The 115,343-nt window shown below is 58.0% G+C and carries 108 protein-coding genes and 2 tRNA genes (2 of these 110 running past the window's edge); 54 read left to right on the top strand and 56 right to left on the bottom strand.

Features of this window, described 5'->3' with window-relative positions; translation table 11 throughout:
• The 7 genes in view from ACWNMW_RS05190 to pknB are tightly spaced (at most 1 nt apart) and all read left to right on the top strand, a layout consistent with a single transcriptional unit that may run on beyond the window.
• Positions 1-75: the end of an FhaA domain-containing protein gene (locus ACWNMW_RS05190; protein ID WP_034500872.1), read on the top strand. The gene continues 627 nt to the left of window position 1, outside the view; 75 of the gene's 702 nt are visible here — the last part of the coding sequence; its start codon lies off the left edge, out of view; it ends in the stop codon at positions 73-75.
• Positions 72-548, top strand: a complete 477-nt coding sequence (locus ACWNMW_RS05185) for an FHA domain-containing protein FhaB/FipA (RefSeq protein ID WP_034500874.1) — start codon at positions 72-74, stop codon at positions 546-548. The genes ACWNMW_RS05190 and ACWNMW_RS05185 overlap by 4 nt, the downstream gene beginning before the upstream one ends.
• A gap of 1 nt (position 549) precedes the next feature.
• Positions 550-1,890, top strand: coding sequence for a PP2C family protein-serine/threonine phosphatase (locus tag ACWNMW_RS05180; protein WP_449490257.1), 1,341 nt, complete (start codon positions 550-552; stop codon positions 1,888-1,890).
• The gene (locus tag ACWNMW_RS05175; protein WP_449490256.1) at positions 1,890-3,308 is read left to right on the top strand and encodes an FtsW/RodA/SpoVE family cell cycle protein; all 1,419 of its coding nucleotides are present in this window, start codon (positions 1,890-1,892) and stop codon (positions 3,306-3,308) included. The genes ACWNMW_RS05180 and ACWNMW_RS05175 overlap by 1 nt, the downstream gene beginning before the upstream one ends.
• Positions 3,305-4,762 (top strand): peptidoglycan D,D-transpeptidase FtsI family protein, encoded by a 1,458-nt coding sequence (locus tag ACWNMW_RS05170; protein ID WP_449490255.1) that lies wholly within the window; start codon positions 3,305-3,307, stop codon positions 4,760-4,762. The genes ACWNMW_RS05175 and ACWNMW_RS05170 overlap by 4 nt, the downstream gene beginning before the upstream one ends.
• Entirely contained in the window at positions 4,759-6,306 is a 1,548-nt protein-coding gene (locus tag ACWNMW_RS05165) for a protein kinase domain-containing protein (protein WP_449490254.1), read from the top strand. The genes ACWNMW_RS05170 and ACWNMW_RS05165 overlap by 4 nt, the downstream gene beginning before the upstream one ends.
• Entirely contained in the window at positions 6,279-8,285 is a 2,007-nt protein-coding gene (gene pknB, locus ACWNMW_RS05160; protein WP_314212503.1) for a Stk1 family PASTA domain-containing Ser/Thr kinase, read from the top strand. The genes ACWNMW_RS05165 and pknB overlap by 28 nt, the downstream gene beginning before the upstream one ends.
• Positions 8,286-8,397: 112 nt before the next feature.
• Here pknB and ACWNMW_RS05155 read toward each other — a convergent pair whose 3' ends face one another.
• The 3 genes from ACWNMW_RS05155 to ACWNMW_RS05145 are packed head-to-tail and all read right to left on the bottom strand — an operon-like array spanning position 8,398 to position 10,031.
• Positions 8,398-8,550, bottom strand: a complete 153-nt coding sequence (locus ACWNMW_RS05155; protein ID WP_034500888.1) for a hypothetical protein — start codon at positions 8,548-8,550, stop codon at positions 8,398-8,400.
• Positions 8,551-8,563: 13 nt separating this feature from the next.
• Entirely contained in the window at positions 8,564-9,310 is a 747-nt protein-coding gene (locus ACWNMW_RS05150; protein ID WP_072457162.1) for a class E sortase, read from the bottom strand.
• Positions 9,303-10,031 carry a DUF881 domain-containing protein gene (locus tag ACWNMW_RS05145; RefSeq protein ID WP_081940744.1) on the bottom strand — a complete coding sequence of 243 codons (729 nt, stop codon included), beginning with the start codon at positions 10,029-10,031 and terminating at the stop codon, positions 9,303-9,305. The genes ACWNMW_RS05150 and ACWNMW_RS05145 overlap by 8 nt, the downstream gene beginning before the upstream one ends.
• A 187-nt stretch (positions 10,032-10,218) precedes the next feature.
• Here ACWNMW_RS05145 and ACWNMW_RS05140 point away from each other — a divergent pair, with 187 nt between their 5' ends.
• On the top strand, positions 10,219-10,647 hold the full coding sequence (locus tag ACWNMW_RS05140; RefSeq protein ID WP_295893479.1) for a cell division protein CrgA: 429 nt from the start codon (positions 10,219-10,221) through the stop codon (positions 10,645-10,647).
• A gap of 483 nt (positions 10,648-11,130) precedes the next feature.
• Here the strand turns inward: ACWNMW_RS05140 and ACWNMW_RS05135 are convergent, their stop codons facing one another.
• The 3 genes from ACWNMW_RS05135 to ACWNMW_RS05125 are packed head-to-tail and all read right to left on the bottom strand — an operon-like array spanning position 11,131 to position 13,341.
• Positions 11,131-11,895 carry a Rossmann-like domain-containing protein gene (locus tag ACWNMW_RS05135; RefSeq protein WP_449490253.1) on the bottom strand — a complete coding sequence of 255 codons (765 nt, stop codon included), beginning with the start codon at positions 11,893-11,895 and terminating at the stop codon, positions 11,131-11,133.
• 8 nt (positions 11,896-11,903) lie between these two features.
• Positions 11,904-12,806, bottom strand: a complete 903-nt coding sequence (locus ACWNMW_RS05130) for a rhomboid family intramembrane serine protease (protein ID WP_449490252.1) — start codon at positions 12,804-12,806, stop codon at positions 11,904-11,906.
• Positions 12,807-12,819: 13 nt separating this feature from the next.
• The gene (locus ACWNMW_RS05125; protein WP_299059929.1) at positions 12,820-13,341 is read right to left on the bottom strand and encodes a peptidylprolyl isomerase; all 522 of its coding nucleotides are present in this window, start codon (positions 13,339-13,341) and stop codon (positions 12,820-12,822) included.
• A 153-nt stretch (positions 13,342-13,494) separates the two neighbouring features.
• On the opposite strand from ACWNMW_RS05125, the gene ACWNMW_RS05120 reads away from it, so the two are divergent.
• Positions 13,495-14,085, top strand: a complete 591-nt coding sequence (locus ACWNMW_RS05120) for a hypothetical protein (RefSeq protein WP_295893486.1) — start codon at positions 13,495-13,497, stop codon at positions 14,083-14,085.
• Between the two features lie 120 nt (positions 14,086-14,205).
• Here the strand turns inward: ACWNMW_RS05120 and ACWNMW_RS05115 are convergent, their stop codons facing one another.
• The 3 genes from ACWNMW_RS05115 to ACWNMW_RS05105 all read right to left on the bottom strand — a co-directional run bounded on the left by ACWNMW_RS05115 (position 14,206) and on the right by ACWNMW_RS05105 (position 16,183).
• Positions 14,206-14,790, bottom strand: coding sequence for a hypothetical protein (locus ACWNMW_RS05115; RefSeq protein ID WP_449490251.1), 585 nt, complete (start codon positions 14,788-14,790; stop codon positions 14,206-14,208).
• 68 nt (positions 14,791-14,858) lie between these two features.
• Positions 14,859-15,779: an HAD hydrolase family protein gene (locus tag ACWNMW_RS05110; protein ID WP_449490250.1), complete on the bottom strand. Its 921-nt coding sequence runs from the start codon at positions 15,777-15,779 to the stop codon at positions 14,859-14,861.
• Positions 15,780-15,799: 20 nt separating this feature from the next.
• On the bottom strand, positions 15,800-16,183 hold the full coding sequence (locus tag ACWNMW_RS05105) for a hypothetical protein (protein WP_034500907.1): 384 nt from the start codon (positions 16,181-16,183) through the stop codon (positions 15,800-15,802).
• A 128-nt stretch (positions 16,184-16,311) separates the two neighbouring features.
• Between ACWNMW_RS05105 and ACWNMW_RS05100 the strand changes: the two genes are divergently transcribed.
• Genes ACWNMW_RS05100 through ACWNMW_RS05090 form a run of 3 tightly spaced genes read left to right on the top strand, consistent with a single transcriptional unit; the run spans position 16,312 to position 19,641 of the window.
• Entirely contained in the window at positions 16,312-17,787 is a 1,476-nt protein-coding gene (locus ACWNMW_RS05100) for an adenosylhomocysteinase (protein ID WP_449490249.1), read from the top strand.
• Between the two features lie 4 nt (positions 17,788-17,791).
• Positions 17,792-19,168, top strand: a complete 1,377-nt coding sequence (locus tag ACWNMW_RS05095; RefSeq protein ID WP_449490248.1) for an amidohydrolase family protein — start codon at positions 17,792-17,794, stop codon at positions 19,166-19,168.
• The gene (locus ACWNMW_RS05090) at positions 19,165-19,641 is read left to right on the top strand and encodes a cupin domain-containing protein (protein WP_449490247.1); all 477 of its coding nucleotides are present in this window, start codon (positions 19,165-19,167) and stop codon (positions 19,639-19,641) included. Before ACWNMW_RS05095 ends, ACWNMW_RS05090 begins: the two co-directional genes overlap by 4 nt.
• Before the next feature lie 13 nt (positions 19,642-19,654).
• On the opposite strand, the gene ACWNMW_RS05085 is transcribed toward ACWNMW_RS05090, so the two are convergent.
• The gene (locus ACWNMW_RS05085; RefSeq protein ID WP_449490246.1) at positions 19,655-21,934 is read right to left on the bottom strand and encodes an FAD-dependent oxidoreductase; all 2,280 of its coding nucleotides are present in this window, start codon (positions 21,932-21,934) and stop codon (positions 19,655-19,657) included.
• Positions 21,935-22,029: 95 nt separating this feature from the next.
• Here ACWNMW_RS05085 and ACWNMW_RS05080 point away from each other — a divergent pair, with 95 nt between their 5' ends.
• The 5 genes from ACWNMW_RS05080 (at position 22,030) to ACWNMW_RS05060 (ending at position 25,786) form a co-directional block, all read left to right on the top strand.
• The gene (locus ACWNMW_RS05080) at positions 22,030-22,629 is read left to right on the top strand and encodes a TetR/AcrR family transcriptional regulator (protein WP_314212652.1); all 600 of its coding nucleotides are present in this window, start codon (positions 22,030-22,032) and stop codon (positions 22,627-22,629) included.
• Between the two features lie 130 nt (positions 22,630-22,759).
• Entirely contained in the window at positions 22,760-22,918 is a 159-nt protein-coding gene (locus tag ACWNMW_RS05075) for a YtxH domain-containing protein (RefSeq protein ID WP_299059900.1), read from the top strand.
• A 227-nt stretch (positions 22,919-23,145) separates the two neighbouring features.
• A complete protein-coding gene (locus ACWNMW_RS05070) occupies positions 23,146-24,027 on the top strand; it encodes an ABC transporter substrate-binding protein (protein ID WP_314212653.1) in 882 nt (293 codons plus the stop codon).
• A gap of 128 nt (positions 24,028-24,155) precedes the next feature.
• A complete protein-coding gene (locus ACWNMW_RS05065; protein ID WP_034501153.1) occupies positions 24,156-25,004 on the top strand; it encodes an amino acid ABC transporter permease in 849 nt (282 codons plus the stop codon).
• The gene (locus ACWNMW_RS05060; RefSeq protein WP_295893374.1) at positions 25,004-25,786 is read left to right on the top strand and encodes an amino acid ABC transporter ATP-binding protein; all 783 of its coding nucleotides are present in this window, start codon (positions 25,004-25,006) and stop codon (positions 25,784-25,786) included. Before ACWNMW_RS05065 ends, ACWNMW_RS05060 begins: the two co-directional genes overlap by 1 nt.
• A 66-nt stretch (positions 25,787-25,852) precedes the next feature.
• On the opposite strand, the gene ACWNMW_RS05055 is transcribed toward ACWNMW_RS05060, so the two are convergent.
• From ACWNMW_RS05055 to ACWNMW_RS05045, 3 genes are read right to left on the bottom strand one after another with little or no spacing between them, the layout of a single operon-like run.
• Positions 25,853-26,722 carry an alpha/beta fold hydrolase gene (locus ACWNMW_RS05055; protein ID WP_449490245.1) on the bottom strand — a complete coding sequence of 290 codons (870 nt, stop codon included), beginning with the start codon at positions 26,720-26,722 and terminating at the stop codon, positions 25,853-25,855.
• Positions 26,723-26,749: 27 nt separating this feature from the next.
• Complete coding sequence (locus ACWNMW_RS05050; protein WP_448750557.1) at positions 26,750-28,702, bottom strand: ABC transporter ATP-binding protein; 1,953 nt, start codon at positions 28,700-28,702, stop codon at positions 26,750-26,752.
• Position 28,703: 1 nt separating this feature from the next.
• Positions 28,704-30,452, bottom strand: coding sequence for an ABC transporter ATP-binding protein (locus ACWNMW_RS05045; protein ID WP_449490244.1), 1,749 nt, complete (start codon positions 30,450-30,452; stop codon positions 28,704-28,706).
• 469 nt (positions 30,453-30,921) lie between these two features.
• Here ACWNMW_RS05045 and ACWNMW_RS05040 point away from each other — a divergent pair, with 469 nt between their 5' ends.
• On the top strand, positions 30,922-31,284 hold the full coding sequence (locus tag ACWNMW_RS05040) for a hypothetical protein (protein ID WP_449490243.1): 363 nt from the start codon (positions 30,922-30,924) through the stop codon (positions 31,282-31,284).
• Positions 31,285-31,307: 23 nt separating this feature from the next.
• Here ACWNMW_RS05040 and ACWNMW_RS05035 read toward each other — a convergent pair whose 3' ends face one another.
• From ACWNMW_RS05035 to narJ, 7 genes are all read right to left on the bottom strand, one after another.
• A complete protein-coding gene (locus ACWNMW_RS05035) occupies positions 31,308-31,940 on the bottom strand; it encodes a hypothetical protein (RefSeq protein WP_449490242.1) in 633 nt (210 codons plus the stop codon).
• 2 nt (positions 31,941-31,942) lie between these two features.
• On the bottom strand, positions 31,943-33,598 hold the full coding sequence (locus ACWNMW_RS05030) for an ABC transporter permease (protein ID WP_449490241.1): 1,656 nt from the start codon (positions 33,596-33,598) through the stop codon (positions 31,943-31,945).
• 40 nt (positions 33,599-33,638) lie between these two features.
• Positions 33,639-34,463, bottom strand: a complete 825-nt coding sequence (gene modA, locus ACWNMW_RS05025) for a molybdate ABC transporter substrate-binding protein (protein ID WP_449490240.1) — start codon at positions 34,461-34,463, stop codon at positions 33,639-33,641.
• Positions 34,460-34,876 (bottom strand): TOBE domain-containing protein, encoded by a 417-nt coding sequence (locus ACWNMW_RS05020; RefSeq protein WP_449490239.1) that lies wholly within the window; start codon positions 34,874-34,876, stop codon positions 34,460-34,462. Before ACWNMW_RS05020 ends, modA begins: the two co-directional genes overlap by 4 nt.
• Before the next feature lie 74 nt (positions 34,877-34,950).
• Positions 34,951-35,688, bottom strand: a complete 738-nt coding sequence (locus ACWNMW_RS05015) for a helix-turn-helix transcriptional regulator (protein WP_449490238.1) — start codon at positions 35,686-35,688, stop codon at positions 34,951-34,953.
• A gap of 136 nt (positions 35,689-35,824) precedes the next feature.
• The gene (gene narI, locus ACWNMW_RS05010; protein WP_449490237.1) at positions 35,825-36,613 is read right to left on the bottom strand and encodes a respiratory nitrate reductase subunit gamma; all 789 of its coding nucleotides are present in this window, start codon (positions 36,611-36,613) and stop codon (positions 35,825-35,827) included.
• 8 nt (positions 36,614-36,621) lie between these two features.
• Positions 36,622-37,245: a nitrate reductase molybdenum cofactor assembly chaperone gene (gene narJ / locus ACWNMW_RS05005; RefSeq protein WP_449490236.1), complete on the bottom strand. Its 624-nt coding sequence runs from the start codon at positions 37,243-37,245 to the stop codon at positions 36,622-36,624.
• A 23-nt stretch (positions 37,246-37,268) separates the two neighbouring features.
• Here narJ and mobA point away from each other — a divergent pair, with 23 nt between their 5' ends.
• Positions 37,269-37,910 carry a molybdenum cofactor guanylyltransferase gene (mobA, locus tag ACWNMW_RS05000; protein ID WP_449490235.1) on the top strand — a complete coding sequence of 214 codons (642 nt, stop codon included), beginning with the start codon at positions 37,269-37,271 and terminating at the stop codon, positions 37,908-37,910.
• The gene (locus ACWNMW_RS04995; RefSeq protein WP_449490234.1) at positions 37,903-38,469 is read left to right on the top strand and encodes a YbaK/EbsC family protein; all 567 of its coding nucleotides are present in this window, start codon (positions 37,903-37,905) and stop codon (positions 38,467-38,469) included. The genes mobA and ACWNMW_RS04995 overlap by 8 nt, the downstream gene beginning before the upstream one ends.
• On the opposite strand, the gene ndk is transcribed toward ACWNMW_RS04995, so the two are convergent.
• The 3 genes from ndk to ACWNMW_RS04980 form a co-directional block, all read right to left on the bottom strand.
• Positions 38,466-38,936: a nucleoside-diphosphate kinase gene (ndk, locus tag ACWNMW_RS04990; RefSeq protein ID WP_034500937.1), complete on the bottom strand. Its 471-nt coding sequence runs from the start codon at positions 38,934-38,936 to the stop codon at positions 38,466-38,468. The genes ACWNMW_RS04995 and ndk overlap by 4 nt on opposite strands.
• A 298-nt stretch (positions 38,937-39,234) precedes the next feature.
• Positions 39,235-39,900 (bottom strand): hypothetical protein, encoded by a 666-nt coding sequence (locus ACWNMW_RS04985; protein ID WP_449490233.1) that lies wholly within the window; start codon positions 39,898-39,900, stop codon positions 39,235-39,237.
• Between the two features lie 61 nt (positions 39,901-39,961).
• On the bottom strand, positions 39,962-40,762 hold the full coding sequence (locus ACWNMW_RS04980; protein ID WP_449490232.1) for a nitroreductase family protein: 801 nt from the start codon (positions 40,760-40,762) through the stop codon (positions 39,962-39,964).
• 212 nt (positions 40,763-40,974) lie between these two features.
• Here ACWNMW_RS04980 and ACWNMW_RS04975 point away from each other — a divergent pair, with 212 nt between their 5' ends.
• The 3 genes from ACWNMW_RS04975 to ACWNMW_RS04965 all read left to right on the top strand — a co-directional run bounded on the left by ACWNMW_RS04975 (position 40,975) and on the right by ACWNMW_RS04965 (position 42,831).
• The gene (locus tag ACWNMW_RS04975; protein WP_231945342.1) at positions 40,975-41,331 is read left to right on the top strand and encodes an Ig-like domain-containing protein; all 357 of its coding nucleotides are present in this window, start codon (positions 40,975-40,977) and stop codon (positions 41,329-41,331) included.
• Between the two features lie 191 nt (positions 41,332-41,522).
• Entirely contained in the window at positions 41,523-42,281 is a 759-nt protein-coding gene (locus ACWNMW_RS04970) for a GntR family transcriptional regulator (protein WP_449490231.1), read from the top strand.
• A 13-nt stretch (positions 42,282-42,294) separates the two neighbouring features.
• Positions 42,295-42,831, top strand: coding sequence for an ureidoglycolate lyase (locus tag ACWNMW_RS04965; protein WP_449490230.1), 537 nt, complete (start codon positions 42,295-42,297; stop codon positions 42,829-42,831).
• A gap of 108 nt (positions 42,832-42,939) precedes the next feature.
• Here the strand turns inward: ACWNMW_RS04965 and codA are convergent, their stop codons facing one another.
• The 8 genes from codA to ACWNMW_RS04925 form a co-directional block, all read right to left on the bottom strand.
• Positions 42,940-44,202 (bottom strand): cytosine deaminase, encoded by a 1,263-nt coding sequence (gene codA / locus ACWNMW_RS04960; RefSeq protein WP_449490229.1) that lies wholly within the window; start codon positions 44,200-44,202, stop codon positions 42,940-42,942.
• On the bottom strand, positions 44,199-45,458 hold the full coding sequence (gene codB / locus ACWNMW_RS04955; RefSeq protein WP_449490228.1) for a cytosine permease: 1,260 nt from the start codon (positions 45,456-45,458) through the stop codon (positions 44,199-44,201). Before codB ends, codA begins: the two co-directional genes overlap by 4 nt.
• Before the next feature lie 216 nt (positions 45,459-45,674).
• Positions 45,675-48,332: a glycoside hydrolase family 66 protein gene (locus ACWNMW_RS04950; RefSeq protein WP_449490227.1), complete on the bottom strand. Its 2,658-nt coding sequence runs from the start codon at positions 48,330-48,332 to the stop codon at positions 45,675-45,677.
• Positions 48,333-48,661: 329 nt separating this feature from the next.
• Positions 48,662-50,404 carry an alpha-glucosidase gene (locus ACWNMW_RS04945; protein WP_072457093.1) on the bottom strand — a complete coding sequence of 581 codons (1,743 nt, stop codon included), beginning with the start codon at positions 50,402-50,404 and terminating at the stop codon, positions 48,662-48,664.
• A 247-nt stretch (positions 50,405-50,651) separates the two neighbouring features.
• Positions 50,652-51,593, bottom strand: coding sequence for a carbohydrate ABC transporter permease (locus tag ACWNMW_RS04940; protein WP_449490226.1), 942 nt, complete (start codon positions 51,591-51,593; stop codon positions 50,652-50,654).
• On the bottom strand, positions 51,593-52,516 hold the full coding sequence (locus tag ACWNMW_RS04935; protein ID WP_449490225.1) for a carbohydrate ABC transporter permease: 924 nt from the start codon (positions 52,514-52,516) through the stop codon (positions 51,593-51,595). The genes ACWNMW_RS04940 and ACWNMW_RS04935 overlap by 1 nt, the downstream gene beginning before the upstream one ends.
• Before the next feature lie 165 nt (positions 52,517-52,681).
• Positions 52,682-53,929, bottom strand: coding sequence for an ABC transporter substrate-binding protein (locus tag ACWNMW_RS04930; RefSeq protein ID WP_449490224.1), 1,248 nt, complete (start codon positions 53,927-53,929; stop codon positions 52,682-52,684).
• 34 nt (positions 53,930-53,963) lie between these two features.
• On the bottom strand, positions 53,964-56,033 hold the full coding sequence (locus ACWNMW_RS04925; RefSeq protein ID WP_449490223.1) for a glycoside hydrolase family 31 protein: 2,070 nt from the start codon (positions 56,031-56,033) through the stop codon (positions 53,964-53,966).
• A gap of 192 nt (positions 56,034-56,225) precedes the next feature.
• Between ACWNMW_RS04925 and ACWNMW_RS04920 the strand changes: the two genes are divergently transcribed.
• Positions 56,226-57,329 (top strand): LacI family DNA-binding transcriptional regulator, encoded by a 1,104-nt coding sequence (locus ACWNMW_RS04920; protein WP_449490222.1) that lies wholly within the window; start codon positions 56,226-56,228, stop codon positions 57,327-57,329.
• A gap of 172 nt (positions 57,330-57,501) precedes the next feature.
• Here the strand turns inward: ACWNMW_RS04920 and ACWNMW_RS04915 are convergent, their stop codons facing one another.
• The 5 genes from ACWNMW_RS04915 to ACWNMW_RS04895 are packed head-to-tail and all read right to left on the bottom strand — an operon-like array spanning position 57,502 to position 62,957.
• Positions 57,502-59,208, bottom strand: a complete 1,707-nt coding sequence (locus ACWNMW_RS04915) for a CTP synthase (RefSeq protein ID WP_314212685.1) — start codon at positions 59,206-59,208, stop codon at positions 57,502-57,504.
• A gap of 11 nt (positions 59,209-59,219) precedes the next feature.
• The gene (locus ACWNMW_RS04910) at positions 59,220-59,849 is read right to left on the bottom strand and encodes a response regulator transcription factor (protein ID WP_449490221.1); all 630 of its coding nucleotides are present in this window, start codon (positions 59,847-59,849) and stop codon (positions 59,220-59,222) included.
• A 50-nt stretch (positions 59,850-59,899) separates the two neighbouring features.
• Entirely contained in the window at positions 59,900-61,054 is a 1,155-nt protein-coding gene (locus tag ACWNMW_RS04905; RefSeq protein WP_449490220.1) for a sensor histidine kinase, read from the bottom strand.
• 55 nt (positions 61,055-61,109) lie between these two features.
• Complete coding sequence (locus ACWNMW_RS04900; RefSeq protein ID WP_449490219.1) at positions 61,110-61,910, bottom strand: ABC transporter permease; 801 nt, start codon at positions 61,908-61,910, stop codon at positions 61,110-61,112.
• Positions 61,911-61,967: 57 nt separating this feature from the next.
• Entirely contained in the window at positions 61,968-62,957 is a 990-nt protein-coding gene (locus ACWNMW_RS04895; protein WP_449490218.1) for an ABC transporter ATP-binding protein, read from the bottom strand.
• A 106-nt stretch (positions 62,958-63,063) separates the two neighbouring features.
• Between ACWNMW_RS04895 and ACWNMW_RS04890 the strand changes: the two genes are divergently transcribed.
• On the top strand, positions 63,064-63,684 hold the full coding sequence (locus ACWNMW_RS04890) for a GNAT family N-acetyltransferase (RefSeq protein WP_449490217.1): 621 nt from the start codon (positions 63,064-63,066) through the stop codon (positions 63,682-63,684).
• A 158-nt stretch (positions 63,685-63,842) separates the two neighbouring features.
• On the opposite strand, the gene ACWNMW_RS04885 is transcribed toward ACWNMW_RS04890, so the two are convergent.
• Entirely contained in the window at positions 63,843-64,337 is a 495-nt protein-coding gene (locus tag ACWNMW_RS04885) for a GNAT family N-acetyltransferase (protein WP_449490216.1), read from the bottom strand.
• A 75-nt stretch (positions 64,338-64,412) separates the two neighbouring features.
• Here ACWNMW_RS04885 and rarD point away from each other — a divergent pair, with 75 nt between their 5' ends.
• Positions 64,413-65,354: an EamA family transporter RarD gene (gene rarD, locus ACWNMW_RS04880; RefSeq protein ID WP_449490215.1), complete on the top strand. Its 942-nt coding sequence runs from the start codon at positions 64,413-64,415 to the stop codon at positions 65,352-65,354.
• Here the strand turns inward: rarD and ACWNMW_RS04875 are convergent.
• Together ACWNMW_RS04875 and dnaB are read right to left on the bottom strand one after the other, a co-directional pair.
• Positions 65,329-65,907 carry a variant leucine-rich repeat-containing protein gene (locus ACWNMW_RS04875; RefSeq protein WP_449490214.1) on the bottom strand — a complete coding sequence of 193 codons (579 nt, stop codon included), beginning with the start codon at positions 65,905-65,907 and terminating at the stop codon, positions 65,329-65,331. The genes rarD and ACWNMW_RS04875 overlap by 26 nt on opposite strands.
• Positions 65,907-67,250 (bottom strand): replicative DNA helicase, encoded by a 1,344-nt coding sequence (gene dnaB / locus ACWNMW_RS04870; RefSeq protein WP_449490213.1) that lies wholly within the window; start codon positions 67,248-67,250, stop codon positions 65,907-65,909. The genes ACWNMW_RS04875 and dnaB overlap by 1 nt, the downstream gene beginning before the upstream one ends.
• A gap of 335 nt (positions 67,251-67,585) precedes the next feature.
• On the opposite strand from dnaB, the gene ACWNMW_RS04865 reads away from it, so the two are divergent.
• The 5 genes from ACWNMW_RS04865 (at position 67,586) to rplI (ending at position 71,062) form a co-directional block, all read left to right on the top strand.
• Positions 67,586-69,148: an MATE family efflux transporter gene (locus ACWNMW_RS04865; protein WP_449490212.1), complete on the top strand. Its 1,563-nt coding sequence runs from the start codon at positions 67,586-67,588 to the stop codon at positions 69,146-69,148.
• A gap of 199 nt (positions 69,149-69,347) precedes the next feature.
• On the top strand, positions 69,348-69,638 hold the full coding sequence (rpsF, locus tag ACWNMW_RS04860) for a 30S ribosomal protein S6 (protein WP_026066645.1): 291 nt from the start codon (positions 69,348-69,350) through the stop codon (positions 69,636-69,638).
• Positions 69,639-69,687: 49 nt separating this feature from the next.
• Positions 69,688-70,251, top strand: coding sequence for a single-stranded DNA-binding protein (locus tag ACWNMW_RS04855; protein WP_034500982.1), 564 nt, complete (start codon positions 69,688-69,690; stop codon positions 70,249-70,251).
• An 88-nt stretch (positions 70,252-70,339) separates the two neighbouring features.
• A complete protein-coding gene (gene rpsR, locus ACWNMW_RS04850) occupies positions 70,340-70,582 on the top strand; it encodes a 30S ribosomal protein S18 (RefSeq protein ID WP_034500985.1) in 243 nt (80 codons plus the stop codon).
• 21 nt (positions 70,583-70,603) lie between these two features.
• The gene (rplI, locus tag ACWNMW_RS04845) at positions 70,604-71,062 is read left to right on the top strand and encodes a 50S ribosomal protein L9 (RefSeq protein ID WP_034500986.1); all 459 of its coding nucleotides are present in this window, start codon (positions 70,604-70,606) and stop codon (positions 71,060-71,062) included.
• 151 nt (positions 71,063-71,213) lie between these two features.
• On the opposite strand, the gene ACWNMW_RS04840 is transcribed toward rplI, so the two are convergent.
• Positions 71,214-73,616, bottom strand: a complete 2,403-nt coding sequence (locus ACWNMW_RS04840; RefSeq protein ID WP_449490211.1) for a transglycosylase domain-containing protein — start codon at positions 73,614-73,616, stop codon at positions 71,214-71,216.
• An 84-nt stretch (positions 73,617-73,700) separates the two neighbouring features.
• Positions 73,701-75,215, bottom strand: a complete 1,515-nt coding sequence (locus ACWNMW_RS04835) for a CCA tRNA nucleotidyltransferase (protein WP_034501171.1) — start codon at positions 75,213-75,215, stop codon at positions 73,701-73,703.
• Between the two features lie 269 nt (positions 75,216-75,484).
• On the opposite strand from ACWNMW_RS04835, the gene ACWNMW_RS04830 reads away from it, so the two are divergent.
• Genes ACWNMW_RS04830 through ACWNMW_RS04810 form a run of 5 tightly spaced genes read left to right on the top strand, consistent with a single transcriptional unit; the run spans position 75,485 to position 82,696 of the window.
• A complete protein-coding gene (locus tag ACWNMW_RS04830; RefSeq protein ID WP_234305223.1) occupies positions 75,485-76,024 on the top strand; it encodes an NUDIX hydrolase in 540 nt (179 codons plus the stop codon).
• Positions 76,021-78,507 (top strand): DUF6049 family protein, encoded by a 2,487-nt coding sequence (locus tag ACWNMW_RS04825; protein WP_449490210.1) that lies wholly within the window; start codon positions 76,021-76,023, stop codon positions 78,505-78,507. Before ACWNMW_RS04830 ends, ACWNMW_RS04825 begins: the two co-directional genes overlap by 4 nt.
• Positions 78,504-81,485: a lipid II flippase MurJ gene (locus tag ACWNMW_RS04820; RefSeq protein WP_449490209.1), complete on the top strand. Its 2,982-nt coding sequence runs from the start codon at positions 78,504-78,506 to the stop codon at positions 81,483-81,485. Before ACWNMW_RS04825 ends, ACWNMW_RS04820 begins: the two co-directional genes overlap by 4 nt.
• A 26-nt stretch (positions 81,486-81,511) precedes the next feature.
• The gene (gene trxB / locus ACWNMW_RS04815; RefSeq protein WP_449490208.1) at positions 81,512-82,444 is read left to right on the top strand and encodes a thioredoxin-disulfide reductase; all 933 of its coding nucleotides are present in this window, start codon (positions 81,512-81,514) and stop codon (positions 82,442-82,444) included.
• Positions 82,445-82,447: 3 nt separating this feature from the next.
• A complete protein-coding gene (locus tag ACWNMW_RS04810) occupies positions 82,448-82,696 on the top strand; it encodes an LLM class flavin-dependent oxidoreductase (RefSeq protein ID WP_081940746.1) in 249 nt (82 codons plus the stop codon).
• 33 nt (positions 82,697-82,729) lie between these two features.
• On the opposite strand, the gene ACWNMW_RS04805 is transcribed toward ACWNMW_RS04810, so the two are convergent.
• Together ACWNMW_RS04805 and cmtR are read right to left on the bottom strand one after the other, a co-directional pair.
• A complete protein-coding gene (locus ACWNMW_RS04805) occupies positions 82,730-84,634 on the bottom strand; it encodes a heavy metal translocating P-type ATPase (RefSeq protein ID WP_449490207.1) in 1,905 nt (634 codons plus the stop codon).
• On the bottom strand, positions 84,631-84,999 hold the full coding sequence (cmtR, locus tag ACWNMW_RS04800; protein ID WP_019126703.1) for a Cd(II)/Pb(II)-sensing metalloregulatory transcriptional regulator CmtR: 369 nt from the start codon (positions 84,997-84,999) through the stop codon (positions 84,631-84,633). The genes ACWNMW_RS04805 and cmtR overlap by 4 nt, the downstream gene beginning before the upstream one ends.
• 179 nt (positions 85,000-85,178) lie before the next feature.
• Between cmtR and ACWNMW_RS04795 the strand changes: the two genes are divergently transcribed.
• Positions 85,179-85,919: an LLM class flavin-dependent oxidoreductase gene (locus ACWNMW_RS04795; protein WP_314212836.1), complete on the top strand. Its 741-nt coding sequence runs from the start codon at positions 85,179-85,181 to the stop codon at positions 85,917-85,919.
• A 296-nt stretch (positions 85,920-86,215) separates the two neighbouring features.
• Here the strand turns inward: ACWNMW_RS04795 and ACWNMW_RS04790 are convergent, their stop codons facing one another.
• Both ACWNMW_RS04790 and ACWNMW_RS04785 read right to left on the bottom strand, forming a co-directional pair.
• Complete coding sequence (locus ACWNMW_RS04790) at positions 86,216-87,565, bottom strand: FtsX-like permease family protein (protein WP_449490206.1); 1,350 nt, start codon at positions 87,563-87,565, stop codon at positions 86,216-86,218.
• Positions 87,562-88,236 (bottom strand): ABC transporter ATP-binding protein, encoded by a 675-nt coding sequence (locus tag ACWNMW_RS04785; protein ID WP_449490307.1) that lies wholly within the window; start codon positions 88,234-88,236, stop codon positions 87,562-87,564. Before ACWNMW_RS04785 ends, ACWNMW_RS04790 begins: the two co-directional genes overlap by 4 nt.
• A 196-nt stretch (positions 88,237-88,432) precedes the next feature.
• On the opposite strand from ACWNMW_RS04785, the gene ACWNMW_RS04780 reads away from it, so the two are divergent.
• The 3 genes from ACWNMW_RS04780 to ACWNMW_RS04770 all read left to right on the top strand — a co-directional run bounded on the left by ACWNMW_RS04780 (position 88,433) and on the right by ACWNMW_RS04770 (position 91,525).
• Complete coding sequence (locus ACWNMW_RS04780) at positions 88,433-89,137, top strand: MgtC/SapB family protein (RefSeq protein WP_034500999.1); 705 nt, start codon at positions 88,433-88,435, stop codon at positions 89,135-89,137.
• Between the two features lie 99 nt (positions 89,138-89,236).
• Positions 89,237-90,556 (top strand): aminotransferase-like domain-containing protein, encoded by a 1,320-nt coding sequence (locus ACWNMW_RS04775; protein ID WP_448751449.1) that lies wholly within the window; start codon positions 89,237-89,239, stop codon positions 90,554-90,556.
• An 18-nt stretch (positions 90,557-90,574) separates the two neighbouring features.
• Positions 90,575-91,525 (top strand): D-alanine--D-alanine ligase family protein, encoded by a 951-nt coding sequence (locus tag ACWNMW_RS04770; protein WP_314212831.1) that lies wholly within the window; start codon positions 90,575-90,577, stop codon positions 91,523-91,525.
• 76 nt (positions 91,526-91,601) lie between these two features.
• Here the strand turns inward: ACWNMW_RS04770 and ACWNMW_RS04765 are convergent, their stop codons facing one another.
• The 9 genes from ACWNMW_RS04765 to rpmH all read right to left on the bottom strand — a co-directional run bounded on the left by ACWNMW_RS04765 (position 91,602) and on the right by rpmH (position 98,374).
• Positions 91,602-92,234: an HAD family hydrolase gene (locus tag ACWNMW_RS04765; protein WP_034501005.1), complete on the bottom strand. Its 633-nt coding sequence runs from the start codon at positions 92,232-92,234 to the stop codon at positions 91,602-91,604.
• A 243-nt stretch (positions 92,235-92,477) separates the two neighbouring features.
• On the bottom strand, positions 92,478-93,752 hold the full coding sequence (locus tag ACWNMW_RS04760) for a ParB/RepB/Spo0J family partition protein (RefSeq protein ID WP_399540531.1): 1,275 nt from the start codon (positions 93,750-93,752) through the stop codon (positions 92,478-92,480).
• A 159-nt stretch (positions 93,753-93,911) separates the two neighbouring features.
• On the bottom strand, positions 93,912-94,781 hold the full coding sequence (locus ACWNMW_RS04755) for a ParA family protein (protein WP_449490205.1): 870 nt from the start codon (positions 94,779-94,781) through the stop codon (positions 93,912-93,914).
• A 99-nt stretch (positions 94,782-94,880) separates the two neighbouring features.
• Entirely contained in the window at positions 94,881-95,546 is a 666-nt protein-coding gene (gene rsmG, locus ACWNMW_RS04750) for a 16S rRNA (guanine(527)-N(7))-methyltransferase RsmG (protein ID WP_449490204.1), read from the bottom strand.
• Entirely contained in the window at positions 95,547-96,068 is a 522-nt protein-coding gene (locus ACWNMW_RS04745) for a Jag family protein (RefSeq protein ID WP_072457037.1), read from the bottom strand.
• 62 nt (positions 96,069-96,130) lie between these two features.
• Positions 96,131-97,438 carry a membrane protein insertase YidC gene (yidC, locus tag ACWNMW_RS04740; protein ID WP_034501010.1) on the bottom strand — a complete coding sequence of 436 codons (1,308 nt, stop codon included), beginning with the start codon at positions 97,436-97,438 and terminating at the stop codon, positions 96,131-96,133.
• Between the two features lie 11 nt (positions 97,439-97,449).
• Entirely contained in the window at positions 97,450-97,857 is a 408-nt protein-coding gene (yidD, locus tag ACWNMW_RS04735; protein ID WP_034501011.1) for a membrane protein insertion efficiency factor YidD, read from the bottom strand.
• On the bottom strand, positions 97,854-98,222 hold the full coding sequence (rnpA, locus tag ACWNMW_RS04730) for a ribonuclease P protein component (RefSeq protein ID WP_449490203.1): 369 nt from the start codon (positions 98,220-98,222) through the stop codon (positions 97,854-97,856). The genes yidD and rnpA overlap by 4 nt, the downstream gene beginning before the upstream one ends.
• Positions 98,223-98,233: 11 nt before the next feature.
• Entirely contained in the window at positions 98,234-98,374 is a 141-nt protein-coding gene (gene rpmH, locus ACWNMW_RS04725; protein ID WP_009748181.1) for a 50S ribosomal protein L34, read from the bottom strand.
• A gap of 382 nt (positions 98,375-98,756) precedes the next feature.
• Between rpmH and dnaA the strand changes: the two genes are divergently transcribed.
• The 10 genes from dnaA (at position 98,757) to ACWNMW_RS04675 (ending at position 109,422) form a co-directional block, all read left to right on the top strand.
• Positions 98,757-100,211, top strand: coding sequence for a chromosomal replication initiator protein DnaA (gene dnaA, locus ACWNMW_RS04720; RefSeq protein ID WP_449490202.1), 1,455 nt, complete (start codon positions 98,757-98,759; stop codon positions 100,209-100,211).
• Between the two features lie 393 nt (positions 100,212-100,604).
• A complete protein-coding gene (gene dnaN, locus ACWNMW_RS04715) occupies positions 100,605-101,738 on the top strand; it encodes a DNA polymerase III subunit beta (protein WP_072457031.1) in 1,134 nt (377 codons plus the stop codon).
• 12 nt (positions 101,739-101,750) lie between these two features.
• Complete coding sequence (gene recF / locus ACWNMW_RS04710) at positions 101,751-102,911, top strand: DNA replication/repair protein RecF (RefSeq protein ID WP_449490201.1); 1,161 nt, start codon at positions 101,751-101,753, stop codon at positions 102,909-102,911.
• Positions 102,904-103,554, top strand: a complete 651-nt coding sequence (locus ACWNMW_RS04705; protein ID WP_072457828.1) for a DUF721 domain-containing protein — start codon at positions 102,904-102,906, stop codon at positions 103,552-103,554. Before recF ends, ACWNMW_RS04705 begins: the two co-directional genes overlap by 8 nt.
• Positions 103,555-103,755: 201 nt before the next feature.
• Entirely contained in the window at positions 103,756-105,786 is a 2,031-nt protein-coding gene (gene gyrB / locus ACWNMW_RS04700) for a DNA topoisomerase (ATP-hydrolyzing) subunit B (protein ID WP_449490200.1), read from the top strand.
• Between the two features lie 65 nt (positions 105,787-105,851).
• Complete coding sequence (gyrA, locus tag ACWNMW_RS04695; protein WP_449490199.1) at positions 105,852-108,473, top strand: DNA gyrase subunit A; 2,622 nt, start codon at positions 105,852-105,854, stop codon at positions 108,471-108,473.
• Positions 108,470-108,862 carry a DUF3566 domain-containing protein gene (locus tag ACWNMW_RS04690; RefSeq protein ID WP_314212823.1) on the top strand — a complete coding sequence of 131 codons (393 nt, stop codon included), beginning with the start codon at positions 108,470-108,472 and terminating at the stop codon, positions 108,860-108,862. The genes gyrA and ACWNMW_RS04690 overlap by 4 nt, the downstream gene beginning before the upstream one ends.
• Positions 108,863-109,084: 222 nt before the next feature.
• Positions 109,085-109,161: transfer RNA gene (locus ACWNMW_RS04685), tRNA-Ile, on the top strand.
• Between the two features lie 29 nt (positions 109,162-109,190).
• Entirely contained in the window at positions 109,191-109,328 is a 138-nt protein-coding gene (locus ACWNMW_RS04680) for a DLW-39 family protein (protein WP_449490198.1), read from the top strand.
• A gap of 18 nt (positions 109,329-109,346) precedes the next feature.
• A tRNA-Ala gene (locus ACWNMW_RS04675) sits at positions 109,347-109,422 on the top strand.
• Positions 109,423-109,648: 226 nt separating this feature from the next.
• Here the strand turns inward: ACWNMW_RS04675 and ACWNMW_RS04670 are convergent.
• Positions 109,649-110,824, bottom strand: coding sequence for a diacylglycerol/lipid kinase family protein (locus ACWNMW_RS04670; protein WP_072457023.1), 1,176 nt, complete (start codon positions 110,822-110,824; stop codon positions 109,649-109,651).
• A gap of 80 nt (positions 110,825-110,904) precedes the next feature.
• Between ACWNMW_RS04670 and serS the strand changes: the two genes are divergently transcribed.
• Together serS and ACWNMW_RS04660 are read left to right on the top strand one after the other, a co-directional pair.
• Positions 110,905-112,185 (top strand): serine--tRNA ligase, encoded by a 1,281-nt coding sequence (gene serS, locus ACWNMW_RS04665; RefSeq protein ID WP_449490197.1) that lies wholly within the window; start codon positions 110,905-110,907, stop codon positions 112,183-112,185.
• Between the two features lie 9 nt (positions 112,186-112,194).
• Positions 112,195-113,106, top strand: a complete 912-nt coding sequence (locus tag ACWNMW_RS04660) for an HAD-IIB family hydrolase (RefSeq protein ID WP_449490196.1) — start codon at positions 112,195-112,197, stop codon at positions 113,104-113,106.
• Here the strand turns inward: ACWNMW_RS04660 and ACWNMW_RS04655 are convergent.
• Positions 113,060-114,247 (bottom strand): alpha/beta fold hydrolase, encoded by a 1,188-nt coding sequence (locus ACWNMW_RS04655; protein WP_449490195.1) that lies wholly within the window; start codon positions 114,245-114,247, stop codon positions 113,060-113,062. The genes ACWNMW_RS04660 and ACWNMW_RS04655 overlap by 47 nt on opposite strands.
• Before the next feature lie 127 nt (positions 114,248-114,374).
• Here ACWNMW_RS04655 and ACWNMW_RS04650 point away from each other — a divergent pair, with 127 nt between their 5' ends.
• The gene (locus ACWNMW_RS04650) at positions 114,375-115,013 is read left to right on the top strand and encodes a TetR/AcrR family transcriptional regulator (RefSeq protein WP_449490194.1); all 639 of its coding nucleotides are present in this window, start codon (positions 114,375-114,377) and stop codon (positions 115,011-115,013) included.
• 59 nt (positions 115,014-115,072) lie between these two features.
• On the top strand, positions 115,073-115,343 hold the 5' portion of the coding sequence (locus ACWNMW_RS04645) for a DUF5926 family protein (RefSeq protein ID WP_449490193.1). Its footprint extends 611 nt past the window's final position; the window shows 271 of its 882 coding nt (coding positions 1-271); the start codon lies at positions 115,073-115,075; the stop codon falls past the right edge of the window.

Genomic DNA, 115,343 nt, shown 5'->3' with positions numbered 1-115,343 from the left:
GACGGAAACCAGATCACCATCGGACGCACCCGAATCCTGTTCTGGACGCACCCGCAAAGTGAGGATGCCCAGTGACTTCAGATCTCACCTTCACCCTTTTCCGCTTGGGCTACCTTGTCCTCTTGTGGCTCCTCGTTTTGGGAGCGGTCTCAACTCTGCGCCGCGATATCTTCGGCACGGTCGTGACCCCGCGCGGAAAAGGACGCAAGGATGCGGATCGTAAGCGCCGCGAATCTAGGCGTTCAACACATACTTCCGAACCGCGAAATCTTCTCCTGACCGGAGGCCCGCTTGTGGGCACGATCATTCCCCTCGGAAGCACACAGATCGTCATTGGACGTTCGCCCTCATCAACACTGGTTTTGGAAGACGAATACGCATCTTCCCAACACGCGCGCCTGACCCCCGCTGACGGACGTTGGTGGATCGAAGACCTCGGTTCCCGAAACGGAACTTTCGTGGACGACGAAAGACTGACGTCGCCTCGGGAATTAAACGTGGGAGATATCGTCCGAATCGGCCAAACGACCCTCGAATTGGTGAAGTAACATGGCCCCAACCAAGCCCGTCGAATTTCACTACGCCGCTCGCAGCGACGTCGGCTTGGTGCGCCAAAATAACCAAGATTCCGGCTATGCGGGCGCAAATCTTCTGGTCTTGGCCGACGGAATGGGCGGCCCCGCAGGCGGCGATATCGCTTCCTCGGTTGCTATCGCTCACTTGGTTCCCCTAGACACCGACTCCCACCCCGCTGAGACTCTCCTCCCCTCTCTTCGCGATGCCCTCATGGACGCGCACGAGGAACTTTCCGAGCGCTCCGAACAAGACCCCGAGCTCGCAGGGCTGGGGACAACCTGTATCGCGCTTATGCGTTCGGGAAACAAGCTCGCCATGGTCCACATCGGTGACTCACGCGCCTACCTCTTGCGCGGCGACACTCTCACCCAGGTCACCACCGATCATTCTTTCGTTCAGTACCTGGTGGACAGCGGCCAGATCACCCCTGAAGAGGCCGAACACCACCCGCAGCGCAATGTCGTCATGCGAATCCTTGGGGATTCTCAAGCAGACGTTACTCCCGATGAGACCATGCGCGAAGCAGTCGTGGGAGACCGCTGGTTGCTGTGCTCTGATGGCCTTTCCGGAGTCGTCTCCTCCGATACGATCGCCGAGATTCTCACCGATGTCCGCGATCCCGGAGAGTGCGCCGAAGAGCTGATCCGGCTGGCTTTGCTTGCGGGTGGTCCAGATAACGTCACCTGCGTGGTCGCCGATATCGTTCCCGCGGGCACCATCCCTCCCAGCGCACCGCAGATTGTCGGCGCTGCTGCGAAGGATCGCTTAGCGCCCACTCGCGGGGGTGGCGGGGCAGCCGCTCGCGCTGCGGCTTTGGCTTCCCCGACCAAAGAACTTCCCGTCGACGACGAGGCCGAGGCAGAAGCCGACGCTCCTCGGCGCTCACGTTTCGCATGGCTCCTGCCCGTCATCAGCTTGATGCTCGCAATTGGCGTTGTCATTGCCGGTTGGTTGGGCTGGCAGTGGAGCCAATCCCAGTACTACGTCATGGGTAAAGACGGCTCCGTCGTCATTTTCCAAGGGATCCCACAGTCCGTCGGATCATGGAACCTCTCCCACGCCGTTGAAATCACCGACGTCAAGCTCGACCAGCTCGCAGCGGTCGATCAGCAGCGTCTTCAAGAACCTGTCACGCGTTCTTCGCGCGGTGAAGTCGACGCCTATGTTGCGATCTTGCGCTCGAACGCCCGCGAGCGAGCCCTTCAGCAGGCACGCGAAGCTCAGCAGGCGCAGCAATCCGAGCAAAACAGCGACCAACAAAACCAGAGTCAGCCCACCCCGACCCCTGAAGCAACACAGGAGGGGGGCAACTAGTGGCAACCGTTTCCATTAATCCTGTCCGCCCCCGGCGCGTCCTCGAGCTCTTCCTCATGCTGATTGCGCTGGCGGTTGGAATCGGCGGCTACGTCCTGACCACGCTCAACCGCACGGGGGAAGTCCCGGCGAACTTAGGCCTCCACATCGGGATCTTGGTGGCTCTAGCAATTGTTGCTGAGGTCGGTGTCCATTTCCTTGCCCCCTACGCAGACCCCGTGATCTTGCCGATTGCGGTTGCCCTGACCGGCATGGGTTTGGCGATGATCTACCGAATCGACTTATCTCTCGATGCCCTAGGCATGGATACCGTCGGTGTCCGACAGTTGATGTTCGTTGGAATCGCCATTGTCCTTGCCGCGGTGGTCTTGGTGCTCGTGCGTGATCACCGTGTTCTTCGCCGTTACACCTACACTTTTGGCCTGGTTTCTGTTGTTTTGCTTCTGCTTCCTATGATTCCCGGCCTCGGCAAGGAAACCTACGGAGCGCGAGTGTGGATTAGCCTTGGCCCGCTGTCTATGCAGCCAGGCGAGCTGGTGAAGATCACTCTGGCGATTTTCTTCGCAGGCTACCTGGTTACTAACCGCGATAATTTGACCATCGGCGGGCCGAAGGTATTGGGATTGCGCCTTCCACGTGCTCGCGACCTGGGCCCGATCTTGGTCGTGTGGCTTGTCGGCGTGGCAATTCTTGTCCTCCAGCGCGACTTGGGAACCTCGCTTCTCTTCTTCGGGCTTTTCGTCGCAACCCTCTATGTCGCAACGAATCGAGTCTCGTGGCTGGTCATCGGTTTCACCATGTTCGTCCCCGCAATTTTCATTGCGATCAAAACCTTTAGCCACGTGCGCGCGCGCTTCGATGTGTGGCTCAATGCCCTCGAGCCCGATGTCTACAACGCCGAGGCGGGAGGCTCCTACCAGCTGGTTCAGGGTCTCTTCGGCCAGGCCTCGGGCGGACTCATGGGAACCGGTTGGGGCCGCGGTTACCCGCAGCTCGTCCCCTTGGCGAACTCGGACTTCATTTTGTCTTCCTTCGCTGAGGAGCTCGGAATCACTGGTCTTGCAGCGATCCTTGTCCTGTACTTGGTCCTCATTGAACGAGGCCTGCGCGCAGCAATCGGCGTCCGCGACGGTTTCGGAAAGCTCCTAGCCACGGGCCTGAGTTTCTCCTTCGCCATCCAGATTTTCGTTGTTTTGGGCGGAATCACCCGACTGATTCCTCTGACCGGATTGACCGCGCCTTTCTTGGCCGCCGGCGGTTCGTCGATGGTGTCTTCTTGGCTGGCTGTTGCACTCCTCATCCGAGTTTCGGATGCTGCGCGCCGTCCTTCTGCGCCTTCCGCATGGACGTCTGGCAGCCTCCCCGAGGTTGAACCTAAGCGCCGTCAGGCCCCCGAGCACATGGGAGGCCGCGCATGAATACCCAGATTCGTCGTCTGTTCGTGATCGTCCTCATGATGTTTGCGGCCCTTGGCCTGATGGTGACCAATAATCAGGTCATTCAAGCCCCCTCGCTGAACGCCGATGGCCGCAACCAACGCACGATTTTGCACGCGGCTGAAACCGACCGCGGCCCGATCATCGTTGATGGTACTGCGATTGCTTCCTCCGAAAAGGTTGAAGGATCCTCGCGCTACCAGCGCTCCTATTCCCAGGGTCCGCTCTACGCGCACACGACCGGGTATTTCTCGGCGGCATTCTCTCAGTCCACCGGGATGGAAGCTGCGGCCGAGGACATCTTGGACGGCCAGTCTCAGGCTCTTCTCGCTCAGCGTTTCCGCAATCTCTTCACGGGCCAGAACCGTCAAGGCGGCGGCGTTGTTTTGACGCTCAACCCGCAAATGCAGCAGATCGCCGCGGAAAAGCTGGGGAATCGTAAGGGAGCCGTCGTTGCTCTCGATGCCAAGACCGGTGCCGTTTTGGCCATGTATTCTTCGCCCTCCTACGACCCGAATTCCCTAGCGGTTTTTGATTCCCAGGAAGCCAACACGGCCTACACGGATCTGATTAACAACCCCTCCAAGCCTCTGTATAACCGTGCGATTGCTGGCGATCTTTACGCCCCCGGTTCGAGCTTCAAGATCCTCACCACCATTGCCCTGCTTGAAAAGGGCGCTGTCACGCCGCAAACCGAGATGGATTCTCCCGTCTCAACCGTCCTGCCGGGAACCCAGACCTCGGTGTCGAATATTGAGTCGACGGAGTGCGGTAATGGCCACCCCACTCTTGCCGAGGCCTTCGCGCGCTCGTGTAACACGACTTTCGTTCTTGCCAGCGAGAAGCTCACTCATACAGATCTGGCCGACCTGACGAATCGCTTCGAATTCGGAACAAGCCAGAAGATCCCCTTGAGTGTCACCGCCTCGCAGTTCCCGGATTCAACGGATTCTGCGCAGCTGGCGATGAGCTCCATTGGCCAGTACTCCGTGAAGGTCACGCCTCTGGAAATGGCTATGATCTCGCAGACCATTGCCAACAAGGGCACCATGATGCGCCCCTACATGATTTCGCAGATCGTTGACTCTGACCTCCAGGTTCAGTCCGAAACTTCTCCGGTGCGCGTCGGTCAAAAGATCAGCCCCGAGATCGCTTCCCAGATGACTGAGCTCATGCAGGGAGTCGTCTCCCAGCCCTACGGAACCGGCACCGAAATGGCTCTTCCCGGTATTTCTGTGGCGGCAAAGACTGGAACGGCTGAAGTGGGTGACGGTTCGGGACGCGCAAACGCATGGGCCGTTGGTTTTGCGCCCGCTGACAACCCGAAGATCGCCTTCGCAGTCTTGGTTGAGGGCGATGATTCTAGGCCCGTTCCCCACGGTGGAAGCGATGCGGGTCCCATCGCACGCGCGCTCCTCCAGGAGGGATTGAAGTGAGCGATTCGAAGCCTTCGACTGCCCCCAACCAACTTGCCGGACGAGTTCTTGGCGGTAGGTATCTTCTGCTCTCCCTGATCGCGCAGGGCGGCATGGGCGAGGTGTGGAAAGCACGTGACCGTGTCACAGGCCGGACCCTTGCTGCGAAAGTCTTGCGCCCCGAACTTTCCGGGCAGGAACTTTCCCTGTCTCGCCTGCGTATTGAGGCTCGAAACGCGATGAGCGTTGAGCACCCGAACATCGCGAACGTTCTTGATTCTGGCGAAGAAAACGGCCGTGGCTGGATCATCATGGAGTTGGTTGAGGGCCGCCCTCTGACCGACTACCTGCGAGGCGGACAATCAATCTCTCCCGAGTACCTCATGCCGATCCTCATGCAGATCGCCATGGCCCTTGGTGCGGCGGCCCAAGCGGGAGTCGTTCACCGTGACATTAAGCCCGCGAACGTTCTTATTCGTCCCGATGGCATGGTGAAGCTTACCGATTTCGGGATCTCGCGCACGGACTCGCAGATTGATCTCACCGCCGACGGTATGGTCATGGGGACCGCCCAGTACCTTCCCCCCGAACAGGCGATGGGTGAGAAGGCCACATCTTTGGGTGACCTTTACGCCCTGGGTGTGATTGCGTACGAGGCCGCAGCTGGGGTGCGCCCCTTTACCGGGAAGTCACAGGTTGATATCGCTTTTGCCCACGTGAATGAGCCTGTCCCTGCGCTTCCAGATTCGGTTCCTGAACCCTTGGCCCGAGTCATCTATCACCTTCTTGATAAGGATCCCCAACGGCGCCCCGAATCGGGATCGGCATTGGTCCGCGAGTTGGTTGCTGCTGGAAGTGAGATGGGGGTTTCCCTCCGAGCGCGTCCGCTTCCCCCGCCAACGGTTGAGGCCCCCCACCACGGGGCTCCTCCCACTCCCGGAGCTCCGGCCGTGGAGACTCGCGTGAATCCGACCCTTCGTTCCGGTGCCCCGGTTCAGCACACTCAGCGGCGCTCGCTTCCGGCGGATCTCCTCGAGCCGGTTGATCTTGAGGCGCAGGCAGCAAAGCCTTCCTTGGCTGCGCGCAAGCCGCTGGCCTCGCGAATGGGAAGTACCCCGCGCACGCCTCGCCTGCCCGAAACAACGACGCCCGAGGCGCAGGCAGCGAAGCCCGCTGCACCCACGCGCGAACGCCGGCCTTCCCCCGCGAAGGCGGAGGCCGCCTCGGCAGATCAACCCCGACGCCGCAGAAGCGCAACGCGGCCAAGCCGCGTCACGATCAACCCCGCTCTCATCCGCTGGCACGCAGTCACCGAAGAGAATGGGACAATCCGCACGAGCGCCCCGGTGAAGACTCGCTACAATCGTTCCGTTGTGGCACCGGAGCCAACGCGTAAGGACCAGATCGGGAAGTGGTTGGTCATCTTCTTGATCTCTCTCACCATTTTCTTAATTGCAGTTGCTACTATCCACAACAGATTCGGGTCACTCTTGCACCGAACAAGTGCAGAGGTCTCATCCAATCAGGAGGTTACGACATGGCAGATTCCGCCCCTCGAGTTCTAGGGGGACGCTATGAGGTGCGCTCGCTTATCGGGCGCGGAGGCATGGCCGAAGTACACCTCGGGTTCGACAAGCGCCTGTCGCGAATCGTTGCAATCAAGATGCTGCGAACCGACTTGGCGATGGATTCCGTCTTCCAGGCACGTTTCCGCCGCGAAGCGCAGTCCGCTGCTTCACTGAACCACCCCAATATCGTTGCCGTTTACGACACGGGTGAAGAGGCAACGCTGCTCCCCGATGGTCGTAAGGTCTCGATCCCCTACATCGTCATGGAGTACGTCGATGGGCGTCCGCTCAAGGACCTCCTCTCCGACGATGCTGGTCCTTTCCCGATCGCTGAGGTCGTCGACATTGTTGCCGGCGTCTTGTCTGCGCTCGAGTACTCGCATTCGGCTGGCCTCGTGCACCGCGACATCAAGCCCGGCAATGTCATGCTGACCTCCAAGGGCGAGGTCAAGGTCATGGACTTCGGCATTGCTCGCGCGATTGCCGATTCACAGGCGACTATGACGCAGACCAATGCGGTCGTGGGCACGGCTCAGTACCTCTCCCCCGAGCAGGCACAGGGTAAGCCGGTTGATGCTCGTTCGGATCTGTACTCCACGGGCGTACTGCTTTTCGAGCTGCTCACTGGAAAGCCTCCCTTCACGGGTGATTCTGCCGTGGCCGTGGCCTACCAGCATGTCCAGACCATCCCGCCGCTCCCCTCCTCCATTGCGGGAGATGTTCCCGAGGCCATGGATCGCGTCGTGATGAAGGCTCTGGCCAAGAATCCCGACGATCGTTATTCTTCCGCGGCGGCCATGAAGGCTGATCTCTTGCGAGCAGCTCACGGCGCTCATGTGAATGCTCCTGAGACCGCTGTGTGGGAAAGCGCGGCAACTCAGACGCTTCCTGCAGTTGCGGCTGCGCCGGCATTCCCTTCGCCTTCTTCACCTTCGGATGCGACGCAGACCAGGATCGCACGAGCGGGTTCGCAGGCAACCGCGGTCCGTCGCGCAGATGAGGACGAAGAAGAAGATTCCAAGAAGAAGCGTCCTGCAGGTTTGATTGCTGGAATCATCGCTGTTGTCCTTGTTGCCCTTATTGGCATTACGTGGCTCGTGGTCACGCATTCTCGCGAGGATTCCACGTCCGAGGTTCCCAACGTTGTCGGTCAGTCTCAGGCCGAGGCAATGCAGACCATCAAGAGCAAGGGCTTTGAGTGGGCGGTCGCCGAGGAACAGGTTGCCTCCGATACGATCCCCGCGGGTTCTGTCGTGTCAACGGATCCGGCTGCGGGTACGGCCGCTAAGCCCGGTTCTCGCGTGATTGCAACGATTTCTTCCGGTCCTGCTTCGATTACGCTCCCCGATAATCTTGTCGGCATGAGTCCTGCTCAAGCCCAGCAGACCGTCGAGGCGCTTGGTTTGAAGTGGACTCTGTCTGATCAGAAGGAAGCTTCAGATAACGTCGAAAGCGGCAAGATTGCGCGCGTCAGTCCTTCTGCTGGTTCGAAGGTCCGCGCTGGATCGACCATCACCGGTTATGTTTCTTCCGGTTCTCAGAAGGTCACGGTCCCCGATGTCACGGGTATGAGCCAGGATCAGGCGCGCAATGCCCTCACTCAGGCCGGCCTGTCCGTTGGCAACGTCAACACCGTTGACGAGGCCGGGGCTTCGCAGGGCCGCGTCGTGTCGACTTCACCCGCAGTTGGTTCCGAGGCGAAGCGCGGTGACACGATCTCGCTCAACATTGCTTCGGGTAACGTCGTCGTCCCCGATAACTTGACGGGACAGAACTACACGACCGTGGCCTCGTCGCTGGAGGCTCTTGGCTTGCGCGTCACCATCATTCAGATGCCCGATCGTAATGCTGCTGCCGGTACTGTCACCGGCGTGACGCCCAGCGAGGGTTCTTCGGTGCGCCAGGGTAGTTCCATCACCCTGTACGTCTCGCAGGGGGCTAACGGCTCGGCATCGCCCAGCGCGTCAAGCCACTGAGGCGGAACGTAAAACTCACATAGTGTTGGGGGCTTGGCAATGCCAAGCCCCCAACACCTATATTCAGTAAGTTAACGGCGGTACCCACTCAAAGCGAGCACGGCCTCGTCAATCAGACCGAGGCGCCACCCAAGCCAAAGAAGCGCTCTGCCCACGGGAAGACGTAGGCGAAAAGCACTGCGACTGCGAAGGCAGCGATGACCAGGCACAAGAAGACGCGGAACCACGTGGGTCCCGGAAGGTGGCGGAAGAACCATCCGTACATGTTTTTTCCTTCCTTACTCCACGGGCTCGTCAAGCAATTCGGCGGGGACACCCGTGTTCTTCGGGGTCCACGATTCAAGCTTGAGGTGGACGATGAATCGTTCGGAATTTCCGTATTCGGGGTTGCAGGTCGTCATGGTCATCAGACGCTCAGTCGGCTGCTTTGAGAAGGTCAGGTCACCCGGTACTGGCGCGATGACACGGATATTTGTTTCGTCGCTGGCGGGAACGATCTCGTTGGACTGGTAGGTGTAGACCAAGTAGAGGTCATTCGTTTCGACAACGACCTTGTCGTTTTGCTTGAGCAGATCGATGAAACGGAAGGAGTTACCGTAGGAGCGACGGTGTGCGGCAACAGAGAAGTTTCCAAGTTGTCCGGGCTGCGCGGTGTCCTTGTAGTGACCGGCCCAGCCCTGATCGATGATCGTGCCGGTTGTGCCCTCGCCCAAGGGGATTTTCATCCAATTCCATGAGGGAACGTGAATGACGCCGTAGAGTTCATCGATTGCGGGGGTCTGGGTAAACTCCGGCGGGTCCTCGGTGTGGCGCTCGCCGAGTGTGCGCTTTGAGGGGTGCTGATTTGAGAAGTCAGCAACGGCCTGCGCGCGCGGACCTTCTACCTTGTAGCTGGTCCAGTACAACTGCCACACGGCAAATAACCCCAAAATGACGGCAATCGTAATGAGGAGCTCGCCGATGACCGAGAGGAAGGTGGCGCGCGATCGGCGGGGGGCTGCCGGTTCTTCTACGTGTTCACCCATTCTCTTTCACCACCTGTGCGTATCGAAGGGATAGGTCTTGGGCGGACGCCGGAAACTCGAGGTTATCTGAAGTTTTCAGATCCCAGCCCAATCCGTAGCGTGCCACATAACGCTGGTAATTGACGACTCGAGGATTCGTTTCGACCGAATTTCGGAGCTGATTCACATTTCCGATGGCCGAGATCTTGTAGGGCGGCGAGTACGATGTGCCGCCGACAAGGATGACGTTTCCGATGCATCGAACGACGGTCCGCGGCGCGATGCGTACTCCCTGTACTGTCATTGCCTCGGCACCGCCCTCCCACATGGCGTTCATGACATCATCGATGTCTTGCTGGTGGATCACGAGGTCGTTCGGGTTGACGTTATCGGGAACTGTGTCGGTTGGGGCGTCGGAGAGCGTTACGGTGATGCCCGGGCCAGAAACGGGGTGCTTGGATAGTTCATCGACAGTGTCCGAACCCTGTTGGCTTGTGGCGGGGACATGGCCGGCAATCTGGTCCTTCAGCGAGGCGACGGAGTCTTGGAGTTCCTTCACTTCGTTTTGGCGGTGTCCGACGAGGCCGGCGAGGTCGACGTGGGTTTGCGAGCGGGTTTCCGAGTTGGAGTGTGCGCTTGCGACGAAGAGGATTCCCGAGGCCGTGGTGACGAGGAGAACCGAGGCCGCCGAACGCAGGGTGCGCCCCCGCGGACGTTTAAGCGGTCGTCCAAATAGTTTCACATCGTCTCCTGGTTGCGAGCAGGCTTTCATAGAACCCGGGCAGTGTAGTTCTAGTATCCCCTGTTTGGGGTATATACGCCCAGTTGCTTTTGATGTTTGGCCCAGTCCAGCTAGGCTAGAGGGAGGCCGCCTGTCGCGGCGTTACCCGGGAGTAGCTCCCGAATACCTGCCGCAAGAAAGGATAATCGTGGCTGAGCCGAAGAAGAGCGAGAGCGAGAAGGACACGAAGTCGCAGTCCGAAGAGACTCAGGCAGAAGAGTCAAAGCGCGAGGATCGCAAGCGCGAAACCAGCGAGAAGGATGAGCGCTCGAAGCGTGAAAAGCGCGGCAAGGCTGGCAAGCGCGATAAGGCAAAGCGCGACAAGCGTGCGAAGGCTGCGAAGCGTGCAGCCGCTGAGTCCGAGTCTGAGATTCACGCCTGGACCGATGGTATTCCGCTCTCTCCCGTGTGGTGGGCTCCGTTGTTCACGACGCTCATGATTGTCGGCCTGTTGTGGATCGTTGTCTTCTACATTTCGAGCGCCGCCTACCCGATCCCGCAGCTGGGCCAATGGAACCTCGCAGTGGGTGGTGGCATCGCGTTCATCGGCTTCTTGATGACAATGCGCTGGCGCTAAGTGCTGATCTAGAAAAGCTCCTGCTGGGGGGTGTTCGCACGCGAACACCCCCCAGCTTTGTATGCATTTCACACGCTATCCACATACTCGCGCAAAAATCCACATCCGCCCACACTCTATCCACAGGCGAATCCACAGCTGGGGATAAATCTCACGCGTGTAATTACCCAGCTTCGATTCCCAGATTTACGCATGAATTCGATTGGATGAATTGTGTATTGAAACCAGAAAACCGCGAAATATCAACGAAAATCTAGAATCTACTGCAAAGATCACGAAAAATGTGATTTTTCCCTTGACTTTCAGCTTCCAAAGCCCATTCGCTGCAGTATCCACACGTTATCCACACCCTCAAAACTAAACAACAGCTAGTTCGCACCAGGCATGCAGTAATCATTCAGGAACGTGGGGAAGGGGTAAGAAAATAGCCCTGAAATGGGCTTTTCCCTTCGAGTAAATCGACGCTGCGACTATGCCGCGCTGCTAGTGAGCGTGAAACTCGATGCGTCTTCCAGCCTCGTACATGCCTCCAAGCAAGTGGCCACTCAGTGCCGGTTGGAAGGAAGCGACATCAGTTACCGAGAAGGTTGTCAGTGAATCCATGCCGTATTCCGCAAGCATCGGTGCCGCAGGAGAGGAGGGACCAACGATGATCGTGCGCGCGCCTCGGGAAAGTTCAAGAAGGCGCGGCATGGTCTTGTTGACGAAAGCAGAACCCGTAATAAACACGTAATCACACGTCGGCAGAACATACTCGGCGGCTGAATCCGGCAAGTCACCGGGGAGAGTATTGCGCTCGAGAACGATCAATTCACTGACCGCGGGAAGGGCGGCTGGAGCGAAGGGAAAATGGCCGATGACCGCAACCCTCTTGCCTGCGGTCTCCTTCGCCCACGGATCAAAAAGGTTCTGCCAGTTATTGACCTCGCAGGGTTCAAATCCGGCAGCTTCAGCACGGGATGGAAGGGCATACCACGAGTTGAGCGCAGCCATGCCGACCGCGGCCTCGGCAAAGTTCCAACTCTTCGCGAAAGCTGCAACCTCGCGCAAACTCAGCCCCGTGACGTCTTCGGAAAGGGAACGCGGCACAGACTCGACGGGCATATGGAAAGCCATCCCGACGCCGGCCTCGGAATTCTCAACGAAGGCCCACTTGCCTGCGCGCCCGCACGCGCTCACGCGCACGGAAGGATCGATCTGTTCGATCAAACGGTCGTAGATCTCCCACGGATTCCACATATCTAGCATTGCGGGTCCTAAATTCCGATGAGCACCATGTAGGTGACAACAAGGATGACGATCTCAGCGGCAAACATTCCCGCAACGCCAATAGCTGTGCGTACTCCTTGTTTTTTCGCGGTCATTCCTGCGCGTGGCCGGCCCAGAAGAAGCAAGGCCCAAGCGCAGAGCATTCCCGCGATGAGGCCGCCAATATGCGCCTGCCAGGAAATGCCCGAAACGATGAAACCGTAGAGGAGGTTGACGGCAAGAAGCCCGGCGATTGCGCGCGCATCAATACCCGCCGCACGCTGAAGAACGAAAACCGCACCGAAGAGGCCAAATATGGCCCCCGAAGCACCTACGGTAACCGTATTCACCGTGGAGGTATCAATGAGCGCCCATCCGAGGACACCGATTGACCCGCCAAGGGCACTGATCAGGTACAGGGCAAAGAAACGGGCTCGCCCCAAGAGGGGTTCCAGCGCTCGGCCAACGGCGTAGAGCGAGATCATGTTGAAGGCCAGGTGGGTGAGATTGAGATGCAGATATGCGGTCGTCAAAATACGCCACGGCTGAATGAGCCCGTAGAGGGGAGTGAAGCCCAAGTATCGCGTGACAACGTGGTTGCTCACAAAGTCCCCGAGCCACAGGCCGATACACAAAATAATGGTCGCGTAGGTGATCAGCGGGGTCTCAGCGCCGATCCGCACATTCCCGACCTGACGAGGCCGAGCCGCTCGGGAACGACCAAAGAAGTTGCCTCGGCCTCTGCCCGCGCAATCCACACAGATCGAACGAACTTCCGTGGGGACAACACACTGGGCGCACATCGGTCGATTACAGCGTTTGCAATAGTCGACGCTGCGCACACCCGGGTGGCGCGGGCATTCTGGTGCGGCGTAGGGATCCGAGCGCCGCCCATAGAGAGGCTGAGACATAGTTTCCTTAGTGTCAGTCGACGATATCGATCGAGGAGATCACGACATCTTCAACCGGGCGGTCACCGCGACCAGTGCGGGTCGTGGCAATCGCGTCAACAACGCGCTTGGATTCGTCGTCGATCACTTCACCGAAGATGGTGTGGTTGCCCAGCAGCCACGGGGTCGGGGCGACGGTGATGAAGAACTGGGAGCCGTTGGTGCCCTTGCCCATGCGCTTGCCCGCGTTGGCCATGGCCAGCAGGTAGGGCTTGTCGAAGTTCAGGTCGGGGTGGATTTCGTCATTGAACTGGTATCCCGGGCCGCCTGTGCCGGTGCCCAGCGGGTCACCGCCCTGAATCATGAAGCCGTCGATCACGCGGTGGAAGATCGTGCCGTCATACAGCGGACGGGAGGTCTGCTGGCCGGTCGAAGGATCGGTCCATTCGCGCTCGCCCTTCGCAAGGGAGGTGAAGTTCTTGACGGTGTTGGGCGCCTGCTCGGGGAAAAGTTCGAGTCGGATATCGCCCATATTGGTATGAATTGTTGCTTCCATGTCTCCATCGTTCCAGATTCACGTGAAATCGGCACGGGATTTTGCCGAGTATTCCCGCAATTACGCTGCATGCGAAGGAGGAAGAGTGCACAATAGAGGAGTCACATACGTTCAAAAGCGAACGCAACTCTCTTAGACAGATTCGGAGACATCATGGCTAGGACCCCGAACATCGACACCGAAAAGCTCAAGGCTCAGAGCCTGCAGCTCCGTGACGCAGCAGCAGTGCACGCGGGCCGCATTGCCGTGCGCGCCGCCGATCTGGCAGAACAGGGACTGGATTGGGCAGCTCCCCGTGCACAGGCTGCACTGGCAAGCGCAATCGAGCGCGCCACTCCCCTCGTCGAATCCGCAACTGATCGCGCACAGGCCGTTGCCGATCGCGCACAGCCCTTCCTATCCGATATTCACGGTCATGTCGTCGACGACTACCTGCCTCGCCTCAACCGTGCAGTGACCGAGTCCGCTGCTGCACTGTCCAGCGAAGGCGATCTTGGCGCACGCGCACGCGCCGCACGCTCGGCATCTGCAAAGGCCCTGACGACTCCGGCTCGCAAGAAGTCCTGCAAGAAGTGCCGTCTTCTGCGCGCCCTGTGCTTCACCGCTGTTGCCGCAGCAGCAGCTGGCGCAGGCTACGTCCTGTGGAAGCGCAGCCAGCCGATCGAAGATCCCTGGGCCGAGGACTACTGGGCAGACCTGGAAGTTGAAGACTACTCCGCCGATCAGGAAGCTTCTGCCGAGTAAGACAGAAGGCCTCCAATAGGCTTCATGCTTTGGGGGGTCGCGACGCACCGCGTCGCGACCCCCCATCAGTTTTTCGTCAAACCCTTCGTCAGCGAAGGCGCACGATCCTATAACGCTCCACTACACGCCGAACGCGTAGAACGACGCTCCCACAAACCCAAGAATTCCAAGCACCCAGGGACTCACATTCAAAGCGATTCCCCACGTGTTGAGCTTGCGTTGCTTCTCCGACACAGGGACTGCAGCACTCGGCATGGCCAAAACCACGCCGAAAATGTTGACCGGCGCAACAAGACCGATCCACATTATCAAGAAGAGGATCCACACCCAGCCGGCGCCTTCGGGGTGTCCGCTCTTAATTGCGTCTCGAATGAGGAGGTAGGGCAACAAGAACGAGCACGCGACAAACACCCAGCCGACAAAACCAAGAATGAGCGGCGAACGCTTCAGCTTGGCTTCACCTTGGACCAGAGGTGCACCCACGTATTGGCCAGCCGGCTGCGGCATTGCCTGGTACCCAGGGCCCTGATAGAGCGCGGCGCCCTGCTGAACAAGCTGAGGATTCAGCGGCACTCCAGCGGCTTGCGGCATTGCTGCTCCTTGGACCGGCACTGTGCTTTGCGGCTGCCCCTGATCAGGGACTCCTCCAGCGACTCCACCCTGATAGGGATTGCTTCCTTGGCCCGGTCCGCCCGACATGCTCACAATGTCCTCCTTGCGAATAAGTATTCCGGGGATTGAGACTATAGGAGGCCGGGCACCTACGCAAAGCTTTATTCAGCAAGAAGAGCCCGCAGCACCTGCACAACCCCGGCCTCGTTATTCGAAGGCGCAAGGAAGCGCGCCGCCGCACGCACGTCAGCAGAGGCATTCGCCATCGCGAAAGAAAACTCAGCCTGAGCGATCATCGACAGATCATTTCCCGCATCGCCGAAAACAACTGTCTGCCCCGGAGTAACGCCCAAATAGTCCTGAAGTTCACCTAATGCGCGCCCCTTATCAACGCCGCGAGCTTGGAGATCAGCCCAATTCGCAGCCGAGATCGCAAATTGGTGGCTAAGCGCAAAGCGCCGCAAAGTTGCATCCGCAAGCGGAGTGACATCACCGGCACTGTAAACGGCGAGCTTAATGATCGCCTCGTCCATCCGCCCCTGTTCGATATCGTCGATCACCTTCATCAGGTCATCGACGCATTGTGTGCGCGTGTAATAGGGCGCAACGGCTGCCATGAAGCCTTCGTCTGTGCGTTCCACATAGGCGCAGTTTTTCCCGCATACGACGAGGCCACCATCGAAGTTCTCTCGTAGGCTCCCCTCAGGTGCCCCCTCCCCGGCGTCCTCGTGTGCGGCCGTCGCGCCCGGCCTCGGCAATGCGTATTGACGGACCAAGCGCACGCTCTCACGCACCGTCGCAAGGTCAAGCGGGGCCGAAGAGATTTCGCGGCCGTCGCGCATGACGATCGCGCCGTTTTCTCCAATAAAAGTGAGTCCGGGGCGCTCGGGGAACATATCGATCAAGGTCCACACTTGACGGCCGGAAGCGGGAACAAAGACGACTCCACGTTGCTCCAAGTGATCAAGAAGCTCGTCTAATCCGGGAGGAAAATTCTTCTCATCGTCGAGGAGCGTTCCATCCATGTCGACGGCGACAAGACGGATCTGGGCACCGGCATAGGATGAGGGATAGCTGACCATAGTTTTTACTCTCGCTGAAGTCACAGGTAGAAGATGTAGATGTCCATGAGACGATCAAAGAGTTCCTCGCCCGCAAGCATCAGGTTCACGAGCACAATAAGAATGACCGCGGCGATGGCATATCCGCCCAAACTCCACAGGCGTCTACCGTGCGCTCGCGAGGCGGTCAGGGCATATAGCCCCACGAAAAACGCGACGACTCCCAAGGGAAGCTCATAGACCGCAAATGCCTCCACAAAGAGAAGGGTGGCCCACCCACGGCCAACAATTTCACTGAAGAAGGCCAGTAGAAACATCACGAGCATCAGCGCTGCGCATACGGCAGAGATGACGCCGGACATTGAAATCACGCTGCCCGAAGATGGATGTGTCTTGGGTTGATCTGCTTCTTTCGTTTTCTGCATCGACCGTCTCCTCTCGACCTTTGAGCGCCAACGATGTCTGCTCACACTATCCCATTGCCATCTCAAAGAAAACTGCCAGGGACACCCCTTGCCCCGCCATCAGCTGGAATAGTCAATCTGCTAGGTTGATGGATATGACCCATGCGCAAGTGCTTCTGCGGGCATACGCCCGCGCAACAAATATGTTGATCGCCGGACGACGTTTCATCACCTCCGACGGCGAGCTCACCGCGCTCCTTGAGGCTTTCGGAGCCCAGGTCATTACCCCGGATTGTGCCGAGGACACTCCCTCGACTCCCACCGGCCTCGACGTGATCTTCGACCTAGATGAGGGGGCATTTCCGCGCCCGGGTGCGATCACCGTCCTCGCTCCCGGTGGCAGCTTCCAAGGAGTTTACGCTCCCGATACCTCACTTTTGCGTGGCCCCGAAGATCCCGAGCGCATTGCGTGGGCCCGTTCGCTCATGCCCGTCACCGAGGCCGCGGTGGGCCGCATTGCCCACCTGCTCCCGGGTCGCCGCATCGGCCTCGCCCTGGTTTTGGAACCAAAAACTGCGGCGCTTGCCCTGATGCTTTCCGAGGCCGGTGCTGAGGTGAGCGTCTTTGGGCACGCAAGCGAGACCCGCGATGACGTTGCCGACGCACTGCGCCGTGCGGGACTGAAGGTATTCGCTAACTCCCAAGCAAGCCCCGAAGAAGAGGAGGTACTGGCCCGCGAGTTCCTCGCTGAAGACAACGAGTATCTGCTGGATGACGGTTCGCATCTGATCCGCATGGCTCACGATCCGAATCGCGCTCCTACAGCACTTTCCGCCTTGCGCGGCGCCGCCGAGGAAACGACCTCGGGATTGCGTCCGCTGCGCCATTTCCCCCTGCGCGTTCCCGTGATTGCCAGCAATGACGCACGTTCCAAGACTCTCTTCGATAACGCCTACGGCACTGGCCAATCCTGCTGGACAACGATTCTTGACATCATCGATCCTGCAGGGATTGGGGCCCCAGTCCCTGGAATGACGATCGGAGTGATTGGTTATGGAGACGTCGGCAAGGGGTGTGCTCGCTTTGGTCGAGCACTGGGAGGAAAGGTCAGCGTCGTAGAACTTGACCCGGTTCGGGCCCTCCAAGCACGCATGGATGGTTTCACTGTCGCCCCGCTGTCTGAGGTTGCCGCTCGCGCGGGTATGTTGATTTCCGCGACGGGTGAGCCTTCGACCATTCCCCTTGGCGCGCTTGAGGCTCTCCCCGAAAACGCTATTGTCACCGTCGCGGGTGGCGTGGTCGGTGAAGTTGAGGTCGAGCAGGCGCTGGCCGCGGGGTGGACTTTGAGCGAGGCCGGTGACCCACACGTGCAAAGGCTGGCCGATCCCACGGGCAAGTCCCTGCGTCTCCTGGAAAAGGGCGAAGGCATCAACTACACAGCAGGTGAGGGGAACCCCATCGAGATCATGGATATGAGTTTCGGAGTCCAAGTCGCGGCGCTCACTGAGCTACTGACGCGCGAAGACGAACTTGTCCCCGGTCTCCATAACCTTCCCATCCAAGCCGATAATGCGGTATCTCGGGCTGCGCTTGATGCACTTCGTGGAACAAGCAATGCACAATAGTTCCATGACTTCGACGCTTTCCCAAGATGACACAGAAATCCAAAGCCCCCACCCACATTCCGACATCGTCGAGGTCTACTCAGCCGGGCTCGTCATTCCGATCACCGCTCCATCCGTCTTGGACGGCGCTATTGCCGTTTCCGGCGGGCGAATCGAACACGTAGGATCTCGCGATTGGGTGATCCACGCCCTTGAACAGGCGGGGTGTCCCTTCGTCGAACACCACGTAGACGGGGTACTCATGCCCGGCCTCGTCAATGCGCATACCCACCTGCAGTACACGGGAATGGCGCAGGTCGGCGCGAGGCGCTACACGGGTTTCCCCTCGTGGGCGCAGGCTTTCGACGCGGTCTATGACCACACCGAATTCGATTGGAGCGCCGAGGCCGCGCGGGGTGCTCGCCTATCGATCCGTTACGGAACAACCAGCGCTGCCGACGTTGTCACCGATCCCGAGGCCGCGAGTGCACTCCACGACCTGGGCTTGCACGGTGTCGCCTACTGGGAAGTCATGGGGTGGTCGAATGAGGATTGGGCAGCTCGCGGTCCGGCAAGCGTCAATGCTTCCCTGGATGCGATGCCCACTCCCCCGCAGATCGGTATTTCCCCGCACGCCCCGTATTCATTGGATGCGGAACCGCTTTTGGATCTTCCCGACCTTGCGCGCCGACGCAACCTCCGCCTGCATATCCACTTGGGAGAGTCCCATTCCGAGGCCGAGTGGAAAGAAGGCCGCACTGCGCAGTTGGATGATTTGTGGCGCAGTGGGGCCTCAACTTCCTTCACAGAGATGCGTTCCCTAGGTGGGGGCTTCTCGGCGACACAATTCGTTGATCAGCTGGGGGTTTTGGGTCCTGATTGCCACGTTGCCCACGGCGTGTACATGACCGCAGATGACCGGCGTCGCCTGCGTTCTCGCAATACTGCTGTTGCTTTGTGTCCGCGCTCAAATCGTGTGATTGGCTTGGATGCGCCTCCTGTTGCCGCCTACCTAAATGAGGGTAATTTGCTGGCCGTTGGGACGGACTCCCTGTCTTCTTCTCCCAGCCTTGACGTCATGGAAGACGTTGCGCTCTTGTATAAGATCGCTCGCGCTCAGGGTTATGGGGAAGGCGACTTGGCTCGCCGTCTGCTCCACACCGCCACTTTGGGCGGGGCTGTCGCACTGGGATTGTCGACTGGCCCGCAGCGTGTCGGGCAGCTTCAGTCCGGCGCGGTCGCAGACATGGTGTTTTTCGATGTACCCGTAACGACGATTGTCGACACCATCGAAGAGCTCGTCCAAACCGGTGCTTCTCGCCAGATTGCAACGATTATTGACGGAAGCCTGCGCTGGGTTGATCCCCGTTTCAGCGACTTCTTTGAGGGAAACGTGCAATGACTACTCTCAGCCCACTCGCTTCCACACTTGTGAACCAACTTAACCTTGCTCCTCACCCCGAGGGCGGGCACTTCCGTCGCACCTGGACCGCACCCACGCATGTGGAAACCCCGCGTGGACAGCGTGCCACGGCCTCGGCAATCCTCTTTGTATTGGATCGCGACGAGGAAGCGGCTTGGCACCTGGTGCACTCCGATGAGCTATGGATCTGGTCGGGGCCGGGAGCCTTGGAGATTCACCTCGGCGGAGATGGCGAGGCCCCCAGTTCCGAGCCGCAGATCGTGATCTTAGGCTCGCCGGCAGCTGAGGAAGAGGAACTCTCCCCTTCTGAGCCTTCGAACCCCGTGCAATTCCTTGTCCCCGCCGGTTCGTGGCAGCGTACTTTTGCTCGAGGCCAAGCGGCGCTGGCCACTTGCGTTGTCTCGCCCGAATTCTCTTTCGAGGACTGGAAATTAGCCTCGGCTGGCGAATAAGAGATTCGCGCGTCTAAAAGGATTCACAGTAGACGCGTCCCCCTCCGCTTCGGATCACGCGACGCACATCGGCGACCATGGTCGGTGAGCCGCACACGTAGTAGTCGGCGCTTTGATCGATGCCGCTCGTGCGAAGGTAGTCCGTGACGCGGCCCTTAAATGCGGTAGTGCTTGATTCGCGTGTTATGCAGCGGATGATGGGAGGGATCGGGGTTTCGAGTCGTAGCGTCAGATCCTCATCCGTGTTTGCGCATCCAAAGATCAGCAGCTCGTCAGCACGGATCCCCTCCTCAAAAGCAGCACAAAATGGCGCAATCCCGCTTCCCGTTGCAATGAAGATCCTGCGGCGGGTGGGAGCCTCGTCGTTTTCGGCATCTTCGCTGTGAATTTCGAAATTACCCAATGGGAGTTGGAGTTCAACCTTGTCTCCAGGCTCTAGGCCGCGCGCGAATGCTGCTCCCTTCCCCTTGGTTCTCACATCGATGAGGAAACGGGCACTTTCTCCAGATGCACTTGCCAAGGAATATGGCCGCCACTCAAAGGGAGCAACTCGGATCAGGGCATACTGGCCGGGGCGCCACTGCAGTGAACGCGGGAGCTTCAGGACAATTTCTCGGATGTGGGGGCTTAGCCAGTCCGCATGGACGACCTGAGCGGCGAGGCGTGGCGCGCTGTGGGATGGGTCCTGTGTTGGTTCTGGATCTGAGGTTTCACATGCACTCTTGGGGTCGCTGCTCAGGCTCTGATTGATCTGCAGATATCCCTTTGGCCCAAGGATTCGACATGCGCTTGTCCACCCAGCCATTGTGGCCCCGACAATTCCGGGGAATCCCGCGTCTTGTCCTGTTAGGAAGAGCCCTGGGATCGGTGTTTCTGGGGTGGTCAGCCCCGCATTAAGTCGTTGCGGGGTTAGAGGAAGGCCGTAGAAGCACCCCTGTGAATGAGAGGTGTAGTGCTCAATACTCAGAGGCGTCGCTACTTCTTCGTAGCGAACAGCATCCGCGAAGCCCGGGAGAGTGCGGTCAACGAGTGCGATCAGTCCCCTCGCCATTGTTGATTTGAGCAAGTCGTAGTCACTTCCTCGGTCCCCTTTCATTGTGTCCTCCCACGTACGAAAAGCACCGGCTTCAACGAAGGAGACAATTTCTGCGGTGGCGTGCTGGTCGCCTGCTTTGAGCCCCGGGAAGGAAACGAATGCCGTTTGTGGGGTGCCGTTGAGCAGGGAAGTGGTTAACTCCGCGGGAGTCTGCGAGCCATCACCCTCATTGATCCAGATGTTGGAGCCGTCGATCCCTTCGGGATAGTGGTCAAGGGTGATGTAGACAATGACGGCTGTCCCTCCGTGTCCCATGCGCACGATCGCTTTGCGTCTCTCTTCCGTGAGTTTTCCAATGCTTCCCGGCGTTGGAAGTAGACGGTTATACGTTTCGCTAGCCCCGACTCCTGAAACGATGATCGGTGCGCGTTCTTCATAGGTCACTGGATGTGTACCGGAGGTGTCTGTGATGCGGACTCCGACCGCCCGACCGTTTTGAACAAGAATTTCTTCGACGCTTTGAGAGACGCGGATTTCTCCCCCATTTGAGCGGATTTTTTCCTCGACCATTCGCGAGATTTGCCCGCTTCCTCCCTGGGGAAACCACGCTCCATTCATGTAGTGGCCGACGATCATTGCATGGGCGACAAAAGCACTGCGCTCGGGTTCGACTCCGTAGTCTCCCCAGTGCGTCGTCAAGAGTGTTCTCAACGCGGGATTATGAAAGCGGCGCTTCATGTAGTGCGCGGTCGTCTCACATGCGAGGGAGGTGTGCATCTTCTGCGCCAAGGCGACAAGAGGAGCAACCTGCTGTGGGACAACCTGGCGAACATAGTTGAGAGTCATCCAGGAGTATGCCTGCGCAACATCCTTGAAATAGCGCTTCAGTGCTCGTTTCTCCTTCGGAAAGAGCGCTTCGAGTCGCTGGCGATAGACACCAGCATCCGAGGGGACATCAAGATTCACCCCGAGCTTTGGGAGACAAAAGCGATCGTAGCTATCGGGCATCTGCACCCAGGAAAGCTTCCCGCCCGTGAGGTAATCAATGATTTGACGAGGCCGAGTCCCGGGGGCCATGTCGCCGACGTAGTGCAATCCCACGTCCCAGCTTGCGCCTTGGCGTCGAAATGCATGGGTGAGTCCCCCTGGTGTGGAGTGTTTTTCGAGGACGAGTACCCGCTTTTTCGCTACTCCTGCGAGTAGTCCTGCGGTTGTCAGTGAACCGATTCCTGAACCGATCACAATTGCGTCGTACATACACACCCCTTACTACTTGACAGTGTCTAGTAATAGAATCATGCGCCCCTAGACACTGTCAAGTAGTGACGGTCTATTTCCCCTATACTGATGCCATGACACGCTCAAGCGAAGCCCCCGGCCTACGCGAAACGATCCTCACGATCAGCGGAGAACTCCTCAACGAAGGAGGACCCGCTTCCCTATCCATGCGCGAGGTCTCGAGGCGAGCCGGATGCACACACCAGGCTCCCTACCACCACTTCAAAAGCCGAGAAGGGATCCTTGCAGCACTGATCACAGAGGGATTCCTCGCCTTGGAAAAATCGCTCAGCGAGGCACTTCGTGCCAGCGCCGGTGCAACTCCGCAGGAGACGACACGCGCAGCTGGACACGCATATCTGACTTTCGCGCTTAAAAATCCAGGGGTTTTTCGCATCATGTTCCGCTCTGACATGTACGATCCCAACTCACACCCTGAGCTTGTCCAGGCCAGCAAGGCAGCGCGTTCCCAGCTCCACGGCCTCGCAAAAATTGCCTACGGGAGCGAGGATCCACGCGCAGAAGCAACGCTTTGGGCATACATCCACGGCCTCGCGATCCTCATTCTCGACGGACCGCCCGCACTTGGGGGGAACGAAGGAGAAGAAACACACCAATTCGCACACGAGTGCATCGACTCCCCCTTCTTTATCGATGGTGTTCCTGGGGAGTGAGGAGAATATGCGTGATATGTCACCCGCGTCTCCTTTAAAGATTGAATCTATCGACAAGAACACCGCCGTGCCCTAGGCTGAGAGAACGTTCCGGTAATCACTGGAAACAACACTATTGAAGGAGCCCGCCGTGGATCTGGAAAACATCAAGAAGCAGGCCGAAGAGGGCCTGGAAGCCGTAAAGGACAAGGCCGAAGATCTCAAGGACAAGGCCGAAGACGCCGTCGAGGCAGCGAAGGATAAGGCCGAGGACGTCGTTTCGGACATCAAAGACAAGCTTGGCAAGTGACCACTAGCGTCGAATAAATCAGAGGGCAGATCCATTCATCGGGTCTGCCCTCGGGTATTAGATATAGTCTAACCCCACCCCACAGTGACTTTTACCAAATCTCACCATCTGCAATATCGCTTCCCACCCGGTCGCAATTGCATTTAGCCTTATAGCGTGGGTGCTTCACCCTTGGGTTGACAAGCACTCACAACAAAATTGTCCCAATATTTCCTTAGGGAGCACACGTGGTTCGTCCCAAGATCCGTTTCCGTAAGTCCGCACTCGTCGCAATCGCAGCAACCACCATCATGGCCCTGAGCGCGTGCGCGGGCGGGACCACTTCAAACAGCACCACTTCCGCAACCGCCGACGCTAACGCAACCGGCGAAGCACTTCCCACCGTCACCAAGGGCAAGCTGACCATCGCCACCGGCGATCCGGCCTACAGCCCCTGGGTCCTCAACGACAACCCCGAATCCGGTGAAGGCTACGAGGCCGCAGTTGCCTACGCCGTCGCCAGCGAGCTCGGATTCTCCAAGGATCAGGTCGTGTGGAAGCGCACCACCTTCGATTCGGCAATCGCACCCGGCGCCAAGGACTGGGACTTCAACATCCAGCAGTTCTCCATCACCGATGCGCGCAAGCAGGCTGTGGACTTCTCCAGCCCCTACTACACGACCTCTGAAGCGGTTGTTGCCGTTAAGGGCACTCCCGCTGCTGAAGCAAAGAGCATCAACGATCTGAAGAAGCTCAAGTTCGGCGTCCAGGCCGGTACTACTTCCCAGAACTACGTGATGAACAAGCTCAAGCCCAGCGTTGATCCCCTGGTCTTCAACGGCTCCGCCGATGTTGTCCAGGCCCTCAAGGGCGGACAGGTTGATGCGATCGTCGTCGATCTGCCCACCGCATTCAACGTGATCGCAACTCAGGTTGACAACGGCACGGTCGTCGGTCAGTTCACCGCAAACGAGGACGGCAATAGCTTCGGTCTGCTGCTGCCCAAGGGAAGCGCGCTGACCCCTGCAGTCACCAAGGCTGTCGACAAGCTGCGTGACAACGGCACTCTGGCCGAACTCCAGAAGAAGTGGCTGGCGGATGCCGCGTCAGCTCCGATCTTCGAGCAGTGATTCTTCTTCTCCGGCTTGGGCTCTTCCCCAAGCCGGAGAATTTTCATTTATCCTTCCGCTGATTGCCCCGCGCACTCGTTATCCATTTAGAGGACCCCGTGCTCAATCACTCTCGTTCAGATGACCCAATGGCTGAATTCCCAGTCTCTGCGGTCGAAGAGCAGCGCCGTCGTTATCGACGTAAACGCACCACTCGTTCACTTTTTATCTCCGCGATTTCAACCCTGATTATCGCCGCCATCATTGTTGCGGTCCTCGCTTCCTCTCCCGGATGGAAGACCACTCAGGAAACCTTCTTTAACTGGGAGTATGCGCGTCAGGCCATCCCAGCTGTGCTCTCCGGCATGTGGCTAAATATCCGCATGCTGCTGGTGGCAGCAACCGGCGTAGCAATCTTCGCTACCCTCCTGGCTGCTACCCGTACCTTGGCTGGCCCCGTGTTCTTCCCGCTGCGTTTCCTTGCGGCTGCCTACACCGACATTTTCCGCGGAATCCCCTTCATCGTCGTCTTGTACTTGATCGGCTTCGGCATCCCGGCGCTCAACCCCACGAGGCGTATCGACGTCACGCTCTTGGGCACTGTCGCGCTCATCATCACCTACACCTCGTACGTTTCTGAGGTTCTGCGCGCGGGCCTTGAATCCGTTCACCCCTCGCAGCGCTATGCAGCACGCTCCCTTGGCCTCACCCACGGTCAGACCATGCGTCACATCATCGTTCCCCAGGCAGTCCGCAAGGTCACCCCGGCACTGATGAATGACTTCATTTCAATGCAAAAGGACGTGGGCCTGATCTCGGTCCTGGGCGCAACGGATGCCATCCGAGCCGCTCAGCTCCAGCAGGCAACTACCTACAACTTCACCTCCTACGTGGTTGCAGGTATCTTCTTCATCATCTTGTCCTTCCCCTTCATTCGTCTTTCCGATTGGTACACCGCGCGTCTGCGTAAGCGCGAACAGATGGGAGGAACCGTCTGATGAGCCAGACAACAGCCACGAACGAGGCCACCGAGCAAGCGGCCTTAGATGAGACCGTCCTGAGCATCCAAGGCGTCGTCAAACGCTTCGGATCCAATATCGTGTTGCGCGGCCTCGACCTTGACGTCCGCCGTCACGAGGTCGTGGTCCTCTTGGGTGCCTCCGGTTCCGGTAAGTCCACCCTCCTTCGCTGCGCCAACCTCTTGGAACGCGTTGACGATGGACAGATCTTCCTCTCGGGCCAAGACATCACCGATCCGAGCATCAACGCGGATAAAATCCGCGCGCAGATCGGTGTCGTCTTCCAGCACTACAACCTCTTCCCCCACATGTCGGTCATCGACAACGTCACCCTTGCAGCGCGCAAGGTTCACGGGTGGAGCCCCGAAGAGGCAGCGGAGCGCGGAATGAGCCTGCTTGAGCGAATCGGTCTTGCCTCAAAGGCCCGCGAGTTCCCCGATCGTCTTTCGGGCGGTCAGCAGCAGCGCGTGGCAATTGTTCGCGCGCTCGCCACGAACCCCGAGCTTTTACTTCTCGATGAGATCACCTCGGCACTGGACCCCATGCTGGTCGGCGAGGTGCTCGACCTGGTTCGCGAAGTGAAAAACACCGGTTCAACGATCCTCATGGCAACGCACGAAATTGGCTTCGCCCGCCAGGTCGCCGATCGCGTCGTCTTCTTGGAGCGCGGAAAGATCGTTGAACAGGGACCGCCGGAGGAAGTCATCGGAAACCCGAAGATGCCTCAGACTCAAGAGTTCCTTGCTCGAGTGTTCCACTGAGAATAAGCGAATAGTTGTGTGCCCCTTGGCGGCTTCCCACGGAAGCTGCCAAGGGGCACACGGCATTTAGTCCGCAGGTGATTCGACGTCTTCCCAAAAGCGCGTGACGACATCGGCCAAAACAGCAGGATTTTCCAATTGAGCGCTGTGCTTCGCGTCGGGAATAGTCTCATAGCGTGCTCCAAGAACCTGAGCTTCTTGGCGATGCATTCGCTCTGGCCAAACGCTATCTCCTACCCCGTGAGTGATCAGCACGGGAAGACCACTCTGACGCAAGGGCACACAGACATCCGGGTAACGAGCCAAAATGAAGGCCGCTCCCATCAGCGAATCCTCGCTGGTGACAAGTGATCGATGTGCGATGAGCTCTTCCCTGGGATCCTCACTCAAGAACTGCGAGATATACCAAGCCGAAAGCCGCTTCCCCGTTGTCGAAGACAGCAGACGCTGACGCAGGGGTGTCCAACGCATCGATTCAGGCGGCCGAGGGCCTGTAGAAAACAGCGTCACGGAACGGAACAGCTCAGGAGCTTTCACAGCGGCCTGCCGTGCAATTACACCTCCGAAGGAGTGTCCCAATAGGTGCACAGGATTCTCTTGTGCACCCATTGATCGAGCAACCTCAATCAGGTCACCGACAAAATCACTCAAACGATAATTTTTCACGCCTACCGGGGCCGCGGAATCAGCTTGTCCTCGCTGCGAATATGCAAGCGCCGCCCGGCCGCGCTGCGCCAAATAGGGCATAAAGGGAGTGAAGTCTTCTTTGGAACCGGTAAAACCTGGCACGAGGAGCGCAGGGGTAGACCCAGCCACGGCCTCGTCAGTTACTACCGCGGTCAAGACGCCAGCAGCACTGGGAATCCCCAGGCAACGCACACCCTCGGGAAGATCTCCCCCAAAAGGCTCGCAATGAACTTCTCCACGTATCTGCATACATCCCCCCCCACGCACGTGGGAATTTCACTCGAGCTCAAAAGCTCCCGTGTACAGCTGGTAGTACACGCCCTTTTGAGCAATCAGTTCGTCGTGGCTTCCACGTTCAATAATACGGCCGTGATCCAACACCATAATGGCATCAGAATTGCGCACCGTGGAGAGGCGGTGAGCAATGACGAAGACCGTGCGTCCTTCCATGAGGTTATCCATACCGTTTTGGACCAGCGACTCGGTACGCGTATCGATCGAGGAGGTCGCCTCGTCCAGAATCATCGCCGGCGGATCGGCAACAGCTGCGCGCGCAATAGAGAGCAACTGGGCCTGGCCCTGCGACAGGCTCGAACCATTTCCACTCAGCATGGTCTGGTAGCCATCGGGAAGACGCTCGATGAAGGAATGCGCATTCGCGAGCTTCGCGGCAGCAATGCACTCTTCATCACTCGCGTCCAAGCGCCCGAAGCGAATATTGTCCATGACCGTTCCGGTGAAGAGCTTTACGTCTTGGAGAACAACGCCCAGAGAGCGACGCAGATCAGGCTTGTGGATCTTCGTGATATTGATTCCGTCAAAGCGTATCTTGCCATCGGCAATATCGTAGAAACGGTTGATCAGGTTGGTGATGGTCGTCTTACCCGCACCCGTCGCACCAACGAAGGCAATCTTCTGACCGGGAGTTGCCCACAGCGAGATATCGTGCAGGACCGTCTTCTTCCCGTCGTAGGAGAAGTCGACATTTTCCATGACCAACTCGCCGCGCAGGCGAGTGTAGGTGATCGTTCCATCGCTGTGGGGGTGGCGCCATGCCCACACTCCCGTGCGTTCCTCAGTGGGGTGGACCTCGCCGTTTTCATCGACGCGTGCGCGGACCAGTGTCACGTAACCTTCGTCTTCTTCGCTCTCTTGCTCCATGAGGGCGAAGACTCGCGAGGCGCCGGCCAGACCCAGCGCAATCATCGGGACCTGCATCGAGGCCTGCCCCAGCGTCTGCGTAAAGTTACGCACCATGCCCAGGAAGGAAACGACAATACCGACGGTGATTGTGCCCATACCCGCAAAACCAAGGTTCGGGGCATGCAACTCGATCATGACACCGCCGATAAGCGCAACCAAGACGTAGAGAATATTTCCGATGTTTCCCAGCGCCGGCATGAGCATATTGCCGTACTGATTCGCGCGCTGCGAATCGTTGAAGAGCTGGTGGTTGTATGTGAGGAACTCTTCCTTGACGGCGTCTTCGTGGTTGAAGACCTTGATGACCTTCTGGCCATCCATCATTTCTTCGATATAACCTTCTTCGTCGGCCAGCGAGCGCTGCTGGGCAACCATGAATTTCGCTGAGCCACCGCCCATCTTCTTGGTTACGCCGAACATTGTTCCCGACATCAAAAGGACCACAAGTGTCAGCCACACCGAGTAGCTCAGCATAGTTGCGAGCAGCGCAACGATGGTCAAGATGGAAGAAATCAAGGTCGGGATTGACTGACCGATCAACTGACGCAGTGCATCCGTGTCATTGGTATAGGTCGACATCACCGCGCCGTGCGGGTGGGTATCGAAGAACTTCAGGGGCAAGGACTCCATGCGATCAAACATGTCATCGCGCATCTTCTTCAAGGTGCCCTGGGTGATGATGGCCATCAGTCGCGTGTAAATGAAGGAACACACGATTCCCGAACCGAAGACAATCCCCATGACGGTGACGATGCGGATCAAGGTCGGCATAACCGCAGGAAGGCCCTGTTCCATGCCCGGGAGAATAACGCGGTCAACGATTTGCTGGAGGAAGATCGCGCCAACAGCCGATGCGATTCCCGAAACAATGATGCACACGAAAACTACAAGGAGAAGGCCCTTGTAACTCGCCCACAGGTACTTGAGGAGGCGACCGAGCGGCTTGGGAACGCCCTCGAGCTTGTGCGGATCTTTTTCTTCCGCTTGCAGTGCCTGTTCTTTTTGTTCCGTTTGCTGCGTCGTCATCTCAGGCCACCTCGCTTTCGCTCGGGCTGTTTTGCGTGTCGTAAAGTTCGCGGTACTCGCCGCCCAAATCCAGAAGTTCCTGGTGCGTGCCGTGTTCCTTAATACGTCCATCGTCCAAAACGATGATCTGGTCGGCGTGCTGAACTGAAGAAATGCGCTGGGCGATGATGATCGTCGTCGTATCGGGGATTTCAGTCTCGAATGCTTGGCGGATCAGGGCGTCGGTCTTGGTATCCACCGCACTGGTTGAGTCATCCAAAATGAGGATCATGGGCTTCTTGAGGAGCGCGCGAGCAATGCACAGGCGCTGCTTTTGGCCGCCGGAAAGGTTGGCACCGCCTCGTTCGACCATGGTGTCGTAGCCGTCAGGGAATTGGCGGATGAACTCGTCCGCCTGGGAAAGCTCGCACGCGCGGATCAGTTCCGCATCGGTCGCGTCAGGATTACCCCAACGCAGGTTCTCTTTGATGGTTCCCGAGAAGAGAATGTTCTTTTGGAGGACGACGGAAACCGCATCTCGCAGGGGTTCGAGGCGGTAGTCGCGAACGTCGATGCCGCCGACCGTGACCTTTCCTTCGGTGACGTCATACAGGCGAGGGATTAACTGGATGAGTGAGGTCTTTGCGGAACCTGTTCCGCCCACGACGCCCAGTGTTGAACCGGCGGGAACGGTCAAGGAGATATCCGATAGAGCGGGGCGCTCGGAGTCCTCCTTGTACTTGAAGGTGACGTTTTCGAAGGTGATATCCCCGGTGGGGACCTCGCGAATACCGTATTCGGGAGAGGTCAGCGGCGATTCGTAACGAAGAACCTCCGCGATACGATTCGCGGATTCTCCGGCAATCGTGATCATGACGAAGATGAAGGCGAGCATCATCATGGCCGTCAGAATTTGGATGCCGTAGGTGATCAGGGCCGAGAGCTGGCCTGTGGTCAACTCCGTGCCGCCAGAAGCAACAATCATCTGCGCGCCGATGAAGTCCACCAGCATGATTGCGCCAAAGATGAAAAGCATCATGACGGGAGTATTGAGCGCCAGAACCTTTTCCGCGAAAGTGAAGTCTGCTCGCACTTCTTCTGAGCGCTTGGCGAAACGGGTCTTTTCATACTCTTCGTTGACGAAGGATTTCACAACTCGGATGCCTGCGATGTTCTCTTGGACCGAGTTATTCAGAGCATCGTACTTCTTAAAGATTCGCCGGAAAACCGGGAAGATAAAGATGATAATCCCGAACATGATTGCCGCCAGGAAAGGCAACATGATGAGGAAAATCAGGGACATGTGCCAGTTGATGCGAAGCGTCATGATGATCGAGAAGACAACCATCAAGGGGACGCGGACGGCAACACGGATAATCATGCCGTAGGCATTTTGGACGTTAGTCACGTCCGTTGTCATGCGGGTAACCAGAGAGGATGTCGAAAAACGATCGACATCTCCAAAAGAGAAATCCTGGACCTTGAAGAAGAGGTCTTGACGCAGATGCTTTGCCAGCCCAGCTGCTGCGGTCGCACCGAAGCGCGCAGCGCGGATCCCGAAAAGGAGCGAGAACATCGCCATGACCAGCATGAAGATGCCGAGGCGCACGACCGGAGTGAGTGCACCTCCTTGGAGGTGATCAACCAAGGATGCCATGACCAAGGGGAGGAAGCACTCAAGAATGACTTCTCCCGTGACGAAAAACGGTGTCAGGAGTGATGGGCGACGATACTCGCGAAGGCTCCTCAACAAGGTGCGAATAGTTGACATATAGTACTGAACCCCTGGCTGATTACTGTGTGTAGCACATACCTACCTGGCGGTGTTTTGGGCGCTGAGCTTCACTGTGGCCACTGTAGGAATGCCGAAAAGATGTGATGCCTTCATATTAACTGTCGCCGCATCAATTGGCATTGCGCGTCATTTCCTCCGCCATTCTCATTCATAGCTTATTCATAGCTTGACCCCAAAGCTCCCACAGATTCGCCTCGTACATTTGCAATATCAGACATCGGGGGTCGCAAGGCCCCGTCTCCTTTTACCTGTTGAGGGACGCTGTTTTTTACGCATATTGTGTTGATGGGATGCACTGTGGGGGTCGGTTTCACCGGCCCCCACAGTGTTTTTCTATCCACGCAGCTGCCTCCCATAGAAGCCACTAAATCTTCAAACTTTCTTTCGTTATACTGTGCCCAGCACAATCTACTCACAAGACAGCAAATCTAGAGGAGCGCGAGCAATGACGAACGAACAGGTAGCACCGCAGGCGACGCCCGAAAAGCAGACCGAGGACAGCATTCCTACTCGCCGCCTCGACCCGGGCGCCGACGTACTCGGGGCAGCTGAGTGGACCTGGGGATTTTCTACCAAGCACACGCCCTCAACGATGCTTTACCTTCTTCTGCTCCCGGTGGCCATCATGCTTCTGTGGGCGGGGTTGACCAGCCGTGAGGACCTATTCCTCCCCATTTCAGTAGCCTTGGGGGTTTTCTTAACCGCCCTGGGCGCTCAGAGCCGTTCATTTCTGCTCTGCACGATTTCCATCATGATTCTGCTCTTCCCGGTCTATCTCTTCGTCTTTGGACTTCTTTTTAATCCGTAATAGGCAATGAGGCCAGTGAGGTCTTATCCGCGGACCTCGCTGACGTGTGTTACCACGTGCGTCCGGGGATACATCGAGACGGTAAAAGTGTCCTCGTAGATGCAGTGCTTACGTAGTTGTCTGTATGCGTGAGTATTCGTGTAATTCGTGCCGTCAGTGAACTTCAGCTTGATCTCTTCGCCGGACTCCTTCGCCAAGGTGACATGGGTGGTAAATATGCGGCTCTTTAGATTTCTTCTGCGCATCACGGTTGATGTCTCTTCTTGATGATCGAGGCAACGCACGGTGAGGCTCTCACTGCCCGATACGACATCTGCCACTACCTGAGACGACAAGACAGCGCCCATTCCCACAAGACCGCAGTCAATGGTAACCAGCCCAACGCATAACACTTTTGACATCGCGGGAGACAAGCGACGACGAAATCTCACGGCATCACGCACGCTCCCCTGAGCGCAGCCCTTGATGACGGGAATCAACACGATCGCAACAGCAATGGGCGTCACGCATACAAGAGCCCAACTCACCATCGCAAAAGACCACAGTTTTGGAGACATGAGGTAGACCAGCGGCCCGGTGATGGCGGTGATGATGAATAGCCACAGGTTGACCGTTCCGCGCCTACTCATTGAGCGAAGCGATAGCAGTGGTTTCACCTTTACTCCTGCCCGAGTGCCCTCTCCAGAGCACTCAGCCCCATTGCCAACAGCGCGGAATCACTACCCTGTGCCTGGCTCATCGACTGATCGACAAGTTCGCGCCATGGACCTTGCCTGAGAACACAACCATTCTTCAATACGATGATCCGCGCGTCCAGTGCCGCGGCGTCTTCGATTTGGTGCGTGGCCATGATGATGGTCCTACCCGCAAAGCGCTGGGCAATCAACTCGCGTAAGCCGCGCGCGGCCTCGACGTCAAGCGCCGCCATCGGCTCATCCAAGAGCAGCACATCCGGATCCACAACCAGCGCTCGCGCGAGTGCGATTCGCTGTGCCTGGCCCCCAGACACCTGCGCGGGCCTGCGCTGCTCCAAGCTTGCCAAACCCACAGACTCCAGGGCTTCGCGCGCACGCACCTCGGCCTCGTCAGTGGAAATACCCGCGCAACGCAAGGGGAAGGCAACATTAGCGAGCACACTCATATGGGGGAACAAGACCGGTTTCTGCTCCAAAGTTGCGATCTTCGGCTGGCGACCTGAAACGCCGTCTGGCCACTGCCAGGTGCAGGTCATCTGCGGAGCGTCGAGGACACCAGAAAGCACCGACAGCAACGTGCTCTTTCCCGAACCGTTGTGCCCCATAAACGCAGTGACGGCGCCGCCCTGGCAGGTGAGGTCGACATCGATACGTCGCTCGGGAAACTTCCCGGCAATCCGCACGCCGGGGACGGGGACGCGTGGATGCTGGCCCTGCGCGTCTCCATTCTCATTCCCGAGGCCGTGGTCGGGCTGCGTAGCCACGCGCGAGGCCCCTGAGGGAACATTCGCCTCGTCAAGGGCGGCGCCACTCATGAGGCGCGAATACCACCACTGCGAAAAGGCCGAAGCTCCGCCAACCAAGACAAGCGCAACAAAGACCAAGATGACCGAAAGCATCAATGCCATATCGGTTGATTCTTCGCGCTGGAGGTAAATCTCGAGGGGAAGCGTGCGGGTTACTCCAGCCAAAGAACCCGCGAAAGTGATCGTCGCGCCGAACTCCCCCAGTGCACGCGAGAAGGCCAAGGCAGTCGAAGACACCAGCGCTGGGATCATCAGTGGCAGGGTGACAAACCAGAGCGTCCGTGAGGGAGTAGCACCCAAAGTCGAAGCAACGCGTTCCTCCTTGAAGCCTCGCGTGCGCAATGCCCCCTCAAGTGAAGAAACAAAGAAAGGTAGCGACACGAAGGTCTGCGCCATGATGACCGCGAGCGTCGTGAAGGCGATATTGATGCCGAAGATTTGCAGATAGGCTCCGATCAGGCCTCGGCGCCCCCACGTAATGAGAAGCGCCAAGCCTGCGACAACCGGAGGAAGAACCATGGGCAAAGTAACCATGGAGCGCAGAAACCGCGACCACCACACATCTCGCGCATGCGCACACACCAGCGCCAGCGGAACTCCAACAATGATGCAGGCAAGTGTCGAGGCAAGACAGGTGCGCAGCGAGAGGGCAAGAGCCTGAGAACCCAGTGCCTGAGTGAATAGGTGGGGAAATTGAACCCAATCAATGCGCAGGAGCAGTGCAATGAAAGGAACGAGGAGAAATAGAACAGCACAGGCTGCGGGGAGTGCGATCCAACGCGGGATCCCCGCATGCCTGTGCTTCTTTCTCATGAGATTATTCCGAAACTACTGTGAGTAGTTGAAGGCGATTTCAGCCCTTATCCGCAGCGGTCGGTGCCGAGAAGCCGTACTTCTTCAGAACCGCCTGTCCCTTATCGGAAAGGACAGCGTCGATGAGCTTCTGCGCGGCTTCCTTATTCTGTGTCGAGACGGTCAGGGCGATGGGGTATGAGTTCACAACCTCGTTCGCTCGTGCGACCTCGATGGTTTCGACCTTGTCGCCGGCAGCCTTCGCGTCGGTCGCGTAGACGAGGCCTGCATCGGCTTCACCGCTCTCGACCTTTGCGCGCACGTCCGTCACCTTCTGCTCCTCAGAGACGGGGCTGAGGGTGACGCCAAGCTTTTCGGCCAGCTGCTTGGTTGCGTTACCGCAGGGAACACCCTGTGCACACACAACAAGCTTCTTGCCGTCAAGCGAGGAATCAAGACCAGTGATCTTGGCAGGATTTCCCTTGGGAACAATCAGCGTCAGGACATTAGAGGCGAAGGGCTTCGGTGAATCAACGAGCTTCGCATCGCTTGCCTTAGTCATGTTCTTCTGGTCGGCAGAAGCAAAAACGTCAGCGGGTGCGCCTTCCTTCATCTGGTCAACCAGAGTAGATGAGCCCTGGAAGTTGAAGGTCACCTTGATGTTCGGATCGCTTTCCTTAAGGACCGTATCAACGATCTCGGGGAAGGCCTTATTCAGCGAAGCCGCCGCGAAAACGTTGAGTTCAACCGGTGCTGCGGCCTCTGTCGAAGCAGATGCCGAGGCGGTTGCAGACTTGTCTGCAGATGCACTGTTCCCGCCTGAGCAAGCGGTAAGCGCAAGAAGGCTTGCCGCGGCTACCGCGACAATTCCCTTGTAGTGCTTCACAGGTTTCCTCCATTCGGTACCTGAAGAGAGACGTTTGTTGCCTTGATTTGAGCCATAGCGATGGACCCGACCTCAAGCCCCAGCTCCCGCACCCCTTCGGTGGAGATTAGAGAGACGACTCGATAGGGCCCACACTGCAGGTCGACTTGGCTCATTACCGTGTCACTGCGGATTGCAATAACCAGCCCTTGAAGGTGGTTTCGAACGGACTGAGAGTCCTGCCCTGCAGCGATTTGGTGAACTTCGGGTTGGCTGACAATGAGTTCGGCAACCGATGCGCCATCAACGCGTAGTGGGCCGGTATTCCCATCGTTTTCCGCGCGTCTGACTAGGCCTTCGTCGAGCCAACGGCGAACGGTATCGTCACTGACGCCAAGGAGAGTTGCAAGAGTGGAGACTTTGTAGTGAGGCACTCAATTGGTCTAATGGAAATAACCCGATTTCTCCGAATAAATTGAGCTTTATTGACGAAATCTCCGCAATTGCGTCATTCTCCAGCTGCTTGGCGTACGGGAATATCTTCAAAGAGCACACGACATCCGCAATCATCAGCAAAGGGAACAACCGTCAAGGAGATATCCCCATTGCTCAGCTCCTCCACAATGTGGCGGACGGCCGAGCCGTGCATGCGACACACGATCTGTTGAATACGGGCATCCCCAATACCCACATAGGGGCAGGAATTAATGGAGAGATTCCCGTCATCGGTATTTTCGGCGCGGAAGCCGCGCGTTGATAGGAAGACCCTCAACAAAGAGAAGAGCGCGTCCTGATCATCTCGAGCTGCATCAAAAGCACCTGATTCGCGAATGAGGTCAACGTACTGCTGCCCCCAATTGCGCCCCATTGCGTCAGCGAGTTGCTCCCCGCCATCCTCCGCCTGCGCCATTGCCGAGGCCGCAGCAATAAGAAGTTCTGTCGACTGACGCTGGAGGCGAGCTGCGTCTTCAAGGACAGCAATTTCGTAGTACATCGCGGGACGACCGCGACCTTCGGGCGAATGCGTGCGGCGCACGACCAAACCCTGTTCGAGTAAGGGGATCAGGGTCTCACGGACAGAGTTCTTGTGAATGCCAAGGTACTCGGCAACCTCAACGACGGTTGCCTCTCGACCAATATCTGTCAACGCATGCAAAACCTTGCGCTGAGCGGGAGACGCGGTCGCTAGTTGGGCCATCATGTCTTCAATACCAACGGGCCCAGCCTTCGTCTCGCTACCGATCACTGCCTCTCCTTGTGTGCCATGTATTACGGGATATGTTCTTCATTCTAATGCAGAGGAAATTTGTTGCCTCAGCACGTTTCAAATGGTGAGGCCGTATGCGCTGGTCAGCGCATACGGCCTCAGTGTTTCAACCTCATTACGCGCCCTGGTAGGGGGCGTCATCAGATGGGAAGTCCTTGCTCGACGGTCCTGCAGCGCCACCTCGAACCGGAGTCCATCCACGAGCCGGCTGCGAAGCAGCGGTTGCAGCCGAGCGTGAACGATACACAACATAGGGGCGAGTCGGGTAAGCAACAGGGGCCGAAAGAACATGCACCAAGCGGGTGAAAGGCCACACCGCGAACAGGATCAGGCCAGCAATGATGTGCAGCTTGAATTGAAGCGGAACATCGGTCATCAAGGAGACATCGGGCTGGAACATGAAGATCGAACGGAACCAAACCGAGATCGTCTCACGGTAGTTGTATCCGCCGCCCTTACCCAGAATCTGCGTTGTCAGCGTTGCAGCACCGCCAAGGAAGATCGCAACGGACAAAAGCACGTACATGATGATGTCGTTACGCGTAGTTGCCAGGCGCACAGACTTCTTCACAATGCGACGGTAGAGCAGACCAAGCAAGCCAACCAAGGTCATGAGCCCGGCGATACCACCACCAATGATCGCAACCATGTGGTAGGCATGCTCGCTCACTCCCATGGCCTCGGTCCACGACTGCGGAATCACCAAGCCCATGACGTGACCCAGTGCCACACCCAAAATGCCGAAGTGGAACAAGGGCGAAGACAGGCGCAGGATACGCCCCTCGTTGAGCTGGGAGGAACGTGAAGTCCACCCGTACTGGTCACTGCGGTAACGCCAAATCAACCCACCGATCAGAAGGGTGAATGAAATGTAGGGAAGCACTCCCCAGAGGAAAAGGTTCATGACAATCCTTAGAGTTCGTTCTCACCCGCGGGCGAAAGAAGGGATGACGGAGTTTGTACTGTGGGCCAAGGAAGATCACCGCGATCAGCCATTCCCACCATTTCACTGGGAGGGCCTTGACGGACAAGTGTCTGCATACGGGCAAAAGTAGCCTCGTCCACCTCGGGTAGAGCCATACGCAAGGCAGCAACAACATGCGCCCACGGGGAGGACAAAGACAGCAAAGCAGCGTGAAGAATCTCGATTCCCTCGCGGTGCGAGGCCAACATCGACTCCACAAGCTCATGCTCTTCACCCTCGGTGCGAGCAGCAAGCTCGAGGATATTCGGCAAGTAGTCGGGAAGCTGATCATTATCGAGCTGCCATCCAACTGCCGCGTAGAGATCGCGAACAATGGTCAGAGCAATTCCACGCTGTCGGGTGTCCCCCGTAGCGTAGTAGGTCAGCTCCAAGCAGCAGCGACGCTTCTGATCAAAGGTTTCAACGTAGGCTTCCTCGACCTCGCGACGCGAGCGCTCCCCCGCCCAGTCAAGGAACTGGGAGAACTCAGCCGCGGCCTCGGCAGGAAGCTGAGCCAAGGTGGAAGCCACCTCGGTCAAGATGTCGTCCCATTCCTGCCCCGGGTAGTCCAAAAGAGCGGCGGCCGGAGTGGAACATGGACTCGCTCAGCGCATTAATTGTCCTAGGCGGAGGTGATGGAAAGCGCCTAGGTGGAGCGTCAAAACCAGACTTGGTCATTCGAGGTCGGCGAGCATTAGAGTGGGCGCTGATTTCTCAGCCGAATATTCCGCATGTGTGCGTTGTTCCTGAAACTGTCACTGTTCCCAGTGACGTTATTCGAGTGATGGAGGAACCGCCGAAATCTGGACCCGCAGCCGGGTTCTTGACCGGTGTCGATGCAGTGAAGCGGATCCTCGGGGATGATTGTGCGAGGCCGCGATGGGTTGGTCTGCTTCCCGTGGACGCTCCCCTTGCATCGCTGTGCTTTCCTCTTCTTCTCGAGGCCGTGGCTGATTTGGCGGCGCAGGGTAAGCACGTAGATGGCGTCAGTGCCTGCGCCGATGGTTACCGCCAAAATCTCATCGGAGTTTTTTCGCTGGAGGCAGTGAGCCGGTTCCCCGCGAGTGAGTGGGTCAATCGTTCGATGCGTTCGCTGCTTGCCGAGCTCAATACCGTTGATATCGAGGTCCCGGCATCGTGGGTCGCTGATATTGATACTCCCCTTGATTTGGAACGTGCGCAGACATACGCAATGGACGGGGAGCTTTGCGTTGAAGGAGAAACCTCAGGTGAGTGAATCGATTGAAATTCCAGGTTCGGGAAGCTTGGAGACCCGTCCCGCTCTTAAGCACCTCGATCTTGTGGCTCCGCCAGTCGCACGCGCGCTCACCGCGCTCGACACGACCAACCCCGCCGTGGCCTCGTTCGCGCGAGTAAGTGAAGTTGACCCAGAACTGGCTGATACGGAGGTTCTCACCCAAGCTTTCGGGATGGATCTTGCGCTGTCCTCGAATTGTATTTTGGTTGCGGGCAAGCGCGCGGGTGAAGAAAGAATCGCAGCGTGTGTTGTGCGCGCAACGACCAATGCTGATGTCAATCACGTGGTGAAGAAGCTTCTCGACGTACGAAAAGCCTCGTTTTGGCCGCAAGAACGCGCAGTTGAGGCCTCGGGGATGGAATACGGAGGGATCACTCCGATTGGCATCCCCGAGGCCTGGCGACTGTTAATCGATTCGCGTTGCGTGCAGGGATGGTCCTGCATCGGCTCGGGACTGCGCCGCTCAAAGCTCTTCGTTCCCGGAGAACTCCTTGCCGCGCTTCCTGGTGCTGAAATCGTGGAAGGCCTGGGAATTTAGTCGATTTCGGGGAACCAGATGCCGATCTCGCGCAGTGCGGATTCGGGCGAATCTGAACCGTGAATGATGTTCTCCATGTTCGGCGTATCCCAGGCGCGTCCGAGGTCCCCGCGGATGGTACCGGCGGGAGCGGTTGTCGGATCGGTCGAGCCCATCATGGTGCGCATGCCTTCGATGACGCGCTGACCTTCAACGATGATCGCGACCAAGGGGCCGGCGCTCATGAAGTCCAGGAGGCCCTCGAAGAAGGGCTTGCCTGCGTGGTCGCGGTAGTGCTCGGCGAGGATTTCACGCGAGGCAACCATGATCTTCAAGCCCTTGATGATGTAGCCCTTCGCTTCGATGCGGCGCAGGATCTCACCGGTCAAACCGCGGGCATAACCGTCGGGCTTGACGAGGATGAGGGTGTGCTCCAACGAGGGATCCAATAGGTGCTGACGTGTAATCAGAACGGAATCGGCGCTCACAAAATCTCCTTTGCTTGAGTGAGGACGCTTCAGCATAACCGGCGATGGGCCGAAAGTCATAGCCCCAGATGATACGAAAAAGGACTGACCGCCATGGTCAGCCCTTTTTCGTTATCCCATCAACACAGAGCAGTCTTCCCAGAAAGTCTTCCGGAGAGATACGAGCAACACCAGTCACTCGTTGTCTGATGCACCTAGTCTACGAAGATCAACTGCGAGGAATACGTGCGTTTCCTGAGAGTTTTCTGGAGCAGGTTTCCCATGCGTCAACTGCGCTACTTGGCTTTAACCCCGCAGCTCACAGATTCGCATCATTGGACTGCGAAAAATGATCTTCCACAAATGCTGGGCCCTCAAAACCATGACGACCCAGAGTCTGGAAAATATCGTCCATGATCTGCGAAGGTTCCTGCAATCCCGCCGAAAACTCCGGGTGTTGAATTTCGATTGCCGCAAAACCTGCCGGATCAGACACGGGCTGAGTATCGTACTTCTCCCCCAGGAGCGCATTCACTTCCTCGAGGTCCGCGGGCGCGCCGAAAATCCATGTTGTCGCAGCGGGTCCCTCGGCGTTTCGCCCCAAGTAGAGGCGCATCAGTACAACCTTCTTGCCCGCACGCGGGAAACTCCCGCCCACGCGCGTGAAGAGGTGCAGATCCAGATCACCCAGCGATCCATCAACGAGGCAGTAGGCGTAAGCGCCGATGCCTCGAACGCTCAGCGCATCGGCCAAAATCCCGAGGAACTCATCCGGGAAGGGTTCTTCTTGGAAGTAGATTCCTTCTCCGCGCTCAGGTGCGTGCTCGCCCATGATGGAAATCGGCAGTCCCGCTTCCTCAAGTGCGCGCGCCACCAAGGAGATATTGAATTCAGGGAAAGGGTGCAAGATTGCTGCGTTCTTACCTAGGCGCTCGACGAACACGTAGGTTGAAAAGCCCAGTTCCTGCGTGACCTGTGTACTCACAAACTCTCCTCTTTCAGCGGGGTCGATGATCGCCTACGCACCACCGCCTCGGCAATGGAAATTAACTCAAGCACAGGCCTTGCGAATGCAAGACCTCAAGGACGGGGGCCGTGTCAAAGGTGTCAGGCAGTCCCATCTGTTCGCTGATGATCTGAGTGAAGGCATTGGTGGCTCCAAGGCCGGCCTTGCGCATTTCGTAGTAGGTGCGTACGTCTTCGTCATATTCGGCAAGGGCCTCCAGGTAGGAACCCTCGACCTTCGGGTAGGTGTTTTCGCCGACGGCCAAGTCCTTGGGGATACGAGGACGGTAAGGCGGGTCCTGCAGCGGGCGTCCCACCAGCAGGCCGAGGATCGGGAAGGTCATGCGAGGCAGTTCGAGGAGCTCGATCGTTCGCGCGGGACCTCGCAGCAGCGAGCCGAGGTAAACCGTGCCCAAACCCATGGATTCAGCGGCAACCTCCATGTTGTGAGCGGCCAAAACCGCGTCTTCCATGGCTGCCAAGAACAGGTTGGTGCGCTGGAGCGGAGCAATATCCATTCCCGCTTCTTCACGAATTCGCGCATTGCGGTAGAGGTCGACGGCGAACATGAAAAGGTCGCCCTTGGAGGTGCCCACGTAGGGCTGCTGTGCGACCTCAGCCAGAGCATCACGCTTTGCCACATCGGTGACGTGAATGATTGAGAACTGCTGGCGGAAGGATGAGGTGGGTGCGCGACGGGCTACGTCGATGAGGGCATCGCGTTCCTCGAGGCCAAGCTGGGTGTCCTCGAACTTGCGGATGGTGCGATGTGCGCGCAGCACGTCAATCGTTGGATTGGTCACTCCAACTTCGGGGACCTTGCGGTAGTCTTCGGCCTGCATTTTTGCTCCTTTGGTTGCAACGGTCGCTCTTATTGTCCGTTTTTCGGCTATTTTTCGCCAGTGCATCCCACTTTTGCGTCAACCGCGGATCGTCTTCACCCTGGGATTTTGGCAGCATTGCTTCATCACAATTCGGTCGCAGTTTAGGTGCAGACTTCCGAAATGTGGAGTCTGAGATGGACGCTCTTTCGAGGATGGCTAGACTGAGAGTCATGCGTAAATCTCTCATTGCAACAATGTGCATTGCCGTCATGGCAGCAACCGGCCTCGCTGCTTGCTCCAGCGGCCCCCAGTCAGCAACCAACGAAAAGTTCATTACCAAGGATCCGGCCACGGTCGTCGAAACCGGCGTGAAGCTCCCCGAGCAGCGTGACCTCGAGTTCAAGCTCGATGGCAGCGTCTCGAAGGCAAAGGTCGAGATTGCTGACGCGGAAATTGCCGAGCAGGTCAAGGGTTCCAAGAACCTTCGTATTCACCCCAAGAAGGTCGGTGAAACCACCATTAAGCTCACCGACCCCAACGGCAAGGAATACCAGATTCCTCTCGAGGTTGTTGAAGGTAACAACTGACATTTATTCAATCTCGTCCCCGGGGGCCAGGTGAGCTGGCCCCCGGGGCATTGTTTTACCTAAGTCATCAGACCTATATTCATGTACTTTTCCTTGAACTTGTCTAGAAAATACGTACATGAGGGATATTGACCTGTATATGATCTACATCATATATTGTCGCCTGTCCGCAGATTGCAAAGGAGCATGAGGTGACAAGCATTTCCCCTCCGGTCTACGAACAGATCGCACAGACTATCAGACGCCAAATCCTGGACGGCGATCTCACCGCCGGTTCACGGATTCCTTCTGAGAGCATTCTTTGCGAGCAGTTCTCAGTGACCCGGGGAACAGTCCGCCGCGCACTCCAAGTCCTCGTCAGTGAGGGCTATCTTCGGTCCTATCAAGGTAAAGGAACCTTCGTTACCTCACAGGAAAACAAGCGTGTCTTGTGGGGATTCGGCTCGTTGACCGACCGCCTCGAGGGGACAAGCGACCACGCACGCGCACGCGTCTTGGATCACTCGGTGGTACTGCGTCAGAATCGGCCCTTCCTACGACTCAAGCGCCTTCGCTTGATTGAGAACGACAACGGCTCTTTCCCGGTGAGCCTCGATATTTCTTTCCTCCCGATTGATCTATTCCCCGGCATCCAAGAAGTTGATTTCACCGATGCCTCGATCTATCACATCCTTCGCGATGTCTATCGGACAACTCCGAAGTTCTCGGTGGTCTCGATGAGCGCGCGAAGCATTGACCAAGAAACCCGCACGATCCTTGGTGAACCGGCAGGTACCCGCTGCCTTCTCCACCTCACGGGCTCTACCTACGACCACAACGGGGCATGCATCGAGGAAAGCGAAGTTACCTACTCAACTCGGGTGCAAGCAACCTTGACCATCGACCAGGTCAGGGGTCACGCAGAACCCGTTACTCTTAAAGAAGAGAGCACGGCTCCACTGAGCGATTGAAGCAAGACAAGCTATGAACGTTCATATTCGTCCCACTCTCACCGTGGGAATCGATGATATTTCCCTGTGGGGAAAAGAACTGTGTTTCTCCCCCGAGCACCCAAGCGTCGTCCAAGAGTCAGGGGATGGCTGGGAGGATTTCACGAGCGCCCAAAAAGTCAATGCCAATCCTGTCAATCTGGCAATGACCTTCATCGATATCTTTGATGCCCCAGTAAGCGCTTTTGAAAAGCACGACCACACCCGCGAAACCCTGCTCCCAACATCGGTTCCGATCATCTTGGCAGTGTGCCCCCAAAGTTGCACAGCACCAAGCGTTCAAGAGACCACTTTCATTGTGATTCCACGCGGATGCGCAATGATCCTCCATGAGGGAACGTGGCATTCACACTGCTTTGGGATCGATGGGGCAACGGCGTATCACCGACTCACCGACGCCGACCCACAATTCCCCTCGATTCGAGCCACTCTAGGCGCCGAAGCCGTGACAAGTGACCTCTTTACACACTGCACCGGCAAGGGCTCCAAGCGCTCAACACACTCTGAATAAACCCCTGGGCTCCGCTCTTGATAGTGCAATCAGAAGCGGAGCCCAGGCGGTCAGTACCAAAGGCGCAAGGCTCCCGCTCCCCTCAAGGGAGCGCGGCCTCGGCAATCCCTAGAAGTGCACGCGGCGTGCGAGGGGTTCGCACTCCGCCAGCACTCGGCCAGCGCGGAAGTTCGCAAGCACAGGAGCACCGAAGCTCAGTGCGTGGAACCAATCCTTGGCGTCCAGCACAATGAAGTTCGCCGTGTTTCCAACCTCGATCCCGTAATCGGACAGGCTCAGCGTGCGCGCAGCATTGTGGGTGATGAAGTTGTACGAGCCCGTGATCTCCGGGCGCGCCATCATCTGCGTGACATACAGGCCGTTGAGCACGACATCACGCAAGTTTCCGGTACCCATGGGATTCCACGGATCCTCAATATCATCCTGACCGAAGGAAACGTTGATTCCTGCCTCGGTTAGTTCCTTCACGCGGGTGACGCCTCGGCGCTTCGGATAGGTGTCGACACGCCCCTGCAGGTGCGTATTGACCAGAGGATTCGACACGAAGTTGATGCCACTCATCTTGAGCAGGCGCACCAAGCGCAGGAAGTACGCATTGTTGTAGGAGTGCATTGCCGTCGTGTGCGAGGCGGTCACTCGCGGCCCAATCCCGGCCTCAAGTGCGCGCGTGGCCAGAGTTTCCAGCCCGCGCGAGGCCTCGTCGTCGATTTCGTCGCAGTGCACGTCCATGAGCAGTCCGTATTCCTGGGCGAGCTCGACTGCGAAGTTCAGCGAGGAGACGGAGTACTCGCGGGTGAACTCGAAGTGCGGGATGGCGCCGATTGCATCCACGCCCATTTCCGCCGCGCGACGCATGAGGTCGCGTCCGTTGGGGAAGGACTCGATGCCCTCCTGCGGGAAGGCAACCAACTGCAGGGTCATGGAGTCCTTGAGTTCCTCACGCAGATCGATGAGCGCACGAAGGGCTGTCAGGTCCGGATCGGTCACGTCGACGTGCGAGCGCACGTACTGGATGCCGAACTGGGCCTGCTGACGAAGTGCGCGGCCCGCGCGATCCTTGACGTCCTCGTAGGTCAGGCTCTGCTTGCGCTCGCTCCACACCTCGATGCCCTCAAAGAGGGTTCCGCTTTCGTTGTAGCGCGGCTGTCCCGAGGTCAGCGCCGTATCCAAGTGAACGTGGGATTCGATATAGGGGGGCAGCACCAGCTTGCCCGTGTAGTCGCGGACCTCTTCGCCTTCACGAGGCGTCAGTCCCGCGCCGATTTCCGCGAACTTTCCGTCCGTGATGCGGATGTCGACTCCGGCGGGTCCGTCTTCAATGCGGACACCCTTGATGAGCAGGTTCGCTCCAGCGTTTGCGGGGGTGCTCATCGACGGATTCCCTTCTCGATTGCGCTTCCGACGAAGTAGACGAGGATCGCGACGACCATGGCGTTGATCGAGACGATTCCGAAGCCGGGGGTCAGCCAGCCGGTCAGCGCGCCTGCGACCAAGGCGACGATCGGTGCCCACTTGATGGTGGTTGCGCTCTCACCCTCAGTCATGTAGGTCTTCCTGCGGGCGAAGTAATCCGCGACCAGGACCGCGCCGATGGGAGGCAGAGTGGCGTTGAGCAGGCTCAGCCAGCCGACGAAGTTGTCGTAGAGCCACAGGGCGCCCAGGGTGCCGATGACTCCAGCGACCAAGACCAGGGGCTTCTTGTTGATTCCGGTGATGTTCGCGTATCCAAGACCGGTCGTGTACAGGGCGTTGTTGTTCGTCGTCCAGATGTTGGCGCCGAGGACGATGAGGGCGGGGATCAGCAGGCCCTGGGCCATCATGACGTAGAAGATGTCGTCCTTGCCGGTGAAGGCACCGCCGACCGCGCCGAAGGAGAACATCAAGGTGTTGCCGATGAAGAAGGCGATGACCGTCGTGATGACCGCCGAAGTGGTGGTCTTCGCGAAACGCGTGAAGTTCGGGGTTGCGCTTCCGCCGGAGACGAAGCTTCCGATAACGAGGCCGATTGCGGTCACCGTGGTCATTCCCTGGTTTTGTCCGAAGACTGCGTGGAGGCCGCCTCCGTCGTTCACTGCGGCGATCATCGAGTAGCTACCGAGGATTGCGATCAGGGGCACCGAGATGAAGGAGACGATTTCGATGGCCTTGATTCCGAAGTAAGCGGAAGCGGTCATGAGTCCACCTGCAACGATGACGACCGGCCAGGGGCTGATTCCCAGGGTTTCAGCTGCGGGGATGCCGAACATCGCAACGCCGACACCGAACCAACCCATCTGCGTGAAGGAGATGAGTGCCGAGGGGAGGTAGGAACCGATACGTCCGAAGGTGTGGCGGGACATGAGGTCGAAGCTCAGTCCGGTCTTTGCGCCGATGTAGCCCAGGGATCCGGTGTAGACGGCCAAGATCGCGCCGCCGATGATCACCGCCCACACGTACTGCGAGTAATTGAGACCGTTTCCGAGCTTTGCTCCAACGCTCATCGAGGCGGAGAAGAAGGTGAAGCCGAGCATAACAAAACCGACGGCCCAAAATGACCGTCGGTTCTGAGATGGAACTGCTTCAAATGAGAAGTCATCATCGTGTCGAGTGACTTCTTCTTTTTCTCGGGTGGGGGCGATCGTGCTCATCGGTTATCCTTCCTGCTTCTAAGGTTTCGTGGCACTACATTCGTAAACTTCATCAACCTGGTGCTGAACTAGCCCAAATTGCCAAAAGAGTATCGCGCCACGAACACTCATTGCAAACCCATTCCATGTGAGACGTGACGCACCCAGAAAAAGACCGTGGCCCCACCTCTCCCTCCAAGGAAATGGGGCCACGGCCATTACGGAGTTCCCCAGCGGCTACCGCTCGAAACTCCATTTTTCAGTCTGCCCTGAATGACAATCCCATAGGTGAATGACTGTCCCGTTTTCGGAAGAGTCTTCCCGAACTGCCAGACATTTCCCAGTCGCCACGTTTTGCAGTTGACCGCCTGACAACTGCCTCCATTCCTGCGTGGGCGCGGGGACGCAGTCCCACAGGTGAATGGGAGTTCCGTTCTCATTGCGCTGCTCGAAGATGTCGAGGCACTTGCCGGCCAGCATGAGTTTGCCCTGATCAAAGGTCACATTCTGTGCGTAGATCGGCTCGGAGCCGCTTCGGTCAGAAGACGTCGTGCGCACACAATCCCACTCCTGAATCTTGCGTCCATTGAGGCTCGCTCCGTCCCACAGATCCAAGCACTTCCCATTTCCATTGACCAACGCTCCCTGCTGAAGCTGAGTACTCGGCGTGTTGTCGGGAGTGTTGGCATCCGAGTGACCGTCAGTGTTGCCGCCATCGTTGTGCGCGGCCTCGTCCTTTTGCGTATAGAAGAAGTCCCACACGGAGAGCACGTCTGCCGTGAAGTTCACGGTGAGCTGTCCTTGATCGTTGGTCTTGACGGTGAAGGGAATCTCACGCGCACGACCGCCATCAACATCGGGACTGACCGCGTACAAGTGCGCGGGAACTTCACCGTCGCCAATCGTGTAGGAAACGGGCAAGCCAAGCAAAGTCTCGGGCTTTGCGGTGGGATCACGCCACTTGTCATCATTGTCCTTCTCGAGGTTGATCAGGTGAAGGACCTGCGTATCACCATTGGTCATGGCGTTTGCCCAAATGGTGTTTGCGCTTCCGTTGGAGCTGACGTTATGCCCCTGGATCGACACTCCTCGGCTGACGCGGTGAAGGTTGGGTCCGTAGAGGACATTTTCGTAACCGGTAATGACGTTGTAGTAGTTACGCAGCCAGTCCTGCAGCTCATAGCTCATGAACTTGATGCGGTCAGGGAAGAAGGGGCCATTGAGCATGTTGTTGTCCTGGCCCAGTTCCAGGTGGTGCGCGCCGTTTGCCGCGAATACCGCGTCAGCCAACTGAACGGAAGGAGTGTCGAAGGAAGAAACCGTCAACGAGTCAACGTTGATATCTCCGCAATCGCCCTCATCGAACTGGTAGGTGATTGTGTGCTGTCCCTTGTCCAGCCACGTGCTCCTGGCCTCGCCCGTGCTCCACCGGGTCCAGATGTCAGAGTTGTCGTTGAAATGTGTCGGGCTTGATCCCATGTACAGGACGCCGATCTTCTTGCCATCGACGTACACGCTGCGCACAGCCATGCGTCCGGTTGCATTCGCCCAGCGCAAGACCAGACCGTAGTTGCGACTCTCAGTGACATTGACGTTAAAGGAGACAGCCTTCCCTCGCCATTCGGGCTGCTCGACGAATCCCTTGCCCGTGTAGCCTTCGTGGTCCGAGGCCGTGGGCAGTCCCGCGTGAGACGCGTCCTCGGCCTCGTATCGGTCGCCCGTCACGGAGTCGGAGTTCATGTATGCAGCGACGACTGCGCTCTTGCCTCCGGACTCCTTGCGCTGACGTTCCAGATAGTCCGCCAAGTTCGAGTTCGAGGCCTGGCTGCCCCACAGCTCGGTGTAGAGGTAGTCGGCTTTGGACTGAGCCAATTGGCTGGAACCGTAGCCGTCAACGGCATTGAGTCCAACAGGCTTCTTCGTCTGCTCCGAAGTCTCGTTCACGAGCGACGCAAAACCGGCTTCGAGGTCGACGGGGTTCCCGTTGACATCCCACGCGCCCTGAGGGTTACCGAGCTGGTCGATATGCGTTCCCTCGAAGCCCAGTTCGATCTGCTTCTTGTACTGATCGACCATATGCTGACGCCACTGAGTATTCTGCGGGTTCATCATGTGCAGGGTTGTGTCCTGCTGGCCGGGGATCATGACGCTTGTCCAGGGGACGCGGGTGTCGTTGTCGCCTCGGATGTTGATTGCCCAGTCGCTACTCACGCCGTGGTTTTGGTACCCCTCAAGTGCTGCATAGCTCATGGAGTAGGGCAGCGAGGCGACGCCGGCATCATCGCCCGAGGCGATGAATTGCTTGATGACGTCCGAGGAGAAGTTCCACTTCTTCCAGTCGCTCCACTGCGGCGCGTCCTTGCCGTCTTCGTAGCGCACCGGGTCTTCATGACGCCACATCCAGTCGTAGTACTGGAGCGAATTGATGTGGTAATCCTGGGCCAGCTGATCGATGATGCCGTCCGTCTTTCCACTGAGGTCAGCGCTGTAGTTACCCAGGTAGCCAAAGCGTGGGTATCGCGTCCAGGTGCTGGAGACGTCAATCGCCGTATTCGCTTGGGAATCTTTAGTGTCGACTTCCACCATGTAGCCCGTGAAGTCCGTGCTCGGGGGAGTGAAAGTCCAGGTTGTTTTGCCATTTTCCGAGGCCTGGGCGGTGTAGTGATCAACCTGCTTTCCCAGGTGAGTGAGTGAGAAGTTCACTTCCCCGCTCCCTTGGGTTTGGGCAGTAACGGTGACGGGTTTCCCCGGCTCATAACGCGCTTTGTCGGCCCAGACTTTCGTAATTGTTGGGGCGGCTTCTGCGCGATATTCTGCGCCGAGTACTGTCGCGCTTCCCGCGAGTACACCGGCAGTTACGAGCGCCCCAATCTTCTTTGCGGTTCCAATCCGCATGCGTATCCCTCACTCTGTTTTTCTGCGTGTTATCAGCGAAAACAGCCTGTTAAAGCTTCGCGATGACGCTACAAAGATCGCCTGAACGCATCCAGAACCATTCCTGCACGCAACATTGGCATAACAATGAATCACAGCGACTTAATTCTGGATTGAAAAATCGTTGAAATACCGCGGAAGAGTGACAATAAAACAGCTCTGACCTGCACTGATAACTATCAGCGCAGGTCAGAGCCTCAATTCACCGAATACGTATTCACTATTTCTCAGAAAAATCGTGAATTTCCAGCGAATTCAAACATGAATGGTCTCAATGGTTGACACGATGACTATCGAAGAAAAACCCGCGCCCTCCACGGAGCAAGCGGCGCACCCATCTCTTCCCACACATTCGCATTGGTCAGGACTGGGACAAACGCAGGTACGGCCTCGGAAATCTCTGAAGGAAGGACCGGGGCCAGATCTTTCGAGGAAAGATTTGCAATAACTACCAGCTGGCGCTCACCCAAGGTGCGGCGGAAGGCGAAAATCTCACGATGCCCCGCATCGATGCGCTCAAACCGCCCATCGGCAACAACCGGCAGGTGATGACGCAGGCGAATGAGCGCGCGGAAGTAGGAGAACACCGAGACCGGGTCCCCCACCTGCTCGGAGGCGTTGATGACCGGGTAGTTCGGATTGAGAGCAATCCACGGCGTACCCGTCGTAAAACCAGCATTGTCCGACGCATCCCACTGGACGGGAGTGCGCGCGTTATCGCGGCCCATCGCACGCAGGCCATCAAGGACGCGCTCGGGATCGTCTCCGTGTTCGGTGGCCACACGGTAGTAGTTGGTGGACTCGATGTCCTCAAAGTCCTCGATCCCCGCGAAGACCGTGTTCGTCATGCCCAGTTCTTCACCCTGGTAGATATAGGGGGTTCCGCGCAGGAGATGAAGAATCGTCGCAAGTGCGGTTGCACTGTCATACCAGTACTTTTCATCGCCGAAACGACTGACCGTGCGCGGTTGATCGTGGTTGCACAGGTAGAGGCTGTTCCATCCCCGCTCGGCGAGGCCTTCTTGCCAGCGCGTGAGCGAGTCCGCGAGGTCTCCTGCCTCCAACGTGCGGCGGCCGAATTTTCCTTCGGGCAGCCCTAAGCCGACGTGCTCGAATTGGAAGATCATGTTGACTTCGTGGCGCGCGGGATCAGAGTAGAGAGGAGCATTTTCGAGGAGTACCCCGGGGGTTTCCCCAACGGTGAAGATCGCTCCACGGCCCTCGAAAACCTCACCGTGCATTTCCTGGAGAAATTCATGCAGGCGCGGTCCCTCCATGTAGAAGGGGCTTCCGTCGGCAAGATCCTGACCGGGCTGGCAGGTGCCATCGGGAAGGCCGGGGACCTTCGAGATCAGGTTGATGACATCCATTCGGAAGCCATCGACCCCGCGGTCTAGCCACCAGCGCATCATTTCGTAGACGGCCTGGCGAACTTCGGGGTTCTCCCAGTTCAGGTCGGGCTGTTTTTCTGCGAAGAGATGGAGGTAGTACTGACCGGTATGCGGGTCGTATTTCCACACGGGACCGGAGAAGAATGATCCCCAATTCGTGGGTTCGGCTCCGGGGGTTCCTCCCTCAAAACCCGGACGCGGGTCACGCCAGTAGTACCAATCGCGCTTTGGATTATCGATCGAGGAACGCGACTCAATGAACCACGGGTGCTCGTCCGAGGTGTGGTTGACGACCAGGTCCATGACCAGTTTCATCCCTAGGGAGTGAACGTCTGCGATGAGTTCATTGAAGTCGTCCATGGTCCCGAAAGCGGGATCGATGTCCTGATAATCGGAAATGTCGTAGCCATTATCGGCTTGGGGCGAGCGGTAGATCGGCGAGAGCCACAGGACATCAACGCCCAGTTCCTTCAGGTATCCCAACCTGGAGCGGATCCCTTGGAGATCGCCGAAACCATCTCCGTTCGCGTCGTTAAATGAGCGGGGATAGATCTGATAAACAACCGCGCTCTTCCACCATTCATCGGCCGGAAAGTGAAGTGCCGAGTGCGTTTCGGGAAGTTGAGTTTCATCGAATAACACAGAGAACCTGCCAAATCTTCGTTGGTGGAGGTGCGAATGCCCTGCGGACCTTGGATGTTCGTGATCTCAGTGAACACCAACTTCTGGGCGATGTCTACACGCGTCCATCCCCTCCTGCTTTAGCTCGCTCACCTACGGCCTCAGAACAGTCATAGGCCCGGAGTCAGTGAGCTAAAGCAGGAATGAGAGAACGAAGTGGGGAGGGCACGCCCCGGCCTCGCCGCGCTGTATCCCCTTCGCCGCGTCCTCACCCCTTCGTCGCGCCACCGGCGAGGCCAGCAACGATATAGCGCTGCAGAGCAATGAAGAGGATCAAAACCGGGATTGCAATAACCGTGGCCACAGCCATCAGGTCATTCCAGTTCGTCGCATACTGACCGATCAAGCGGTTCAAAGCAACCGTCAAAGGCTGCAGATCCGCCTTCGTCAGCAAGGTCAACGCGAAGGTGAATTCACCCCAAGTCATGAGGAACGAGAAGGACCCGATCATGATGACACCAGGGCGAATCGTTGGGATCACCACGCGAACGATGGTTCCAATGATTCCGAGGCCATCAAGTCGCGCCGCCTCCTCAACTTCCTTCGGGAACTGCTTGAAGAAAGGCCGCAGCATGATGATCGCGAAAGGCAGGGTGCCCGTCACGTCCGCCAAGATGATCGAGGGGAGGGTGTTAACCATTCCCGCTTGACGGAAAAGCACGAACATCGGGATCGAGATCGCGATGGCGGGGAGGAGCTGAACGACGCTCAACAAGATCAGCATCCCCGTTGTCACTGCGCTCCTCATTCGCGCGATCGCGTAGGCCGCGGGGATTGCAAAGAGCAGCGTCAGTACCAGACACCCAGCAGCGATGATCGCCGAGTTCCCCAGCGCCTTCCAGATCCCAAAGTTGTCGCTGAAGGCGACTCGGAAGGAATCAAGCGTCGGATTTTGTGGGATGAGGTGCGGTGGCTGAACGAAGGTTTCTTTCTGCGTCTTGAAGGCCGTGCACACCATCCAATAGACCGGGAAAAGATAGAAGATCGCCATGACCCATGCGGCGGCAGATTTTGCGATGCGCACGCGGCCTTCATGCTTCTCGTGCTTTGTCTTCGCAAAAGTCCTCGTTTCCGAGGCCTCGGCGCGCTTTCCGTCCTTGGGTGCACTTTCGCTGGCCACACCTCGGACTTCAGAAGTCTCCACAGACATCACGCATCCTCCTTATCCAGCGAACGAACATAGAACCACGACAGCGCCAAGGGCAGAACCATCGTCAGCATCGAGGCGGCTGCACCATTACCAAAATCGAAGACCTTGAAGGTCTGCAGGTAAGTGAAGATCGGCAAAGTCGTCGTCGCTTCAACGGGCCCGCCTTTCGTCATCGTGTAGATCAGGTCGAAGACCTTGTAGGTATTGATGACACCCAAGAGCAAGAGCGAGAAGACGACAGGACGCATGAGGGGTTCCGTAATGGAGAAGAAGGTACGGATGGGGCCCGCACCATCAACTTCGGCGGCCTCGTACAAGCCATCGTCGATGGTGTGCAATCCCGACAAGATCAGGAGCATGTTGAAGGGCATTCCAACCCAGAGGTTTGCGACAACGACCGCGACCATTGCGGTTGTTGGACCGGTGAGCCACATGACCGGTTTGTCCACCAGGTGCATTGAGGTCAAGAAGTAGTTAATGACGCCGAAATCAGAGTCGAACATCCAGCGGAAAATTGTTCCGGTCACGACAGCGGGAAGAATCCAGGCGACCAGCAGCAGCGCTCGAATGATGCCGTTTCCGGGGAAGGGTTTGCGGAAAAAGAGCGCCATCGCGTATCCGATGATGAACTGCAGTGCCAGCGAGGCGAAAGTGAAGATCGCCGAGAGCTTGAGGCCATTCCAAAAGCCGGGACTCGCCAGGACTGCTTCGTAGTTCGCAAAGCCCGTCGGGTGGTAGTCGCCCGTAATGAGGTTGGAACCGTTGGCATCGGAGATTGACAGCCAGATGTTATAGACCAGGGGAACAACGAGGAAAATTGTTATGTAGATGATTGCGGGTAGCGCAAGGAGGAACCCCAGGCGTCGCGTGCGCGCCATGGAACGAGATCCTGCGTCGTGACCCGCTTTCTTTGTTCGCGTCATCGTAAATTCACTTACTCAGAGTTGCGGGCTCCCCACGCGAGTAGGGATACCGCGGCTTTGCCACGGACTCCCATTGTTGCGTTTGTACTCGCGTGGGGTGCCACTAGGTATTGTGCGGTCCTTGACGAGGCCTACGATACTCGCCGGACCTGTGTCCTTTGCCGCTCAGTTCTTGGGCAGCAATGGGGTGATTGTCTCCGCGGCCTTCTTCGCTGCGGCCTCGGGGGTTGCTGCGCCAGTCAGGGCTTCCTGCATGGACAGCTGGATTGCCTCGGAAATCTTCGGGTAGTCCTTTCCGTATGCGCGTGCGTGTGCGTACTGGAGCTGGTCTTCGAAGACCTTGAGCTTAGGATCGCTCGAGAGCTTGAGCTTACCCTGCAGGTCGGGGCGCGAGGAGAGCTGGCCGGAGCCATCGCAGTAGATCTTGGCGCCTTCTGCGCTGGTCAGGTACTTCGCGAGCTTCACGGCTGCCTCGGACTGCTTTGCACCGTTCATGACGACAACGTTTTCGCCACCCATCGAGGTTGCTGCGCGCTTGTCCTTAGGAAGCGGAGCGACGTCCCATTCGATCTCGGCATCCTTGGTCAGGGTCGAGAGCTCCCACGGGCCATTGATCATCATCGCGGCCTTGCCGGTGATGAACTGGGTACGCGCATCTTCCTGGGTGTAGTTGACGACTGCTTCGCTGACGGAACCGTCTTCGATCATGCCGCGCAGGTAGGCCAGTGCGGTTGCGCCGGACTCGCTGTAGTTGGACATGTCGCCGCCGGTCTGCCACACGAAGGGCAGGAGCTGGAAGGTTCCGGACTCGTTCTTCACGGCTGAGATTGCCAGGCCCTTGACGTCACCCTTGGTGGTCTTCTTGGCTGCTTCCTTGAGGGACGCCCAGTCGGTGGGGACCTCAACGCCAGCTTCCTTGAGCATGGTCTTGTTGTAGTACAGGGCGAGGTTGTTCGAGTTCAGCGGAATACCGTAGGTCTTTCCATCGAATTCAACCGAGGACCAGGGGCCATCGAAGAAATCAGACTTGTTGATACCATCACCGCTGAGGTCCTTGAGCATGCCCAAAGACGCGAAGTTCTGGTTGTCGACCACGTCCACGACTGCAACGTCGGGGACCTCGCCGCCGACCGAGCCCTGGAGAATGGACTTCGACAGGTCAGCGAAAGCAAAGGTGGTGCGCTTGACCTTGATGTCGGGGTTTGCCTTCTCGAACTCTGCAATCGATGCTTCGATCGAGCTGTTGGCGGTGTCACCGCTCAGGTAGTCCCACATTTCAACGGTGACCTGTCCACCGGAGGCGCCAGACGAAGAATCCGACTTTCCTCCTGAACATGCGCCCAGTCCCAGTGCCATCACTGAGGCACCGAAAAGGGCAACGCCGCGCATTGCGAGCTTCGATGTGTGTGCCATTATTCTCTCTCCTTTGAGTGTTGATAGTTGTCCGTCAGCAACTACCAAGTTCCGTGTTTTCACGGACAAATACGGGGATGCACTCCAGTGGTGCATCGATGGTGACCTCTTGCCCACCCTCGAAGACGTCTCCCAGGGTGTACGAGGCCGCACCTGCCTTTTCTCCTTCTTCGCCGCCTGCGATCAGCAGCTGCTGCCAGCGCGCTCCCGCAGGAAGGTAGACGCGAGCGCTGCGGGCACCGGCCTCGACAATGGGGGCGACAAGGAGGTCGGGACCAAGGAGGAATTCTCCTTCTTCTTCCCACGCGCGCGCGTCCTCGGGGAATTCGAGGAAGAGTGCGCGCATGGGGGGAATTCCGCGCTCGGCGGCCTCGTCCATGACGCGGCCGATGTAGGGGCGCAGCGCTTCCCTGAGGTGGATGTAGCGCGCGCAGATTTGTGCGACTTCCTCGCCGTAGGACCAGATTTCGTTGGGTCCTCCGGGGTTGTCCGAGGCCACGTCCTCGCGGGGTTCGCGGTGACCGTGGACGCGCATGAGTGGGCAGAATGTGCCGAACTCGAACCAGCGGGCGAAGAGCTCCTGGTAGGCGGGGTTGCTGGGGTCGCCTCCGTGGAAGCCGCCAATGTCGCTTGTCCACCACGGGATTCCTGAGATTCCGATGGATTGGCCTGCTCGGACCTGAGTGAAGAGCGCCTCCCAGGTGGGGGCAATATCGCCGCTCCATACCGCCGAGCCGTACTTGGCTTGGCCGGCCCACGCGCTGCGACACAGGCTGAGGAATTGGTCTTCGCCCTGCTCACGCATTCCTTCCCAGACCATGCGCGCGTTCTCGCGCGGGTAGAGGTTGGAGACGTTCAGGCCGCTTCCGGAGTAGAAGCGCAGGTTGGAGGGGTGACCGGGGTTGAGTTCCGGTTCGCAGGCATCGAGCCAGAACACGCGCACACCCAGATCGAAGTAGTTGTTTTTGAGTTTGTCCCAGACGTACTCGCGGGCCGCGGGGTTTGTCGGGTCGTAGAAGGCAACGGGGAGCGGGCGGTCCATTCCCTTATCGCGGAAGGTCTGGTGGTATTCGACTCCTGCTTCGGTGCCGACCAAGAGGCCCTTGGCGCGAATTTCTGCGTCCGTTTGCGCGAGCGGAGAGACAGTGGGCCACACGGAGACCATGAGCTTGGTGCCCATTTCTTCCAGTTCGGCCATCATTGCTTCGGGGTTTGGGTACTCGTTTTCGTCGAAGCGCCACTCCCCCATTGCGGGCCAGTGGATGAAGTCGGTGACGATCACGGACAGGGGCAGGCCGCGGCGCTTGTATTCGCGCGCGACTTCCATGAGTTCTTCTTGGCTGGTGTAGCGCAGTTTCGATTGCCACAGTCCCAGTGCCCACTGAGGGATGCGGGGCGCGTGACCGACGGCGTCGGCGTAGGCCTCGAGGATTTCCTTGGGGGTATCGCCCACGCACACCCAGTAGTCGATCCATTCGCTCGCCTGCGCGACCCAGCGGGTACTTTCTTTGGCGAATTCGACGCGGCCGACGGAGGGGTTGTTCCACAAGAATCCGTAGTCCTTGTCAGAGAGGACGAAGGGAATGGACACTTCGCCGTTTCGCTGGACGAGGTCGGAGACGATTCCCTTGTGGTCGAGGAAATCGTAGGAGTGCTGGCCCATTCCGTAGAAGCGTTCGCCGGGGTCGGAGGCGAAGCACTGGTGGACTTCGTGTCCGCCGAAACCAGGGTAGATTCCGTGGGCGCCTGGCCACCAGAAGTGCTCGGGGGCTTCGCGGAGGATAGATTCGCCGTCCTTGCGGAAATCCAGAAGGAAGCGGGCGATTCCTGTTCCACCGTCAAGGCTGGCGACGACGCTGATACGCCCGTTGGTGAAGACTTCTTCGGGTGTGTCGTAGCCGGGGATCTCAGTGACCTTTGCTTCTTCCGTGCTTGTCCCGAGGCCGGTGGCGGGCCCCACTTCGAGGGCTCCTAGTCCTTGGGGGAAGTCTGCAGAGGGGCCGATGCGCACACGAAGCGCATTGCGCCCCCATGCCTCAATGCGGATGAACTCGTGCGCGAAGCAGAGTTCAACTGCGCCGGGGTACTGCTTCTTCGTGTACACCTGTGCTCCTTTTTGACCGGACGCATACGTATCCGCTTAATGACAATTTTCAGGAGTTTTTCTGGTATTGTTCATTACGCATACGTATTCGTCGGATAAAAAATATTTGCGGGCATCGACGCCCGCACATGTGATGCGGAACTCACAATAAGTTGTTCACGCGATCCTGTCAAGATACCGGGAGGACCTGAGATGGCGCGTCAGCCAACCAGCAGAGACGTTGCAAAACTAGCGGGAGTCTCGCAAACCACGGTCTCGTATGTCATGAGTGGACGCCGAGCCGTCTCCCCCGAGACGGAAAAGCGTGTCCAAATTGCAATGAAAGAGCTGGGGTATCAGCCCCATGCGGGTGCCCGATCCTTGCGTTCACGAAAGTCCCGCGTCCTGGGAGTGGTGGTCCCCTACCACGAGGGAGCGGACGCGGCGGCCCAGCACTACATGCTGATCACTCTGGCGCAGCTCTTGCGCGAACACGATTTCGACCTGCTATTGATCACCGCCGACGAGGGCGCCGCCGGGCTTCGAAGAGTCATGCAGACCGCGCTGTGTGATGGCCTGTTCATCATGGAGGTGCGCTTCAATGATGCTCGTTTGGGCGTCGTTGCAGAGAGCAAGATCCCCACAGTTTTCATTGGAACCCCGGGGTCTGGGCCTTTCAATGCACCGATCCAGTCCATCGACGTTGATTACTACGAGGCCGGGCGCGCTGCGGTTCACCGCCTGCGTGACGCGGGAGCGCGCAACATTGCTTTCGTCCATTCGGCAAGCCCCGATGTGCAATCGTTGAACTTCGTCTCGCAGTTCAGGCAGGCGGTTGTTGATACGGCGGGCGAGTCGGGGATTCCTTTGCTCTCGCGCACGTGCGAGACGGGAATCCGCGAGATCCGTAAGCTCGTTGGGCAAATTGCCGGTGATAACCGGATTGATTCCTATATTTTGGGGCCGACGATTTCTGCGGATGACTGGTGCAATGCCCTGATTGACCTGGGGATTCGTCCTGGCCGCGATGTCTCGCTGGTAGCCAGCGGCTGGTCTGCCGAGCGCGCACACTGTCTATTCGATGTCGATCACTTTGATACTCGCCCCGACGAACTATTGAGGCGTGCGGTCGAGATGCTGGTTGCCCAAATCGATGGCGCGCCCCGAAAGGAAGCCGCCGCGGAAGCTATAGCCGCCGATGCCGCGACGTCGGCAGATTCCGAGGCCAAGATCCGCCGTCCCGTACATGGCCTGACCTTGCTTGATCCGATTTTCGTGCCCGGGAATACGGTTGTTGGTGAAGGTCGAGAAAGCTGACTTCCGCCCCGCTATGCTCCGCTTTGCCTCTATCCCGCCCCATCTCCTGGTTTAGCTCGTCGACTCCTAACGTATAAGCGTTCATAGGCCAGGAATCTATGAGCTAAACCAGGAAAGAGGGAGCTAAAGACGGAGGTAGAGCAGGAAACCAGGAATAAGGGAGCTAAAGCCCTTACTTGCGTCCGCCTCGCGCGGCGTACTTCTCGACGTGACGCTCAAGCGCCGCGCGAACGAGGCCCGCGAATAGCGGGTGAGCCTTCGTCGGACGCGACTTGAACTCGGGGTGCGCCTGAGTTGCTACATAGTAGGGGTGCATGGAGCGATCTAGCTCGACAAACTCGACCAGGTTCCCATCGGGGGAAGTACCCGAGATGTGCAGGCCAACCGATTCCAGCTGATCGCGGTAGTCGTTGTTCACCTCGAAACGGTGACGGTGGCGCTCCGAAACCTGGGTCTTGCCATAGGCCTCGGCAACAATAGAACCTTCCTGAAGGACCGCGGGGTAGGCGCCCAGTCGCATGGTCCCACCCAGATCACCATCGCCCTCAACAATGTCGACCTGGGAGTCCATCGTGTGAACGACCGGATCGGGAGTCTCGGGATCCATCTCGGTCGACGAGGCCCCCGTCAGCCCCAGCAGATCACGCGCGGCCTCGATGACCATGCATTGCAAGCCCAAGCACAGGCCAAGGGTCGGGATCTTATGCTCGCGCGCCCACCGCAGCGCACCCAACTTGCCTTCAATGCCTCGGATGCCGAAACCGCCGGGGACGATGATCGCGTCCACACCTTCCAGTGCCTTCTGCGCTCCCTCGGGAGTCTCGCAGGTGTCAGAGGCAACCCAACGCAGGTCCACGCGCGCATTATTCGCAAAACCACCGTGCTTTACGGCCTCGGAAACCGAAAGGTAGGCGTCGTGCAGGTTGATGTATTTTCCAACCAGCGCAACCTCGACGCGGTACTTCGGGGACTCGACGCGCTCAAGGAGCTCGTTCCACTCGCTCCAATCCACATCGCGGAAAGCCAAGCCCAGTCGCTGGACCAGGAACGCGTCCAAGCCCTCGCGGTGCAGTGTCGGGGGGACCTCATAAATAGAGGCCGCATCCTTACATTCGATGACAGCATCACGGTCAACATCGCACATGAGTGCAACCTTGCCCTTGATTCCCTCGGGCAGCGGGCGGTCCGTACGCAGCACTAGGGCATCTGGCTGGATACCGATCGAACGCAGGGTCGCAACCGAGTGCTGGGTCGGCTTGGTCTTGAGTTCACCAGCCGCAGGCAGGAAGGGAATCAGCGCAACGTGAACGAATGCGACATTGTCGCGACCCAGGTCGGCGCGCACCTGACGCGCGGCCTCCAAGAAGGGCTGGGACTCGATATCGCCCACGGTTCCGCCAATTTCCGTGATGATGACATCGGGGGCGTTTCCCTCGGCGTCGGGGATGGCCTGCGCGCGCATGACGCGCTTGATCTCATCCGTGATGTGGGGAATGACCTGGACGGTGTCGCCCAGGTATTCGCCGCGGCGTTCCTTCGCGATGACGGTGGAGTACACCTGACCGGTCGTCGCGTTCGCCGCGCCGGAGAGGTTCACGTCCAAGAAGCGCTCGTAGTGGCCAATATCCAGGTCGGTTTCTGCGCCATCTTCCGTGACGAAAACCTCACCGTGTTGGAAGGGATTCATGGTCCCCGGATCGACATTGATGTAAGGATCGAGCTTTTGCATGGCAACGCTCAGACCGCGTGAACGCAGCAGGCGCCCCAACGACGAGGCCGTCAAACCCTTACCTAAAGAAGAAACCACACCTCCGGTGACAAAGATGTGGCGAGTGATGTTTTCCTGTGCGTCTTGTCGACGTCCATAGCTGTTTACCATGGAATCTCAGTTTACAACCACCCATTCTCAGTCGCGACCTTGAGCGCTTCGGCGCGCGTGTGCGCGTGGGTCTTATCCATCGCCGAGCTCACGTAGTTGCGCACCGTCCCCGCCGACAGCATGAGCTCCGAGGCCACGTCCTCCACGGTCCCGCCGCTTTCGAAAGCGCGCAGTACCTCAACTTCGCGGGCGCTGAGCGGGCTTTGGCCTTTCGTGAGCGCATCGACCGCGAGCGCGGGGTCAACGACGCGAAGCCCCTGTGAAGTTCGACGAATGGCGTCAAGCAGTTGAGCAGCGGGAGCGTCCTTGACGACAAAGCCCAATGCGCCGGCATCGAGTGCGCGCTGGACGTAGCCGGGGCGCCCGAAGGTTGTCACCATGAGTACGCGCGCGGCCGATCCTCGTTCTTTCAGTGCAGTGGCAGTACTGATCCCATCCATGACGGGCATTTCGACGTCCATGATCACGACCAGCGGGACCTCGCTACCTGGATGCGCGCTCGTGTGGGCTTCGACTGCAGCCAAGGCCTCGTGCCCATTACCCGCCTGAGCGACGACGTGCATATCGTCTTCCAAATCAATAAGCGCGCTCAAGGCACCACGAATCAAGGCCTGATCATCGGCCACAATCACGTGAATCATGCGGTTTCCTTCGAAGCGCGAGTACTTGACCCGTCAATCGTACACGCAGCTCAGAGCGCCTCGCCCTTAAAAGCCAAGCGCAGCTCCCAGGTGCTGCCTTCACTGCCCCAAGTCACTTCCCCTTCCGAGGCCGCGCGCTCGCGCAGTCCCTGAAGTCCCGTTCCCCCGCCTCGCGAGGCCAAGGAGTACTTCTGCGAGTATCCATCGTTTCGTACGAGGACCTCAGCGGGAGTCAGGCGTACGTGGATGCTCTTGGGGTGGGCGTGGGTAATGGCGTTGGCCGTTCCCTCACGGATGATATGAGCGGCAAGGGAAGCTCGAGGGCCGGGTGGGATGTCGCCTCGAATATCGGCGGTGAACTCAATCCCCGCTTGCTCGCAGAGTTCGCGAGCCGAATTCACTTCTTCTTCCGGGGACAAACTGCGCGAGGCCGCAATGATCCCCCGCAGGTCCTCCTTCGCCTGGCGGGACAACTCCAGGGTCTGCGCAATCTGTTCACCGGCCTCGTCAATCTTTCCAACGGAAAGCAGGCGCTGGGCAAGTTCGTTCTTCATGGTGATGACGGTCAGCGAGTGCCCGAGGATATCGTGTAGATCTCCGGCGAAACGCAGGCGTTCGCGCTCGCGGACCAGACTGATTGCTTGGCGTTGGCGTTGTTCCTCTGAGTGGCGGTTGTCGAAACTGCGACGCACGGCCAGGGTTAAGCCCAAAACCATGAGCAGGGCGATGATCGCGTAGCTCAAGGCCAGTGCGTCAATGCTGCCAATGGGCAGCAAGATGGCGATCACTTCCCAGCCGACGAGCGCCACTAGGCCGGGGAGCACGTAATTCCGAGGTGCTTGAAGGTTCCAGCCCGCAATTGAGTAGGTGATGAAAAGGGCCGAGGTCACTCGCGATGCGCCGGCTGCGACCAGAACTAGCCCCAGCGCAACCACCAAAGCCAGCAAGATCCCGTGCGAAATCCACATCTTCTTCTTGATGTGTGCTCCCCATTCGGGGGTTGGGTTCACGACGTAGATCGCGATATCGGCGACTGCGACTGCAAGAGTGAGGGCCAGGATCAGTACCGTCATGCCGGGAGATTCGACACTCGGAACCATGACCAGTGGGAATGCCAAGAAAGCCAGGTAGGGAAGTGCCCACAGCACTGCGGACAAGCGCGGGTGGCGCTGCGTCCACGATGCTTTGGCTGTGGTGGTGTCCATGCTCTTCCCTCTCCCGGCTATTTCCTGGAATTCTTCGTGTGGCACGTTCATGCTGTCAGCGATCAGTGTCCCTGTGCTGCGCCCAAACTGCAAGCACGACAAAGGGAATGAACCAGGCCGCTGCAGAAATTACCCAGGTCCACTTAAAGGAATCGAAACCGTATAGGGGTAGTTGCGAGAGGTAGAAAATCCCGTAGAAGGGGCTTCCCGGGGCGATGCTCTTGAAGAAAGTCCCCATGGAGTCGATCGGGATGAACATTCCCGCAAGGAATGCGCCCAAGACGACAACGCCGTTGATCACTGCGAAGGAGGTATCCGAACGCAGGAGGAATCCCAGTGCCAGACCCAGCGTTGCTGACATCATGGCCGCAGCCAGGACAATCAGGGCGCTTTGGATCCAGGCTGCGGGAGTCATGCGCGCTCCAGTCGCATACCCCACGCCGTAGGTGACAGCAATGACGACGGCGCTCATGGAGATTGCTGCGACCAGACGAGAGAAGATGAAGGCTCCGGAGCTCACGGGAGTAAGCGCGAAGAGGCGAGATGTTCCGGACGTGCGCTCTAGGGCGACGACCGTTGCTGCTGATGCCCCGGCGATCATCACGCCGTAGAGGGTCATGGAGACCAGGACAGTTGCACCGACATTGGCGTTGACGGCCCACTCTTTCGAGTATTCCTGTCCGGCGCCGAACATCATGTAGAGGAAGATCGGCAGGATCAGTGCGAAACCGAACATGGCCGGGTTTGCCACCAGTTTGAGGAAGGCCTTCCAGGTGAGCATCCCGATTCCTTCCCATGAGCTCACTGCGGTGCGCTTGCTCCAGGGGTTGGTTTCTGCGTGAGTGTGCGTTGTCATTTTGAATCCTTATATACGTAAAAAGCTGTGGGGAAATCTGCGAGGCTCGGGCTGGCTTTACTGGGTGAGCTCCGAGAAAACGTCCTCGAGGCTGGAGAAAACGACCTCGAACTCGCGAGCATTCTCAAGGCCAATGACGAAGCGCGCTGCCTCATCGGAGAAGGTCGTGCGGAACTCTACGCGCGCCCACTGTTCATCGGCGTCGCTCTCCCCCGCGGAACTTTCGGTATCGGATTGGCGGACCTTGGCCTCGGCAATTTCGCTGAGCTCCCACGTCGTTCCCAATTCTTCGGCGCGAGCAGCCAAGGAAGCGCGAACCTCACCTAGGCGCGCGCGGGGAACAGAGAAGGCAAGGCGCGTTGTCGAGTGGGCGCGGCGGATTTCCTCGGTAGGGGCGTCGGCGGTGATTTCGCCGGCGTTGACGATGATGGTGCGCTCGGCGTAGTCCTGCGCCTCGGCCAGGTAGTGGGTGGCGAAGAGGATCGTCTTGCCTTTCGAGGCCTGGGCGCTCATGAGTTCCCAGAATTCCTTGCGCATGCTTGCGTCCATGCCGGCGGTCGGCTCGTCGAGGATGATGAGTTCGGGGTCGGGCAGGAGGGCAAGTGCGAGGCGGACGCGTTGCTGCTCGCCGCCGGAGAGCTTGCGAATCTTGCGCGCGAGGAGGTGTCGGAGGTAGGTCTCGTCAACGATGGGGTCGATGGATTCTTCGCGCTTGTAGACGCGGGCGAAGAGCTTGAGGAGTTCTGCGACGGTGTAGTCATTGGGCAGTGCGCCGGTTTGCAGCACGACTCCCACGAGGCGGCGGCGAATTGCTTCCTTGGCGCTCATGCCGAAAACTTCGACCGTGCCGCCATTGGCCTCTTGCAGGCCCAAGATGATGTCGATCGCCGTGCTCTTTCCTGCGCCGTTACGGCCCAAGAATGCGACGATTTCGCCGGAATCGACGCGCATGTTGATTCCTTTGAGGGCCTGAACCTGCCCGTAGGTTTTGACGAGGCCTTCGGCGAAGATCGCCGGTGTGGTGGAGTGATCCGTGTTTGTGTTCATGCCTCTAGTCAACCGTCGAGGCACAAAGGGCAACAGTGGCGTTTGAACGAAGTTTCACATGACACTTGTCATGAGATCTTTATGAGGCTTCTTCTACTATTAAGGGGTGAGTTCTTGCGATTCCCATTTAATTACTCTCCCCGTCCGCCGTTTTTCACACTTCTATCCTCAAGTTCGCGCGCTACTCACCGAGGCTTTCCCCTCTTCTGAACTCGTGCCTGAATGGGTACTCAACACCTTCGCACTGCGTCGTTCCATTGATTTTCTGGCTTACTTTAATCCCGCTCAAGAGTCGAGTTTTTGCGGGATTACCCTCACGATTCACTCGGAGGATTTACTCTTTGTCATCTTCCTGGCAACGGACCGTTCCGCACGTTCCAAGGGGTATGGTTCGCGCATCCTGTCCCAACTCAAAGAGCACTACCCCGAACACGCGATTGCCCTGGAAATTGAACCGATGCTTCGCGATGCCGAGAATTTTCACCAACGCGAGAGGCGACTGGCTTTCTATCAGCGCAATGGCTTCGATGAGACCGGCTTGTTTACGAATTATGAGGGCGAGAACTACGAGATCTTGCTCTACCTACCCGCGCAGCTCCCCGACGAAGGTGCGACAGCGCAGCGCTACAAGGATTTAGGCGTATTGTGTGGAGCCCTTGAGGAACTCCTATCGTCATTGACCATGCCGGTCTTCATCCCCACCATCCACGTCGGCATGAGGGAATAGCCGAGGCCGAGGCCGCGGCTACGCGGCAGGGTCTGGTAGGTCGCGGTGGTCGTTGGGAATCAACACCCGCGAATCAGACACCACCACACCTCCTCGCCGTCGTTGAGGTCAACCTCAGCCTAACGAAGAACGCTGATTCAGCAAGTAATTACTCGACACTATTTCGATATTTGAGAAAACAAACCATCGTAAGCGATTCGCGGGCACTGGCCTCGTACCGCAATCATCCCGCACGGCTCAAAGCCATAAGCCTCCAGCGCTCGACGCATCGGCGCATTATCAAGGTGCGTATCACAGCGCAAATATGGAACTCGCCCCACGCAAAAATCCATGACCACGCGAGTGACCCCACGGCCTCGGACGCTGGCAAGGCGATGGATCACGCCATATTCATCGTCGAAGTGCCAAGCCCCATCAATCTGGGAATACTCCTCTTCCGGCCCGCGAGCGAAACTAAACACTGCCAAAGGCCCCTGTTCATCACAAACAAGGAAGCATTCGCCTCTTTCAATGTCCCTGAGCGCGTCACTACGGTTGGGGTAATCACTGGGCCACTGCGTCGGATTACCGTTCGCCCGCATGAATTCGCGAGCGTGATCAAAAGCAGACTCGATGAAATCCAGATCCTCGGAAGTGGCAGGGCGTATGAACATGCCATCAGGGTAGCTCACGCCCGAACTCCCCTTCGCCACCGGGCACCCCTTCATCCAAACCGTTACGCTGCACCTATGGCCAGCGAACATCCCACACGAAACGAGCACTTCGGAAAATACCTTGCTTTAGGTATCGGCACTCACGTCATGTGGGGATTTTTCCCGCTGTACTTCCACCTTCTTGAACCGGCTGGCTCGCTGGAAATCATCGTTCACCGAGCGCTGTGGGCCTTCATCGCCTGCTTAATTGCACTGGCACTGACTCGCTCCCTTCCCAGAATGTGGCGCGTGATCCGAACCCCCGCGCTCATGGCGCCACTCGCCGCCGCAGGTTTCTTGGTTGTCATCAACTGGACGACCTATATTTACGCAATCCTCATTGGCCACACGACCGATGCCGCGCTCGGCTATTACATCAATCCCCTCTTCACGGTCGCCCTGGGGATGGTCGTTCTCCACGAGAGAATCTCGCGCCTCCAAGGCGTTGCTCTTGGCCTGGGCGTTCTTGCGGTGATTGTCATCATCGTGGGGCTTGGCCGGCTCCCGTGGATTTCGTTCGCACTTCCCGCATCCTTCGGTCTGTACTCACTGGTGAAAAAGAAGGTCGCACTCAAGGTTGCTCCCCTCGATGGAATGGCCATTGAAACCGCGGTCGTCATCCCGATTTTAGGGATTTATTACGCCTACCTTGTTGCCCACCAATCGACGTCATTCCACACCCTTCAGCGCGCCGGCGATGGTGCGATGTCCTGGCAGCTTCACCTGGCAATGCTCATCGGAGCGGGAATCCTAACCGTCATTCCGCTCATCACATTCGCCAAGGCATCGCAGGGACTCCCGCTGGGTCTCTTGGGTTTCCTTCAGTACATTTCCCCGAGTATCCAGCTGGTCATTGGCGTGTGCATCTTCCACGAGTACATGGAGCCGACGCGCTGGATCGCGACCGGAATTGTCTGGGTCGCCCTTGCGCTGCTCAGTGTCGACGGCGTGATCAGAATGCGACGCGCCAGGCAATAACGAGGCCCAGTGCGACGATAACCGCCACCACGATCCCCGCGATCACGCGGTTTCGCACGCTCTTTTCCCCGCGTGGCTTTCGCGAGCGCGTTCCGTTTGCGAAGGCCTCGAGGTCGCTGAGTGGACCGCTATTCGCCGTTTCCCGCCAGCTCCAATCCACGGCTTCACCTGACGAGGCCGTGGTGGGGATCGCCGTTGGAGCGTACTGCGACGCTGTGGCTTGGACAGGTTCAGACTGAGGCGGCTGAAGTGGCTGCGGGGCGCTTGGCGCTGCCTGGACGCCGTAATCGATGATCGGTGTCCCTGCGGCTTGGGGCATCCCCATCTCGGAAGCGCTCGGGCCAATCGGCATGTTCGAGGTGTACTGAATCTGCGGTTCGAGCGTTCCCCCGGAAGAGTCAAGGATCCACTGGCGCAACTGTGGATACAGGCTGGGGTTTTTCAGCAGATGCCGACGAAGGTCAGGGCGCTCGGCCGCGAGTTGCGCCATGAGTTCGGGCGGCATCGTGGGGTCTTGAGCTTGGGCGGGGGTGATCGAATTGAGGTCGTACATTAGGCGGGTTCCTCGCGAGAGGTGAAGTTCGCAAAGCGCGCCATGTGTCCTTGGAAGAGGACGCGAATTGTTCCGGTCTCACCGTTACGGTGCTTCGCCAAGATAATGTCGGCTTCGCCCGGACGATCCTCAGGATTGTAGTATTCGGGCCGGTGCAAGAGGATGATGATGTCCGCGTCTTGCTCGAGTGAGCCCGATTCACGCAGGTCGCTCATCATCGGCTTCTTATCGGTTCGCGCTTCGGGACCGCGGTTCAGCTGTGCGACAGCGATGACCGGGACGTCGAGGTCTTTGGCCAAAAGTTTGAGGTTTCGCGACAGGACAGAAACTTCCTGCTGACGTGATTCGACCTGCTTACCCGTTGTCATGAGCTGGAGGTAGTCCACGACGACCAGGCCCAGATTGTGCTGTTGCTTGAGTCTGTAGCATTTCGAGCGAATCTCGGTCATGGTGACATTCGCTGAATCGTCGACGAAGATCGGGGCTTCGGAGATCTTCCCCGTCGTTTCCGAAACCTTGCGCCAATCGCGTTCGGTCATCTCGCCCTTCATCATCTTGCTCATGAAGACCGAGGACTCGGCGGAGAGCATACGCATGGCGATGTCGTTTTGGGACATTTCCAACGAGAAGATGACCGATGTGATGTCGTGCTTGATGGAGGCGGAGCGACAAAAGTCAAGTGCCAGCGTGGACTTACCCATGGCAGGACGCGCCGCAACGATGATCATCTGGCCGCCGCGCAAGCCCCCGGTGTAGCGGTCGAGGTCGACGAATCCGGTGGGAACGCCGGCGACTTTCCCCTGGTTGAGTTCGATCTTTTCAAGCTCGGTGAGGATGTTTTCGGACATCTCGGCCATCGACACGTAGTCGGTTTGCGCTTGGCGTTCTGCGACGGCGAAGATCTCCGCCTGGGCTTTGTCGACGATTTCATCGACATCGCCACCGGCGTCCGCGTAACCGAGTTGGACGACTCGCGTGCCCGCAGTGACGAGGCGACGCAAGATCGCGCGCTCTTTCACGATTCGCGCGTAGTAGCCCGCGTTTGCTGCGGTAGGAACCGATGCGATCAGGCTGTGGATGTACGAGGCCCCGCCGACCCTGGACAGATCGCCTTGCCTTTGGAGTTCACCAACGACTGTCACCGCGTCCGCGGGTTCGCCCCGGCCCATGAGGTCGATGATCGTGTTGTGAATGATTTCGTGGGCAGGCTTGTAGTAGTCACTTCCACGAATTTCTTCGCTGACATCGGTGATTGCTTCTTTGGAGAGCATCATGGAGCCCAAGACGGACATCTCTGCATCGATGTCTTGGGGTGGGGTGCGATCGAAGTCTTCCGATGCCATGTGTGAAGCTCTCCTCAGGCGGATAGTGCGCATGTGGATGGGGGTTAAACGCAAAGCGCGTACACGCGAGCCTACTGCCAAGCGAGCGCCACTGCCACTCTCAAGTTCAACACGAATGTGGACGGATTGTGGATACTCTGTGGATAGCACCGCGTGTCTTCCACATGACCTGTGGATGAAGTGTCTTTCACAAGCCTATTCTCAGCTTGCCTTCAGTTTGGGCTTTCCTCAGAAAGCCGCCATTTTCCGAGTATGATCTTTCCACAGATGTGTACACAGTCTGTGGATAAAAAGTGGAGGGACAATCAGTGGATAGCGCCGATCAGCGAAAAGACATGTCTCAATCGCAGATTGAAGGTTTACCTGAGTCACAACTCGCAATCCACAACCAGGCTGCATCAACTGCACAAGAGTACTCTGAACAGGCTTTATCCACAGATGAATCCACTTCCGTGGATAAACCGACACTCACTGACGCATCCGAGGATATTTCCAGCACTTCCCCAGTTAAGCGCGATGAATCCGCACAAACTCGCAGCAAAAAGCCCAGCCTGACACGCCAAATCCTCTCCCTCGCAATCCCCACCCTGGGCGCAACAATTGCGCAGCCACTTTTCCTCACGATCGACTCCGCAATGGTTGGTCACCTCGGCGCCGAAAAAATTGCCGGCATGTCACTTGCCATGATCGTGATCAACACGGTCTACGGCATGTCGATCTTTTTGGCCTACTCGACCACTGCCGAAACCGCCCAGGCAATGGGAGCCGGAAACGAGCGACGCGCCCGCGAGCTCGGCGTCCACGCCATGTGGCTGGCCGCCATCATCGGCATCACACTCGCAGGAGTTCTCGCACTCATCGGCACTCCCCTCTTGCGCGCACTGGGAGCCGCCGAGGAAATCATGCCCTACGCCTCGTCATTCCTGCACGCGTCCCTTCCGGGGCTTGCGGCATCGCTGATCACCATGGCGGCCACCGGAGTTTTGCGCGGAATGAAGGACACGACCACCCCGCTCATCGCCGCAGGAGTCGGTGCCCTCCTCAACGTTGGCCTCAATGCTTTCCTCATCTACGGGATCAATCTGGGGATCGTCGGTAGCGGTATTGGAACCTCGATCGTCTCTACAATCATGGCGATCAGCTTGGTGTCAATCCTCGCCCGACCGGCGCGAGCCAAGGGTGTTTCTTTACGTCCATCACTGACAGGAATCCGCCAATCTGCGCGCGTCGGCGGCCCTCTCTTGGCACGCTCGGTCGCAGTTCGTCTGGCCTTCCTCACCTCGATCTGGAGCGCGACGGCGATCAGCGTCAACGGCCTCGCGGCCTACCAAGTCGTCATGTCGGCCTGGCAAATCCCGCTCTTCCTTCTCGACTCCCTTGCTATCGCCTCGCAAACTCTGGTCGGATTCGCCATCGGTTCGGGGGATCGCTCGCAACTGCGCACCCTGCTTCGCACGCTCTCGTGGTGGGGAATCGGAGCGGGCGTCATCATCGGCGCGCTCACCGCTTCCCTTTCCCCGTGGATCCCTTCCTTCTTCGTTTCCGAGGCCGTCGTCCGCCACATGGCGATCCCCGCGGTCATCGTCAATGCGGTCTTTTTCCCCGCGCAATCACACGCATTCCTGCTCGACGGTGTCTTGATCGGTGCAGGACGCGGCGTATCTTTGGCTAAAGCTGCATTTCTCAACCTCGCGATCCTGCTTCCCGCGCTGTGGGGATTTACGCTTCTTCGGCCCTGCCTGAGTGAGACCGCGGCGGTGGCGGTACTCATTGGTTTGGTGACCGGTTTGTACATGGTGACCCGAGCGATCACAAACTCGTGGATCACGTGGTTTTCGCCGCGAAATGCGCTCATTCCGCGGGATGATTCGCTCGCTCCATCGCAGGCCGCAGTGTGATTCACCGCTCGTGACAGGAAGCTGAAAAAACGCTAGACTTGGACGCTGGACTGTTTCCACCCACCCGGGATGGAACTCAGTCTCGCGGACACCCATGTGTCCGTGTGCAAAAGCCGGTGGAACTCCGGTGATTGCAACGCATGACCCTCCTGTCACGGAAATACCGTGACCGCGAAGACCACAGGAGGTGGGTATCAACGTGCGTGAATACGAACTGATGGTGATCCTCGATCCTTCGATCGACGAGCGCACCGTCGCCCCGCAGATGGAGAAGTACCTCGAGCAGGTCACCGCTAACGGCGGCTCCGTCGAAAAGGTCGACATCTGGGGCAAGCGTCGTCTTGCCTACGACATTCTCAAGCGTTCCGAGGGTATCTACGTTGTCATCAACATGACGACCACCCCCGAAATTGCGCTGGAAATCAACCGCTTGATGACTCTGAACGAGTCCATCCTGCGCACGAAGCTCCTGCGTCCGGACGCCCACTGACCTTCGCTCACCTGAGCAATCACCTCACACAGCCCACCAAGGAGATCCAATGGCTGGAGAAACCGTCATCACGATCATTGGCAATTTGACCAATGATCCGGAACTGCGTTGGACGCAGAGCGGAGCACCCGTCGCCGACTTCACGGTGGCATCCACCCCGCGTTCCTTCGACCGCCAAAGCGGCGAATGGAAGGACGGGGAAACCCTGTTCATGCGCTGCTCCGTCTGGCGCGAAATGGCTGAAAATGTCGGCGAATCCCTGCGAAAGGGAATGCGCGTCATTGTCACCGGTCGCCTCGTGCAGCGCTCTTTCGAAACCCGCGAGGGCGAACGCCGTACCGTCGTTGAACTTCAGGTCGAAGAAGTCGGCCCCTCACTGCGTCGCGCAAAGGCACAGGTCACCCGCACGGGCGGCCAGGCCTCGGCAGGCGCACCCCAGGGAGGCTACTCCCAGGGTGGCGGCTACGGACAGCAGCAGGGCTATGGAAACCAAGGTGGTTACTCGCAGAGCCAGGCCAGCTACGGCGCACCTGCCGGCGGTTCACAAGACGATCCGTGGCGCACATCCGATTCCGGTGTTGCGACCTCTTTCGCCGAGGATCCGCCCTTCTAAATAGCACCGCGCGCCAGTAACCGGTGCGCACACGTGCTGAACACATGCTTGGGAGCGTTCACTCGCTCAGATCATCAAGGAGAACATCATGGCGAAGCCTCAACTTCGCAATAAGCCCATTAAGAAGAAGGCCAACCCGCTGAAGTCGGCCAAGATCGAATCGATCGATTACAAGGACACCGCTCTGCTGCGTAAGTTCATTTCGGACCGTGGCAAGATCCGCGCTCGCCGCGTCACCGGTGTCTCCGTCCAGGAGCAGCGTCGCATTGCTCGCGCCGTCAAGAACGCACGCGAAATGGCTCTGCTGCCCTACACCTCTACCGGCCGCTGATTCGAAGGGAAGGACTGAAAAATGGCAACTACCAAGCTCATCCTCACCCACGATGTGGATCGTCTCGGATCCGCCGGCGATGTCGTCGAGGTCAAGTCTGGATACGCTCGTAACTACCTGATCCCCCGTGGCTTCGCCACCAAGTGGACCAAGGGCGCACAGGTTCAGATCGATCAGATGGCTGCTGCTCGCCGCCGTCGTGAGATCGCGTCCATCGACGATGCTCGCATCGTGCGCGATGCCCTGCAGGCCGCGGTTGTGACCGTGAACAGCAAGGTCGGCGCACATGGACGCCTCTTCGGTTCCGTCTCTGCTTCTCAGATTGCAGAAGCCGTGAAGGAACAGCTGGGCCAGACCATCGATCGTCGTCGCGTGATCATCGCTGACCCGATCAAGACCACCGGTGACCACACCGTGACGGTCAACCTTCACTCCGAAGTCACCGCGAACCTCAAGGTCCGCGTGCTGGCTGTCAAGTGAGCGTCTGACAAGACCATAAAGAGGGCCGGGGCACTCCCTTTCGGGAGGCCCCGGCCTTTTTGTCTTTCTTTTTCACGGGTGCCAGGCAGCTGCCTGAGCAGTGCTCCATTCGACGCTCGAGGACGTGTCCGCGCCGATGGAGCCTCCGAAGCTACCTGCCTTCTGCCCGACTCGGACCGCCGCCCTCGGAGCCCGCAGCACCCGTATTTTGAGCGGTCGGAGTCTGGGTCGGCTGTACCTCAGATCCGGGAGTCGACTCGCTCGCCTCGGGGGTCGGTGTCGGCGTCTCTTCGCTTGGAGTGGGGGTCGTTGAAACCTGGGGTGCGGGGGCTACAGGAGTAGCTGACTGGCGGGTGTACCAATCGAAGTGGAGCTTCGTCTGGTTCGCGGTCGCCTGCTTCATGTAGCGCATCCACACGGTCACCGGCCAGTCACCACCGTGGAATTGGCCAAGCCCACCGATATTCGTCAAAGAAACGGGATTGCCGTTCTCATCGAGCTGGTACATGCTCACTGCAGTGACCAGTTCAGGAGTAAAACCGACGAACTGCGCGGTCTTCTGATCTTCAGAGGTACCGGTCTTACCGCCGGTGTCCTGCTTAAGTGCGGCCGCGGCCTCGGCAGTACCGCCCGAAGCGGTCACTGCTTCAAGCGCGGGAAGCACGGTAGACATGGTCTTGGTATCGAAAATCTGTTCCGGGTCAACGTTTGTCTTAAAGACCTTGGAGCCATCAGAGTTTTGAACCTCGCGGACAATATGCGGAGTGGTTCGCTTTCCACCCGAAGCGATCGTCGAATAGGCGTGCGCAAGGTCAATGTTGTGAGGAGCCGCAAAACCCAAGACGTTGAGCAGCGAATCATCCAAACCGCTCGTATCCTCGGGGATTCCCAGGTCGATAGCAACCTTCTTCGTTGTTGCGGGGCCAACTTCCTGGTTGAGTCCAACGAAAACAGTGTTGATCGAGTTCTTCGTTGCGTTCACCAGGTTCTGACGGCCCCAAGACACACCAGAATCGTTGCTCACCGCACGTGACATTCCGCTGAAGGTCTTGGGCGAGGAGCCATCGTAAACGTCGTAGATCGAGCCCCCCTGCTCGGCGTGAGCAACCAGGGCGAAAGGCTTGAAGGTTGAACCGGCAGCCATGATGTCCTGTGTTGCCGCATTTTGCTGGCGCGTGAGGTAATCCTTGCCGCCGTACTCTGCGACGATTTCGCCGGTAGCGGGATCCAATGACGTCAAAGCCACGTGCATGGAATCTTCATTCCATCCGCGCACCGTGTACATGTACTCTGCAGCGGCAACGGCCTGATCCTGCTTGTCCTTATCAATCGTGGAAATAATGCGGTATCCGCCGGTCGCCAGCTGGTCTGCCGTGAAGCCTTCTGCCGCGAGTTCAGTCCGGACCTGCTCCATGAGATAGCCGGTCGGGCCTTCCATCGTCGGACCACCCAAGGTATCGGGATCGATAGTCTTTGGGAACTCAGCGGCGTTAGCGTCTGCCTGCGAAATCCAACCATCCTCAACCATCAGGTTGATGACGCGCTGCCAACGCGAGCGTGCTTTCTCTTCATCGACTGCCGGATCCCACGCGGAAGGAGCGGGGATGATCCCAGCGATCATTGCGGCCTCGGAAAGGGTGAGATCCTTTGCTTCGTGACCGAAGTACGCCTGAGATGCGGCTTCGATCCCGTAGGCACCGCGACCAAAGTAAATGGTGTTGAGGTAGTTGCCAATGATCTCGTCCTTGGTCTGCTCACGATTGATCTTGAGAGCAAGGATCGCTTCCTTGGCTTTACCCACATAACCGGTCGTTTCACCGACGTAGTAGCGCTCAACATACTGCTGGGTCAGGGTCGACGCACCCTGGCGCGCCCCACCCCTAATGTTGTTGACCAGCGCGCGACCGATACCTTTGAGGTCGACACCGGAGTTCGTGTAGAAGGTGCGATCCTCCGAGGCAACCACGGCATGTGAGACATAGTCGGGCAAGGTGCTGGAATCGATGATCTTCCTATTCACCTGCGACATCCGGCCCATTTCGGTGGTGCCATCGGCGTAGTAAACAGTCGTCGTCTGTGCAAGAGCAACCTGATCCGCCTGCGGAATCTTCAACGAGGCATAGGCAATGAGGAAGGTACCAAAGCCGGCAATAATGAGGCCGAGGAAGGTGTAGAAGGCTCCTCGTGCAATCCGTGCTGCGAGGCTGCGCTTCTTCTTCCCCTTGGCCGGACCCTTCTTCTTTCCGCCGCCCTTGCCGGACGCTGCTGTACGTGATGCCGGACGCGTCGACCCCGTGCGTGAGGTACTCCCTGACGAGGCCGCGCGAGTGCTTGCGCGCCGACTTCCACTTGAGCTGGCTGCTGCCCCACTCGAGGAGCCGCGAGAAACTCGTGCAACCGCTGAAGTGCGCTTAGGTGCAGAAGAAGCAGGTGTCTGGGGGATGGTTCCCTCGCCTTCACGACGGGCCTGCTGCGCAAGTCGACGTCGAGTTGCCTCGGCTCGCGAGGGAAGGGCGCGACGTCCCTGATCGTCGTTTGCTTGTGAAGGTGCCACGAAATCCAGCCTTTCAGCATAGGTTCATCGTGACTAGCCTACGCAGAAAGGCAGGCAATTGCCTAAAGGTAGCTCCGGATCGGCTTAGTTTTCGCTGGCAGCGCGACGTTTACGAGCCCTCTTCTGCGCGGACATTTCTTCCCAGCGAGCCTGCTGAGCCTGATACTCTTCGGCAACTTCTCGCACCTCATCGGATGCCCACCACGCAAGCAGGGCCTCGCGCGCGGCCTCTTCACCCATGGGCCCATTTTCCATGCGCAGGTCAAGGAGGTAGTCACGCGCCATCTTCACGGCCTTAGAGGGGCGGATCCCCAGAATCTCCATGATCTGATCCCCATCAAGATCGGGGCGGATCGCGTCAAGTTCTTCTTGCGCGCGCAACGCGGCAATACGCTCTTCCAGATCGTCATAGGCGGCAGACAAGAATGCGGCCTTACGCTTGTTGCGAGTCGTGCAGTCCGCTCGGGTCAATCGGTGAAGGCGCTCGAGAAGTTCTCCCGCGTCCGCCACGTAGCGACGAACCGCCGAATCGCTCCACTTCGCATCGCCATAACCGTGGAAACGCAAGTGAAGAGCAACCAAGTCAGAGACGGCATCGGTCGTGGCCTTATCGAAACGCAGGGCCTTCATGCGCTTGCGCGTCATCTTCGCACCCACCAATTCATGATGGTGGAAAGAGACCGTGCCATTAGATTCGAAGCACCGCGTAGCCGGCTTACCGACGTCGTGCATGAGGGCAGCAAAACGCAAGATAAAGTCCGGCTCGGGAACCGGGCCATCCGCGTCGGTCTCCAGGTCGATCGCCTGATCCAAGACGGTGAGCGTGTGCTGATAGACGTCCTTGTGCCTATTGTGCTCATCAACTGTTGACACGAGGGCTGACAATTCAGGAAGAACAATGTCAGCAACGCCCGTGTGGACCATGAGCTCAAGGCCTCGCCTGGGCCACGGGGAAATAATCAGTCGCTCGAGTTCAGCGCGAATACGCTCTGCCGAAACAATTTCCAAGCGCCCCGCCATAGATTCCATGGCGTCCATGACGTCCTCATCCACGTCAATGCCAAGCTGGGCGCTAAAGCGTGCGGCTCGCATGATGCGCAGCGGGTCATCATCAAAGGATTGCAGTGCGCTAACCGGGGTGCGAAGACGACCAACGGCCAGATCAGAGAGGCCGTCATGGGGGTCAACGAGCGCCAATTGCGGCAGGCGCATCGCCATAGCGTTGACGGTGAAGTCGCGGCGAGTGAGGTCACCTTCCAAAGTGTCGCCGTATTCGACCTCGGGCTTTCGCGATCCCACTTCGTAGGAATCAGTGCGATAGGTCGTCACCTCGACGACAAAATTGCCACGCCTACCACCGATGGTGCCGAACTCGCGGCCGATGTCCCAGGTTGAGTTTCCCCACTGAGCAAGAAGCTCTTCGGTTTTCTCTGGGCGAGCAGAGGTCGTGCAGTCAAAATCGTGAGGGGTCAGCCCCAAAAAAGCATCGCGAACCGGTCCTCCGACCAAGCTGATTTCCTCGCCGGCCTGGGTGAAGATCTCGCCCAGTTCGAGGATTTCCTTGGGAATACGGGAGAAAGCCTCTTTCGCCTGGGCCATGAGTAGGCCCAAATCACCCTCGCCTAAACCAGAGGGGCGGGGTGCGTGAGAGCGGGCTTGACCCATTGTTCGCGACAGTTGTGTACTCATCCCCTCCAGCATGCCATGTTTTGGGCTTCTTTGGCTTGCTCGCATCACGGCTTCATTCATGGTTGACACGGGAATAAGGTCACTCGCAGCCATAGCACAGGCTGTAAAAAGTGCGGTAATTCCCACTCGACCGATGGTGCGACCTGACCCGGAGGGGTAATCCCGCTTAAAGTGGAACTATGACTGTACCTTCTGAAGCGTTACGACCCGGAGTGCCTCAGCCTCCGCGTCGTCATCCTTCGTTGCGTACAGCGAATTCGGCCCCGCATTTCCTTCCCGTTTCCTCTGAAACTTCTGCCGGGGGCATCGTTGTTGATGTTCGCAATGGCCAGCCCTATGCAGCAATCATCGCCAGACGGAATCGATCGGGGAAGATTGAGTGGTGCCTCCCCAAGGGGCATCTTGAAGGCTTGGAGTCTCCCGAAGAAGCCGCTCTTCGCGAAGTCGCTGAAGAAACCGGTATTCACGGGCGCATCATCCGCCACCTCGCCTCGATCGATTATTGGTTTTCCGGCGCAGATCGGCGGATCCACAAGGTTGTCCACCACTACCTGATGGGTTACATTTCCGGGTCCATCACCGTTGAGGGGGATCCGGATCACGAGGCCGAGGACGCCGCCTGGGTCCCCTTGCGTGAGCTCTCGCATGACTTGGCTTATCCCAACGAGAGGCGCATTGTCGGGATCGCTTTGGACTTGCTTTACCGGGATGCATCATGACGCGACTGCGAGCCACTCGAATTGCACTGACTCTTGTGCCCCTCGGCGCCCTGCTTCTTTCACTTCAACCCGCGAGCGCGGCCACCCTTGCCTCACTTCCCACCGGAAGCACTCACGAGGCCTCCGCTGCCTCGGCCTTACCCGCCGCTCTTGCACCCCAGGCCAGCGCGCGACCGGAGGTTTTGGGTGAGGCACCCCAGGCCTTGGGAGTGGACGTTCGGATTAACCGCCTCGAACCGCGAGTGATCACTGCTCAAAACAATGTGCAGGTCTCGGGCGTTGTTCGCAATCTGACAGATAAGCCCATCCAGAATCCGTCTTTGGATGCCTATGTTCAGACTTATTCGCCGCTGACTGCTTCGGACCTCTCGGCTTATTTGACGGGGAAGTCCTATCAGGGTCGGCGCGTGCATGCGGGAACCTTGGAAGCAACGATCCAGCCAGGCGCCGAACAGACCTTCCATATGACGATTCCTTTTGAAGACCTCCCCTTCACTTCGGACTTTGAGTGGGGGCCACGAGGTATCACGGTCGTCGTTGAAGGTGATGAAAACCGGGGAAGTGACCGCTCCATTCTGATCTGGGATTCGGCATACTCCCTTGAACACACGCGCGTCAATGTTCTCTTGCCCTGGACGTCCTCAACTCCACGCGTGACCAGTGATTCCTATTCGATCCTGTCTGCGGCATCCATGTCGGGAGTAACTTTCGCGACCGACTCGCAAACTCTGGTCGACGAGCTCACCGTCCCTGAAGATCGCGCAAGCTCCAGCGCCTCGTCTTCTTCACCAACGCCTTCTGCTTCTTCTTCCGAGGCCACTGCTTCCGCTTCCGCAACCAGCGCCTCGCCATCTCCTTCCTCTTCCGCCACCCCGCGTTCCGAGGCCGAGATCACCGCTGATCGCAATACGCGTGCTGCTTTCCTCCAGACCTTCTTTGAGCGCACACGTGAGCTCGTGGCTCTACCCAGTAACGATGCGGACCTGACGCTTGCGACGACTCTCGATAACGACACGATCATGAAGTATCTTGTTGACTCGCGGGCACAGGTTCCTACGACTCTTGCCAAGACGCAGGCTCTTCTTCCCTCTTCCTCCCGTTCCTCGGCAAGCGCCTCGGCTTCTGCCAGCGCAAGCCCCTCTGCCAGCCCAAGTGAGGCCTCGCAAAGTCCAAGCCCCTCGCCAAGCACTGAGGCAAGCCCGACGCAGAGCAGCACTGCAGCACCCAAGCTCATTGATAACGTGTCATGGACGACCTCGGGAAGCTGGGGAAAGCAGTCCTTGAACGGGCAGCTTGGCTCAACCTTCATTGCTCCACCCGGCGAACTTGCGCCCGAAAGCGAACAAAACTTCACCTCTATGGCGAAGGTTCAGCTCTCAGCCGATGGCCAGACCATCACCAATAATGATGATCACTCAGGTGAAAGCTACACGGCTCTCAGTTCCCTCTCACCCATGACGGACCTGCTTTCCTGGGATGCCCAAAGCCTTGATGACGAACTCGATACCCAGCAGTTCCTCACGGCCATGACCGCAATGATCACCCGCGAACGCCCAAGCTTGTCGCGGACACTTTTCGTCCCGCTTCAACGTTCTTCCTCACTGGATGAGAACCGACTTGAGCGCGTGCGAGCAATCCTCGATAACCGCTGGGTTGAGGGGATTTCCTTCAGTGACCTGATGAACTCCGAGGCAACAGACATCGAGCGTACGGCCGTCCAAGATTCGCCTTTTAGCGACTCCCTTCGTTCAGAGATGAGCGCGTTAGGCGGCGCTTATGCGGCTACTCTTCCCTTGGCGGGAGCAACAGAAAATGTTGATGCAGCTCGCCTGAGGGTGGATACAACCGTTTCGAGCGCACTTCGGGCAGACCTTGGGGATCAGCGATCCGAGACGATCGTGAGCAGCATTCAGTCGCTCAATACTTTTAGTTCTTCCGTATCAGTTGAGTCCTCAAACGCGGTCAACCTCATTAATAAGAGCGCTAATTTCCCCGTTCGCGTGCGCAATTCTTTGCCGTGGCCGGTCAATGTCGAGGTCACTTTGCTCCCGGGCGATCCCAGATTGCGTGTCACCAGTACCTCGACGGCCACGATTCCAGCGAATTCTTCCTCAACGGTTGAAGTACCCGTGACCGCCATCGGTTCGGGAGATATACGCGTGACCTACAAGGTATCGACACCCAGCGGAACCATCCTTGATGATTCGCAAAAGGTTCTAGTCCGCATGCGCGCCGGATGGGAAGATGCAGCAACAGTCGTCATGGCGGTTCTTGTCGGGCTTGCCTTCGTTGGCGGAATTATCCGCACGGTTCGGCGTCGCTTCAATGCCTCGACCACTGAGGAGTCCTCGCACCTGCCCGGCGTTGGTGGCGTTGAAAAAGGGACGGTCAACGTTCCACTGTCCACCGGAGCATTCGTGAAAGCCGGGCGTCCCCCGGCCAAGCCGACTACATCCGACTCACATGAAGAGGATCAGGAATGAGTGAAAGCCAAGCTCGCAACGGTTCGCTTTTACGGGCCAGCGTATTGATGGCCTCGGGAACAATGGTTTCCCGAGTCCTTGGCTTCATCAAGACCGCAATGCTATTGGCGGCGCTGGGTTCGGCCGGCGGTGCGGTCTCGGCTGCATTCCAGACAGCAAACACCCTGCCCAACACGATCTTCAATCTCCTTGCCTCCGGCGTTTTCGACGCTGTCTTGGTTCCGCAGATTGTTCGCGCACTCAAGAGAGATGAGGGCCAGGTTTACATCAACCGCCTCATCACACTGGCCGGAACGATCCTCTTCGTGGTGGCTTTTGTTTCGACCCTTCTTGCGCCACTTCTCATCATCATCATGGCGCCGGGCTACAGTATGGAGATTCGCTCCCTTGCGGTTTCCTTCGCCTTCTTGTGTTTGCCGCAGATCTTTTTCTACGGGCTCTATAACCTGCTCGGTGAGCTCCTCAATGCCCGTGGAGTTTTCGGCCCCTATATGTGGGCGCCGGTGCTCAATAACGTCATTGCGATCGCAGGTCTGACCGCTTTCTTGGTTCTGTGGGGTTCCCACGAAGACTTCGCCATCACGGACTTCACCTCCCCGCAATTCTGGCTCTTGTCGGTGACAACGACCCTGGGCGTCGTGTGCCAGGCACTTGTTTTGTTTATCCCCATGAGACGAGCGGGAATCTCATTCAAACCTGACTTCCACTTCCGTGGGACTTCTTTCGGCTCGGCCTCAAAGGTTGCAGGCTGGACATTTGCGACCTTGGGCGTGTCCCAGGTCGGTGTTCTCTCAACGAACGCCATCGCCTCGATTGCGGATAACTACCTCAACCAGAACCCCCAGCCCATCGCGGGTCTGGCCGGATATTCGGCTGCGTTTTTGATTTTCATGCTCCCGCAGTCGGTCATTACCGTTTCTCTTGCGACCGCAATCTTTACTCGATTGAACTACGCGGTCGCCGAAGATAACGACGAGGAAGTTGCCGAGCACTACCACACGGGTATTCGCCTCATTACCTCCCTGACGGTTCTTGCTGCCGCGATTTTCATGGCGGGCGCTGCCCCGATGATGCAGCTGGTCGTCACCAATACGACCCGGCCCGAACTGATCTCTTCCTACGCGCTGATCCTGGTTTCCCTCATGCCCGGCGTGGCCTCGACTGGAATCGTGCTGATGAGCCAGCGCGTCTTCTTCGCCTACGAGGACGCAAAACCCGTGTTCCTCATGGGCATTGTCCCCACCATTTTGCAGATCATCGTCGGGTGGTCGATCTACTTTGCGACGGGCGTGCGCTGGTGGGTGATCGGCGCGGCTCTTGGCGAAACAGTGTGCCGCATCGTTCAGGGTTTGATTGCGATGCGTTGGGTTGGCAATCGCAATCGCTTCGTCAATTCTTCGCTCATTGTGCGCTCCTACCTAACCTACGTCTGCTGCGCGGTTGTGGCTGGAGTCGTCGGTTTTGGCGTGCTGTGGCTCATGGGAATCTACACGACGATTTCTTCGAAACTGGTGCGCTGGCTGGTATCTGGCGTGAAGTTCGGGGTCGTCGCAATCGTCGTCACCGTGATCTACATGCTTGCGATGCGCTTCATCAACCCGCAAGAATCTGCAACCAGTATTCGTCCTCTGCTCACTCGTCTGCGTCTCCCCGCAGCACTGTGTGCGCTCCTTTCGGCCGCGCCGTCGGCGCAACGTCCCGAAAGCATTCATAATAGGCTGGCAGCATCACGCAAGGAGGAAGTCATGTCCGCTGAGGATCACCGCACCCCTGCCGAAGGTATGCCTCGCTGGGTTCCGCTCTCCGTCGACCTCTCCGTGCCTGCTTTCGATGAGATCGTCAATCCCGATGCGCCGCATGAGTCGGCTCCCCTGCCGCAGACTCCCGCGCCGGAAGTTCCTGCCTCGCAGCCCACGCTTCCCCAGGAGAACCACGCTTCCCGAGGCCGCGTCGAGATGAGCCAGGCCAAGCCTGAGCTTCCCATTGTTCCCACCCTCCCTGCTACAGCGCGCGTCTACGACCTCGATGCGACCGCGCCTGCTGGTATTCCCTTGGGTGCTGCAGCTGCCGAGGCCGCGGCGGAAACTTCCGCCGCAAAGTCTCCTTCTACTCCTTCTCCTTCTCGTATCCCCGCACCGCATCCCAAGGGTTTTGCTCAGGGTGCTGTTGTGGGCGGCGCTGCTGCTGCCGAGGGCGTGGCGGCGACGGCTGCCGCGCGCGTCGGTCACGCTGGTGCTTCCTTCGCAGGTAGCGGGCACAGCGGTGGTACCGGTGGCGGAAACGGCGGCGGCCGAGGCGAAGGTGGCCGCGCACAGGGATCGCCGGCCTCGGGAGGTGAAGGCGCGGAGCGCGGAATTGATCCCACGCGCCCGACGATTATCTTTGCCGCAGTGCTGACGGTTCTCGCAACCATTTGGGCGGGTGCAACCGTACTCAGCCCGGTCAAGCACTCTGGTGTTGACGACATCGTGAACCAGGCGAAGAGCGCCTCGCCTTCGGCTTCCGCATCGGCTCAGCCTTCCGACAATCCTTCACAGACGACAACCGTGACACCTGTCATTTCCAGCGTGTCCGTGCTGTCGTGGAAGGATGACAAGGGCGACCACGAAGAAATGGCCGTCAATATGATCGATGGAGACGCAAAGACCAGCTGGCACTCGCGCTACTTCGATTACAACCAGTTCCTAGACGACACCGCGGTCACCGTGCTCGTGAAGTTCGAGAAGAAGTCAACAGTTTCTGAAATCACCTTGACGATGGATCCCTCGACGAGCGGCGGCGAAGGCGTTGTTCGTGCTGTAGATCCCAATTCACCTCGTGCGGGAACAGAAATCGCAACCACGACGTTCTCTCCCACAACGGACATCAAACTGGCACATCCCGTGGAAACCGATGCCATCAGCATTACCTTCCGAAAGATGCCAACCTCGCAAGATGGTCGCGCATGGGCGTGGATCAGCGAGCTGTCAGTGAAGTAACCCGCAACCTGCCCATAGGAGACACCATGTCTGAAAACATCCATGACGTCGTTATTGTCGGTTCTGGCCCCGCGGGGTACACGGCGGCTATTTACACTGCTCGTGCGGGTTTTAAGCCCGTCGTTGTTGCCGGTGCGCTTGCAGCCGGTGGTGCTCTGATGAATACGACCGAGGTTGAGAACTTCCCGGGTTTCCCCGAGGGAATCATGGGCCCGGACCTCATGGACCAGATGCGTCAGCAGGCTGAAAAGTTCGGCGCGGAAGTGCGCTACGAGGATGCCTATGCGCTTTCTCTTGAGGGCGATATCAAGACGATCACTCTTGAGGATGAGACCCTTCAGGCGCGCACGGTGATTCTGGCGACCGGCTCCGAATACCGCCACATGGATGTGCCCGGTGAACAAGAGTTCTCTGGTCGTGGTGTTTCCTACTGCGCGACCTGCGATGGTTTCTTCTTCCGTGACAAGCACCTGATCGTTGTCGGTGGTGGAGATTCCGCCATGGAAGAGGCCACCTTCCTGACGAAGTTTGCCTCGAAGGTGTCGGTTGTTCACCGTCGTGACCAGCTGCGTGCCTCGAAGGCAATGGCTGATCGTGCTGCGGCTAACCCGAAGATCGAGTTCGTGTGGAATTCCGTTGTCGAGGAAGTCCTTGGGGATTCTTCGGTGACGGGTGTGCGCCTGCGCAACACCGTTGATGGTTCCGAGAGCGTCCTCGAAGCCGAAGGTGTTTTTGTTGCGATTGGTCACCTTCCCCGCACCTCGCTGATCACCGATCAGGTGGCGCTGGACGAGGCGGGCTACATCGTGGTCAACGATCCGGGGACCGCGACCAACCTCCCGGGTGTTTTCGCCTGCGGTGATGCCGTTGACCATACCTATCGTCAGGCGATTACCGCTGCGGGTTCCGGTTGCCGTGCTGCTCTTGACGCGCAGCACTGGCTCGAATCTCAGGTGTAAGTATTGAAGGCCTTCGGTTTCCTGAGCTTTGGACACTACGCACGGGACGGAAGGCGCGGACTGAGCGGGCGCGATGCCCTTCATCAGGCAATCGAGTTATCTGTTGCCGCTGATGATCTTGGAGTGAATGGAGCCTACTTCAGGGTTCATCACTTTGCGCCTCAGGGGGCTTCCCCTATACCGCTTCTTTCTGCGGTTACAGCACGGACGGCACATATTGAAGTGGGTACCGGCATTATCGATATGCGCTAGCACATGTCTGAGTCATGACGTTCGATGCCACCCCTATCGTTTGTGGGCACGCGCTGCGCGCAGCCCGTTGGCGATAACGACGACCTCGGCGACCTCGTGGACGAGGACGACCGCGGCCAGGCCGAGCACGCCGGTGATGGCCAGCGGCGGCAGCACGGCGATGATCGCCAGGGACAGCACGATGTTCTGGTTCATGATCACCCGGCCGCGGCGGGCATGCCGCAGCGCCTGCGGGATCAGGCCAAGGTCGCGCCCGGTGAAGGCGACGTCGGCAGACTCGATCGCGGCGTCGGAGCCGGTCGCGCCCATCGCGATGCCCACAGTCGCACCGGCCAGGGCGGGGGCGTCGTTGATGCCGTCGCCGATCATCGCAGTCGGTGAGGCCTCGGAGAGCTGGGTGACGATGCGGGCTTTGTCCTCGGGCCGCAGCTCGGCGTGCACGTCGCCGATCCCGGCCAGCTTCGCCAGCGCAGCAGCGGTGCGGGAGTTGTCGCCGGTGAGCATGCTCACCTCGACGCCCTGGTCACGCAGGGTCCGCACAACCTCGGGGACCTCGGGGCGCAGCTCGTCGCGGACGCCGATCGCCCCGGCCAGGAAGCCGTCGACGGTGACGAGCACGCAGGTCTGCCCCTCGGCCTCCAGGTCCTCGACCCGGGCCTTGAGCGGACCGGCGTCGATCCAGCGCGGACTGCCCACCGCCACCCTGCGGCCGTCGACCAGGCCACCGATGCCGTGCCCGGCCTCCTCGGCCACGTCCTGCGCGGCGGGGGTTCCCCGGCCCGCGGCGGTGATGGCGGCGGCAAGTGGGTGCGTCGAGTGCTGCTCCACGGCGGCAGCCCAAGCAAGCACCTGCACATCGTCAAACCCATGGGCGGCGACGATGGCGGTTACCTCGGGCCGGTTGCGGGTCAGAGTGCCGGTCTTGTCCACGGCCAGGTGCCGGATGCCGCCGAGGCGCTCGAAGGCGGCCCCGCTCTTGATGACGACGCCGAACTTGGTCGCCGCGCCGATCGCGGAGACCACGGTGACGGGCACCGCGATCGCCAGCGCGCAGGGGCTGGCCGCGACGAGAACGACCAGGGCGCGGGTGATCCAGGTCTCCGGGTCGCCGAGCAGGGACCCGAGCACGCCGACGAGGACGGCGAGGACCATCACGCCGGGCACCAGCGGGCTGGCGATCCGGTCAGCGATCCGGGCTCGGTCACCCTTCTCGGCCTGGGCCTGCTCTACCAGCTCCACGATCGTGGTCAGCGAGTTGTCGGTGCCCGCGGCGGTCGCCTCGACCTCCAGCACTCCGGCGGTATTGATCGCCCCCGCCGAGACCGCGTCATCGGGTGCGACCTCGACCGGGATCGACTCGCCGGTGATCGCGGAGGTGTCCAGGCTGGAGCGTCCGACGCGGACGATCCCGTCGGTGACGACCCGCTCGCCCGGACGGACCAGCAGCACGTCGCCGACGGCGATCTCCTTGGCCGGGACCTCCACCGAGGCACCGTCGCGCAGCACGGTCGCGGTCTCCGGCACGAGCTTGAGCAGCGCGCGCAGGCCGCCGCGGGCGCGGTCCATCGCCTTGTCCTCCAGGGCCTCGGCGATCGAGTACAGGAACGCCAGCGCGGCGGCCTCCTCCACGTAGCCGAGGATGACCGCGCCGACGGCACTGATCGTCATCAGCAGCGCGATCCCGAGCTTCCGCTTGGCGAACAGCTTCCGCAGCGCGCCGGGCACGAACGTGTACGCGCCCAGCAGCAGGCCCGCCCAGAACGCGACCAGCGCCGCGACGTGCAGCCCCGACCACTCCAGCACCAGGCCGGTGCCGAACGCGACCCCGGAGAGGATCGGCACCACCAGGCCCGGGTCGCGCCACCACGGGCGCTCGGTCTCCTCTGCCTCTTCAGCGGCGTTGGTGGTCGGCTCGTCGCAGCCGCAGGCGGCGCTCACGAGGCGTCCTCGGAGCCGCTCGGACCGCAGCAGCCGGGCACCGAGCAGTGCGGGTCGATGCACGGGGCGCTCTCGTCCACCGCCAGCGTCACGTCCATCAGCGCCGTCAGCGCCGCGGCCAGGTGCGGGTCGGCGATCTCGTAGCGGGTCTGCCGCCCCTCGGGCTCAGCGACGACGATGCCGCAGTCGCGCAGACAGGTCAGATGGTTGGACACGTTCGAGCGGGTCAGCCCCAGCTCGCGCGAGAGCACGGCGGGGTGGCTCGGGCCGTCAAGCAGGGACATCAGGATCCGGGAGCGCGTCGGATCGGCCATGGCCCGGCCGAGCCGGTTCATGACGTCGAGGCGCGAAGCAATAGTCAGCATGCACTGAACTATACAGTGATAGCTGACCAATAGTCCAGTTGCAGGGGCTGCCGCCCGCGCTCCGCGCGCTTGCCCTCGGGAATTACGGTCACCTCTCGCGCCACCTCGTTCGTCTTCCTCAGCGACACCAGTTCAACCATGCAACCAAGCTTAGGTGAACCGGTGTTTGCAACCACCATATGTGCTACAAAAACCCGCTGTACTTGGCTGAGGAAGCTGCTGCACTGGACCAGATCGCTGATGGCCGCGGTGGCGATATGGCTCGCGAGAAGTTCTATCGTTTTCTCGAGGCCATTGAGGGGAAGGGGATGGCAACTGCCGCGCCTGAGGACCAGCAGTATCCACTGATGGTCCAACCCGGTTCGCCTCTGCCGATTTTCCCTCACTCTGAGGGCCTGCGTCAGCGAATCTGGTGGGGTGCAGGTTCGAACTATTCGGCTGAGCTCAGTGCTCGCGATGGTGTCAATATGATGAGCTCGACCCTGGTCTTTGAAAGCGATGATCGCAGCTTTGGCGAGATCCAGGGCGAACAGATTGCACTCTACCGGGCGGCATGGAAAGAAGCGGGACACTCGTGGACACCTAGGGTTTCCGTTTCGCGTTCGATCTTTCCATTGCTCAGCGCGAAGGATCGCGGAATGTATGGCTTGGAAGCATACTCAAGCGATCAGGTCGGACGTTTGGATATGGGAACAGCGACTTTTGGCCGTTCCTATGCCGCTACGCCCGATGTTTTGATCGAGCAGCTTCAGGCCGATCCGGCTATTGCTGCAGCGGATACTTTGTTGCTGACAATTCCCAACCAGCTGGGGTTTGAAGAGAATCTGTCGATTATTAGCAACTTTGCGAAGTATGTTGCTCCTGAACTGGGGTGGATTCCAGCCGATCAGGGTCCGGTGACGGGTTATCCGATTCAGTGAATCTGTTCGTGGCAAGGCTCGTGTGCCACTAGGTGGATTGAGTTAATTGCCCGCGTGATTGAGGGGCTGACGTGCCGGTGCCTTTGTAGGGGCAAAGACACCGGCCCGTCATTCCACCGGCGCCATTGCAGGTGGAAGCTCACCAGTTCGAGCCCCTGACCTCTCGATCTAATACGCTTAATTTTAATCCGTCTAAAACGTTAAAAGCAGGGAAAACGTGCAACCCTAGGTGCACGTTTTCCCAGCTCAGGCAGACATCTGACATTTTTTCAGCACGCCTGTCGTTACCAGACTTTCTATTTCATTCCTTCACGCATGTCACTGAGCAGCCTGCGGCGCAGTGGACCGGTGCTTTCTGAGGCAAGGAGAATCAGCGCGACTCCTCCCGCTGTCATCCCGATAAAGATTCCCATACTGCTGAAGGACACTCCCATGGTCAGTACCGGGGACATGAAGCACAGTCCCAGCACCAGCGCACCGCCGATCATGAGCACGGCAGGAAGCATAATTTCAAGCCTGCGCGAGCGGTCCAGGAATTTTGCCGGAGAACCCATGTACTCCAAGGCCTTAATCTGATCGATCGAATCAATGACGCGAATCCCCTGGTTGATCGCCGTAGAGATCGCTCCCAAAACCAGTGTGATTCCGAAAGTCAGCAGCATCCCCGTACGGATATCACCGAGCAGGATCACACTGGTCTCTTCCATATCGGGGCTACTCGACACGCTTGTTGCCTCAAAGAGCGGCATAAGTACTCCCACGAGGAAGGCAACTAGGGCAATCGCGCCGAAAGACCTCCACACGCTCTTGGGATCATCAGTAATGCGTCTTCCAGCGAGCATCATCTGCGGCGTACGCGCGCATGCGGACATGATTCGTCCCAAGACCGAGACACTCAAGGCACCGACGACGTTGACCAAGGCAAAGATCACGCCCATGAATCCCAATAGCACCGACAAGCCGATAGCAATTCCTGCATTCCAGATGGTTCCACCAATAAAGAGCCAGACGACCATGAGGGCGACCATGATGCCCAGCCCCACCGGAGACACCTTCGACACATCGCTTCTTCGGCTCACTCCTAGGGGCGTGACGGCCACGCGACGCATCGCAAGCATCGCGGAGGCAGCTGCAAGGATCATCATCAGTGCGGCCTCGGCAATGAGGATCAGGGGACCGACCCACATCTCGCCGACACTCAAGGCAATTCCCTGGAATGAAATCAAAGTCCACCCGGGTAAGCACGCTGCGTACAGCAGCGAACCCGCAACAACACCGACCAGCGCATAAACCGCGGTCTCGATGACGCAGGCCAGTCGCGTTTGCCCTGGTTTTAAGCCAATGAGTCGCAGTACAGCAAGGTCACGCGCTCTGCGACTCAGCCCCAGGCGCGCTGCCGCACCACCCATCGAGAGGATCGGGACAGTCATCAGCGTTGCAGCAAAACACGCCATCACCACGTAGAAGGTTGCGACATCGCTGAAACCGGCCGGTGGGTTACTTACGCGAGAGACAAATGCGCACACCCCTCCTGTGACGCTCAGCAAAATCGCATGCGGGAAAGCGAAAGCAAGAACCGTCAGGATTGTTGTCGCTCGGTCACGCGAACGCAACGTTGCCTTGGCTGCGGTCAGTGTTGCGCTCATCGAGACACCTGCTGATCGATCAAGCCGTCGCGCATGTGAATTTCATGCGGGAGGCGCGCCGCAACTGAAGGATCGTGGGTGACCAAGATCAGACTGGCACCCGTCGCCGAGCACGCTCCGGTCAGGACGCTCATGACTTCAGCCCCTGTCCCCTGGTCCAGCGCGCCCGTTGGTTCGTCAGCAAAGACGACTTTGGGGTGGGTGATGAGCGCGCGCCCAATAGCGACGCGTTGTGCTTGCCCGCCGGAAAGTTGGCCCGGGCGGTAGGGGCCTGCACCATCCAGCCCCAGATTCATCAGGATCTGCTGTGCTTGAGTAACCGCGTTCTTGCGCGACACTCCCGCCAGCATGAGCGGCATCGCAACATTCTCTTGACATGGCAGCTCGGGGAGGAGCTGACCGTCTTGGAAGACAAAACCAAAATTGCGCAGCCGCAGTTGCGAGATCGCCCCCTCACTCATCGCCGCCAATTCGGTACCGTCGAGCATAATGCTTCCCGAAGTCGGGCGAAGAACCCCCGCGAGGCAGTGCAGCAAGGTCGTTTTACCGCATCCTGAGGGTCCCATGATGGCCAGTTGGCTCCCCTGAGGGATCGAGAGGCTTACTCCCGCGAGTGCGTAGACCGTGTTTCCGCCTCGCTGGTAGGTTTTTGTCAGCCCGCGAACGATCATTCCCGAGGCCGTGGATGCGTTGGGTGCGTCTGGCGCGCTTGCGCCCTGCTGCAGTGGAGTAGTCATAGTTTTAGTGTGCTCGTGAGCTACCCGCGTTCACTATTGGGTATTGCCCTGATTTACCCCTGGTCGTGACGATGGGGATGTACCCTAGGAAACAATTACGTGCACGCCGTTATTATCACCGAGGAAGGCCATGCTGACCCTAACCCAACATTTTGAGCAGATTGCCGGGATTCTCCTCGCCCTACTCCTGTCTTCTCTGATCGGTCTGGAACGTCAGGCACGTGGAAAGAGCGCGGGTCTACGCACGGATGCGATCGTTGGCATGACCTCTGCTCTCCTCATGGTGGTCTCCAAGTATGGCTTCGACGATGTGCTCGCCGCAGATTTGGTCCGCGTAGACCCCTCCCGTGTCGCCGCGCAGATTGTTTCCGGTATTGGCTTCCTCGGTGCTGGCATTATTTTGACCCGGTCAGGTGCGGTACGAGGCCTGACCACCGCCGCCACGGTGTGGGAAACCGCCGGGATTGGTATGGCGTGTGGTGCGGGGTTGTGGGTCGCGGGCGTTGCAGTGACGCTCATGCACTTCCTCATTGTTTTTGCCCTTACGCCGCTTGCCCGCCACATCGGTCCGCATTCCCCGCGTCGGCCAAATACTGTTGTTCTTGAGGTTGTTTTTGACTCCGGGCAAGGGGTGATGCGCCGTGTGATGAACGTGATGACAGAATCGAAATGGCGTATTTCCCAGGTTCGCAGTGATACCGAAGGCAAGCGCGGTCACGCATACATCGAAACGACGACCGCGGACCGTGTCGCACTCCCGGCGCTGATTGCAACGATCTCAGATCTTCCCGGGATCTACTCGGTTGAAGAAGCGGATCCGCACGGCTTGGATTAAAGGTATCCACGGCCTCGTTGACGGTATCCAATAGTGGGCGAATAGTGGCACACTTGGACGTGTGTCTTTTGACATAGTGACTCAGAAAGGTTCGCGATTATGACTCAGGATTCTCAGTTGCAGGGAACTCGACTCGACCCGTGGTTTGATGCCTACGCCGATCGAGCTCACAACCTGCGAGCTTCTGAGATTCGCGCGCTTTTTTCTGTCGTCTCGCGGCCCGAGGTTGTTTCACTTGCGGGCGGGATGCCGAACCTGAAGGATCTTCCTCTGGAGAGCTTGGCCGAGACTGCGAAGGAGCTGATTCTTTCTTCTGGCGCCCAGGCACTGCAATACGGTTCCGGTCAGGGCTGGGAGCCCTTGCGCGAGCAGCTCGTCAACGTCATGACCTATGACGGCATCATCGGCGCTGACCCTGACGACGTCGTCATTACGACGGGTTCGCAACAGGCGCTTGACCTGATGGCCGAGCTCTTTATCGATTCCGGTGACGTTGTTTTGGCCGAGTCTCCTTCTTACGTTGGTGCCCTGGGCTGTTTCCGTGCCCGCCAAGCCGATGTCATTCACGTTGATATGGATGAAAATGGCATCATTCCCGAGGCCTTAGAAGAGACAATCCGTCGCCTGAAGTCCGCCGGTCGCGCCATTAAGTTCCTCTACACGATCCCAAACTTCCACAATCCTGCGGGCGTCACGCTCTCCTTGGAGCGTCGACCTTTAATCGCCGAAATCTGCATGCGTGAGCACGTGCTGATCTTGGAAGATAACCCGTACGGTCTGCTCGGTTTTGATTCCGATCCGCTTCCCGCGCTTCGTTCGTGGTCTCCCGAGGGCGTTGTCTACTTGGGTTCGGTTTCGAAGATGTTTGCGCCCGGTATGCGTATCGGTTGGGCCCTTGCTCCTCACGCCATTCGCGCGAAGCTGGTGCTGGCTTCTGAGGCCGCGATTTTGTCCCCGGGTATGTTCGGTCAGATGTTCCTCTCGAGCTACCTGGCCGGTTATGACTGGTATAGCCAAGTCAAGGTCTATCGCGCAATGTACGCCGAACGTTGCAAGGCCATGTTGGATGCTTTGGCGGAGTACATGCCTGAGTGCTCGTGGACGACTCCGGATGGCGGTTTCTACACGTGGGTGACCCTGCCCGAGGGTTTGAATGCGCGCAGCATGCTTCCTCGCGCTGTAAAGGCACAGGTCGCCTACGTTTCCGGTACCGCTTTCTACTACGACGGCCGCGGTGCCGATCACATGCGCTTGTCCTTCTGCTATCCCGAACCCGATCGTATCCGTGAAGGTATTCGTCGCCTTGCTGGCGTTGTTAATGCTGAGAAGCAGCTCGTCGATATGTTCGGCGTTGCACCCGAAGAAGAAGCTGAATTTTTAACGAACCGTCATGATGGTTCCGTTCACACCGAAGACTAATTCCGAGGAGAAATCGTCATGTCCACTGATTCATTAAAGGTCCTTATTGTCGCGGGCGGGCTGACCCATGAGCGTGATGTTTCGGTCCGCTCCGGACGTCGCGTTGCAAACTCCCTGATCAACCAGGGTTTTGATGCAAAGGTCGTCGATTTTGATCAGAATCTTCCTTCAGAGATTTCCGCTTTCGGCCCCGATGTTGTGTGGCCGCTTGTCCACGGATCTTTGGGTGAAGATGGCTCCCTTCAATCCCTTCTCGAGGGTGTCGGGGTTCCTTACGTTGGGTCAACACCTGCGCAGGCGATGCTTGCTTCCAACAAGCCCACCGCCAAGGCCCTTGTTGGCGCGGCCGGGCTTGATACCCCCGGATGGATTGCCCTTCCCCAGCTCCTGTTCCGCCAGCTCGGAGCACATAACGTTCTTGGGATGATCAACTCTTCCCTTACTTTCCCGCTTGTCGTAAAGCCTTCTTCGGGCGGTTCGGCTCTTGGAATGTCTCGTGCTCAGGATCCCGGTGATCTTCGCTCCGCCATGGTCGATGCTTTCTCCTATGAGGAACATGTCATGCTTGAGCGTTTCATTGAAGGTCGCGATATCGCCGTTTCGGTTGTGGATCTTGACGAAGGACCCATCGCTTTGCCGCCTGTCGAGGTCTCGACCGATGACGGTCACTACGATTACGAGGCACGCTATACAACCGATGAGAGCGAATACTTTGTACCCGCTCGCCTGAGCAACGATGAGATGACGGATGTCCAGGCCGCCGCAATTCAGATCCACGAACTGCTTGGTCTTCGTGATCTCTCGCGTATCGACTTCATTGTTGATGACAACGGCAGCTTCTGGTTCATTGACGCCAATGTTTCGCCCGGAATGACCGACACTTCGCTCTTCCCCCAGGCTGCCGAGGCCACAGGTTCCTTTGACGAGATCTGCGCGGCTATCGTTCGCTACGTTGCAAGCCGGGATTGACCTAGCCGCTTAGCGCTCATTATTTCGCATAGTAGGGGCGGGCACTATGAAGGTGCCCGCCCCTAACTTTCATGTTTTAGAGAAGCCCGAGCTGAATGAGCTCTTCCCTGGTTTCATGCGCGTTTGCCCAGCTCAAGGTCGAAATACCCAAGTACTCCGCCGCCTTCGTATTTTGTTCGCGATCGTCGATGAACAAAATTTTCTCTGCCTCGAGCCGCGCGGCTTCAATCGCCTCGCGATAGATTCCACGATTCGGTTTTGCGACTCCAACATAGGATGAGAAGATCATTGGTCCATTGAAGTACTTATGTGCCCACGGACTTTCCATCACGATTGACGCGTGAGGCGCTGGCATATTCGTCAGGACCCCCATGATGTAGCCCTTAGACTTCAGCTCTTCAAGAAGGTACGCGGCACACTCATCAATGCCATACATTCGCCGAGAGTCAGCAGTGACAAGTTCATCGAGTTGCGATTCGCTTGGCTCGGGTAGCCCACAGTCGCCGCTGACGGCATTCCAGAATTCCTTGTCTGTCATGCCTTCGTCATATGAGTCTCGATGGGCCCAGATCGCATGGTCGACGAGTGTTAGCACATGAGGCTCGTTCCCTAGGTTCAGAATCGAGGCAAATTGCCCAGGATCAGGCCGCTGTGTGACCAGAACTCCACCAATGTCGAAGTAGATGAGATCAGGTTGTGGTCTATCCATAAGTGCTGTGAACCTCCGGCTCTATTGTCTCGCATTACTGCCCCGACAACAAACCGCCTTCTCATAGACGTGTGGGTGATGTTTCACGTGAAACATCACCCACACATGAGCTCTCTCTTTCGAGTCTTGCTACCGACCTCGCCAAAGCCTCATCTTCGGCTGCAGCACTTTCGTCCAGCTCAAGTGAATGCTTACCCTAGCGCGCATCCCATCAAATACAACAGGTGCGCCAGCCGGCTTGGATTAGTCTTCGCGGTTCGCCTTTGGAAGGAGAAGATCCGCAAGACGTTGAAGATCCTCACTACCCGCGAATTCGATGATGATCTTACCCTTGCGCTTACCCTCAGAGATCGTCACGCGGGTGTCCCAGGCGTCTGCGAGGACCTGGCTCATATGTTCACCAAGTGGAGAGGCAACCTTCATCCGCTTCACCGAGTGATGCGCCGGGCGTTGGATTGAACCCAGGCGAACAAGCTCTTCTGTCGTACGTACAGAAAGTCCTTCTGCAATGATGCGGTTAGCGAGAATCTCCATTTCTTCCGGCGTACTCAGCCCGAGAAGTGCACGTGCATGGCCTGCCGACAGAACCTGCGCTGATACCTTCTTCTGTACGGATGCAGGTAGCTTAAGAAGTCGAAGTGTGTTTGCAATCTGCGGCCGTGAACGCGCAATCTTCTTCGAAAGTTCTTCCTGCGTTGCACCAAAATCTGCCATAAGTTGCTGATAGGCGAAGGCTTCTTCAAGGGGATTGAGCTGTGCGCGGTGCAGGTTTTCAAGCAGAGCGTCACGCAGAAGATCCTCGTCCTCGGTATGGCGGACAATTGCAGGAATGCTTGATAGTCCAGCCAATTCACTTGCACGCAATCTGCGCTCACCCATAATGAGCTCGTAGCGTGCCTCAGGTTTCTCCTCAAGGAACTGCTTGAGCGTTTCTGACGGTACCTGATCGAGCGCAATCCTACGAACAACAATCGGCTGCAGGACACCTACCTCGCGAATAGAGGCTGCGAGTTCATTAAGATCATCTTCGTCAAACACCTGGCGCGGTTGACGGGTATTGGGAACAATCTGCTCCAAAGGAATCTCTGCGAAGGTCGCACCAGGAACGTTCAGAAGTTCTGATGTTTCACGTGAAACATCGCTTCTATCAACGCGAGTATCGGTTAAAGACTCGACCGCGGCCGATACCGAAGTAGACGCCGCTTCCTTCTTTCCGTCGGCCTGCGAGGGTTGCTGCACCTTCGAGTCCTGGCTCTTACGTGCCCGAGTAGACTTCGGGGGAGTCGAACCGCGCCCGCTCGTCGATTTTCGACTCTTAGGTTCAAGCAGTTCGCGCGCTGAACCACCGCGTGCCGTCATGCTTGAGCGCTGACCGGGGAAGAGAACGTCAAGAGGACGCTTTGCTACCTCCTCAGGATTCTCACTCTGTGCCTGGGGGATAAGGGCACCGAGCCCTCTGCCCAAACCTGCTCGCCGTTGAGCCTTATGCTGTGATTCGGAGTGCTCCGCCATGCTCATTTACCAATCTCGCGTACTCGTGATGATGAATCCATTGTTTCACGTGAAACACAAAAATGTGGACCGAACAATCAAAAAACGATTTTCACAGCGTCCTTCTCCTGAGATTCTCAGGACCACTGAATCCCGAAAAAGTGCCTTCCGAAAAACGAAATAGAACTACTTGGCCAGACGCAGACTCAACTCGAGTGCAGCTTTCCGGTATGCGAGGCTACCCGCGCCATTTGGATCATAGGTAATAACGCTCTGCCCATAGCTCGGAGCTTCAGAGACGCGCACCGAACGAGGAATCACTGTCTGGAGTGTTTGGGTTGGGAAGTGTGAACGAACTTCCGACTCAACCTCTTCGGAAAGTTTCGTTCGCTTATCGGCCATGGTCAACAACATAGTTGAAACATGCAGTTTCGGGTTCAGGTCACCACTGATGCGATCAATGGTGGACCATAGCTGGCTCAGGCCCTCAAGCGCGTAGTATTCGGTCTGAATCGGAATCAAAACCTCATCAGCTGCGACCATGACATTCAAAGTGACCAAACCCAAGGAAGGCGGGCAATCGATGAAAACTAAATCAATTTGCTGATAGGCCTCGACGAAATGCGAAACTGCGTCGGCAAGGCGAAACTCGCGCCGCGCAAGATCAACAAGCTCAATCTCGGCCCCAGACAAGTCAATCGTCGCCGGACAAACCCAGAGATTATCTAAATCAGGGCAGGCCTGGAGGACCTCACCAATCGAAGCCTGACCAGTGATCACCTCATAGGTCGAAGGAGTACCGGGGGTATGCGCGATGCCCAGCGCACTCGAGGCATTGCCCTGAGCGTCGGCGTCGATCACGACAACCTTCAACCCACCCAAAGCACACGCCGCAGCAAGATTAACAACCGACGTGGTCTTGCCAACCCCGCCCTTTTGATTGGCAACGGCGATCACGCGAGTAAAAGAAGGCACACCAAACTTTGCCTTCTCCAAGAAGGCGCGATCTTGAAAGTTTTGGGTGATCTGATCCGAAAGCGGAGTCTGACCGGCCATAGAAGTTGAGCCTTTCTCGCACGTCAATGACACAAGTGTAGGCAAGAAGAACACACCCTGATAGCTGAGGACACGCGCTACCAGAGCTATCCCGGCAAGCTACGAGCGAACTCTCTTCGCGACGACAACGAAGGTCGAGTCATCCTCCATCACGGAAGGCACCTCGTGAATCGAGGCAGCCAAATGGTGGCGCTTGAGCTCAACTTGCGCAGCCTCGACCTCTTCACCCGCGCGACGACCTTTAAGTGCAACCAGTGAACCACCGGGGGCAATTAACTTCGAGGTCATACGGACAAGCTTGGTCATATTCGCCAACGCTCGCGAGGTCACGACGTCTGCCTTGCCCTTACCTCGGAGTTCTTCAGCACGTGCTTGATGAATAGTGACGTTATCCAAACCAAGTGCATCAACAACAACGGCAAGCCACTCGCAGCGCCGAGCCATGGGCTCCGCAAGGTGAACATCTAGGTTCGGCCTGCATACAGCGATGACAATACCCGGGAATCCGGCTCCCGATCCGACGTCGAGAACCTGTCCCTTTTTTGGTAGGAAATCAAGAACCGCAGCAGAGTTCACGAGGTGGCGCGACCAGAGCCGGGGAAGCTCTCGCGGACCAATCAGTCCGCGAAGCTCTCCCTCTTCAACCAACATGTTGGCAAACTCGGCGATATCTGGATATGCCAAGCCGAAAAGTTCGCGAACTTCAGGTCCGGGAACCTCAAGTTCAATCTCTAGCTCACCCGAGCCGCCCGCGAGGGTGTCCACTCACGCCTCCTCGGCCTCATCAATGGCGGACTCATCGGCGGGAAGAATCACGACACGGCGACGGGGCTCAACGCCTTCAGATTCGCTGCGCAGACCCTCAGAGGCAACAACGTCGTGGCAAACCTTGCGCTCGAAGGGGTTCATCGGCTCAAGCTTCTGCGGCTCACCGGTTGCACGCAGGCGCGCGATGGCCTCGTGAGTCAGATCCTGCAGATCCGCCTTACGATCAGCGCGGAAGCCTGCGATGTCGAGCATGAGGCGCGAACGCTCGCCGGTTTCGGTCTGGACGGCAAGTCGAGTCAGTTCTTGGAGCGCATCAACGACTTCACCGTCCTCGCCAACGAGGTGGTCAAGAGCAGAGGGGTCCTCGGAAATGATCTCAACCAGTGCGCGGCCATTTTCGACATCGATTTCAATATCGCCGTCAAGATCAGCGATATCGAGAAGCTCTTCCAGGTAGTCGGCTGCGAGTTCGCCTTCTTCCTCCAGGCGTGACAGCTCGCTGGACGTATCTTCGCTCATAGTATTTCCTCCATCAGGGGATGTTTGATGCCATGGGCATCGAGTGGTCTGTGGTGGCGCGCTCAGCGCTTCTTCTTCTTTGCAGCGGCGCGACGAGCCTTGCGGCGCTCCTGGCGCTTGCGCTCGAGTTCGTCAGCATCAACCGAGGAGTTCGGATTCTCGGAGGCCGCCTGTGCACGAGGCGAACGGGTACGTGCCTGACGTTGTGCTTCCTCACGCTTGGCTGCGGCCTCGCGACGATCCGCCGCGCGTTCGGTCGCAACCTTGACTCCGCGCATCCACACCTCGTCGGGAAGGGTCGTCCATTCCTGCATCGAAAGATTGCGGTAGATCGAAACGATCTCTCCCTCGCTCATGACCTCGGGGAAATCAGAGGCGACCTTCTGGCGCTTTGCGCGAGCGCGCAACTCCTTCAAAGTAGCCGAGTTCAAAGCCTTGAGTTCATCGGAACCATCGGCCAAAACGCGACGCTTCTCATCGTAATCGGCAAAGAAGGGGCGAGCCCACGTCTGGTAGGCACTCTGACGCTTGGCCAAGAGCTCCTTGTAAGCAGCGGAATTCGGGTTCGGCATGTTCTTGATGACCCACAGCATCTGCAGGTAGCCCCAAATACCCGCGGTCGTCGTATAGATGACGACACCCATCTGGAAGAACAGGCCCGAGAAGATGAACATGAAGGGCATAACGTACATCATCATGCGCTGCGAACGAACCATGGGGTTGTTCGGATCCTGGTTCTGCGGCATGTTCTTCGTCATCGTCAGACGGATGGTCAAGAACTGCGTCGCGACCATGATGACGATGAAGACACCGAAGATCAGCGTCGGAAGCGAGGCAAAGGACGAGTCGCGGATCGTGTGGGACAGCGGGACGCCGAAAACCTGCGAGGAGTCGATTTCCGAGGCGACGGCCTGAGTGATCGGACCCAGGGAGTCCACGTGACGCGAACCGACCTGGTAGCTGCTTTCTGCCAGGGCGTGGATGGCGTAGATCGCACGGTACATCGCGAAGAGAACCGGCAGCTGAACGAGCATCGGCAAGCACGAGGCGAAGGGGTTCACACCGTACTTCTTATTGAGCTCGGAAATCTCCTGCTGCATGCGCTGACGGGAGGCCATATCCGTCTTGCCCTTGTACTTGGCCTGAATCTTCTGCATCTGAGGCTGAACAATCGACGTGCCTCGCATGCTCTTGAGCTGCTTGAGGTACAGCGGGATGATCAGCACGCGCACCAAAATGGTCAGCAGAACGATGGACAGGACCCATGTGAATCCTGCACCGCTGTTCATTCCAACGAGCAACAGCAGGTCGTGAATCCTGACCCAGAGCCAGGCGACCGCTACTGCAAAGGGATAGAGAATCGAATCCACAGGAGATCTCCTTATGATGCGCGGGGGACGCTCACTGCGTCCGCGTGATGCTCGGCCTTCGCCGAGAAGTCTTCAAGAGTGTCGACCGATGTCTTGTCATCGGTGCGATCCATGCCCATGGGGGTTTGTGCCCATGGATCGTCGTAGCCGGCCCAGTCCTGGGGTGGCGTCCACGCTTCGCTGGTCCACTTTCCGCGTGCGGGAACTTCATCGACCCCGCCGAGGCTCCAGGGGTTACAGCGAAGGATTCGCCAGATGGCTAATAGCGTTCCCTTGACGAGGCCGTGGGTGCGCAGAGCGCCGAGGGCGTAGCTTGAGCAGGTGGGGTAGTAGCGGCAACGCGGCGCGAAAAGTGGGGAAATGAAACGCTGGTACACGCGCACGGGGATGATTGCGATATACGCGAAAGGAGAGCTCATGCGCGTCCCTCCAAAGATCGATCCCATTTCTTCCATGCCCTGGCCAAAACCTGATCTAATTCTTCACCCAATTGCTCCGAAGTGACACCCAATGCATCGGCCTTTACGCGGACGACGACGCGGGCACCGGCAGGCTGTGCACTGAGGCGATCGGCCATGAGATGGCGCAATTGACGCTTAACTCGGTTGCGCCCAACTGCTCGCTTGATCTGGCTCTTAGGTACGACGAAACCGACGAGGCGTGAATCACTTTCCTCGTCGGTTCGACAATGCACAATGAGCCTTTGCTGACCCGCGCGCGATCCGCTTCGGATTGCGAGGCGGAAGTCCGCTGGATTCACCATGCGGTTCGAGCGGGGCAACACCTCGCGAAAGCTCAGGCGGAGAGGCGGGCGCGGCCCTTACGACGACGCGCAGCCAGAATCGCACGGCCAGCGCGGGTGCTCATACGCAGGCGGAAGCCGTGCGTCTTGGAACGACGACGGTTGTTCGGCTGATAAGTCCGCTTGGTGGTCACTGATATCTCCTCGAATTGGTCATGGACGGTGTTTATCTCAACGACAAACACATACGAACCAACAGCCTAAGGGTTTTTCGCCGTTCCGTCAACGAAAGAGCCACTTAATTCAGGCCATCCACACCTGTGGAAGGAGGTGTGGATACATAAGGGGTAAGTTATCCACATTGCAAGTTATCCACAAACCTGTGGATAGAGAGATTTTCTTTGTCACTCAACGGGGAGGTCTTGTAACTACACAAATGTCATTTGGGGATTAAATATCCACAGGTATATCCCCAGCTGTGGAAAACGTGGCATCATATTAGAGTTATCGGTGGAAGATGATTTCGACAGATATCATTTCTCGTGTCCTATCTCACGTCAGTTTCCGGAGGTTCTTGTGTCTATCGATGCCCTTACTCAGGCATGGTCTGAGGCACTTGCTCAAATCTCAGACCAATTGAGACCTGCAACCTTGTCTTTCCTACGCTCAGCAAAACCCCTGGGCGACATTGACGGAACGATCTTGATCGCTGTTCCCAACGATTTCACAAAGAAGTGGATCGAAAACAATGACGCGACTGATCTCACTGCTTCTCTAACCAACATCCTTGGGCGCAGTGTTCGTCTAGCGGTCACCATCGATCCCTCTCTTGAACCCGAACCCGAACCAGTCGAGCAACCCTCACCAGTCGCCTCGTCGGTGGAAAGCGAGGGCCAGGTTCAACCAAGCGCTACCACACCACACCAAGCCGCCACGGCTCAGGCAACGCCGTCAAGTAGCCCGCAATTAGCAATCGACACCGCTAGTACCCACCTGAATCCGAAGCACACTTTCGATACTTTCGTGATTGGTCCCTCGAATCGCTTCGCCCATGCTGCAGCTTTTGCGGTCTCGGAAACTCCCGGTCGCGCTTACAACCCCCTCTTTATTCACGGTGATTCCGGTCTGGGAAAAACCCACCTCATTCACGCCATCGGCCACTACACGCTTTCGCTTTTCCCGCAGATGCGCGTGCGCTACGTGAATTCAGAGGAATTTACGAACGACTTCATTAACTCCGTTCGTGAGGAGAGCATCGAAGAGTTCCAGCGGCGATACCGCGAAGTCGATGTGCTTCTGATCGACGATATTCAGTTCATTCAAGGCAAAGAACGCACGGTTGAAGAGTTTTTCCACACCTTCAATTCCCTCTATAACGCGGGAAAGCAGATCGTGCTGACCTCGGATGTTCCGCCTCGTGAACTCGATTTGGAAGACCGCATCCGTTCTCGCTTCGCTGCGGGTCTCTTGGTCGATGTCTTACCGCCTGATCTTGAAACGCGTATCGCAATTTTGCAGAAGAAGGCGAGTGCAGAAAACATCGAGGTGGATCCTCGTGTCTTGGAGTACATTGCTCAACGAATTTCTTCGAATATTCGCGAACTTGAAGGTGCGCTCGTTCGCGTCGCGGCCTTTGAATCCCTGTCAAAGGAACCCGTCACCGTATCGATGGCGGAAATGCTCCTCAAGGACTTCGCTTCGGATCCTCAAGATACCGAGGTAACGCCTACCTTGATCATGAGTCAGACTGCGACCTACTTCGGGGTAACCATCGATCAGCTTTCGTCTTCGGATCGCTCGCATGTCGTCGTCGAAGCACGTCAGATCGCGATGTACTTGTGCCGAGAACTCACTGATTTGTCCCTGCCCAAGATCGGCGCAGCATTTGGCGGACGCGACCATACAACTGTCATGCACGCTAATAAGAAGATCGTCGGATTGATGGCAGAAAAGAGGGAGACCTTTAACTACGTCACCGAATTGACGAACCGCATCAAGCAGGCGGCGCGCGAGTCAGCGACACTGGGTTAAATGGCGAATTACTCCCATTTTCGGTGCAATCCACAGAAGCTGTGGAAACTGTGGTGAAATCGCAGCGTGAACATGTGTACAGGAAAAGGGAAGCTGTGGACCTTCGAGAATGACAAAAATTTCTTCCACAAAAAGATGTAGTTCGTTCACACTCGGATACACATCTACGTCCACGATGAAATTCTTGTCATTAAGCGGAAAGAACCACTTATCCACACTATCCACATAGCCGATGACGAAGACGAACTAAGTTCAAGACAAATAACAAAAATTCGCCCGCATCACTCAAGCTCCCTGGTGAACTCCACACCGGCGAATTTTTCAGTTTCCTTGACGCCTACAGCCAGCTAAACTAACAACCGGTATTTCTTTATTCAGTTCCAAGGAGAATCCATGAAGTTCACCGTCGCCCGCGACGTGCTTGCTGAAGCTGTTTCATGGACAGCGCGTGTACTTCCTACCCGTCCTGCAAGCCCCATCCTTGCCGGAATGCGTATTTCAGCCCAGGGTCAAGAACTGACTCTGTCCTCCTTTGACTACGAAGTCTCGGGAAATTCACGAATTCCTGCATCCGTTGACGAAGAAGGCGAAGTCCTGGTTTCAGGTCGACTTCTAGCCGATATTTCAAAGTCACTGCCCAACAAGCCCGTCACCATCGAAGTTGACGGACAAAAAGTTTCGCTTTCTTGCGGTTCTTCGCACTTCACCTTGGCTGTCATGCCCATTGATGAATATCCCTTGCTTCCCGGACAGCCCCAGGTTGCCGGATCTGTTGATTCGCAGGTTTTTGCCCAGGCCGTTGCTCAGGTGTCAATTGCTGCGTCGCGCGATGAAACTCTTCCCCTGCTCACTGCAGTTCGCGTTGAAATCGACGGCGACAACATCACGCTTTTGGCAACCGACCGTTACCGCTTGGCCATGCGTGAACTTCACTGGGATTCGGTTTCCGATATGTCCGAAGCCGCATTGGTGAAGGCGCGGATCCTCCAAGACGTTGCCAAGTCAATGACCAGTGGTGCAAAGGTCGACGTCGGTCTGTCCCAAGAATCTCAGCCCGGTGCCTCCTCACTCATTGGTTTCCAGGCCGGTGGACGACGCACGACCTCGACCCTCATGGATGGCGATTACCCGCCCGTTCGCAGGCTTTTCCCCGAAACCACAACAATTCAGGCCATTGTTGAGCGCCATACCCTGCTCGAAGCAGTCAAGCGCGTGTCTTTGGTTGCCGAACGCAAGACCAGTGTTCGACTGTCCTTCTCCGATGGTCAGCTTGTCCTCGAAGCTGGCCAAGGCGACAACGCTCAGGCTTCCGAAGTTGTTCCTGCGCAGCTCATGGGTGAAGACATCGCGACGGCATTTAACCCGCAGTACCTCAGCGAAGGTCTGTCGGTGATGGATACGGACTTCGTTCGTTTCGGTTTCACCCACCCCACGAAGCCTGCGGTCATCACGGGCCAAGAGAAGGCAGACGGCGGAGAATCAACCGATTTCCGCTACCTGCTCATGCCGATCCGCTACGGAATCTGATCTGGAGTTTGTGTGCGAGTTTCGCACGTTGCGCTGGATGACTTTCGTTCATACCGCCATGCGGTAGTGGAGTTTTCGCCCGGGACGACAGTGCTTCTGGGTGCTAACGGCCAGGGGAAGACCAACCTTGTCGAGGCGGTTTCCTACCTTTCGGCTTTCTCGTCGCACCGCGTCAGTGCCGAGCAGGCGCTCGTGCGTCTCCCGCTTGCGGCAGATGAGCCCCAACCCGGCGGTGCAGTGGTCAGAGTCAAACTCGTCACCGCCGGTGAGCGCGAAACCGTTATTGAGCTCGAAATTGTCCGCGGCAAAGCCAACCGCGCGAAGGTAAACCGTACTCAGGTGCGTCCAAGAGAAGTCTTGGGCCTGCTCAAAAGCGTGGTCTTTTCACCCGAAGATCTTCAAATCGTTCGCGGTGACCCGCAGCTTCGTCGTCAATTTATGGACGATTTGCTCATTCAACAGCACCCGCTCATTGCGCAGGTAAAGAATGATTTTGAGAAGGTTGCTCGTCAAAGAGCGGCGCTGATGAAAAGCGCGCAATCTCAACTGCGCAGGGGATATACCCCCGATTTTTCAACGATTGATGTGTGGGATGAGACCTTCGCCGAGCTTTCTGTTCAACTGAGCCTTGCTCGCGCCGGCCTCGTCGCCGAACTTCGCAGGCCCGCAGCCGATGCTTACGAAGAAATCGGTGGGTCGCCTCGGAAAATGGATATCGAATTCGTCGCTTCCCAGGGAAGTTGCGCACCCGAGGCCAGCGCCGCGCAACTCAAAGAAGAACTCAAGGACCTGCTCGCTGCTTCGCGTATGAAGGAAGCCGAACGAGGGGTAAATTTGGTCGGCGCGCATCGAGATGACCTCAAACTTTCCCTTGGTGGGATGCCAGTGAAAGGTTATGCAAGCCACGGTGAGACATGGTCGGTTGCACTTTCACTGCGTTTGGGTGCTTTCGAGTTGCTTTCTCGCGATGGTGACACCCCGATTCTTATTCTCGACGATGTATTTGCAGAGCTAGACTCCTCCCGCCGAGCAGGTTTAACACGTATGATTACCGGAGCGGAACAGGTATTGATCACGGCAGCTGTCGCCGATGATGTTCCGCCAGAATTGCACGCTCAGACTCATGCTGTTCACTGGGATCCTGAGCTTGGAACGGTGGTCGGTGATGAGTGAATTTTCCGATTTTGAATACGCCTCCGCAGCACTACGGCGTGCACAAGCCAGAGCACAAGCCCAGGGACACTACCGTGTGCCCTTGCGGACTCGACGCCGCTCAATTAGTGGCCAAAGTGAAGAGTTTGCGCAAGAAATTCTGCTCGATGATGAGCACGAGCTTGATGACGTGAGCGTTGATTCCGAGGCTGACCCCGATGGTGAATTCAGTGCGCTTTCGACCGTTGTCTCGCGGGCGGGAAGCCGATGGATCAAAATGCCAGGAATGGCGCCACTGCGCCGAAAATACCGTGAACCTAAGCGCCTTGGACTCACGGTTGATTCCCTCATTGCTCAGCGCGGTTGGCAAGAGCACACTCGCATGGGGGATCTCATGTCGAGGTGGAGCCAGATTGCCGGCGAGGAGATTGCTGCTCACTGCAGGATCGAAGCAATTGAAGACCGACGAGTCATTGTGCAATGCGATTCGACGAACTGGTTTAAGAACGTTCAGCTCTTTCTTCCCCAGCTTGAGCGCAATATTGCCGAGGCTGTGGGTGAGGGTGTTGTTCAGCAGGTGATCTTGCGTCCACCGGCCTCTCCTTCGTGGAAAAAGGGCCGTTTATCAGTGCCTGGACGCGGTCCTCGAGATACCTACGCGTAGTTTCTGAACGTGTGACTGATCACAGCCTCAAAAACCGCAAGATTTCGCGGATAGTTCCTGTGAGTGATTACCCCTCATAGCGGTGTCAATCAGGGCTTTCCCCTTGCCTTTTCGGTAGAATAGGAACGGTTGTTTTATTGATACTGCGCCATTTTCGGGCAGTACGCACCCGTGTGGGTGAAGAATGAGGGGAGCCATTAGGTGGCTGAAACGCAAGAACCAACAGTCGATGACGGATCCGACGGCTACGGCGCGTCAGATATTACCGTCCTCGAAGGTTTGGAGGCGGTACGTAAGCGCCCCGGTATGTACATTGGGTCAACCGGTGAGCGCGGCCTACACCACCTGGTGTACGAGGTAGTTGATAATTCCGTTGACGAGGCCTTGGCTGGCTACGCGGACCACATTGAGGTCACGATCCTGGCCGATGGCGGTATTCGCGTCGTCGATAACGGCCGCGGTATTCCTGTCGACGAACACCCCACCGAGCACAAGCCCACGGTCGAGGTCGTCATGACCATCCTCCACGCCGGCGGTAAGTTCGGCGGCGGCGGTTACGCCGTCTCCGGTGGTCTTCACGGCGTGGGTATCTCGGTCGTGAATGCGCTGTCAACGCGCGTTGACACGGTTATTCGTAGGCAGGGCTACGCATGGCGCATGTCTTTTGCCAACGGTGGTCATCCCATCACAGAGCTCGTTCGCGGTGAAGAAACCAACGAGACCGGCACGACGCAAACCTTCTACCCGGATCCCGAAATCTTTGAGACGACCGTTTTCGATTTTGAGACCCTGCGTCAGCGTTTCCAGCAGATGGCATTCCTCAACAAGGGACTGCGCATTACCTTGACCGATGAGCGTGAAAGCGCCACCGGCGAAGGCGACGAAATCGCGGGCGACGAGCAGGCCTCGGAAGAAAAGCACAAGGGATTCCGCCAGGTCTCCTACATGTACGAGCACGGTCTGCGTGACTACGTGGAGTACCTGGATTCAGCGAAGAAGACCGAAGCGATTAACGCTGACATCATTGACTTCGAAGCGGAAAACGACGAGGGCACCATGAGCGTGGAAATCGCCATGCAGTGGACCACCTCGTATTCCTCTTCGGTTCATACTTTCGCGAACACGATCAACACCACCGAAGGTGGCATGCACGAAGAGGGCTTCCGTACGGCGCTGACTTCGCTGGTGAACCGCTATGGGCGCGAAAAGGGAATCATCCGCGACAAGGATGACAACCTCACCGGTGACGATGTGCGTGAAGGCCTCACCGCCGTCATCTCCATCAAGCTCACCGAGCCCCAGTTCGAAGGCCAGACGAAGACGAAGCTTGGAAACACCGAAGCTCGTACTTTCGTTCAACAGCAGGTCTACTCCAAGCTCACCGACTGGTTCGATGCGCACCCCGCAGACGCGAAAGCCATTATTTCGAAGGGTCAGGCCGCTCAGGCCGCTCGCGTTGCCGCACGAAAGGCGCGTGAGGCGACCCGCCGTAAGGGCGTTCTGGAGTCGGCCTCGATGCCTGGCAAGCTGCGCGACTGCTCCTCGCGAGTGCCCTCAGAATGCGAAATCTTCATCGTCGAGGGTGACTCCGCAGGCGGTTCGGCCGTCGGCGGACGCGACCCTGAACACCAGGCAATTTTGCCGATCCGAGGCAAGATTTTGAACGTGGAAAAGGCTCGCCTGGACCGCGCACTGAGCTCGGATACGATTCGCTCCCTGATCACCGCTTTCGGCACCGGAATTGGTGAGGATTTCGATCTGTCGAAGCTGCGCTACGGCAAGATCGTCATCATGGCGGATGCCGACGTGGACGGCCAGCACATCGCAACTCTGTTGCTCACGCTGCTCTTCCGCTACATGCGTCCCCTGGTTGAACAGGGACACACCTTCATCGCTATGCCTCCGCTGTACCGCATCAAGTGGTCCAACGCAGAGCACGAATTCGCTTACTCAGACAAGGAACGCGACGAGATGCTTGCCGCGGGAGCTGCAGCAAACCGCAGGCTTCCCAAGGAAGGCGGCATCCAGCGCTACAAGGGTCTGGGTGAGATGAATGATCACGAGCTGTGGGAAACCACCATGGATCCTCAGCACCGCATCCTCAAGCAGGTCACTCTCGAAGATGCAGCAGATGCCGATGAGACCTTCACCATCTTGATGGGTGACGACGTCGAGAGGCGCCGCACGTTTATCCAGCGCAACGCCACCGACGTGCGCTTCCTCGACATCTAAAGCCCAGCGATGGGGCCGCAACGCACGCGCGGCCTCGTCAGTAGAAAACGAAACGAAGGACCAAAGTGAGCGACGAACAGACAGTCGATGCCGAACACATCCGCGACATCGAACGTATTCGCCAGGTCGACCTGCAAAAGGAAATGCAGCGCTCCTACCTCGACTACGCAATGAGCGTGATCGTCGGGCGCGCGCTGCCCGACGTTCGTGACGGACTCAAGCCCGTGCACCGCCGTATTCTCTACGCGATGTACGACGGTGGTTACCGTCCCACCTCTTCATTCTCCAAGTCATCGCGCATCGTCGGTGACGTCATGGGTAACTACCACCCGCACGGTGACGCGGCGATCTACGACGCGCTCGCACGCCTCGTGCAGCCCTGGTCGCTGCGCGCCCCGCTGGTGGCGGGCCAAGGTAACTTCGGTACCCCCGGTAACCTCGGTCCGGCAGCACCCCGTTACACCGAATGTAAGATGGCACCCCTGGCCATGGAAATGGTCCGCGATATCGACGAAGAATGCGTTGATTTCCAGGACAACTATGATGGCCGCAACCAGGAACCGACCATTCTTCCCTCCCGATTCCCCAACGTCTTGGTCAATGGTTCGGAAGGTATTGCCGTCGGTATGGCCACCCGAATCCCCCCGCACAACCTGCGTGAAGTCGCACGCGGCGTGCAGTGGGCGCTGGACAACCCCGAGGCCTCGCGCGAAGAACTGCTTGACGCTCTGATCAAGCTCATTCCCGGCCCCGATTTCCCCACCGGCGCAACGATTTTGGGCCACCGTGGAATTGAGGATGCCTACCGTACGGGACGCGGCTCCATCACTCAGCGAGCCGTTGTTAGTGTCGAAGAGATCCAGGGACGCCAGTGCCTGGTGGTCACCGAACTGCCCTACCAGGTCAACCCCGACAACCTCGCTGACAAGATCGCTCAGCTAGTTCGCGACGGTCAGATCCAAGGCATCGCGGATATTCGCGATGAGACTTCGGGACGTACCGGTCAGCGTTTGGTGATTGTCTTGAAGCGTGACGCTGTTGCGAAGGTTGTTTTGAACAACCTCTACAAGCGCACCTCCCTGCAAGAGAACTTCTCGGCAAACATGCTCGCGCTGGTCGACGGTGTTCCGCGAACCCTGTCGATTGATGGCTTTATCCGCCACTGGGTTGCTCACCAGATCGACGTGATTGTGCGCCGCACGCAATTCCGCCTGCGCAAGGCTCAAGAGCGTCTGCACATCTTGGACGGTTACCTCAAGGCCCTGGATGCATTGGATGAGGTTATTGCCCTGATTCGTCGCTCGCCCACGGTCGACGAGGCGCGAAGCGGCTTGATGGAGTTGCTCGACGTCGACGAGATCCAGGCCGACGCGATCTTGGCTCTGCAGCTGCGCCGCCTGGCCGCTCTGGAACGTCAGAAGATTTTGAACGAGCACGCCGAACTGCGCGCACGCGTTGAAGATCTGCAGGATATCTTGGCCAAGCCCGAACGTCAGCGCGCGATTATCTCCGAAGAACTTGGTGAAATCGTTGAAAAGTATGGTGATGAGCGCCGTACGACCATCGTTCCCTTCGATGGGGAGATGTCGATGGAAGACCTCATCCCCGAAGAAGATGTTGTCGTCACCATCACCCGCGATGGCTTCGCAAAGCGCACCCGCACCGACAATTACCGTTCCCAGAAACGAGGCGGTAAGGGCGTTCGCGGGACCCAGTTGCGCGGCGATGACGTGGTGGAGCACTTCTTTGTCACGACCACGCACCACTGGCTGCTGTTCTTCACGAACCTCGGTCGCGTGTACCGCGCGAAGGCCTACGAGATTCCCGAAGGCGGTCGCGATGCCAAGGGCCAGCACGTTGCAAACCTCTTGGCCTTCCAGCCCGAGGAGCGCATCGCACAGGTCTTGGCGATCCGTACTTACGAGGACGCACAGTACTTGGTGCTGGCAACAAAGTCCGGCCTGGTGAAGAAGACCCCGCTGGAGATGTACAACTCTCCGCGAAGCGGCGGCATCATTGCCGTTAACCTGCGTGAGGACGAAGAGGGCAACCCCGATGAGTTGGTCTCTGCTCAGCTGGCTAACGCGGATGATGATCTGCTGCTGGTTTCGCGTGATGGTCAGGCCGTTCGCTTTGCGGCAACGGATGAGCAGCTGCGGCCCATGGGCCGCTCGACTTCGGGTGTGCGCGGCATGAAGTTCCGCGGCGACGATGAGCTCTTGACCATGGATGTCCCGCGTGAAGGCACGGACCTGCTCATTGTGACGGAGTCCGGTTATGCCAAGCGCACTCCGATTGAGGAGTACCCGACCAAGGGCCGTGGAACCATGGGCGTGCGCGTGGGTCGCCTTGTTGAAGAACGTGGTGGACTTATTGGCGCGCTGGTTGTGGATCCTGAAGAAGACATCATGGTCATTACCGAGTCCGGCAAGCTTGTCCAGGTCAATGCTTCCGATGTTCGCCCGACCGCTCGTAACACCATGGGTGTGATCTTTGCTCGCCCCGATGAGAATGACCGAATCATTGCAGTGACGCGCAATCCTGAGCGCGACATTGACGAAGAGGATGGCGAGCAGTTGACCTCAGAAGAGGAAAACTCTCAGGTGGGTGTCGGCGAAAATAGTGACGAAACCCCCGCACAGGATGTAGCGTCAGAGCATGACGACTCACAGGAGGTTCAGGAATGAGTGATCACGCATCCAATGACCGCGATGATCTTCCCCGTCAGGTAGACCTCGCGATCGTGCGAGTGGACCCCTGGGGAGTCATGAAGGTGGCATTCCTTCTCAGTGTTGCACTGGGAATCGCCATGGTGGTCGCAGTGTTGATCTTGTGGCTCATGCTCAATGCGATGCACGTCTTCGCGTCGGCAGAGGGCTTCCTACAGTCCATCGGAGCTTCGCAGATGGTTTCGCTTCTGGACTACGTCAGGCTTCCGAAGGTCATGGCCTACGCGACTTTGATTGCTGTGATGAATGTCGTCATGTTGACCGCTTTGTCGGCACTGGGCACATTCTTGTACAACCTGGTCGCTTCGCTCGTCGGTGGCATCAAGGTCACATTGATGGATGACTGATCGGGCATTCGAGCTCGTTGGCCCGGGGGTATTGATGGGGACATCAATACCCCCGGGCCTGTGTTTTGCCTACTGCGGCGGCAGCCGCTAGCTCGAACTTTGCAAGTGATTCCGGGCGATAGCAGCATCTGTCAGCAATGAGTGGGCGACGTCACGATCAACAATTTGGCGCGAACGCCCGCTCGCATGTACTATTTAACGCGTGCCTTTCGGCATGGCAATGGGCCTATAGCTCAGTAGGTTAGAGCGCAGTCCTGATAAGACTGAGGTCGGTGGTTCGAGCCCACCTAGGCCCACCATCCGCAGGAACAATTGAGCGGAGGCTCCCATGAAGAAGTTTGTGAAGACTCTTTCGCTAGTGGCTTGTGTCGCTGCAGTGGGGCTTGTGGTCCGGCAGATCTGCCAGGATCTTTCCAACAATGAGGAACTGTGGACATCCCTTACGGATGACGTCTCGCAGGCGTAAATCTGGGGGAACCCCTTTGGGGCTATGGCGCAATTGGTAGCGCACCTGCTTTGCAAGCAGGGGGTTACGGGTTCGAGTCCCGTTAGCTCCACCACTAAAGGTCCAGCTTCGGCTGGGCCTTTTTGTTGTCTACGGTATCTAGCTTGGCCTTCGAAATCCGCGCATGACAGACGGTTTTCGCTCACCCATTCCTCGTTTAGCTCGCTCACCTACCGTCTTAAAACGGCAATAGACCCGGAATGGGTGAGCTAAACCAGGAATGTGTGTGGGGGAGGAGGGGAGGGGGAGGTGGCCTTCAGCCGGTGCTTACCCGGTAATGTTCACCCGGCAATCAAGAGCGCGCCCTGGTCGATACGCACACCAACTTTGCGCGAGCGACCGATAGCATCGCCATCGACTTCAACAATGGCAGCTTGATCCAAGGAAAGCTCGCCTTCCGTGAGCTGCCTAAATGACAATTCCGCGGGAGATGCGGGCATATTGACGGCCGGCAAGCCCAAGCTTTGCCCAAAGACCTTCAAAGACAGGTGCGCCCAGCCGACAATACCAACCTGCGTATCCACAGCGATGACATCGACTAAACCGTCATGCAAGGAAGCTTCGGGAGCCAAGGTTACGACGGGCAAATCACCGCAGTTTGCAAAGAGAACGCAGCGCGCAGTGAATCGTGTTGACACATCACTGCCGTCAGCTCCCTTTCCCTTCAGGCGCGCACCCATGCGGGGTACATTTAGCGAGTTCACCGCTGAAATGACATATGCCGCCCAGCCAATAGTTTTCTTGAGCTCGGGGTCCGTCTTCGACATTGTTTCGCCGTCAAATCCCATCCCAGCCAAGGTCACAAAGGGGAACTCGTCGTCCAAGGCAAGCGCGGCCTCGTCAGTGGAACGACGGGAATCCGAAGTTAATGCGGACAGGAGCTTTCCCTCGCAGGGAAGGGAAAAGCGCTCCTCGGGGTCAATCATGCGGAGCCACGCCAAATCAACGCTGCGGGTCGACTCACCCAAAGCAACCGCTAGAGCATCGAGGGGAGAATCCAAGGGAAGCCCAAGATTGCGGGCCAAAACATTACCCGTACCCTCGGGCAAGATACCCATGCGCACCCCGGTGTGAGCCAGACCAGCGGCCACCGCGCGGACGGTTCCATCGCCGCCGGCTGCGATCACATGCGTCGCACCTGCGCGCACGGCCTTTCGCGCCTGAGAGACACCGGGATCTTCAATAGTGGTCTCGAGGAAGTGAATGTCTCGCACACCAAGAGCGCGCGCATCCATGGTCACCGAATTGCGGAAAGCCTGGGGATCCTCGTGCTTGGAAGGATTAAAAACCACCCAGGGGCGGATATTCTCAGCGATGCCAGGGGGAAGTGAAATCGCCGAACGATGCGCGCGACGAGCACGAGATTGAATGAAGTATTTAGCACCAGCCGTCACGCCAGCGCCAGCGATTCCGGCCAGCGCAATCAAGTAGGGCGACGGTGGATGAAACTTACGCATACTGCAAGTGTAAAGGGCATATCGGCGCACGCGCTGATATTCGTCGGCACTGACGCGGGTGCGTGAACTAAGATGGCCCCATGATTGATGTGCGTGCATTGCGTGAAAACCCTGAGCCCGCCCGCGCCTCACAGCGCGCTCGCGGAGCTGACCCCGCCCTTGTTGACCAGATCCTCGAAGCCGACGTCGCCCGTCGCGAGGCCTTGCAGTCTTTCGAGGCCCTGCGTGCGACCCAGAAAGAGGTCTCCAAGTCCGTGGGTCGCGCCTCAGCGGAGGAACGCCCTGCGATCCTTGCACGCGCAAAGGAACTTGCCGATGAGGTGAAGGCCGCCGAGGCCGCCGCAAACGCTGCCGATGCCGAGGCCGATCGCCTCGCTCGCCTGCTCCCGAACCTGGTCCTCGATGGAGTTCCCGTCGGCGGCGAGGAAGACTTCGTTGTCCTGCGTCACGAGGGCCCCGCGCCTCGTGATTTCGCAAGTGAAGGTTTTGAGCCCCAGGATCACCTGGCACTGGGTGAGGGCTTGGATGCGATCGACACCAAGCGCGGTGCGAAGGTGTCGGGTGCGCGCTTCTACTACCTCAAGGGTGTGGGCGCACGCCTCGAACTCGCTCTCATGACCATGGCCATGGACCAGGCCGTCGCCAACGGTTTCGTGCCGATGATGACTCCGACCCTGGTGACCCCGCAGGTCATGGGTGGTACTGGCTTCCTCAACGAGCACTCCGAAGAGATCTACTACCTGCCCGCCGATGACCTGTACCTGACGGGTACCTCTGAGGTTGCCCTCGCCGGCTACCACGCCGATGAGATCCTCGACCTGAGCGCCGGCCCCAAGCGTTACATGGGTTGGTCGACCTGCTACCGTCGCGAGGCCGGTTCGGCTGGTAAGGATACGCGCGGTATTATCCGCGTTCACCAGTTCAACAAGGCTGAAATGTTCAGCTTCTGCCGTCCTGAGGATGCAGAAGAAGAGCACGCACGCTTCCTCGCATGGGAAGAAGAGATGCTCGCTAAGGTTGAACTGCCCTACCGCGTGATCGATACGGCCGCCGGTGACTTGGGCACTTCTGCTGCCCGCAAGTTCGACTGCGAGGCGTGGCTGCCCACCCAGGAACGCTACATGGAGGTCACCTCGACCTCGAATTGCACGACTTTCCAGGCACGTCGCTTGGGTATTCGTGAGCGTCGCGAAGATGGCATGACCGCGGTGGCCACGCTCAATGGAACCCTGGCCACCACCCGCTGGCTGGTTGCGATTCTTGAGAACCACCAGCAGGCCGATGGTTCGGTCCGCGTTCCCGAGGCAATGCGTCCCTACCTGGGTGGCCTCGAGGTTCTTGAGCCTATTGCCGCAAAGTAACGAGGCTGCGTGACCAGCTATTTGACGGCGCCGCTGAGCGGTGAGGCTCCCCGTCCTTTCGGGGAACTTGTGGAGGAGGCGCTCAATGCGCTTCCTTCCACTTTCCCGCGTGATATCACGCAGGTGATGGTCGCCCTGGACATCGATGGGACGATCTTGAGTCCCAGCGGTGCCAGCGCACAGGTCGTTGAAGCGATTGCAGCGCTGAGTCGCGCCGGTGCGCAGGTCGTCATTGCGACCGGTCGCTCGATGGGTGCGGTCCTGCCAGTTCTCCCGCTGCTGGGTTTTCGCCGCGGGTGGATCGTTGCTTCCAATGGTGCGATCCTTGCTCGCGTTCACGAGGCCGGCTACGAGATTGTGCATCGCCACGAGTTTTCCCCCGCCGAGGTGATCGACGAGGCATTAAAGACTCTTCCGCATGCGCGGTTCGCCGTCGAAGACCGTAATCTTCGCTTGATTTCAACGGGTTTTCCCGAAGGGGAGATCGTTGAAGACACCAAGTTGGTGAGCGTTGATGAACTCAAAGCGATGCGCACGCCCAAGCTTGTCATTCGCGAGCCAGCTTTGGACCGCGATGCTTTCGAAAGTATCTTGTGTGCCCTGCCTTTCGCGAAGACTCACGAGGTTTTCGTTGGTTGGACCTCGTGGGCTGATATCAGTTCACTCGGGGTGACGAAAGCCAGCGGACTTGATGAACTCCGACGGGATCTCTCGCTTCCCGTTGAGGGAACTGTCGCTATTGGCGATGGCACAAACGATATTGCCATGATTCAGTGGGCGGCCTTTGGGGTCGCCATGGGCGGTGCCACCGAGGAGATTCGCGTTCACAGCGATTTTGTTGCGGCAGCAGTCGAAAACGATGGTGCGGCCGCCGTCATGCAGGCGATTTTGCGCTGGTGCGCATCTCATGCGTGTGAGTGAGCCAATCACCCATAATCTCGAAAGCTCGGTCAAGATCACCAAGTTGGCAATGCTCAGCCATATCCGGGTCATCTGCGGCGTGGAACTCCCGGATATCAAGGCTTGCCGCATTTCGTAGTGCTCGACGCACATCCTCTAAGCGTTCAAAAGGCACGTACTGATCAGCATCTCCGGCCATAACCAGGCAGTGCTGGTTGATCATTCCTTCCAATGGGGCCATAGTGAAAGCTCCCATTGCCGTTAAGACATCGGTGGGCACACGTAATCCGGTGAGATCACGCGCCTGCTGGAGCTTCCATGCCAGATCGGCATTCATGTGGGGCAAAACCCTCATGCTTGTGTTGATGAGCCATTCAGGCTCTGATCTATCGATGAATCCATCAATTGCTGGACGCAGTGCGCGAGGTAGCGGCATCGTTAGCCCGTCCAGAAGGCGGTACATCATGTCGAATGCAATGACGTGGCTAATACGTGGGGTGTATGCCGCAGCGCGCATGACTAGGTAACCGCCAAAAGAAACTCCCAGTGCAGCAGCACTTTCAATTCCGAAGAAGTCTAAGACCGCGGCAGTTGGGCGCTCCCACTGTGGTTCCAAAGGCATTCCTGCCAGTGCCGTATGCCCCTGTCCTGGTCCGTCGAAGACGATGATGTCGAAGGGGCGAGTGGGAAAGTGCATAGCAAAGCTCATGATTTCTTCGGCGTAACCGTCGAAACCGTTCATCATGATGAGGGTGCGAGGGCTATTCGCGCCGACGGTCTTTCGATCCATCGAATCGGCTTGCCAACGCATTGCTGTTAGTTCGCCACCGCCATAGGGGATCTTGTGGCGAGTGAAGCCTTGATCTGCATAGGCGCGATCGAAACGATGTGACATCGAGTCAATAAGCTCTTGTTTGTGTGGATCATTTCTTGGCAGGTAGAAGGCGGCAAGTTCATAGAGGCGCCACGCTGCATCTGCGTCGTCCACTTTGTCGAAATGCTGGGCCGATTGGAGCGCTAGCCTTGTGATGTCTTGAGTGGACTTGATGCGAGGCAAGAGATCTGTGGAGACGGCATCCATTCCTTCTCGGTTTAGGAGCGGATCAAATACGCGGTTGAGTTGCAGATCGAATTGGCGATTACCGGTGTACTTAACGAACATGAAAGCAGCCTATATCGTGTAATCGCAGGATAAAACGCACAAAACCTAACAATATGTTCGATAATGAACACGTTGTCCTTAAACGGTAGGATAACTGTGAAACAACACGGAAAATGATCGGATCGTCATGTCCTTGAATGAAGTTGACGCGAGTGATGAAAATACGGATCTTCGTATCCGAAAGACTCGTCGAGCGATCCGCACAGGCTTCCTCGCCGTTTGTGAAAACAAACCCTACGACAAGGTCACTGTGACCGATATATGCACCGCGTCATTGGTTTCACGAACAACGTTTTATGACCACTATGTCGACAAAGATGCCGTCCTTACAGAAGTTGTCACACTTTTCATCAAGCAAATGACTCCGGCGATCAAAGGCCTGTGGCTGCAGGACACTCGCATGAACGATCCTGAAAAACTCCGCCACGACCTCGCAAATTTGTACGCACAAAATGGCCGCGAGCTCAAGATGCTCCTTTCGTTGCGTCGTGGGGCTGAAGGAGACCTGAGCGCACAGATCGCGAACATGTGTCGTACGGTTTTTGACCAGTGGGCACGCGGCCGTATCAAGGAATCCCTCCTTCCCCTGGCTTCCGATATCTACGCTTCCGTCGTACTCACTTTCATTGAACGAGGCGCAAGCGAAGCTCTAACGAACGAAGAACTTTCCCTGATCGGCACTCTTCAGTCCCTCATCATCGAGGCGACCGCGCCGAATCCGCATGACGCAGGCGTTTCGGGTGGGGAAGTGACGACGAAGAGATAGCTTCCCGCCTCTGCGAGCTTCGGCCTCGTGAATGCTGGGAAAACCGCTACGATAGCCCCATGGGAAAAGCCTCACGTCGTAAAAAAGTAGCAGTCAGCGCGGATCAACCGGCATACCGCCCCCCGATCCCCTTCGTGGAACGCCCCTTCGAAGGGCTACCCAACGAGGTTGAACTGGTCGCAATGCGCGAAATTATCCCCTGCGCAGTGCTGAGTGGGCGCACCACCGAAGAGCACGGCGGTGCAGAGTTCGACATCGTCACCCTTCTGCCCGACGGCCACCCCGCAATGATCCGTCCCGATGGACGTATCCTCGTTGGACTACAGACGC

Source organism: Actinomyces sp. Marseille-QA0893 (assembly GCF_976954355.1).
This window is presented reverse-complemented; position numbering and strand designations above follow the sequence as displayed.

Bases quoted from the DNA above. Each gene is read 5' to 3' on its own strand.
- codA (WP_449490229.1), bottom strand. From the start codon at position 44,202: ATGAGCACCCCCGCAAACGCTGGAGCGAACCTGCTCATCAAGGGTGTC.
- ACWNMW_RS05105 (WP_034500907.1), bottom strand. From the start codon at position 16,183: ATGCAGAAAACGAAAGAAGCAGATCAACCCAAGACACATCCATCTTCG.
- ACWNMW_RS05110 (WP_449490250.1), bottom strand. From the start codon at position 15,779: ATGGTCAGCTATCCCTCATCCTATGCCGGTGCCCAGATCCGTCTTGTC.
- ACWNMW_RS04670 (WP_072457023.1), bottom strand. From the start codon at position 110,824: ATGCGTAAGTTTCATCCACCGTCGCCCTACTTGATTGCGCTGGCCGGA.
- ACWNMW_RS04775 (WP_448751449.1), top strand. From the start codon at position 89,237: ATGACTCAGGATTCTCAGTTGCAGGGAACTCGACTCGACCCGTGGTTT.
- yidD (WP_034501011.1), bottom strand. From the start codon at position 97,857: ATGAGCTCTCCTTTCGCGTATATCGCAATCATCCCCGTGCGCGTGTAC.
- ACWNMW_RS05030 (WP_449490241.1), bottom strand. From the start codon at position 33,598: ATGAGAAAGAAGCACAGGCATGCGGGGATCCCGCGTTGGATCGCACTC.
- dnaB (WP_449490213.1), bottom strand. From the start codon at position 67,250: ATGGCATCGGAAGACTTCGATCGCACCCCACCCCAAGACATCGATGCA.
- ACWNMW_RS04745 (WP_072457037.1), bottom strand. From the start codon at position 96,068: ATGAGCGAAGATACGTCCAGCGAGCTGTCACGCCTGGAGGAAGAAGGC.
- ACWNMW_RS05125 (WP_299059929.1), bottom strand. From the start codon at position 13,341: ATGGAAGCAACAATTCATACCAATATGGGCGATATCCGACTCGAACTT.
- rpsR (WP_034500985.1), top strand. From the start codon at position 70,340: ATGGCGAAGCCTCAACTTCGCAATAAGCCCATTAAGAAGAAGGCCAAC.
- pknB (WP_314212503.1), top strand. From the start codon at position 6,279: ATGGCAGATTCCGCCCCTCGAGTTCTAGGGGGACGCTATGAGGTGCGC.
- ACWNMW_RS05150 (WP_072457162.1), bottom strand. From the start codon at position 9,310: ATGGGTGAACACGTAGAAGAACCGGCAGCCCCCCGCCGATCGCGCGCC.
- ACWNMW_RS04905 (WP_449490220.1), bottom strand. From the start codon at position 61,054: ATGGACACCACCACAGCCAAAGCATCGTGGACGCAGCGCCACCCGCGC.
- ACWNMW_RS04770 (WP_314212831.1), top strand. From the start codon at position 90,575: ATGTCCACTGATTCATTAAAGGTCCTTATTGTCGCGGGCGGGCTGACC.
- rarD (WP_449490215.1), top strand. From the start codon at position 64,413: ATGGCCAGCGAACATCCCACACGAAACGAGCACTTCGGAAAATACCTT.
- ACWNMW_RS04765 (WP_034501005.1), bottom strand. From the start codon at position 92,234: ATGGATAGACCACAACCTGATCTCATCTACTTCGACATTGGTGGAGTT.
- ACWNMW_RS05155 (WP_034500888.1), bottom strand. From the start codon at position 8,550: ATGTACGGATGGTTCTTCCGCCACCTTCCGGGACCCACGTGGTTCCGC.
- ACWNMW_RS05180 (WP_449490257.1), top strand. From the start codon at position 550: ATGGCCCCAACCAAGCCCGTCGAATTTCACTACGCCGCTCGCAGCGAC.
- ACWNMW_RS05090 (WP_449490247.1), top strand. From the start codon at position 19,165: ATGACTACTCTCAGCCCACTCGCTTCCACACTTGTGAACCAACTTAAC.
- ACWNMW_RS04820 (WP_449490209.1), top strand. From the start codon at position 78,504: ATGAGTGAAAGCCAAGCTCGCAACGGTTCGCTTTTACGGGCCAGCGTA.
- ACWNMW_RS04915 (WP_314212685.1), bottom strand. From the start codon at position 59,208: ATGGTAAACAGCTATGGACGTCGACAAGACGCACAGGAAAACATCACT.
- ACWNMW_RS05100 (WP_449490249.1), top strand. From the start codon at position 16,312: ATGGATATGACCCATGCGCAAGTGCTTCTGCGGGCATACGCCCGCGCA.
- ACWNMW_RS05065 (WP_034501153.1), top strand. From the start codon at position 24,156: ATGGCTGAATTCCCAGTCTCTGCGGTCGAAGAGCAGCGCCGTCGTTAT.
- ACWNMW_RS04895 (WP_449490218.1), bottom strand. From the start codon at position 62,957: ATGAACACAAACACGGATCACTCCACCACACCGGCGATCTTCGCCGAA.
- ACWNMW_RS05085 (WP_449490246.1), bottom strand. From the start codon at position 21,934: ATGTACGACGCAATTGTGATCGGTTCAGGAATCGGTTCACTGACAACC.
- ACWNMW_RS04910 (WP_449490221.1), bottom strand. From the start codon at position 59,849: ATGATTCACGTGATTGTGGCCGATGATCAGGCCTTGATTCGTGGTGCC.
- ACWNMW_RS05060 (WP_295893374.1), top strand. From the start codon at position 25,004: ATGAGCCAGACAACAGCCACGAACGAGGCCACCGAGCAAGCGGCCTTA.
- ACWNMW_RS04920 (WP_449490222.1), top strand. From the start codon at position 56,226: ATGGCGCGTCAGCCAACCAGCAGAGACGTTGCAAAACTAGCGGGAGTC.
- ACWNMW_RS04790 (WP_449490206.1), bottom strand. From the start codon at position 87,565: ATGAGCGCAACACTGACCGCAGCCAAGGCAACGTTGCGTTCGCGTGAC.
- trxB (WP_449490208.1), top strand. From the start codon at position 81,512: ATGTCTGAAAACATCCATGACGTCGTTATTGTCGGTTCTGGCCCCGCG.
- ACWNMW_RS05095 (WP_449490248.1), top strand. From the start codon at position 17,792: ATGACTTCGACGCTTTCCCAAGATGACACAGAAATCCAAAGCCCCCAC.
- ACWNMW_RS04900 (WP_449490219.1), bottom strand. From the start codon at position 61,910: ATGACAACGCACACTCACGCAGAAACCAACCCCTGGAGCAAGCGCACC.
- ACWNMW_RS05130 (WP_449490252.1), bottom strand. From the start codon at position 12,806: ATGTCTCAGCCTCTCTATGGGCGGCGCTCGGATCCCTACGCCGCACCA.
- ACWNMW_RS05120 (WP_295893486.1), top strand. From the start codon at position 13,495: ATGGCTAGGACCCCGAACATCGACACCGAAAAGCTCAAGGCTCAGAGC.
- ACWNMW_RS04930 (WP_449490224.1), bottom strand. From the start codon at position 53,929: ATGGCACACACATCGAAGCTCGCAATGCGCGGCGTTGCCCTTTTCGGT.
- ACWNMW_RS04975 (WP_231945342.1), top strand. From the start codon at position 40,975: ATGCGTAAATCTCTCATTGCAACAATGTGCATTGCCGTCATGGCAGCA.
- ACWNMW_RS04780 (WP_034500999.1), top strand. From the start codon at position 88,433: ATGCTGACCCTAACCCAACATTTTGAGCAGATTGCCGGGATTCTCCTC.
- rplI (WP_034500986.1), top strand. From the start codon at position 70,604: ATGGCAACTACCAAGCTCATCCTCACCCACGATGTGGATCGTCTCGGA.
- ACWNMW_RS04785 (WP_449490307.1), bottom strand. From the start codon at position 88,236: ATGATCGTTCGCGGGCTGACAAAAACCTACCAGCGAGGCGGAAACACG.
- ACWNMW_RS04650 (WP_449490194.1), top strand. From the start codon at position 114,375: ATGTCCTTGAATGAAGTTGACGCGAGTGATGAAAATACGGATCTTCGT.
- serS (WP_449490197.1), top strand. From the start codon at position 110,905: ATGATTGATGTGCGTGCATTGCGTGAAAACCCTGAGCCCGCCCGCGCC.
- ACWNMW_RS05040 (WP_449490243.1), top strand. From the start codon at position 30,922: ATGACGAACGAACAGGTAGCACCGCAGGCGACGCCCGAAAAGCAGACC.
- ACWNMW_RS04885 (WP_449490216.1), bottom strand. From the start codon at position 64,337: ATGTTCATACGCCCTGCCACTTCCGAGGATCTGGATTTCATCGAGTCT.
- mobA (WP_449490235.1), top strand. From the start codon at position 37,269: ATGGACTCGCTCAGCGCATTAATTGTCCTAGGCGGAGGTGATGGAAAG.
- ACWNMW_RS04875 (WP_449490214.1), bottom strand. From the start codon at position 65,907: ATGTACGACCTCAATTCGATCACCCCCGCCCAAGCTCAAGACCCCACG.
- ACWNMW_RS05045 (WP_449490244.1), bottom strand. From the start codon at position 30,452: ATGTCAACTATTCGCACCTTGTTGAGGAGCCTTCGCGAGTATCGTCGC.
- ACWNMW_RS05050 (WP_448750557.1), bottom strand. From the start codon at position 28,702: ATGACGACGCAGCAAACGGAACAAAAAGAACAGGCACTGCAAGCGGAA.
- dnaN (WP_072457031.1), top strand. From the start codon at position 100,605: ATGAAGTTCACCGTCGCCCGCGACGTGCTTGCTGAAGCTGTTTCATGG.
- ACWNMW_RS04680 (WP_449490198.1), top strand. From the start codon at position 109,191: ATGAAGAAGTTTGTGAAGACTCTTTCGCTAGTGGCTTGTGTCGCTGCA.
- ACWNMW_RS04795 (WP_314212836.1), top strand. From the start codon at position 85,179: ATGTGCTACAAAAACCCGCTGTACTTGGCTGAGGAAGCTGCTGCACTG.
- ACWNMW_RS04830 (WP_234305223.1), top strand. From the start codon at position 75,485: ATGACTGTACCTTCTGAAGCGTTACGACCCGGAGTGCCTCAGCCTCCG.
- ACWNMW_RS04705 (WP_072457828.1), top strand. From the start codon at position 102,904: ATGAGTGAATTTTCCGATTTTGAATACGCCTCCGCAGCACTACGGCGT.
- ACWNMW_RS04835 (WP_034501171.1), bottom strand. From the start codon at position 75,215: ATGGCCCAGGCGAAAGAGGCTTTCTCCCGTATTCCCAAGGAAATCCTC.
- ACWNMW_RS04865 (WP_449490212.1), top strand. From the start codon at position 67,586: ATGTCTCAATCGCAGATTGAAGGTTTACCTGAGTCACAACTCGCAATC.
- cmtR (WP_019126703.1), bottom strand. From the start codon at position 84,999: ATGCTGACTATTGCTTCGCGCCTCGACGTCATGAACCGGCTCGGCCGG.
- narI (WP_449490237.1), bottom strand. From the start codon at position 36,613: ATGAACCTTTTCCTCTGGGGAGTGCTTCCCTACATTTCATTCACCCTT.
- ACWNMW_RS05135 (WP_449490253.1), bottom strand. From the start codon at position 11,895: ATGCTAGATATGTGGAATCCGTGGGAGATCTACGACCGTTTGATCGAA.
- ACWNMW_RS04755 (WP_449490205.1), bottom strand. From the start codon at position 94,781: ATGGCCGGTCAGACTCCGCTTTCGGATCAGATCACCCAAAACTTTCAA.
- ACWNMW_RS05055 (WP_449490245.1), bottom strand. From the start codon at position 26,722: ATGCAGATACGTGGAGAAGTTCATTGCGAGCCTTTTGGGGGAGATCTT.
- ACWNMW_RS04980 (WP_449490232.1), bottom strand. From the start codon at position 40,762: ATGCAGGCCGAAGACTACCGCAAGGTCCCCGAAGTTGGAGTGACCAAT.
- ACWNMW_RS05170 (WP_449490255.1), top strand. From the start codon at position 3,305: ATGAATACCCAGATTCGTCGTCTGTTCGTGATCGTCCTCATGATGTTT.
- codB (WP_449490228.1), bottom strand. From the start codon at position 45,458: ATGAGCACGATCGCCCCCACCCGAGAAAAAGAAGAAGTCACTCGACAC.
- ACWNMW_RS04950 (WP_449490227.1), bottom strand. From the start codon at position 48,332: ATGCGGATTGGAACCGCAAAGAAGATTGGGGCGCTCGTAACTGCCGGT.
- ACWNMW_RS04825 (WP_449490210.1), top strand. From the start codon at position 76,021: ATGACGCGACTGCGAGCCACTCGAATTGCACTGACTCTTGTGCCCCTC.
- ACWNMW_RS05080 (WP_314212652.1), top strand. From the start codon at position 22,030: ATGACACGCTCAAGCGAAGCCCCCGGCCTACGCGAAACGATCCTCACG.
- ACWNMW_RS04690 (WP_314212823.1), top strand. From the start codon at position 108,470: ATGAGTGATCACGCATCCAATGACCGCGATGATCTTCCCCGTCAGGTA.
- ACWNMW_RS04855 (WP_034500982.1), top strand. From the start codon at position 69,688: ATGGCTGGAGAAACCGTCATCACGATCATTGGCAATTTGACCAATGAT.
- ACWNMW_RS04655 (WP_449490195.1), bottom strand. From the start codon at position 114,247: ATGTTCGTTAAGTACACCGGTAATCGCCAATTCGATCTGCAACTCAAC.
- ACWNMW_RS04935 (WP_449490225.1), bottom strand. From the start codon at position 52,516: ATGACGCGAACAAAGAAAGCGGGTCACGACGCAGGATCTCGTTCCATG.
- ACWNMW_RS04760 (WP_399540531.1), bottom strand. From the start codon at position 93,752: ATGAGCATGGCGGAGCACTCCGAATCACAGCATAAGGCTCAACGGCGA.
- ACWNMW_RS04940 (WP_449490226.1), bottom strand. From the start codon at position 51,593: ATGTCTGTGGAGACTTCTGAAGTCCGAGGTGTGGCCAGCGAAAGTGCA.
- ACWNMW_RS04965 (WP_449490230.1), top strand. From the start codon at position 42,295: ATGAACGTTCATATTCGTCCCACTCTCACCGTGGGAATCGATGATATT.